Origin of the sequence: Salinimicrobium soli (genome assembly GCF_048323655.1) — a bacterium.
Classification (GTDB): Bacteria; Bacteroidota; Bacteroidia; order Flavobacteriales; family Flavobacteriaceae; genus Salinimicrobium; species Salinimicrobium soli.
The window spans coordinates 804435-919777 of the sequence record NZ_JBLUWW010000001.1 but is presented as its reverse complement, the minus strand read 5'-3'; the positions used below and the strand labels follow the sequence as shown (position 1 = coordinate 919777).

Below are 115343 nucleotides of genomic sequence, written 5' to 3'. Positions count from 1 at the left end.
AATAAGGCATTGGCGATACGCGGAGTTCCCCGGCTGCGTCCGGCGATCTCGATGGCAGCTTCCATAGAGATTGGCACCTTTAAGATATGGGCACTTCTTTGAACGATATCTGAGAGTAATTCGGTAGTATAGTATTCCAGCCTGCTGGAGATCCCGAAGCGGGCTCTCATTGGAGCAGTTAACAATCCGCTACGGGTAGTCGCACCGATTAAAGTAAAAGGGTTGAGATTGATCTGAACAGACCGTGCATTTGGCCCGGTCTCGATCATGATATCGATCTTATAATCTTCCATGGCCGAGTAGAGATATTCTTCCACCACCGCGCTTAAACGGTGTATCTCATCAATGAACAGAACGTCACGTTCATCCAGATTGGTAAGCAATCCGGCGAGATCTCCCGGTTTATCAAGAACAGGTCCTGAGGTGACTTTTATTCCCACATTCAGCTCATTCGCCAGGATATGGGCCAGGGTAGTCTTTCCCAATCCCGGAGGGCCGTGAAAAAGGGTGTGATCAAGGGCCTCTCCCCTTTGATTGGCTGCTTCTACAAAAACCTTGAGATTATCAAGTACCTGATCCTGGCCTGCGAAATCGTCAAATTCCAGGGGCCTTAAGGCTCTTTCAATGTCCAGTTCATCAGAAGAAAAATTTTCCCCTGTAGGATCGAGGTGCTCGTTCATAGTCAATTATTTAGTTCAGCAAAGATAAAAGAAAAAGCCTTTTCGGGTTTCGAAAAGGCTTTTCTTTATAGGTGCAAAAATGAGATCTAGTGATTGAGTTCTTCTTCGTCTTTTTGAAGCGGAACCGTTTGCGGTGCAAAATCCTGCCCCGGAATCACATATTCCCCATTCTCATTAGTCTTACTGTAGTCATATGCCCAACGGTACACTGTTGGTAATTCTCCCGGCCAGTTACCATGTATAGGTTCTATAGGTGTAGTCCATTCTAATGTAGTTGCATTCCATGGGTTTGCAGTCGCCCTTTTTCCGAAGAAAATAGAGTGAATGAAATTATACAGGAATACCAGTTGTACCAGTGCAGTAATGATCGCAAAGATGGTGATCAAAACGTTGATATCTGCAAGATCATCAAAGTATGGGAAGGCAGTGTTGTCATAGTATCTACGTGGAAGACCAGCCATTCCAACAAAGTGCATCGGGAAGAATACTCCGTAAGCTCCAACAATGGTCACCCAGAAGTGAATGTATCCCATGTTCTTGTTCATCATCTTACCGAACATCTTAGGGAACCAGTGATAGATACCTGCAAACATTCCATATAGCGCAGAGATACCCATTACCAAGTGGAAGTGAGCTACCACGAAGTAAGTATCGTGAACGTTAATATCCAGTGTGCTGTCTCCAAGAATGATCCCGGTCAAACCTCCTGTAATGAAGGTAGAAACGAATCCAATGGAGAATAACATCGCAGGGTTCAACTGCAGGTTACCTTTCCAGATGGTCGTGATCCAGTTAAACGCTTTCACTGCGGAAGGGATCGCGATCAAAAGAGTGGTAAAGGTAAATACAGATCCAAGGAACGGGTTCATACCGGACACGAACATGTGGTGTCCCCAAACGATGGTTGAAAGGAAAGCGATACCAAGGATCGAAGCGATCATTGCACGATATCCAAAAATAGGTTTTCTCGAGTTCGCTGCCAGCACTTCAGAAGCAATACCCATGGCAGGAAGAATAACGATATAAACTTCAGGGTGCCCCAGGAACCAGAACAGGTGTTCGAAAAGTACCGGTGAACCTCCCTGGTAGTGTAGTACTTCCCCTTTAAGGTAAATATCACTCAGGAAGAATGAAGTTCCAAAGCTACGGTCCATGATCAACATAAGAGCTGCTGAAAGTAATACAGGGAAAGAAACAACCCCGATGATAGCAGTCACAAAAAGAGCCCAAATGGTCAATGGCAAACGGGTCATTGACATTCCTTTGGTTCTAAGGTTGATAACAGTAACAATATAATTAAGCGATCCTAATAATGAAGACGCAATGAAGATGGCCATAGAAGTAAGCCATAGCGTCATTCCGAGTCCCGAACCACCAATTGCCTGTGGCAGTGCACTCAATGGAGGATAGATTGTCCACCCCGCCGATGCCGGTCCAGCTTCCACGAACAAAGATCCAAGCATAATGATACAGGAGATAAAGAACAACCAGTAGGAAACCATGTTCATAAATCCGGAAGCCATATCCCTTGCTCCAATTTGGAGCGGAATAAGTAAGTTACTAAAGGTACCACTCAATCCCTGAGTAAGTACAAAGAATACCATGATAGTACCGTGAATGGTAACCAAAGCAAGATAGATCTCGGGGCTCATTACTCCTCCCGGAGCCCATTTCCCAAGGAACATCTCGAATATCTTGAATGATTCTGCAGGCCAGGCTAACTGCATACGGAAAAATACAGACATTGCTATCCCTATAATTCCCATAATAAGAGCCGTGAAAAGGTATTGCTTGGCAATAACCTTATGGTCCATGCTAAAAATATACTTTGTTATGAAAGTACCCTCATGGTGGTGGTCATCATGAGCGTGATCATTAACCTCTGCGTGTCCTACTACTGACATATTATCTTAATCTTAACTTTAATTATTTTCTACCTGGGCTACTTCTACATCACTTTCCGGCGTTGATCCGTCAAGTGGCTCCATCGTTTCACTGAACTTCTTTTGTTCTGCCATCCATGCCTCAAACTCAGCCTGAGTTTCAACCACGATCTTCATTTGCATATTGTAGTGTGCCACACCACAGATCTTATTACACAACAGGTAATAGTCAAACTGGTTGTAATCTGTCAAAGGTTCTCCCCCTTCGGCAGTAAGGGCAACATTTTTCTCTTTTCTGATATCCTGGATCCTTGCAACTTTTTCCCTCATATATTCTGTTTCCCTGATCTCTTCGGAAGTAACCGTTGGGGTAAAGGAAAACTGCGTGATCATTCCCGGAACAACGTTCATTTGTGCTCGGAAGTGTGGGAAATAAGCAGAATGCAACACATCCTGTGATCTAAACTTGAACAACACGGGACGATCTACAGGAAGGTGAAGTTCACCCACGATCACATCGTCGTAAGCGTATTGGTCACTTACATCAACTCCCAGAGTATTAGAACCTTCAATAAATCGTACGTTGGCTTTTCCAAGTACGTTATCCTCTCCGGCATAGCGTGCGGTCCAGTTGAACTGCTGAGCATATAATTCAATAACAATAGGATCTTCTTCTTCGGCCACATCCATGATATCAGACCAGGTGAACAATCCGTAGATGATAAGTCCGGCAAGAACGATCACCGGAATGATGGTCCACACAAACTCAAGTTTATCATTGTCTGCAAAGAACAAGGCTTTTTTGCCCTTTTTACCCTGGTATTTAAAGGAGAAGTAGTACAGCAGCCCCTGAGTGATGATCTGCACGAACATGATCACAGCCATGGTGATCAACAACAGGTTATCATACTCGATACCGTGTTCAGACGAAGCCGCCGGTAAAGCGCGGTCTCCGAATGCCCAGAAATTGTACAGCATGAAAATATAGAATGCTATTCCGAAGGCCAACAGGATATTTCCCTGTGTACGGTTGTCCTTATCAGTAGCCACCTCTGTCGAGTCACCGGGTACAGTGCTTCTTGACAACTGGAAGATCTTGGTAAGTTGCCAGATAGTTATCGCGAAAAGCGCTACTACTATGATGATTAAAAATACAGTCATTTCTTAATTTCTTCTTTATACAATTTTCTAATAATGGTAATGCTCGCTCTCTTTTCTGAACGGATTTCTCTTCACAAGTAAAGGCGCTTTTGTAAGGTTGCTGAATACTACAAAAATAAACAATCCTCCAAAGAATGCTAATGCACTTAATTCAGGTATTCCAATGAACCAGGATTCTCCAACTGTTGCCGGCATGATCATTACAAAGATGTCAAGATAGTGACCAATAAGGATGACAATACCGGTAGCTACCACAAACCAGTTCACTCGTTTGAAGTCTGAGTTCATTAACAACAGAACCGGGAACAGGAAGTTTATGGCCACCATTCCGAAGAATACAAGGTTATAATCTTCTATTCGGGATACAAAATACGTAACCTCTTCCGGAATATTAGAGTACCAGATCAACATGAACTGGGAGAACCATAGATAGGTCCAGAAGATACTGATCCCGAACATGAACTTGGCAAGGTCATGAATATGGCTGTCGTTCACAAAAGGCAAAAATCCTCTTGACTTCAGGTAAATAGTTACCAATGCGATCACGGTAATACCTGATACGAACAAGCTCGCAAATACATACCATCCAAAAAGGGTACTAAACCAGTGTGGATCCACACTCATTATCCAATCCCATGACATCATGGACTCAGTAACAATAAAGAATACGAGGAATCCTGCGGCCAGTTTGAAGTTCTTTTTGTACCAAACATTATCGGTTGCTTCGTCCTGACGTAAGGAATTTCTTCTCATAAAGTATCTGAACAGGTTCCACCCGGCAATATAAATAGCCGCTCTTATCAAGAAGAATGGAACATTAAGGAATCCCGATTTATTCTGAATGATCTCGTCATGCGCTACTACTTCAGGATCCATCCACACAAACAGGTGGTTCAAGTGCAATCCGGAAAGAAGTAATAAAACGAATACAATAAGGCTTCCCGGTAACAGGTAGGAAGTTATACCTTCCATCACCCGGAACAATACCGGTGACCACCCTGCCTGGGCAGCATATTGAACAGCATAGAAAGCCATCACTCCCAGGGAGATCATGAAGAAAAAGAATGCAGCCACATAAAGTGCAGCCCAAGGCTTATTTTGCAACTGGTGCAGAACATGCTCCAGATGAACCAGCTCATCATCTTCAGCCATCATATGTTCATTCTCATCAGCACGTTCAGTATCTAATTGGTGTTCTGAAGGCACAAAGTCAAAGCCTTCTTCGTCATCTTCCAGCTCATCTTCCAATTGGCCTGTCACAGGGGTTTCCATAACCTCTCCATGCCCGTCGTGAGCCACCATTTCCCTAACGTCTTCAATAGAGGAAGGTGCAGCAATAAATCCGTAGACCAAGCCTATCAGACCTACTACCATAAGAATGATAGAAAATAATTTTAATTTACTGGATAGCGTGTACATATTAATATATCTAAATGCTGTTATTCTTCGTTTTGATTTTCCTCTTCTGTGGTAGTTGAATCCTCAAGGGGCTCCATCACCTTTTCTGCATTCACTGCAGGAATCAGATCTTCCTCATTTACATATTCCCTTTCTGGGCCTCCTTCAAGATCATTTTTAAGTTTCATCACGTAATGAGCAATCTGCCAACGTTCCTCGATAGAAGTTTGTGAGGCATAAGACCCCATGGCATTCAAGCCGTAATACATAACATGGTAAACACTCCCTTCAGTAATAGCCCTTCCTACGTCATCATAAGAAGGTACTCCAAGAAATTTTTCTCTTTGTACCAGAATACCTTTACCATCCCCTTTGTCTCCATGGCACACTGCACAATATATTGTGTACAGGGCTTCTCCTTTTTGCAAGTTCTCCTCAGTATAAGGCAACGGATTTTCAAGATTAGCTTTTGCAGCCTGAAAGCCTTCCATAGAATTTTCATAATCATAAGGCATCCATCCTCTTGAAATAGTACCCTCTACAGGCAATTTAGCTTCCTGCTGATTAACAAATACATCGTATGCTCCATAGGGTTCATAACTTACCGTTTCGTACATGTTAGGCATATACTGGTAATTAGGCTTTGAGTTATCCATACAGGACACCAAACTCACTGCCAAAATGAAAAATATGGATGTTCTAAATAAACTTTTCATTGGTTTATTTCTTATCTGTTAGTTTAATTTCAGAAGCACCGGTATTGAACAAAAAGTCTGTAAGGTCTTCTGTGTTGTGATTAGCTACTTCCACTTCCATAAGAAAATGGTCATCGGTGGTTCTAACATCCGGGTTCTCAGCTGTTTTAAAAGGCCAAATCTTACTCCTCATATAGAATGTGAATACCATAAGGTGAGCAGCGAAAAATACGGTAAGCTCAAACATGATCGGCACAAAAGACGGCATGTTCTGAAGGAAGCTAAAGCTTGGTTTTCCTCCAATATCCATTGGCCAGTCCTCTATCATGATATAGTTCATCATGCTAACTGCAACGGCCAAACCAATACACCCGTAAATGAAAGATGTGATAGCGATCCTGGTGGGAGCAAGCCCCATCGCTTTGTCCAAACCGTGCACCGGAAAAGGAGTATATATTTCAGAAATTCTGTAACGAGCCTCCCTTACTTGCTTTACGGCCTGTAACAGCAAGTCATCATCGGTATAAAGTGCGTGTATAACTTTAGATGCCATTATTCTCTATTTTTTAAGTTCGTTTGCCTGCCCATTCCAATCACCACGGTTTTCAGGAGTCGGGAAGTTATCAATGATCTTTTCAAGCAGCTCATAATCATCAGCTGTAAGTCGGCTCACCTGCTCATAAGTGTAGATACCAACCTGGTGTAGTTTCTGCTCCATTACCGGTCCAACTCCATTGAGCTTCTGAAGATCGTCTGCAGATTGAGTGGCAGGATCAAATGTTCCAATTCTTTCCAACATTGAATCAACCCTATCCTTATCGACTTCAGAGTCTGTTAGTGTTTCAGTATGTGCAGTAGGATTATGCTCTTTAGTATTCTCATGCTCATCCCTACTGATCCATCCTTCCTCTTTATTTGCCTTAGGCTCTCTTCCCCATGGGTTTTGATCCACATGGCTAACGTGATCACCATGCTCTTCTCTTAATTTCTTATATTTTTCTCCGGAAGATTTCAAGATGGTCTTAACCTCTGCCTGAGCAATAACCGGGAAGGTTCTTGCATACAGAAGGAACAACACAAAGAAGAATCCGATAGTCCCGATGAAAATTCCTATGTCCACGAATGTTGGTGAGAACATTGTCCATGAAGACGGAAGATAATCTCTGTGAAGGGAGGTTACGATAATAACGAAACGCTCAAACCACATTCCTATGTTAACCACAATAGAAATAAAGAAGGAGAACATAATACTCGTTCTTAATTTTTTGAACCACATGAACTGCGGCGAGAACACGTTACAGGTCATCATCGCCCAGTAAGCCCACCAGTAAGGTCCGGTAGCACGGTTAAGGAATGCATACTGCTCATATTCCACACCTGAATACCAGGCCATGAAAAGCTCAGTAATATATGCAACCCCTACGATGGAACCTGTGATCATGATCACAATGTTCATCAATTCAATATGCTGAATAGTAATATAGTCTTCAAGATTGGAAACCTTTCTCATAATAATGAGAAGAGTGTTCACCATGGCAAATCCAGAGAAGATCGCCCCCGCAACGAAGTATGGAGGAAAGATCGTGGTATGCCATCCCGGAATTACTGAAGTAGCAAAGTCAAAGGATACAATGGTGTGTACAGAAAGTACCAGCGGAGTAGCCAACCCGGCAAGTACCAGGGATACTTCTTCAAAACGCTGCCAGTCTTTTGCCCGTCCACTCCATCCAAAACTCAGGATTCCGTAGATCTTCTTTTGGAAAGGTTTTACAGCACGGTCCCTTATCATAGCAAAGTCAGGTAGTAATCCTGTCCACCAGAAAACAAGGGAAACGGAAAGATAAGTAGAGATCGCGAAAACGTCCCATAACAGCGGGGAGTTAAAGTTCACCCATAATGATCCAAACTGGTTAGGAATTGGGAGTACCCAGTATGCCAACCATGGACGACCCATGTGAATAATTGGGAACAATCCTGCCTGGATAACGGAAAAGATGGTCATTGCTTCTGCAGACCTGTTAATAGCCATTCTCCATTTCTGACGGAACAACAACAGTACCGCAGAGATCAGTGTTCCGGCGTGACCAATACCTACCCACCAAACAAAGTTGGTAATATCCCAGGCCCAACCTACAGTTCTGTTAAGACCCCAGGTACCAATACCTGTAGAAACCGTATATATAATACAACCTAATCCCCAAAGAAAGGCAACAAGGGCAATAGAGAAAACGATCCACCAGGATTTGTTGGCCCGTCCTTCCACCGGCGCAGCCACATTGGCCGTCACATCATGATAGGTCTTATTGCCAAGTACTAGAGGCTTTCTTATGGGTGCTTCGTAGTGAGACATATGCTTATTATAATTAATTCTTTAAAATGATTTTTTATGCTTCAGTTGTATTTCGAACCTTGGTCTGGTACATCACGTTCGGTTTTGTACCCACATATTCCAAAAGATGGTACTTTCTATCATCTTCAGCCAGCTTTCTGATTTGGCTGCTATCATCATTCACATCTCCAAATACAATCGCTCCTTTATCACAAGCTGAAGAACATGCAGTTTGGAATTCTCCATCCTTAACCTCTCTACCATCTCTCTTCGCGTCAAGAATTGTCTTCTGAGTCTTCTGGATACATAGAGAACATTTTTCCATCACCCCTCTTGAACGTACTGTCACATCAGGATTCAATACCATACGACCAAGATCGTTGTTCATGTTGTAATCGAATTCATCATTCTTATTGTAAAGGAACCAGTTGAACCTTCTCACTTTGTAAGGACAGTTGTTCGCACAGTAACGTGTTCCCACACATCTGTTATAGATCATCTGGTTTTGACCCTGACGACCGTGCATAGTTGCTGCCACAGGACATACAGTCTCACATGGAGCGTGGTTACAGTGCTGACACATTACAGGCTGGAATACGGTCTGAGGATTATCAGAAGCCATTTCCATTTCACCAAACTGAGAAAGAGCATCTCCCAATCCGGACATATTATCTTTCTTCTCGACATCAGCCTCAAAGGTATCTTCAGAAGAGTAGTAGCGGTCAACACGCAGCCAGTGCATGTCACGGTATTTACGCACCTCTTCTTTACCCACTACAGGAACGTTGTTCTCTGCCTGACAGGCGATCACACAAGCACCACAACCGGTACATGCGTTAAGATCAATAGACATTTTGAAGTGATGCCCTGTAGAACGGTCAAAACCATCCCAAAGGTCAACATCTGCGGAAGTTACCGGCGTCTCAACATGATTCAAAGAAACTTCAGGGATCTTGTTCCAAACATGTACATCTTTGGTATTGAATATCTCCAGAGTGGTCTCTTTAATAATATCATCTCTTCCCATCAATGTAGTATGCAACTGAAGACATGCAAATTCATGTATTCCCGGTGCTTTTTCAATAGTCACATTTTGGAAAGACTTAAAGTCCTGGTATAGCGGGAAGGCATTTACACCTACCTGCATTTCTTTTTGAATTCCTTCTTTTTTACCGTATCCAAGCGCAAGGGAAACTACTCCTTTTGCCTGCCCCGGTTGAATGAATACAGGAACATTTGTAATTACATTATCACCCACCTTTAGGTTGACGAGGCTACCGTTCAACGCTCCATCAGCAACATGCTCATTCTCAAGCCCCAATGCTTCCGCATCAAATCTGGAGATCTTAAGGTAGTTGTCCCAGGAAGCCCGGGTGATTGGATCTGGCATCTCCTGCAACCATGGGTTGTTAGCCTGGTTTCCTGACCCCATTGCAGTAGAGGTGTATAACTCCAGCTCAAGGCCTTCCCCTCCGGCAGCAGCCATATTTCTGGCCGCAGCACTGTCGTTATTTGCTGAACCCGATACAGCATCGGTGTTCGCCATTGAAGCAGCTCCCACAGGTTCTGAACCTTCAAAGACGCCATCATGCAGAGCCTGACTCCACGAAGTGGATCCCATAGCACCTGACCAGGTTTCTTTTAAATAGTTATAGTAAGAAGTGTTGTTATCTGTCCATCGTAAAAGAGTATCCTGGAACTGGCTTGTATCAAACAAAGGTTTGATAGTTGGCTGCATCAAGGCATACTTCTTTTTAGTAAGTTGAATATCACCCCAGCTCTCAAGATAATGAGGAGTAGCCGCAATGTAGTTACAAAGCAAAGCGGTTTCATCCTTTTTCATGGAGAAAGCCACTGTAAGACTCACTTTTTTAAGACCTTCTACGAATTCTTCAGCAAAAGGAAGACTGTATGCAGGATTCACTCCGGCTATCAACAAAGCGCCAACCTGGCCGGAATTCATATCCGCTACTAATTGCTTCACTGCAGCAGCATTCCCCTGCCTGATCATTCTTGGATCTTCAGTATTCATCACCTGGCTACCAAGAGCTTCATTGATGGCAAGCACTAAAGTTTGAGCATCGGTTTCAGGAATTCCTGAAACAACAACAGCCTTACTTCCTGCCTTACGCAATTGTCTTGCAGCTTTCGCCACAGCATCATCAATATTTGCCGGCAGATTGTTAGAAGCTGAACCACCTGTCACATATCCATGAAGGGCAGCCAACACCATTTTTTGTTGTGAAATGGTAACAGGAACACGCCTGTCGGCATTCGCTCCGGTCAAAGAGAAGTTAGATTCGAATTGTACGTGGCGGGACATTTTTCCATTCTTCGGAATACGTCCTTTAGCGTACCCTGCATCATAACCACCACCGGCCCAATCTCCAAGGAAATCAGCTCCAACAGAAACGATAGTTTCCGCTTTAGAAAAGTCATAAGACGGCAATGCCCGGGTTCCGTAGCGTGCCTGGAAAGCATCCAGAGCAGCATCTTCAGAAACCGTGTCATACACCACATGTCTTACATTCGTATATTTTTGAGAAAACTCATTGATCAATTTTGAAGTAGACGGACTTGCAAAAGTTTGAGTAAGGAGCACGATCTCTCCGGAAACAGTATTAAGTTTATCTTTTACTTCTTTATCAAACTGCTCCCAGGAAACCACCTGACCGTTGGCCATTGGTCTCTGAAGCCGCTTATTATCATATAAGGAAAGAACAGAAGCCTGCACCCGTGCATTGGCACCGGTGGTTGACATTGTGTTCTGCTCAATTTTAATTGGCCGTCCCTCACGGGTCTTTACAAGCACCCCTGCAAAATCAAAACCGTCAGCCATAGTAGTAGCATAGTAATTAGCTACTCCCGGAACTATTCTCTCCGGCTGCACAACGTAAGGAATTGATTTCATTACAGGCCCTTCACAAGCCGCCAAGGAAGCAGCAGCTGTACTAAAGCCAACATACTTTAAGAAGTCCCTGCGGGAAGTCGTCGAACTTTCAAGAGATTCCTTATTGCCCAAGAACTCATCTGTAGGTATTTCCTCTGCAAATTCCTTCTGCCGATGCGCCTCAACAATAGAACTTGAATCTTTCAGTTCTTCAAGATTTTGCCAGTATTTCTTGTTTGATGACATATATTTAAATTTCTCCTTATTTTAATTAATAGTGGCATTTACCACATTCAATTCCGCCCATTTGAGCAACAGTTAATTCCTCTACACCATATTTCTTGGAAAGCTCCTCATGAACCTTCTCATAGTACTCATTACCTGCAGTTTTCACATTCGTGGTACGGTGACAGTTGATACACCATCCCATAGTAAGCGGTGCATTTTGATACATGATCTCCATCTCCTGTACAGGACCGTGGCAGGTTTGACAAGCAATGCCCCCAACCTCTACGTGTTGAGAGTGGTTGAAGTAAGCAAAGTCCGGCAAATTGTGGATCCTCACCCATTTAACAGGTTCAGTCTCCCCGGTATAGGCCTGTTCTGCCACATCCCAACCCACTGCATCATATAATTTAGCGATCTCACCGTCATAAAATTCCTTTGAATATTCTTCAGTACCTGTTTCTACAGCTACCTCACTAATAGATTTGTGACAGTTCATACAAACATTAAGAGAAGGTATTCCTGACGTTTTCGAAACGCGGGCAGAAGAGTGACAGAATTTACATTCTATCTGATTATCACCAGCGTGAATTCTGTGTGAGAAGTGGATTGGCTGAACAGGCTGGTATCCCTGATCAACTCCTACCTGCATCATCCAGCCGTAAGCAAAATACGCACCAACCAGCACAAGGATAACAGCACTAACAAGCACTAAAAATTGGTTTTCAACAAATGCTTTCCAGATCGGCTTGCCTTTTGGTTTTTCCGGGATCTCAACCCCGCTTGCAGCCGCAAACCTGCGCAATGTTTTGTTCACCAGGTAAAGGATCACCAACAACATCAACAGTACAAAAGCAAGGATGCCAAGCACTATTTCAGTTGAGATTCCACCTCCAGTCCCAGCTCCGGCTCCAGCACCATCGCCAACTACTTTCTGTTCCTGAGGAACCTGTTTTGGCTGACTAACGTACGCGAGGATATTATCAATATCAGCATCACTCAACTGTGGGAAAGGCGGCATCGCCACCTGATTATATTCGTTATAGATAGCAACAGCTTCCTCATCACCAGCCGCTATCATAGCCGAACTATTTCTTATCCAGCTGTGCAACCACTCCGAATCTCTTCTATCAGCAACACCTCTCAACGCGGGACCAATTGATTTGCTATCCAGTTTGTGACATGCAGCACAAAGGGTATTGAAAATCTCTTTACCCGCAGCTACATCACCTCCCGAAGGCTCAGCCTCAACAGATGCTTCTTCAGGTCCCTGCACTACCTCTTCTTCTTCTGAAAGCGGGGATTCCTGAGCAAAAACAAGCGTGTTAAAAGATAAAAACAACGATACACTGAGTAAAAGTAATCGAGCGACTGAATGGCGGTTTTTCACCTTTTTCATATTATAAGTTGAATTAACGTCTTTTTGGTACGATTTTTACACGAATAAATAACTGATAAATATCATGTTTTAGGCACCGGAAAATTTACCGACAAAAGTAATACTTAAGTTCGATTTGAGAGGAAGGATGATTAATTTATAATTGTTCTAAATAAAGAAAAAGAGCTCTTTTCAGAGATTAAGTTATACTTTTGTTTGTCAGAAAATTAAACCCAGATGAACAGAAAAAGGAAATTTATTTTAACCGCATCATTTTTAATCGGTTTCGTCGGAATTAGTGTAGCTCAGCAAGGGCAGGTAAGAATAGAACAGGATGAGATCATTCCCGAGCTGCTGGAGAAAAAAACTGAGATGGTCAAGGAAGGCCGATTGGGAGATCGTTACAGGATCCAGCTTTTTTCAGGAGACAACAATGAGGCCAGCAAAGTGATCAAAGAATACCGGTCCCTATATGCTCAATGGCCCTCTACCATTGTTTATGAGACTCCTAATTATAAGGTATGGATCGGTAACTTCAGGAACAGCCTGGAAGCTGACCGCGCTCTTATGGAAATCAAGAAGTCTTTTCCCGCTGCTTTTAGGTTTAAGCCGGAAAGAAAATAATATCACAAAACAAGGAACAAAAAAAGGGATGCACTCGCATCCCTTTTTATATATGTACAGGTTTGACTTATTTAAGTTTCTTCTTAACGGCCACTTCCTGGAAGGCTTCTACTACATCACCTTCTTTAATATCATTGTAGTTCTTAATTTGAAGACCACAGTCATATCCTTTCGATACTTCTTTCACGTCGTCTTTGAATCGCTTCAGGGAAGCAAGCTCCCCGGTATAGACTACTACTCCGTCACGTATCAACCTGATCTGTGAGTTTCTGTAGATCTTACCATCGGTAACCATACATCCGGCAATTGAACCAATCTTAGACACTTTGAATATCTCTCTGATCTCTGCGTTACCAGTGATCTCTTCCTTCATTACAGGAGAAAGCATTCCTTCCATCGCATCTTTAAGATCGTTGATAGCGTCATATATAATAGAGTAAGTTCTGATGTCGATTTCTTCCTTATCAGCTACCTGTCTCGCATTTCCTGCAGGACGTACGTTAAAGCCGATAATGATCGCATCTGAAGCTGAAGCCAGCAACACATCACTTTCAGTAATAGCACCTACCCCTTTGTGAATTATGTTCACCTGTATCTCTTCTGTAGACAATTTCTGGAAACTGTCTGTCAATGCTTCCACAGAACCATCCACATCCCCTTTCAGGATAATGTTAAGTTCCTTGAAGTCTCCAAGAGCGATACGACGACCAATCTCGTCCAGAGTAATGTGTCTCTGCGTACGTACCGACTGCTCTCTTTGCAACTGGGTTCTCTTAGCAGCAATATCTTTTGCTTCTCTTTCATCCAGCATTACTTTGAACTTGTCACCGGCCTGTGGCGCACCATCCAATCCAAGGATAGAAACAGGTGTTGACGGTCCGGCTTCCTTCACATCATTTCCACGTTCATCCTGCATTGCCTTCACTTTACCACTGTGTTTACCTGCAAGAACATAATCTCCGATCTTCAAAGTACCGGATTGTACCAAAATGGTAGAGACGTAACCACGACCTTTATCCAGGTAGGCTTCCACTACGGTACCATTGGCAAGTTTGTCCGGATTCGCTTTCAGTTCAAGGATCTCAGCTTCCAGAAGTACTTTTTCAAGCAGCTCTTTTACACCCATTCCTGTTTTTGCAGAAATATCCTGCGACTGTATCTTACCTCCCCAGTCTTCAACCAGAAGGTTCATTCCAGCCAGCTTCTCCTTGATCTTCTCAGGATTTGCTGTAGGCAGGTCAGATTTATTGATCGCGAATACTATAGGTACTCCCGCAGCCTGTGCGTGAGAAATAGCTTCTTTTGTTTGCGGCATCACATCATCATCAGCAGCGATCACAATGATAGCAAGGTCAGTAACCTGTGCACCACGCGCCCGCATCGCGGTAAACGCCTCGTGACCCGGGGTATCCAAAAAGGTGATTTTTTGACCACCTTCAAGTCTTACACCGTAGGCACCAATGTGCTGGGTAATACCACCACTCTCCCCGGCAATTACGTTCTCTTTACGAACATAATCCAGTAAGGAAGTTTTACCGTGGTCAACGTGACCCATTACGGTAACAATTGGAGCTCTTGGTTCCAGATCTTCAGGATTCTCGGGAGCTACTTCTGTTGATTCTTCGATATCGGCAGTCACAAATTCAACTTCATAGTCAAATTCATCTGCAACTATAGAAAGAGTTTCAGCATCCAAACGCTGGTTCATGGTCACCATCATTCCAAGCGACATACAGGCCGAAATGATCTTGGTTACCGGAACATCCATCATGGTAGCCACTTCACTTACAGTTACGAATTCTGTAACCTTAAGGATCTTTTGGCTATCCTCCTGCTGAGCTTCCTCAGTTCTTTGACGGTGGGTATCTCTTTTATTTCTTCGGTATTTTGCACCGCGACCTTTACTGGATTTACCCTGAAGTTTTTCAAGGGTTTCCCGAACCTGCTTTTGAACTTCTTCTTCGCTAGGCTCTTCTTTAGTAACAGGACGGGTACGTTTTCCACGGCTTTTGGCACCGGCTCCGGCACCTGCCCCTGGAGCACCTTTCACATCTTTGCTTATTCTGCGGCGACGCTTCTTGCGCTTCTCTTTTTCTTCCTCTGCCTTCTTATCATCTTTCTTCTTGGCCGGCTTCTTAAACTGGGAAAGGTCGATCTTTTCTCCGGTAAAGTTAGGGCCGCTAAGTTTTTGATATTTGGTAGTAACAGTTGAAGATTCTTCTTCTTTCTGCTCTTCAGGTTGAGAGACAGGCTCTTCTTTCTTCTCTTCAGCTTTCGCTTTTTCAGCAGTCGGGGCTTTGGCTTTCGCTTTCTCTTCTCCTATTTTATGTTTAGGCTCTTCTTGCTTCGCAGGTTCTTCTGGTTTTGGAGTTTCGACCTGTGGCTGTTCAGGTGCTTTTTTCTCTTCAACCGGTGGTTGCTCAGCTTTTTCTTCTTTGGCGGGGGCAGCTTTGGGCTTATCGAGGTCAATTTTACCTACCTGTTTTGGGCCTTCCAGGTTTGTTTTGGCTCTAATGACTTCCTGCTTTTCTTCCTGCTTTCGTTTTTCTTCCAGTTCCTTTTCCCTGGCCAAACGAATCTCCTCCTTCTCTTTCCGCTTCTCTTCGCCCACTTCTTTCGAGGCTACCTTCTTGCTTTTGTCGGTTTGAAATTCATCAAAAAGCACCTGGTAGATCTCTCCGGAAATTTTAGTAGTAGGACGCGCCTCGATCTCGTGACCCTGGGAATTCAAGTATTCCACAGCACGATCCAGCGAGATATTGAATTCGCGTAATACTTTATTTAATCGCATTGTTTTTGCTTCAGCCATAAATTGCCCTCTAAATTATCCTCTTTTTATTCTTAATTATTTTCTTCCTCTTCAAATTCCTCACGTAGTACTTTCATTACTTCGCGAATAGTCTCTTCTTCAAGGTCAGTTCTTCTCACAAGATCATCAACATCCTGCTCAAGAATACTTTTTGCTGTATCAAGACCTATCTTGGCGAACTCTTCGATCACCCAGTCTTCGATCTCATCAGCAAATTCTCTTAATTCAACGTCTTCTTCGACTCCTTCTCTAAAGACATCTATTTCATATCCTGTCAATTGTCCTGCCAATCTTATATTATGACCGCCACGTCCAATTGCTTTTGAAACTTCTTCAGGTTTCAACATCACCTCAGCCCGCTTGTTCTCTTCATCTATCTTAAGTGAAGTGATCTTTGCCGGACTAAGTGCACGGGTGATCAATAACTGGTTATTGGTGGTGTAATTGATGACATCAATGTTTTCATTCCCCAGTTCTCTAACAATACTGTGGATTCTTGAACCTTTCATCCCCACACAGGCTCCTACAGGATCGATACGATCATCATAAGAGTCAACAGCTACTTTCGCTTTTTCACCTGGGATCCTTACTACTTTCTTAACAGTGATCAGTCCATCAAATACTTCCGGGATCTCCTGCTCGAACAATTTCTCCAAAAATAAAGGAGAAGTCCTTGACATAATAATAGCAGGTTTATTTCCTTTCAACTCTACGCTCTCAATAATACCGCGTACGTTTTCTCCTTTACGGAAAAAGTCTGATGGTATTTGTCGGTCCTTCGGAAGAATAATTTCATTCCCTTCGTCATCCAACAGGATTATTGCACGGTGACGAATGTGGTGTACCTCAGCAGTATAGATCTCTCCTTCAAGTTCCTTGAACTGCTTATAAATGTTGGTATTATCGTGCTCGTGGATCTTAGAGATCAAATTCTGACGCAATGCCAAAATAGAACGACGACCAAGATCGATCAACTTCACTTCTTCTGAAACATCCTCACCTACCTCGAAATCGGGTTCGATCTTTCTTGCTTCAGAAAGGGATATTTCCTGATTTGGATCTTCCACTTCTCCATCAGCTACCACTACACGGTTTCTCCAGATCTCCAAATCTCCTTTGTCAGGGTTCACAATAATATCAAAGTTATCGTCTTCCCCATACTTCTTTTTCAAAGCATTCCTAAATACATCTTCCAGGATCGCCATCAGGGTTACCCTGTCAATGAGCTTATCATCCTTAAACTCTGAAAACGATTCTATCAACGCGATATTTTCCATATCATTTGTCTGTTAAAAAGTTATTTTCACTTTTGCCTCCTTTATATCCTCTAAAGGCAACACAGCTTCTTTTGTTACGGTGACCTTACCTTTTCCTACCGGTTTTGGTTCCCTGGTCTTCCAGGTAAGGGTAATTTTATCATCTTCCATCTTCACCAGCTCTCCTTCAAATTTTTCTCCGGAAGTGGTAGTGACAGCCAGTCTTCTCCCAATATTCTTGCGATACTGTCTGGGCATGGTCAGGGGTTGCGAAACTCCCGCCGAAGCGACATCAAGAGAAAAATCTTCTTCGTCCCGGTCGAGATTATGTTCGATCTTGCGGCTTACGGCAATGCAGTCATTTACACTCACCCCGTTGTCGCCATCGATCACCACACTGATATGGTTAGCGTTATCAATGTTTAATTCTATTAAAAATAACGAATTATTTTCTTCAAACGCCTCCTGCAGCAAATTTTCTACTTTCTCTCTAAGCATCCCCGATTCTGACTATAAAAAGAGGGGACTTTCGGTCCCCTCGTTGTTCATTTTTCGCTTCAACGGTGCAAATATAGTAATATTTTTACAGAACGAAAACAAGATTTTGAATGAAAAAATATTTGTAGTTTTATAACTATATCAACCTTACTTAATTACCAACCTTTTATGAAAAAGATCCTAGTCCCAACCGACTTTTCAGAGCAGGCCGAGAACGCCTTAAAAGTAGCCGCCAATCTTGCCAGAAGATTCAACGGTGAAATTTACCTGTTGCACATGCTGGAATTGCCACTGCAAATGGTCAATCCCGTTGGAAGTAACCGCAGCAGTGACCTGCCTGAAGCTCTCTTTTTCATGAAGCTCGCAAAAAAGCGATTTACAGAGATCCTTTCCCAGCCTTACCTGAAGGGTTTAAAGGTGCATGAGACCGTGGAATTTCACCAGGCCTTTGAGGGAATAATTGAGACCAGCCGTGAACACGGTTGTGATTTCATCGTCATGGGTTCCCAGGGCGCCAGCGGATTCAAGGAGATGTTCATAGGATCTAACACAGAAAAGGTGGTACGCACCTCAGACATTCCCGTCCTGGTCATCAAAAAAGATCCGGGAGAATTAAAGATCAAAAATTTCATTTTTGCCACCAATCTGGACAACCACAATAAAAAGACACTCAAAAAGGTGATCGCCTTTGCCCAGCTTATGGAAGCAAAACTGCACCTGGTCTATATTAATACCGCGAACGAATTCATTACTTCAAAAGAAACAGATGAATACCTTGAGAAATTCCTGGAAGGAAGTGATTTTGACAATTACGAATTCCATGTCTACAATGACGATTCTGTAGAGCAGGGAATTATGAACTTCGCCAATAAAATGAATGCAGACCTCATTGGTATAGCCACACACGGTCGCAAAGGTCTCTCCCACTTCTTTAACGGAAGCATTAGTGAAGACCTGGTCAACCATTCAAAAATTCCTGTGATAACCTTCAGACTTCAAAAACCTGAGAACAAAAAGGTATTTCCGTAAAAGCAAATTTTTTTAACCTTTCTACCTGCACTCGTTAAATTTGAGTCAAACCTTAATTTTCTTCCTCTAAATAATATTCGACCGCAGTATATTTAGCTCGGAATTAAAAATTATATGGTGTTGAAAATCAGCTTTCAATTAGCATTTGTGGCAATTGAAATCATTTTGACCTTTTACAGCAGTGTTCTGGAAGAAAGTCTGGTAGTAAAATTTTTATTATTTGTGATCACCGCTATACTTATAGCTATGGGTGTGACCAAATTAGCTACTAATGTGCTCCCGGCAGACAAAGATTACGTTTCAGCAGAAGATGAAGCAGAAGGCTAATTGTAGTCTTACATCGCAAGAGTAGATGTTAGAAGGAGAACAATTTGTAAGACTACAATGGAAGATCCGGTGAAACTTTTCACCGGATCTTTTTTTATAAAAATCATCTGGCTTACTGGTTTTTCAGCTATTTCAACAATTAAGGACAAGTTTGCCGAAATTATGTAAATTTGGCCCTTGAGTAATTGATGGAAAGATCTGCTTTCCCCGAATATGCGAGAATTATTATCTATGTTTGAAAAGGATGAGAATGTGTTCAATGTGCTTTTTGAAGCAGCTTCAGAAGGTATTATTGTTGTCGACGCATCTCAAACAATTGTAAGCAGCAACGTAGCTGCTGACACTATGTTTGGTTATGAAAAAGGGGAATTGAAAGGAAAGCCTCTCAATGTACTAATTCCAAGCAAGTATAAAGCAGCCCATCCCCAACATTTCAAAGGTTTTCTGGACGATAGCCAAAAAAGGCAAATGGGCCATGGCCGTGATCTTTATGGTGTAAAGAAAAACGGTGAGGAATTCCCTGTAGAAGCCGGTCTTAACCCTTTCAAGATGGGCGAAGAGACCTATGTGATGTCCCTGATCATTGATATTTCTGTGCGAAAGGAAGCACAGCGCCAGATCAAGGAACTCAACATGCAGTTGGAAAGCAAGATAAAGATCCGCACAAAGGAGCTGGAAGAGAGCATTCAGAAATTAAGGAGCACCAACAGGAATCTTGAGCAGGAGGTAAAAAGACGTAAAGAAGCTGAAAACCGTATCAAGAACGCCCTTCAGAAAGAAAAAGAATTAAACGAGCTCAAGACCAAGTTTCTTTCTCTGGTCTCTCACGAATTCAAGACTCCGCTGAGCGGTATCCTTACCTCGGTAGTACTTGCCGGTAAATACAAACTGGAGGAACAACAGGACAAAAGAGAAAAACACCTCAACACCATAAAGAGTAAGGTGCATTACCTCGACAATATTCTGAATGATTTCCTATCTATAGAAAGACTGGAAAGTGGAAAAGTGAGTTATAAATTCTCCACCTTCAGCTTAAGCAAGCTTATTAATGAAGTGGTCTACAACGCTAACGTTACTCTAAAGAGTGGACAGGAGATACAGTACCCACGCAATATCGAGAACATCACACTACAGCAGGACGAAAAGATCCTCGAACTGGTGCTTTCAAATCTTTTGAGCAACGCCATCAAATACTCTCCTGAGAATACACTTATATATTTTGACATAGAGATCAAAGGTGACCGCATTGCCTTTAAGGTCACAGATGAAGGTATGGGAATTCCAAAAAAGGACCAGAAACATATTTTTGAAAGATATTTTAGGGCAGAGAATGCACTTCTAAACCAGGGAACAGGAATTGGCCTTAATATTGCTAAGGTTCATCTTGAAAACCTTGGAGGAACCATTCACTTTACCAGTGAAGAAAACAAGGGAACTGAATTTATTGTAGAATTACCTATTATTAAAGAATGAAGAAAGTTTTATTTATAGAAGATGATACTGTGGTACGTGAAAATACTGCAGAACTCCTTGAACTGGCAGAATATAATGTGATCACCGCTGCCAATGGTAAATCTGGAGTTGCTCTAGCCAAAAAAGAGATTCCCGATATTGTGGTGTGTGACATTATGATGCCCGAAATGGATGGTTACGGAGTACTTCAGTCGCTGGCAAACGATCCTGCTACACAGCACATTCCTTTTATCTTTCTTTCGGCAAAGACCGAACATAAAGACATTCGCAAAGGTATGGACCTTGGGGCAGATGATTACCTCACCAAACCCTTCGAGGAAGAGGAGTTGATGAGTGCTATAGAAAGCCGGCTTGCTAAAGTGGCCATTCTGAATAAAATTCAGGAAAAGAATAAAACCTCACAACCTGCAGAGTTTGAAAATCGCATTACTTCCCTTAATGACCTTAGGGAAATGATGAAGGAATACGAGGAGCAGAACTATAAAGGAGGAGAGACCATCTACGAAGAAGGGAAACAGAGCAATCAGTTCTTTTATATAGACAAGGGTGTAGTAAAGAGCCACCGTATGGATGAATACGGAAAAGAACTTATTACCTCTATCTATAAGGAAGGAGACTTCTTCGGAAATACTTCATTTAAAAAGCACATGGCACATGAAGAATATGCCACTGCTATGGAAGACACGCGCATTTATGCCATTTCCAAAGAGGACCTAAAAGAGATCCTTGTCACCAACAGCAACATCACACTCGAACTTATTGATGTAATGGGTGATAATATCGCCGGTATAAAGGAGCAGCTTCTCGAAATGGCCTATGGGTCGGTTCGCAAAAAAGCGGCCCGTACGATACTTTTATTTTCTCAAAAAATTCGCCGGCATCCAACCCAAAGTATCAGGATCTCAAGAAGTGATCTCGCCAGTGTGGCAGGTATGGCTTCAGAAACCCTTATACGTACCCTTTCAGATTTTAAAAAGGAAGGTTTGTTGGAAATTGAAGGCCGAAACATCAAACTTCTCAATGTAGAAGCTCTTAAGCGAATCAGCTAAAGAACAGGCAATTCCTTCTAATAAATCAATAACTGACTTTCATCATTTTTTTCACTCAGCCTGCAGTCTATTTTTGCAAGGTAAAATAGATGTGACTGATGATGAATATCCTTTTGCCCACTGATTTTTCTGCGAATTCGAGGAATGCGGCGAAGTACGCGATCGAGTTCTTTAAGGACACTCCGTGCAATTTTTATTTTTTGCACGTGATCACTGTCCCTGCAGATAAGCTGGTTACTGGTTATATGAGCATGTCACCCGCTGTCAAAGATAAGTTTGAAGAGCTTTTGGATTGGCTCAACAGCATTAAGAGAAATCCGGAACATAAGTTCCACACCTGTTTTAAAGCCGATTATTTGATAGATGCCGTAAGAGAGAAAGTACAGGAGAAAAAGATCGACCTTATCTTGATGGGCACAAAAGGAAAAAGCAATAAACAGGGAGTGGTGATTGGCAAAAACACTTCAGACGTCATGATGAAGGTGCGCTGTCCTGTCCTGGCAATTTCTGAAAATGCATCGTTTAAGGAGCACAAAGAGATCCTCTTCCCAACAGATTACAAGATCCACTACGGAAGCAAAATGCTACGGACCCTCCTTAATCTTACCTCCCTTTCAAATGCCAATGTGAAGATCCTGGAGATCTTCAACACCGAAAGAGAGCCTTCAAAAGAACAGGTAGAGAACCGGGAATTCCTTCAGGATTCATTTTCCCCACGTATCCCGGTCTTACAGACCTATTACACTTCCAAGGAGCAAAGTCCGGTGAAGATCTTTGTGGCGAACCGCAACGTTGACATGATAGTACTGGCAGCCAAGAACCTCAACCTTTGCCAGAAGTTCCTGCACAATGACCAGAATGATATTCCATTTATCAACCAATTGCCATTGCTGGTTTTACATGGATAAATAGGCGTTTTTTAAATTTGTATATATTAGTTTGTAACCTGAAGAGGGCGTTCCTAACCGGAACGCCCTCTTTTTTTTGCCCTTTTTAGAACATTTTAGGACAATTTTGTCTGCTTTATGACCAGACTCATAAACCACCAACTACCTAAGGCTCATCTTTGTACCATAATCCAATAACAAACAAAACCGAAATATATGAAAGCTTTAGAGTCCAAAACAGTTGCAGACATGGTGACAGAGAACATCAAGACTGCCCACATCTTCAAAAAACACGGAATAGATTTTTGCTGTGGTGGTGGCATCAGCATTGAAAAAGCCTGCCAGAAAGCCAATGTAGATTATGATCTTCTCGTACAGGAACTGCTGCAGGTAGACAAAAGTGATTCCCGCGCTACCAACTATAACAGCTGGGAACTGGACTTTTTGATAGACCATATTGTGAACGTGCACCATACTTATGTAGCAGAGAGCATCCCACTCTTGCTGCAGTATTCTGAAAGAGTAGCAGATGTGCACGGACATCATTATAAAGAGCTGTTAGAGATAAAAAGCCTGGTAAAAGAGGTTGCAGGAGAATTGAGTGCGCACATGAAGAAGGAAGAGTTGATCCTGTTCCCCTTCGTCAAGAAATTAGTACAAGCAAAAAAGGAAAATTCAGAGGCTCCTCAGGCTCCGTTTGGCACTGTTGACAATCCTATTAAGATGATGGAAGAAGAGCACGAAGGTGCCGGGGAGATCCTGCGCCTGATATCAGTTCTAAGTAATAATTACACCCCTCCCGAAGAAGCTTGTAATACCTACCGGGCCTTCTACTCCAAACTGGAAGAGTTCGAGCAAGACCTGCACCAACACGTCCACCTTGAGAATAACATTTTATTCCCGAAAGCCCTGCAACTGGAAAAAGAACTTAATTCATAATACAAACCTTCTTTTTAATCTAACCTGAAACCGGCCTCTCTACTCTTGCTAATTTATTCTGGGGCCGGTTTCCTAAATCTTCAAAAATGACAAAAGAAAGAAAACTCTGGATCGCTTTTCTCCTGGTGGTCTCTGTCTCCTTTGCCGTACTTGGTTATTACGGTTTTGAGATCTATCAAAAAGCACCTCCACGCCCTGCAAAAGTGGTAACCACCGACGGCCAACTGCTTTTTGACGGGCAGGATATCCTCGACGGTCAGAATGTGTGGCAAAGTATGGGTGGACAGGAAGTAGGTTCCATTTGGGGCCACGGAGCTTATACCGCACCAGACTGGACCGCAGACTGGCTGCACAGGGAGTCCCTGTACATGCTTAATTATTGGGCTAATAAGGACTATGGTTCAACTTACGATGAACTCAACAGTGAGCAAAAGGCGGCTTTAGAGAGACGTCTGCAACTGGAACTTCGTAAGAACACTTATGACGAAGCCAGCAATACTATCACTGTCTCACCTTTAAGAGCAAGGGCAGTAAAAAATTTGCATGAATATTACAAAGGCCTTTTCATGGAAAACCCTGAGCTGAATGAGCTTAGGGCAAGTTATGCCATTCCGAAGAACGCAATTAAAGATGAAGCCCGCATGCGGCAAATGAGCAGCTTCTTCTTCTGGGCAACCTGGGCTACCGTGACCGAAAGGCCCGGAAGCAAAGTAAGCTATACCCATAACTGGCCACCAGAGGATCTGGTTGGAAATAAACCTACCGGAGACCTACTTATCTGGACAGGTTTTAGTATCATCTTGCTACTCTTTGGAATAGGAGTTATGGTCTTCTACCACGTAAAAATGAAAAATAATGAGGAGCTGGATATGCCTGTAGAAGATCCACTTATGCGGCAGACAATAACTCCATCCATGCGAGCTGTCAAAAAGTACCTTTGGGTGGTAAGTTTGCTCATCCTGGTACAGATGACCTTTGGGGTGATCACCGCACACTACGGAGTGGAAGGAGACGCTTTCTACGGACTGGATCTCGCTAAAGTTCTACCTTATTCCATCTCCCGAACCTGGCACGTGCAACTGGGGATACTATGGATAGCCACAGCCTGGCTCGCCACAGGACTATATATTGCACCGGCCGTTTCAGGAAGGGACCCAAAATTTCAAAAGCTCGGAGTGAATTTTCTCTTTATCTGTCTCCTTATAATTGTGGCCGGATCTATGGCAGGACAATGGATGGGTGTGATGCAGAAACTGGGGCTTACTGAGAACTTTTGGTTTGGACACCAGGGATATGAGTATGTAGACCTGGGAAGGTTCTGGCAAATATTCCTGCTCGTTGGACTGTTCCTTTGGCTGGCTCTAATGACCCGTCCACTTATACCGGTTCTTAAAAAGAAAACTTCCGAAAGGAATCTCTTATTGATGTTCCTTGTTTCCTCAGCCGCCATTGCCTTATTCTATGCCGCCGGGCTAATGTGGGGAAGACAAACAAATCTTGCCATTGCTGAATATTGGCGCTGGTGGGTAGTGCACCTTTGGGTAGAAGGCTTCTTCGAGGTTTTTGCTACTGTAGTAGGTGCTTTCCTTTTCGTAAGGCTGGGACTCTTAAGAACAAAAACGGCTACATTAGGCGTGCTTTTAGCAACTGTGATCTTCTTATCAGGAGGTATTTTAGGAACTTTCCACCACCTGTATTTTACAGGAACACCTACGGCTGTAATGGCCCTTGGAGCTACTTTTAGTGCACTGGAAGTAGTACCGCTGGTATTGATAGGTTTTGAAGCTTATGAAAATTACCGCCTGAGCAAAGCGACTAAATGGATAGCCGATTATAAATGGCCTATTTACTGCCTCGTGGCAGTGGCTTTCTGGAACTTCCTGGGTGCCGGGATCTTCGGATTTGTGATCAATCCACCAATTGCACTTTACTACATGCAGGGGCTGAACACCACAGCTGTACATGCTCACACCGCGCTGTTCGGCGTTTACGGAATGCTTGGAATCGGCCTTATGATGTTCGTGTTACGTAGCATGTACCGAGTACAGGTATGGAACGAAAAACTACTGAGGTTCTCCTTCTGGTCGATCAATATTGGATTGCTGCTAATGGTTTTATTGAGCGTACTTCCAATAGGACTGTTACAAACGGTAGCCAGCGTGAACGAAGGAATGTGGTATGCACGTTCTGCGGAATTCATGCAGCAACCGGGGATGGACACCCTTAGGTGGCTCCGAGTAATTGGAGATACAGTATTTGCCGTGGGACTGGTCGCCTTTGTGTGGTTCGTATTTAGCCTTGACAGCAAAAGAAAAAAAGCTGTTGAAGAACGTGTTACCGAAGAGGAGCAGATCCCCGAAGAAGTTTATTAATTGTTTTAAATTGAGTTCTGAAGGCTGTCCGGAAACATTCCGGGCAGCTTTTTTTTTGGGCCTCCATTAAAATCTCAAATTATGTATTTTAGCACATGATCAATTTAAAGGCGCACACCAGAATTGCACTAGGTTACTTTTTCCTTGTAGGTTTACTGGGACTTTTTTTACGCTCTTTCTTTGTGACTGCAATTCCAGCGAATTACCGGTATGTGGTGCACGCGCACAGCCATATAGCACTTTTAGGCTGGGTTTACATTGCCCTAACGACTCTTATTTATAAACTTTACTTTCCCGAAGGCGAAAAGGCTAAAACTTACCGGCGCATTTTTTGGTTTACACAGATCACCCTGCTTGGAATGTTGTTTACTTTTCCTTTTACCGGCTACGCCCTCTACTCTATTACCTTTTCAACACTTTTTCTGTTCGCCTCCTATCTCTTCACCTGGTTCGTTCTAAAAAGAACTTCGGAAGAGGTCCGCAACACCTATTCCTTTAGACTCATTAAAGCGGCATTGTGGTACCTCGTGTTTTCAAGTGTAGGGCCGTGGGCATTGGGAGGAGTTATGGCAACTCTGGGCAAGGATTCCATCTGGTACAATATGGCCATTTACTTTTACCTGCATTTTCAATACAACGCCTGGTTCATTTTCGCCTTATGCGGAATTCTTTTTTATTTCCTGGAGAAAAGGGTACTGCTACCCAAAAAAAGAGTATTCGACCGCTTTTTCTACCTGCTCAATACCGGAGTTATCCTGTCGTTCTTCCTGTCTGTACTGTGGGTTAAACCTCACTGGATCTTCTACGTTTTAGCGGGATCAGGAGCCATTATACAGCTGCTCGCTTTTGCCGATCTTTTCAAGATCCTTCGGAACTTCTGGCAGGACAGACGGTTCGACTTTCCTTCATTTGTCAAATTGCTACTATTAATAAGCGGAATTCTGCTGGCGGGAAAGATCCTGCTTCAATTGCTTTCTGCTATTCCCTACTTCGCCGATCTCGCCTTCAGTTTTCCCGACTTTGTCATAGGATATCTGCATTGGACGTTCCTGGGAGTGGTAAGTCTTAGCCTGTTCGCTTTTTTGTGGCTTGCCCGGTTGTATAAGGTGCCAAAAATGGCATTTTGGATCTATTTTGCAGGCTTTGTACTTTCCGAAGCTTTTATCTTTTACAAAGGAATTTCTGTGTGGGCAGGCATTCCAGTTTTCGCAGAATATTTCGTGGTCCTCGTAGCGGTAAGTAGTCTGCTACCCCTTTCTATTGGGATTATGTTCTTCAAAAGCCTGTTAACAAAAAACCAACACTTGTCCTAAAAAATTCTCATTTAGTAGTCCCTTAACTTAAGTAGGCGCCGAGGTTTCTTATATTTTCATATGAGAATTCCGGTACTATTCTATATTGTCATTTCCAGCATCCTCCTGGCTGCAGTAGGCATTATGGTCTATTACAACGTGAGGTATGATGTAATTTTGTACACTGTGGTTGCCGGGCAAGCCTGGTGGCTGCTTACCGTCTACAAAGTACTTACCGATAATTATTCAACCGAAAAGACCTTCGACGATTGGTATGAAGACCATCCTATTGGGAGAGAATGAACAATTAGCTTCTTAAAAAATGATCACGGGACTTTATAAAAAGCTGCTTTTAATGCTTTTTTTGGCAGGCGGCGTTTTTTTATGTCCTGCCCAAAGCTTTGTGCTGGTTCCCGATGCATCACAACTGCAGGTAGAAGGTTCCTCTACCCTTCATGATTGGGAAATGAAGGCTGAAAAAATGGAAGGAAAACTAACTGCCGAATTCCAGGATGAAGAGCTGCAAAATATTACCTTTTTGCAACTCTTAATTGACGCCCAGAACTTACGCGGGGAAAAAGAAGGCATGAACGAAGATGCCCATGAAGCCCTGCAAACAGACCTTTACAAACACATTCAATACGATCTGCAAAACCTGAAAGACCTTAATTGCAACACATCCGATTGTACGGGAACAATAGAAGGTTATCTCACGGTTGCCGGGAACCGTAAGCCGGTTCCTGTGGAAATTGAGATTAAAATACATGACAACAGAATAATTCTGTCCGGCTCCAAAGATCTCGAGATGAGCTATTTTGGGATCGAGCCTCCAAAAGCCCTATTTGGATTACTGAAAGCTGACAACGCGGTTAATGTAACTTTCAACCTCATTTTTACAAAACAGGAATAACCATAGTTTCTAATTGGAATACTCTGCCTTGTTCAGGATAGTCTGCGAATCGGAACGCCTCCAATTCAAAAAAGCCTGATCAAGATCATATTTTCTAAGGCACTCATTTTCAATATTTGCAGCACGAGCAATTATTTTTTTTATGGAGGAACAATCTTGCTATCATTGCGGTGATACGATCAAGACGCGCATTATTTTTGACGAGAAATCATTCTGTTGCAACGGGTGTAAGACAGTATATGAGATCTTTTCAGACAACGGTCTGGCCTCTTATTATGACCTGGATGCCGCTCCCGGTGCAGCCCCCGGAAAATTCGAAGGGAAATACGACTTTTTGAGCAATAAAAGTATTGCTGAAAAGCTGCTGGAATTCAATGACGGCGATACCCAGGTAGTTTCACTATACATTCCGCACATACACTGCAGCTCCTGTATCTGGATCCTGGAGAACCTCAATAAACTGCGGCCCGAGATTAGCTCTTCGCAGGTGGATTTTCCGAAGAAAACCATTAGAGTCACTTATAATTCCGAAGGATTAAGCCTGAAAGATCTTGTCTTGTTCCTCAGCAGCATTGGTTATGAACCCTACATAAGTCTCGATGACTATGAAGGCGGCAAAAAGAAGATCGACCGCAGTATCATTTACAAACTCGGTGTTGCGGGTTTCGCGTTTGGGAATGTCATGTTCCTTTCTTTTCCCGAGTATTTTGAGGTAAATGAATTCTGGTTGGACCAGTATAAAGGCCTTTTCAGATGGTTGATGTTCTCCTTTTCCCTTCCGGTGATGTTCTATGCCGCACAGGATTATTTTATTTCGGCTTACAAAGGTTTGCGCGCCGGAATTCTAAATATTGATGTCCCGCTCGCGCTGGGAATGGTCGTGCTCTTCGTGAGAAGTACGCTGGAGATCACTTTTGACTGGGGTACCGGTTTCTTTGACAGCCTTACCGGACTTGTTTTCTTTCTTACCCTCGGAAAATTCTTTCAGCAAAAGACCTATAATTTTCTCTCTTTTGAGAGGGATTATAAATCCTATTTCCCAATAGGTATTACCCGGATAACTTCCGAAGGTAAAGAGGAAAGCGTGCATGTGAATGAGATCGAAAAAGGAGACCGCATTCTCATAAGAAATGAAGAGCTCATTCCCGTGGACGGGATCCTTATCAATGGAACGGCAAGGATCGATTACAGTTTTGTGACGGGAGAATCTGAGGCAGTGCACAAAGAGTCGGGCGACAAGCTGTTCGCCGGGGGAAGACAGGTTTCCGGAATTATTGAAATGGAAGCTTTAAAATCGGTTTCTCAAAGTTACCTCACCCAGTTGTGGAGCAATGATGTTTTCCAGACCCGAAAAGAAGATTCCTTTACTTCGCTAATCAACAAAATCAGCAGGCATTTTACTATTGTGCTGCTGATAATTGCATTTTCGGCTACCGCTTTCTGGGCTTTTACTGATGTAAAAACAGCCATTAATGTCTTTACCGCGGTGCTTATCATTGCATGTCCCTGTGCCCTGGCCATGTCTACCCCATTCACTCTGGGTAATTTGCTGCGCATCTTTGGCAACAAGAAATTCTACCTCAAAAATGCCGGGGTGATCGAACAGCTCGCAAAAGCCGATACGCTGGTATTCGACAAAACGGGCACCATCACTTCCAACAAGAAAAGCAGCATAAGCTATGAAGGCATCAGCCTTACTGCAGAAGAGGAAAGTCTTTTGAAAAATACTTTAAGAGCTTCCAATCACCCATTGAGCCGTACCCTGTATGAGCTGCTGGCAGAATACGACATTAAGGCGCCTGAAGAATTCAACGAAGTGACCGGAAAAGGGATTGAAGCCGTTTATAAGGAACAGGCCATGCGGGTTGGCTCAGCCGAATTCGTCGGAAGCACCGGCCAAACTGCCACTTTAAATACTTCAGTGCACATCAGCGCGAACAATGAATACAAAGGCCGCTATATTTTTTTCAATGAATACCGGGAAGGAGTAGAAAACCTCTTTGCGGATCTGGCTCCCGAATATCATCTTTCTATACTTTCGGGCGACAATAAAGGAGAAAAAGAGAGGCTTGAAAAATTACTTCCGAAGCATACAGAAATGCTTTTCAATCAGAAACCGGAGGATAAACTGGAATACATCAAAGCACTTCAGCAGCAAGGGCGTAAAACTGTAATGGTAGGAGACGGACTCAATGATGCAGGGGCTTTGGCGCAGAGTGAAGTGGGAATTGCCCTTTCAGAAAATGTCAACGTCTTCTCCCCGGCCTGTGATGCAATATTGGATGCAACCGCCTTCCCCAAACTTCTCGCTTTTATTAAGGCATCCAAAAAAGGAATGCAGGTGATCAAAATTAGTATGCTGATGTCTTTTCTCTACAATATTGTAGGATTGTATTTTGCAGTCACCGGCCAGCTATCGCCGATTATTGCAGCGATCCTGATGCCTTTAAGTTCTATTAGCATCATAGCTTTTACTACCCTCTGCACCAACTTATTAGGAAGGAAAATTTAGGAAGACATGTTGGTATCTCATCAATCTTCCAGAGGTTTTTTTGGCTATATTTATATGTAGATCAGATTAAAAGTAGGGGCTTTGAAAACACCATTTACAGTTGAGGAATTCTTCAATGTGTTTGAAAGGTACAATACCTCTGTTTTTCCACTACAATTAATTTTTATTGTATTGGGAGTGGTCGCAATTTTTCTGCTCCATAAGAAAAAGAAAATAAGACATTCTTTTATTACAGGATTTCTTGGATTTCTTTGGTTTTGGACAGGCCTCGTCTATCACCTCTATTTCTTTACTTCAATAAATAATGCTGCTTACATTTTTGGCGCCTTATTTATTCTTCAGGGCCTTTTATTTATAAGGGAAATAATCCGCAATAGACTCGAGTATTCCTTTAAAACAGAGTCGTGGAAATATGTTGGTTACATTATTATTCTCACCGGATTATTGATATATCCTGCAATCGGTTACCTTCTCGAAGAATCTTTCGAAAAAACAATTTCACTGGGACTACCCTGCCCCACGACCATTTTCACTTTTGGCTTTCTAATGTTGACGAATATTAAATTCCCAAAACATTTGTTGATCATCCCAACATTGTGGGCTTTAATTGGAACTATCGCGGCAACTAATTTTGGAGTTTTCCAGGATTATCTAATGATCATCTCTGCATTAATCGCCAATTTTTATCTGATCAAAAGAAAATAAAAGAGCAGAAGCAGTTTATAAATAGTCAGCCGATTTTCCTCCTAATTTTCTGAAAAATAAGTAACTTGTTCAGTAATATGTAAGACTCCCATTCCTCATAAGGAACAGTACAACCTGCCATGATAAAATCACTTTTCAAGAAGAGAACTTCTGCGGAAAAAGGAACTGAGTTGGCTCATGATGCTTTTTTCGAATCTTTACGCACAAAGGATTACGACCGGTTAGATAAAAATGATCATGTCTACCTGGATTATACCGGCGGCAACCTCTACTCGACCTCTCAATTAAAGACGCATTATAAACTCCTCAGCGAAAATACATTCGGAAATCCGCATTCCACGAATCCCACTTCCAGGTTCTCTACTCATCTTGTGGAAGAGGCCCGAAAAAAAGTCATTGACTTTTTTAATGCTGAAGATTACTACTGCGTCTTTACTGCAAATGCTTCAGGAGCTTTGAAAATAGTGGGGGAATGTTATGCCTTCAATAAAGACGGACATTTTTTACTTTTTGCTGACAACCACAATTCGGTCAACGGGATCAGGGAATATTGTCATCATGCGGGCGGTACCCATGAATATGTACCCATGAACCATGATGACCTGAGTGTTTCAGAAGAGGTTTTGATCCGGAAACTCAGGGAGACAGAAAAGAAAAATAAACTGTTTGCCTATCCCGCCCAGTCAAATGTCTCCGGGATCAAGCACGATCTGAAGTGGATCGGGGAAGCCCAGAAAATGGGATGGGATGTGCTGTTGGACGCAGCTGCTTATGTGCCCACTTCGCAACTTGATCTCAAGGAGCATCAACCCGACTTTGTGTCAATTTCCTTTTATAAGATCTTTGGATATCCTACCGGAATTGGCTGCCTCTTTATCAAAAAGACATCTTTTTCGAAACTCGAAAAGAAATGGTTTGCCGGTGGCACGGTGAGTCTTGCTTCGGCAGCAGCTCCATTCCACTTTCTGACCAATAACCACGAACGCTTCGAAAACGGAACCATCAATTATTTAGATATTCCCGCATTGAAGATAGGGCTGGATTATATTGAATCCATAGGAATGGATCGTATCAATGAGCGAATCGCTTCCTTGATGAACTATTTATATCCAAAACTTAAGGAATTACGCCACAGTACCGGGGAGCGACAATTGGATATTTTTGGACATCCGGAGAGAAAAAATACCGGCGGCACCATGATCATGTGCTTTAAGAATCCGGACGGCTCCAAGATCGACTTTGAGAAAGTTGAAGAACTGGCGAACGACAAAAGAATTTCGGTTCGTTCGGGCTGCTTCTGTAATCCCGGGCTGGATGAAACTACCAATTGCATCACCAACGAGGAAATGACCCGGTATTTTACCTCGCGAAAAACCGGAGACTACAAAGACATGATCAGTTATTTACACAAGATGCGCGGCGCCACCCGTATCTCTGTAGGTTTAGCCACCACCAAAAATGATCTGGATGCTTATATATCTTTTGTGCAAAGTTTGAAAGACAAAACTTACAGCTGAGCAAATACATTCTAGCCTTTTGTCAATTAAACCCGGTTGATATTCTTGAATTATGAAAATAGCAGTCTTCAGTACCAAAGCTTATGACCGGGAATATTTCGAGAGATTTAATAATGATCCGGGTTTGGAATTTACCTTTTTTGAGACTGCTCTCCATGGACATACAGCTAATTTGGCATCAGGCTTCGCGGTAGTCTGCGCTTTTGTTAATGACAAAGTGGATGCTTATACTATTGAAATATTATCAAGAATTGGGGTTAAGCTGATCGCATTGCGATGTGCAGGATTCAATAATGTGGATATTGAAGCAGCGAAAAAAAATAATGTAAAAGTCGTGAGAGTTCCTGCTTACTCCCCCGAAGCAGTTGCCGAACATGCAGTAGCACTCATCCTGACTCTAAACCGAAAAACCCATAAAGCCTACAACAGGATCAGGGAAGGAAATTTTTCCCTCAACAGGTTGATCGGTTTCAACCTGCATGGTAAAACAGTGGGAGTGATAGGAACCGGCAAAATTGGTGCGTCTTTTTGCAGCATCATTAAAGGCTTTGGCTGTAAGGTCTTAGCGAATGACACCTTCCCATCTAAAGATCTTATAGATTTGGGAATTCAATATTCACCTTTAGACGAGGTTTTCGAAAAAGCAGATATAATTTCATTGCATTGCCCGCTTACTCCGGAAACTAAACATATCATTGATGCCAATTCATTGGCCCGCATGAAAGATGGTATCATGATCATAAATACCAGCAGGGGAGCCTTGATCAATACTGCAGATATTATTCAGGGCCTAATTGACAGAAAAGTTGGTTATCTGGGGATCGATGTGTATGAACAGGAGGAAAATCTCTTTTACAAAGATCTTTCAGAAAGTATTATTCAGGATGATCTTATTTTAAGATTGATCAGTTTTCCCAACGTTCTAATAACTGCCCATCAGGCCTATTTCACTAAAGAAGCCATGGAACAGATTACGACCACTACCCTGAACAACATCAGCGATTTTAAGGAGGGGAAGAACTTAAAAAATGAGGTGGTTTAATTCCTCATGTTCTATTTCGTAAGCTGCTTGGGAAAAACCTCCGAAATTATTCACTGTCTTCTTCAGCATCTGAAAACACCGGCTCATTATCTGAAAAGTCTAAAACTTCAGCAGTGACAAAATAGTCAAGGAATTGATCTATCCCTTTCTGAAGCATTCGTTCGGTAGAGAATTTTCTGCTATTCGCCAGCACAAGACCGCCCCGGGAAAGCCTGAAGAAAAATTTACCGCCGGGATGCCTTTTTTGAGTCAACATAAATGACTCAAGATCATTTTTGATGGTCGCAATGATCAATTCACAATCTGCTTTGTCTTTGCATCCTATACTGGTAAAAATAGTTTTTCCCCTTCTGGAAGCAAAGGTGAATTTATAATCTCCGTTCAGCCTCTTACTAATTACAAATGCACTCATATCTGATCTTTCGCAAAAGCTGCAAATCTAAACATTGCTTCATTTTCACCCGTCTCGATTTCCCATTTCTCCTAAAAAGTTATCAAGAATCCTTTTTTTTTAATGAGCACCAATTAATCAAAATAAATATTAACTTTGTATTTCAAAGTACTTTTTAATATTCTTCGGAAAGCGCCTTATGAGACAAATGATCCTGGATAATGAAGAGGTTTCCTTTTTTGTAAAAAAGGATTCCATTGTGCGCCAGATATGGGGAAAGAGTGATACCGTCCTTTTTATTTTTGCCGGGGCTTCAGCTGAATTTGCCCTTAACAAAGCAGTGGATTGGCTCTATTTCACCGGCCGCCTGCCTTCAGATCCACTGGGGCGTCTCTTCTCTACCGTGGCATATGCAGGAAGAATCATTTATCTGGACAGAACCGAAGCTCTAAAAGCCATTGATCATATTACCCAAATACATCGCGTGGTGGAACAAAATCGCGGAGCTGACATTCCGCAGTGGGCTTACCGGGATGTGTTGTATATGCTGATAGATTATTCGGTCAAAGCTTTCGAGCTATTAGAGAGAAAGCTAACTGACTTTGAAAAAGAGGAAATATTTGAGGTTTTCCGTAAGGTAGGTAGCCGAATGGAAATTAAAGATCTACCCGAAAGTTATAGCGCCTGGGAAAACCAACGGGAGCTGCACCTGGAACAGGATCTTATCCGCAGCCGGTTTACTGACGATCTTTACCAACAGTACCGGAAGCATCTGGGACCTGTAAGATATTGGCTCTTAAAAAAGGTTCAGGAAATGGAATGCCCGGATAAAGTAAAAAGCTTATTGCGTCTCAAGAAGAACCATCTTATTCCCATTGCCTTGTCCGCTTATAAAGTCAGCCGCCTGATCAAAGTAGAAGGCCTTATAAAGTCCTTGCTTTTACCTGCAGCCTATAAAGAGCAGATAAAAAACCTGGACAGATATTAGCACAGATCTAAAAAATAAATTTTGCGGTTACAATTACTTTACTAACTTTGAATTTCAAAGTACTTTAAGTATGAAGCAGGAACAGGACTACATTCGCGATATTGCCGAGATCCGCTCCATGATGGAGCGCTCTTCCAAATTTTTGTCTCTTGCCGGTTGGGCCGGAATTCTGGCAGGGATCTTTGCTCTTGCCGGGGCATATTTGATATATGCGGTATTCGATTTTAATCCCGACCGGATCTTGTACACAGAGGAAAAAGGTACTCTTATTCAAGTACTCTTCACCGGTTTTGTTGTTTTGCTTTTGGCTGTGGCCACTGCCATCTATTTCTCAGCAAGAAAAGCAGCTAAACTCGGTGAAAAGATATGGAACAGCACCTCCAGGAGGCTTGTAGATGAAATGGCAGTTCCCTTGGTGACTGGCGGATTGCTTATCCTGTTGTTGATCTGGCATGGCCTCTTAGGTCTTATTGCTCCCCTAACCCTACTGTTTTACGGTCTTTCATTATATAATGCCGGAAGGTTTACCTATACCGAAATAAAGGTCTTTGGTATCCTGCAGATCATCCTGGGATTGATAAATGTATATTTTATTGAATACGGCCTGCTTATCTGGGCCATTGGCTTTGGATTATTGCATATAATTTACGGTATTTACATCCATTTAAAATACGAGCGGTGAAGATCTCAATAAATGGATTGCATAAAGCATTTGAAAACCGAATAAGACTCGGCATCATGTCAGCTCTGGCTGTCAATGATGTACTTGATTTTATATCACTTAAGGAGTATCTGGACGCCACTGACGGAAACCTGGCAAGCCATCTAAAAGCCCTGGAGAAAGAGAAATATATTGGTATGGAAAAATCATTTGTTGACAGAAAGCCAAACACCAAATATTTTATGACCAAAGAAGGAAAACAAGCCTTTAATCAACACCTGCAAACCCTTGAAAAATTGATAAAATCCCAGAAATAAAATTTTTTACACATTAACTTTGAATTTCAAAGTACTCTTTAAAATTATAAAAACCAATTAATTAATTCGTTATGGAATCCAGAACACATCTTTTTAAGAAAAGCTTTACCGCAGCCCTACCCAGGAGGGTCCTTATAGGGGCAGCATTCGCTTTGGTCCTCATTAGCCTTTTTGTAATGGGGGTAGACAATCCCGATCCCGACTGGCCAAAATCCTGGAGAATACGACCAATTGTAGTGACGACTATTGCCGGGGGAATTGGAGGTGCTTTTGCCGATTTCATGCACCTATTGAGGCGAGAGGGAGGCATTTACCGGGCACTCGGCATCGTTGTGAGCCTGATGGGGTATGTGATCATTCTTTGGCTGGGAAGCGTTTTAGGGCTTGCGGGAACTTTGTGGGACTAGACCTAAAACTTTAAGTCATGAAAGAAAAGATCTTATCAGCAATAAATGATCCGGGGAAACTGGAAAGGTATTACCGGAGCAACAAAAGTGAATTCAGGAGGAATTTCAATTCGGTTTATGCCGAGATCCATGGTAGTCCACTGGCGCAATTCTGGTATGAGAGACTGAACTTTGAGAAGGAAGAAGTGAGCTGGGGCAGCAGGAGAGAGCTCCTGTATGTTTTGCTACTGGCCCTGGCAGCAGGATTTCTGGCTAAAGTCCCCCATATTTTTGGCATCAGTGAAGATTTCTTTTACCCGCGCAACATCGGCTTTATTTTTCTGCCTTTGCTTACCGCCTATTTTGCCTGGAAGAACAAACTGGAAACAAAGCGCCTGGTCATCATTGCTGCAGCTTTTTTAGCCTGCCTGCTTTACATTAACCTCTACCCCGCTTCCTCCCCCGAAAGTGATGTTTTCATCCTTGTCTGTCTCCACCTGCCGTTGTTGCTCTGGGTGTTGCTGGGATTATCTTTCGCAGGAAACGAAGCCTCAGATCATCAAAAGCGCCTCTCCTATTTAAGCTATAACGGTGACCTGCTGGTCATCACGGGACTTATTATAATCGCAGGCGGGATCATGACCGGGGTCACCATAGGCCTTTTTTCAGCAATTGGTTTAAGCATTGAGGATTTCTATTTCAGGAATGTCGTGATCTTTGGGCTTCCTGCTGCACCCATCATTGGCACCTATCTTATCCAGGCCAATCCGCAGCTGGTGGGAAAAATTACACCGGTGATCGCCAGGATCTTTAGTCCGCTGGTGCTTATTATGTTAGTGATTTACCTTGGAGCCATGCTTTTTGGAGGCGGAGATCCTTATCACGACAGAGACTTTTTACTGGTCTTTAACCTGCTGCTCATAGGTGTAATGGCGATCATCTTCTTCTCGGTCGCCGGTGGTTCAGAAACAACGAAGACCAACCTTGAGCGATGGATGCTGTTCCTGCTTTCCATAGTTACCATCATTGTAAATGGTATAGCCCTTTCAGCAATTATGTTCAGGATTGCGGAGTGGGGAATTACGCCCAACAGGCTGGCCGTGATGGGCGCAAATATTTTGATCCTTACCCACCTGTTACTGGAGGCGACCAATCTTTATAAAACCGCTGCGGGAAAAGGGATCTTAGCTCAACCAGGGCGCGCCATAGCCAGTTATATACCTGTCTATGTGGTATGGCTGCTCATTGTTGTTTTCCTTTTTCCTCTGTTATTCAGTATTACCTAAACCTAAATATTAATCTTTAAACACCATTATTATGAAAATTACAAGACTTACAGGGCTAATGCTTACTGCGACCTTCATTTTACTTCTGCCTCTGGTAGGAATGATATTCACTTCGGAAGTTGATTGGGGCCTGCTGGACTTTATCATTATGGGCATTTTACTCTTTGGCACCGCATTTATTATTGACCTCATCTTCAAGAAAGTTAGAACTACAGAGAAGCGCATTATTTATGCGGCTATTGTCCTGGGGGTACTTTTCCTGATATGGGCTGAACTTGCAGTAGGCATTTTTGGAACCCCCTTTGCCGGAAGTTAGCAGCTTTCGAAGATATGATTTTAGAGTCCCCCGTCAGTTTCAGGAATTTTTCAAATCCCAGGAAACTGGCGTGGACTTACTTTTTTAGGTATTCCTGAAATGGGATACCATTGAGAAAAGATTTTTTTACATTTAACTGCTGTGATAAAAACAGAAATCCTTACTCATGAAAAGAACTTTTTTACTACTGATATTCCCGTTTTTACTTTGGTCCTGTAATTCAGCTAACCAGGAGGGAAAACTGGAAGATGGAGTGTATACTTATGAAAAACTTGATTGGGAGATCGAAATTCCCGAAGGCTATTCTGTCAGAAAAGCACAAAAAAACCCAGCCAAGAAAGGGGCGGTAAATCTCGTAAGCTTTGAAATAGATCCACAGAATTATTTTGCTTCTTCCGTGGAACCCTTGAAAAACAGTAAAAAACTTACTCCGCAGCAGCACCAGCAATTTCTGGCGCAGGTGATCAAGGAATCCTATTCGCTGGTTGAGGGGGTCGAGATAAAACAAGACCTGTCGAAAGAACTTATAGGTAATTTTTATTTTTATACAATTGAAACTAAAGTTCTCGATTCCAAGACTCACGAACTTGTCCTTGCTCAACGCTTTTACAACACCTATCTCGAAGACCGGGAAATGTTTAGTGTTCTTATAAATTATACTTCCGAAGAAGTAGACAGTACACTTACCGAAAACTTCAAACGATCTCTTCAAAAAGCATAGTTATGAACACCAAGATAGCTGACCTCATCAGGACCGGAAATAACGAAGCACTTAAAAGATCTATTGAACAAGACCCTTCGTTAGCTGCCGGCGCGGTTGAAAATGGTCCCAGCTATTTATTGTTTGCAGCCTATTGCAGAAATCATGAAGCGGTAGAAATACTTTCAGAAAAGAAGCAGGAAAAGACCATTTTTGAAGCCGCAGCCATCGGCGATCTTAACCTTTTGAAAATGCTTGCAGAAAAGGACGAAAAGATCGTGAACAGTTTCTCTCCTGACGGCTTTACTCCTCTTGGACTTGCCAGCTTTTTTGGCTTTTACGAAGGGGTGGATTTCCTCCTGAAAAAAGGTGCAGATCCCAATCTTCCAGCTCAAAATTCTTTTAAGGTGGCACCTTTGCACTCCGCTTGTGCCATCTCCAATTACGAAATTGCAAAGCTACTGCTGAAAAATGGCGCTGAGGTAAATGTTGCCCAGGCCGGCGGTGTAACTCCCCTGCACTCTGCAGCCCACAACGGGCAGGACCGGTTGGTTCAATTGCTCCTCGAGCATGGAGCTGACACTCATGCGAAAACAGAAGACGGAAAGACTCCGCTCCAAATGGCAGAAGAAGAAAAACATACCTCAACAGCCCGGCTTTTAGAATAACCTCAGATCTCCGTTTATACATAATCCTTAACAGAAAGAAGTTAAGGCATCGCTTTATTGATCGTTTTTTATCACGTGGGCGTTTTTTATGTGAAAAAATTACTATTTTCGGAATCCATTAACAATCTAACTTCCTCTAAAAGTCGGATTGAATTTTCGAAAACATCATTTAAATGCTTACTAAGAAACTTTACTTCCTCGCCTCTCTTACTTTTTTAATTTTCTCAGCCTGCGGAACAGATGAAACTCCAAAAATAATTCCTGATGACACTGCTCAGGGAGTTTTTATTGATTCCCCTGTCTCAGGATTACAATTTTCCTCTGATGGAATAACAGGTATGACAAATGACCAGGGAACCTTTGAATACAGGACCGGAAAGGAAGTTACTTTCAAGGTGGGAGATATCCTTCTGGGAGATGCATTAGGGAAGGAGAAAATTACACCACTTGACCTGGTGAGCGGTTCAGACATTAATACTTCAAGGGTTCAAAACATCGCATCTTTCTTACAATCTCTCGATACTGACAGGAATGCCTCCAATGGAATCAGCATTTCGGCTGATGCCAATCAGAGCTTGCAGGGGAAAGATCTGGATTTTGATTCCCCCAGTTTTGTCGATGATCTCGAAACTCTAATTGCAGAATTAAACTCGGCGAACAGTACCAGCCTTGCAGTAGTAGATCCTTTCGAAGCAGCAGTACATATGGCAAACACCCTCAACCTTTCTGATGAAATAAAACTCTGGCCAACAGTAATTGAAGGCCGCCAATGGGAAGAAGGAGAGTACTATAGTTACAATACTGTTCAGGCAGGAGAGGAATATATTCTTAAAGTAGGAACTGATCTTGAGGATGTGCGTCTCAATTTCGGGAACGGTATGGGGTATTACATGGATATGGAGTACACTCAGGACACCTTGTCTGGTTACGGAAACTTTTTTCGTGATCTTTATGCCGAAGAACCTGTTGATTCTGTTCAGGGAAGTATTTATACCAACCGAATCTCTTCTCCCGGGCTGGTATTCGATTATGGAGAAAATACTTATGCTGGCCTCAACACTTATTATAAAACAGAAGGTGAATTGGGGCAATTACCGGGAACCTATAAAGCTTTCTTTTTTGAAGAGGTATTGCTCTTTGATGAAGAGCCTGATGTAAAATGGGTTTTTCATAACGAATTGATGATTTCTGAACCCGATCTGGATGGGAAATATACCGTCACCCTCAACAGGATCGCTCAATCTTCAGATCCGGTGATCTACCACATCCAAAAAGAAGATATTGCCGGTAATAATATCATGCTTATCAGGTTTCAGAACACCGATCATATTTTCATAAAAAAGGAAGCTATGGAGCAACTTTTTGATCCCAATGAATTCCTCATCAAAAAATAGGTTTTCCGCAGAATAAATTGCTAAACTAAATCATAAATGGCTGTTTTTCTTTAAATTAGAATAACCAATTAAGTTTTCAGTCATGGCAACCATAAACATTTATCTCACCTTTAACGGCAACTGCCGTGAAGCCTTCAATTTCTATAAGTATGCTTTTGGCGGGGATTTCTCTTCGGTAAGTACGTTTGCTGAAATGCCACCGCAGGAAAACATGCCTGCCCTGCCCGATCACGAAAAAGAGAAGATCATGCATATGAGTCTTCCTATAGGAAGGGAAACAGAATTAATGGGCAGTGACTCTTCCGAAGTATTTGGCAAACCTGCTGTAATGGGGACGAACTTTTCCATTTCGGTAAGTACCGAAACCGAGGAAGAGGCTGATGATATCTTCAATAAACTATCGGAAGGAGGCAAAGTTACCATGCCCATGGAAAAGACCTTTTGGAGCCCTTACTTCGGAACCCTCACCGATAAATTTGGAATAAACTGGATGGTAAATGTGGAACCGGGGGAGAATGTTTAACTTTTCCGGAAAGTTGTCAAAAAGGTCATTTTTATCTATACTCTAATTTGAAACCTCGGTCTTTATAGCTTCAACAGTTTCCTTATTGTCAACTCCCAGGCCTTCCTGTTGATGCACCAGCACTCCTTCTTCGTCAAACACACTAATGATGTTGGAATGCGAGAAATCAATGGGAGAGATCTGTTTGTAGCTCACAGCAAGTACAGCTGCGAATTCGCGGGTATCTTCTTCGGTCCCGCGAAGAAAAAGCCAATGATCATCTGTCATATAATTCTCTTCAGAAAATTTTTTGAGACGTTCGGGAGTATCAGTGGCGGGATCTATACTTACCAGCACAAATTTCACTTTCCCCAGATCATCTTCCGGCACCTGCTTTTTAATGTTCTGCATATCTGCAACCAAACGCGGGCAGGCAGCCTTACAAGAGGTGTAGATCATCACCATCACAAGAACGTTTCCGCGAAGATCTTTTAGCTCGATCTCCTCATTATCCTGGGTTGTCCAGGTAGCCGGCAGGTTATATACCGAAAGCTCGGGCAATTCACCTGTTGGATCAGAGACTTTATTTTCGGCTAAATTCATATTCTCCCTGTTTCCCCCTTTTTCCGCATTATTACAGCCGGTGAAAAATGTCATGAGACTAAGTAAAAAGATCAGTTTTTTCATCATTTTCATTTAAAGAACTTTTCGGTCTATGTCTTTTACACACCTAAAGCCAAGGTTCTTAATAGAATAATTCGCTTTTATACTTCCGCGGAAAGCATACCGCATAAATGCCGCATAGTTCATAAGGTCTGTTGCACCAATGGCTGCCGCGCCACAGAACAGATTGTTATCTCCCGCACTGTCCCCCCGGGATTCACCCGAAATTAAGACGGAATTAAAATCAAGCGTCCACTCCCAAACCAATCCATGCAAATCGTACACCCCCCAGTAGTTCTTAAAGGTTTTGCCAATGGCATTTTTATAGGTATTGGGCGTTTCATACCAGCCAAGGATGAACTTGTTATAACCTTCATCTTCTCGAGCATCGGGTTTGGTTTTGTTGGCCATGGCGGCATACTCCCACTCATCTACAGTGGGTAACCTTTTTCCCTGGCACTCGCAATAGTTTTTAGCGGCATACCAGGAGACATTAGTGACGGGAGCATTTTGGAGGTCGCCTTTTCCAAAATTCTCATCATCCTGCCAGGTGCGCAGATAATTATCATCGGCAAAAAGCTTTTTCACCTGTGATCGTTTCCATCTTGGATGTTCCTTAACAAACTCCTGAAATTGGGCATTGGTGACGGGATAGACATCCATCTCAAAATCCTTCACCCCTACTTCGGTCTTGGTTCCGTAGAGTGGCACAAATTCCCCTCCTTTTATTTCCACCATTGAATCAGACTGGCAATAAGCCCGGCCCTGAATCAATACTGCGAAACATATTGCCAATCTGATAATAGTCTTCATACTTCTGATTTTTTGATGTTAAACCTATTTCTTAGATTTTACCATCTCTGTAGTCACTTCAGTTTTGTTATTCCCCCAGTTGTTGTATATGTAAGTAAGTACACTGGCAATATCTTCATCTGAAATGTTTTGCTTGGGCATGGCTGAATTATACACCTCTCCATTGACCTCAATTTCACCGGTCAAACCGAATTTCACGACCTCGATCGCACGATGTGGGTCGGCATTTAAATAGTCTGAACCGGCAAGTGGAGGGAAAGCGTTAGGTATTCCCGTTCCGGTAGCCTGGTGACATGCAAGACAGCTTTGAGTATAGACTGTCTTTCCTCTTTCCAGTTTCTCTGCAAGAGATTTATCTGAAACCTGGGCTTCTCCCACTGCTTCTGCTGGTTCTGTTGCAGCAACACCTGTTGGATTGTAGGTGCCTTCAGAAGTTTTTCCTGCGAAAACAACTTCATTGTCTGGTCCTTCCACCTGAAGCACCCCTAGCGCTCCTTTGTTGAAGGCTCTGAAAATTGAGTGATCAACCAAAACAAGTTCTCCAGGAACATCTACACGAAATTCCACCATAGCAGCACCTCCCGCAGGGATAAGCGTAGTTTGAACGTTTTTATTGATCATATCTCCACCTTCTACGTGGACTTTATCAAAGATTTCTCCAATTACATGGAAGGAAGAAACCAGGTTAGGACCACCGTTACCTACAAAAAGACGAACTGTTTCTCCGACTTTTGCGGTAATGGCGTTTTCACCTGTTAAGGCTCCAACCTTTCCATTGAAAACCACATAATCTGCATCTTCATTGATCGCTTTTGTCATATCAAAGGCCTGTAGACCACGTTCTCCATTCTCTCCTTTAGTATAAAAGTCACCCTGCATGATATAGTACTCTTTATCTACAGGAGGAAGTCCACCCTCAGGCTCTACGAGAATAAGACCGTACATTCCGTTTGCAATGTGCATCCCTACAGGAGCAGTAGCACAGTGGTACACATACAGTCCGGGATTAATTGTTTTGAAATTAAAAACCACTTCATGGCCGGGTGCCACAAAAGAAGATTTTGCACCACCACCGGGACCGGTCACTGCGTGAAGGTCGATATTGTGAGGCAATTTAGAATCCGGATGGTTCTTAAGGTGGAATTCGATCTCATCCCCCACTCTGGTACGAATGAAACTTCCGGGAACAGTTCCGCCGAAGGTCCAGTAAACATAACTTACCCCATCACTCATTTCCATCTCTTTCTCGACCACCTCCATATCGACCACTAATTTTGTAGCAGCCCTTTTTCCAACAGGACGGGGAACCATAGGGGGGGCAGTAAGCTCTGCCTGGGTTTCACCATATACTTTCATCATTTCCGGATCTTTTTTTGCGGCTTCTACTTTTTCGCACGAGCTGAACCCGGTTGCAACAAGTGCTGTTCCACACAGCACATAAGCTAATCTCATCTTAAAATTTTTGATATTTTTCATAATCAGAATTATTCGAATTGTATTTCAGACACAAATGTCCTATTTGAATACCTTCCTGAATATGAGCATAATCATATATCGCGAAATTTTTTAAATAATCCGATTCCAGGTAATTCTCAATAACAGGTTTTACGAAGAAAATTTTTAAAAAGGAAAGATTAGCTCAGGATCGAAAAATGAGCTTTTTCAGAAGAATTAAAGTGTGGTTTTAACCGGCACTTGCTTTTTCTTCTTTTTGCTGTTCTTTTTCTATTTGTTCCTGCTCGTTGACAGCCTGACGGTGTTCGGTATCTCCTGTCTCGTTTTGTCGGTCCTCCAGGTTCTCCAAAACTGAGATACGACCGTACAGCACAATAATATCTTTTTCCCTGACTTCCGTCTCGCCCACGGGAGCACCTATGTATTTACCATTTCCGCGGCGCAGTCCCAATACCCGGATACCTTCGTCATCCAGTTTCAGCTCATCGAGGGTTTTATTGGCCATCCAGTTCTTCTCTTTCACCCTAATCTCTGCTATCCGGTAACTCTCCTCAAGGTGGAGCAAGCCATAGTAGTCAGTTACGTCCAATTCCGTGTATTTCCTGAGAGCGAGATCTATCAGGCGGGAAAGTTTTCGATCTACCCATTTACTATAGGAGAGGACCAGTAACACCAATAATCCCCCTACCAGCACAAGTACCTCAGTTGAAAAGAATCCTGACCGTTCTATGGAGATCACACTAAAAACAACCGATGAAATGGTGGTCACCACTCCTGCATTTCCAAAAAAGATAAGGCTGGTAAGGATCTTTCTGCGCACCGGATTATTGACCACAAGTTCAGATTCCTTAGTGGTAAATCCCACTCCCAAAAATGCAGAACGCGCCTGAAATTTTGCCGCTTCTTTAGCAAGACCGGTATGCACCAAAGCCATTGCACCAATCCGCGTGATCAGGACCGATAGAGAAATTATTATCAGTAAAGATATTACGGCGGTCATAGAAGCATTTTTGCTGGTATCATCTAAAAGTTAATGAGAAAATCTCAAATTCAGGACTAACTACCCCTCAAAAATGTCATTTTTGGGACCTGTTTTTCTTCTATCTCCTTATCTTCCATTCCGAACTAAAGTATGGGAATTGAGAACTAAAAAAGATCCGGGAATTTTAAAACGACTTAAAGACTGGGCCAAAAGACTGAAGCGCGATCTTTTTGCTTTGCAGATAGCGGTGTCTGAAGACCTGGTGCCGTGGTATGTAAAAGGAATTATTCTGTTCACCGTTGGCTATGCCCTGAGCCCAATTGATCTTATTCCCGATTTTATCCCGGTTATAGGTCTGCTTGATGACCTCTTGATCCTGCCCGGACTAATCTGGCTGGCCATAAGATTGATCCCACAAGATGTTATGGAGTACTGCAGAAGGGAAGCTGAAATAAGACCCATGAAGAAAAGGAAGAATTGGATCGCAGGCATCCTGATCCTTCTTATTTGGATAGTGATCTTAGTGTGGCTTTACTATAGATACTTCTAAAAAATTTCCGAAGAACCTTCCAAAAATGCCATTTTTGAAATATAATTTTCTGCTTTGAAGAAGAAATTTTACCCCTCTTTTTTCGAATGAAGAAATCGAGAAATAATGACCCACTGACCAGAATGACCTCAGGACAGGCCTAAGAAAACAACTACCATGTATGCCGTCAATCTGGTCCGGGTCCATGTAGAAAAATTATCCTTTTTCAGGACACAAATGTCCGTATTAGATCATCTCCCCATTATGAGCCTAATCATATATGGATGAATTTTTTACGAAATCCGTTTTTTTATAAAACCTGATCCTGATCATATTTCACGGCAGCCTTAGCCATTAGTTTTGTCCCCATAAAAATAGGTATGAGCGTCATCTATTTACTCCTTACAATAAGCATTATTGTAGCGGTAGGGTTTTTCATTGCATTTATTCTGGCTGTCAAAAATGGCCAGTTCGATGATGACTATACCCCTTCCGTACGTATGCTCTTTGAAGATGAGCTTGTCAAAGAAAAATCAAACAAACCAGTAAAAATTAACAAAGACTAATTAAGAAAGTATGGAATTGCAGCAGTTCTACTACGACAACAAGATCGTAAAAAACTTCCTCTACGCGACCCTTTTCTGGGGTGTGATAGGAATGTCAGTCGGGCTTTTATTGGCCTTTATGTTTCTATTCCCCAACCTCACAGACGGGATCTCATGGCTCAGTTTTGGGCGACTTCGTCCCCTACACACCAATGCGGTGATCTTTGCTTTTGTTGGGAACGCCATTTTTGCCGGAGTTTATTACTCCACACAGCGTTTGCTTAAAGCCAGAATGTACAGTGACATTCTGAGTAAGATCAACTTCTGGGGATGGCAGCTCATCATCGTAGGTGCTGCGATCACGCTTCCGTTAGGATACACAAGCTCAAAAGAATATGCCGAACTTGAATGGCCTTTTGACATTGCAATTGCCATAGTTTGGGTGGTATTCGGCTGGAACCTTATCGCGACAATTCTTAAAAGGAGACAACGCCACCTGTATGTGGCTATCTGGTTCTACATTGCGACTTTCGTAACGGTAGCCGTACTTCATATTTTCAATAACCTGGCCCTTCCTGTTGGAGCACTAAAAAGTTACTCGGTTTACGCCGGGGTACAGGATGCTCTGGTTCAGTGGTGGTACGGGCACAATGCGGTGGCATTCTTCCTTACTACTCCGTTCCTGGGGCTTATGTACTACTTTGTACCAAAGGCTGCAAACAGGCCGGTATATTCCTATAAACTTTCAATTATCCACTTCTGGTCGCTGATCTTTATCTACATCTGGGCGGGTCCACACCACCTGTTGTATTCAGCACTTCCAGATTGGGCTCAAAACCTTGGAGTTGCCTTCTCGGTAATGCTGCTTATGCCTTCATGGGGAGGTATGATCAACGGATTGCTTACCCTTCGCGGAGCCTGGGATAAAGTAAAATCTGATCCTGTACTTAAATTCATGGTGGTCGCTATCACCGGATACGGGATGGCCACTTTTGAAGGACCCATGTTGTCTCTAAAAAATATTAACGCCATTGCACACTTTAGTGACTGGGTGATTGCCCACGTGCACGTTGGAGCCCTGGCATGGAACGGTTTCCTAACTTTTGGTATGGTCTACTGGTTAGTACCAAGAATGTTCAAGACCAAACTATGGTCTACCAAACTTGCTAACACTCACTTCTGGGTGGGAACCTTAGGTATCATTATGTATGCACTGCCAATGTATGTGGCAGGATTTGTACAGGCTTCTATGTGGAAGCAGTTCAACCCTGATGGTACTTTGGTCTACGGTAACTTCCTTGAAACGGTTACTGAAATTATCCCAATGTACTGGATGCGCGCGATAGGTGGAAGTATGTATATCTGCGGAATGTTCGTGCTGTTATTCAATATCATTAAGACCATTAAGAGCGGTTCAGAAGTAACCGATGAATTAGCCGAAGCTGCTCCACTTCAGAAGATGAGCAAGCGAAGATTGGTGGGAGAAGGTTTCCACACCTGGTTAGAGCGCAAGCCCGTTCAGCTTACAATCCTTGCTACAATCGCTATTTTAATTGGTGGAATTATTCAGATTGTGCCTACGTTATTGGTAAAATCAAACATTCCTACCATCACCAGCGTGAAGCCTTACACTCCGCTTGAACTTGAAGGAAGGGATATTTACATCAGGGAAAGTTGTGTGTCCTGTCACTCTCAGATGATCAGACCTTTCCGAAGTGAAGTGGAGCGATACGGGGAGTATTCAAAAGCCGGAGAATATGTTTATGACCACCCGTTCCTTTGGGGTAGTAAACGTACCGGGCCTGACCTGATGAGAATAGGTGGAAAATATTCAGACAACTGGCATTTCAACCACATGTATGACCCTCAAAGCACCTCTTCGGGCTCTATTATGCCTAGCTACAAATGGCTTATCACAAATGAGCACGACCGTTCAAACATCAAGACTAAAATGGAGACGATGGTGAAACTGGGAGTACCTTACACTGAAGAAGACATCGCCAATGCCGAAGCCCTGATGGATGAGCAGGCAAGCCAGATCCAGCAAAACCTGTACAACGATCCTGACTTTGTGAGAACCTATGAGGCCGACAAGAAATTTGCCGAAGAGAACGGCCAGGAATTCGTGGAAATGAAAGACCGCGAGATCGTTGCCCTTATCGCTTACATCCAGCGCCTGGGTACTGATATCAAGATCAAAGAACCTGAAACTTCAACAACTTCAAATTAATCTATTATGCTAAAGTTCATAAAAGGCCATATGGAGACAATAGCAGGTGTAGAGATCTACCCAATCATCTCGCTATCTATCTTCTTTGTGTTCTTCCTGCTGCTTTTCTGGTGGGTTTACACAGCCAAAAAAGATTATATACAAAACATGGAGCAACTTCCATTTGAACCTGAAAACGACCAAGTGTTATGAGACAAGCAATTCCTTCATGGATAAGGATCCCAGTTATCTTTTTGATCATTGCAGGCGCGCTGGAATATTTTATTGATTCCGGAGACAGCTTTGCCTTTATTAAATATCCTGTGCTGCAGGCCGTGCTGCTGGTAGTACTTTTATTCCTCATCGCTGTTGAAGTGATCATTGGAGCCATTGAAAATGTGATGTTCAAGGCCCTTACCCCCGAAGCTAAAGAACGTTATATGGCTGCCCGGGAAGAACGAATGAGAAAATACAGTTTGAAGCGACTCTTTAGGAAACTTGCCGGTACCCGGCCCATCTCTGAAGAGGGTGAATTGGAGCTAGACCATAACTATGATGGTATTAAAGAATTGGACAACAAGCTTCCGCCATGGTGGTTATACTCCTTCTATGCTTCTATCATTTTTGCTGCAGGATACCTTTTATACTACCATGTACTCGATGGAAATAATCAGGCCATGGAGTTTGAACAGGAAATGGCCGCGGCCCAGGAAGCAGTTGAAGAGTACAAGAAAAATGCTCCCGACCTTGTTAGCGCCGAAAATGTTGAATTACTAACAGATCCTGCCGAATTGGAAAAAGGGGCCGCGTTGTATCAAACTAACTGTATGGCATGCCACGCTGCAGACGGAGGAGGTGGTATTGGCCCGAATCTTACAGATGAATACTGGATCCTTGGTGGTGGCATTAAAAACGTATTCCACACCGTTTCAGAAGGGGGACGTGCCGGAAAAGGAATGATCGCCTGGAAATCATCTTTAAAACCAACAGAGATCCAGCAGGTGGCAAGCTACGTGGTCAGCCTGCAGGGGACTACTCCGGCTGCACCAAAAGAAGCAGAGGGAGATATTTGGAAACCTGAGTAATTTCAGAAGAGGTTAGAAAAAGAGGATAATGAGCAATATCAGTTACAGGGACCGCATAGGGACAATGGATGATGAAGGAAAAAGGGCTTGGGTTTATCCCAAGAAACCTTCCGGAAAATTCTATAAGTACCGTACCTGGTTCACCTGGTTTCTGCTCATTTTCCTAATTGCCAGTCCTTTTATTAAGGTCAACGGCAATCAATTCATGATGTTCAATGTGCTGCAACGGGAATTCTCCATATTTGGATTCCCGTTCTGGCCACAGGACTTCTATATTGGGGTGACCGCCATGATCATTGGTGTGCTGTTCGTCACCCTTTTCACCAATGCTTACGGAAGGATCTTTTGTGGTTGGATATGCCCACAGACCATATTTATGGAAATGGTCTTTCGTAAGATCGAATATTGGACCGAAGGTGACCGGGGAGCACAGATACGTTTGGATAAACAGGAATGGAATGCCAACAAGATCCGCAAAAAAGGCTTAAAATGGTTCCTTTTCTTCCTGGTGTCCTTTGGTATTGCTAATGTTTTCCTGGCATACCTTATAAGCAGTGACAGGCTGCTACAGTATATTACCGAAGGACCCCTGGAGCACCTCAGCACCTTTATTGCAATTCTGATCTTCACCGGGGTTTTCTATTTTATTTTTGCCTGGTTCCGCGAACAGGTGTGTACTATCGCCTGCCCCTACGGAAGGTTGCAAAGTGTGCTTCTGGATAAGAAGTCGGTGGTGGTAGCTTATGACCATAAACGGGGAGAACGTGAAAAAGGACGTTCCCGTTTCAGAAAGAATGAGAACCGTGCAGATCTGGGAAAAGGAGATTGTATAGATTGTTCCCAATGTGTGCAGGTTTGTCCTACCGGAATAGATATCAGGAATGGTACTCAGTTGGAATGTATCAACTGTACCGCCTGTATCGATGCCTGCGACGCCATGATGGAAAAAGTGGATCTGCCGAAAGGTTTGATCGGCTATTATTCCGAAGAGAATATTGAAAAAGAGGAAAAATTCCGCTTAACACCAAGAATGAAAGGCTATGCCGCGATTCTTTTTGTGCTGGTCGGGATCCTTTCAGGAATGTTGTTCCTAAGAAGTGATGTAGAAGCAACGATCTTAAGATTACCCGGGCAGTTGTATGAGACCAAGGCCAACAATATGATCTCGAATGTGTACACCTTTAAGTTGATCAATAAGACCACCGGGGAATTTGATAATATTCATTTTGAACTGTTATCGCACCAGGGAAAAATTGAATCTGTTACACATGACAAGATCACTGTTCCCGAAAAAGGCCTCGCAGAAGGGACCTTGTTTATAGAGATCAACAAATCACTGCTGGACAATGAAAAAAGCAGTCTGGAAATAGGGATCTTTGACGGTGATAAGCTTATTGAGACCACGACGACTAATTTTATGGGGCCGAGGAGTTTTAGATAAAAAAAGAGCAATAACAATTAAATGAGAAGGATATGGTATTGAAAAATGTAATTGCAGAGATGAGAACTGCCGGAAAACCGGTAGTAAAAAGGCTTCAGGAAGGAAAGGACTTTCATGTGCTGGCGATTGGTCTTGAAAAAGATGTCACCCTAAAGGAACATATAACAGATATTCCCGCGAAACTTGTCGTGATCAAAGGCAAAGTGATCTACAAAACAGCTTCCGAAGAAATTCCGTTGGAACTATTTGAAGAGCATACGATAACGGTAGGAGAATTACATTCGGTCACTGCGGAGGAAGATAGTGTGTTCCTGGTCATAAAAGGTTAAAATTAGAGCTATGAAAATGAATTGGGGAACAGGCCTGGTATTGGCCATAGTTGGTTTTATTGCGTTCATCATGTATTTCGTGATTACAATGAGCACAGATAAAGCCTATAGCCACGACCTCGTGGTGGAAGAATATTATAAAACAGAACTCGATTTTCAGCAACAGCTGGACAAGGAAACAAACGCAAGTAAGCTTCCTGAGAACATACATATGGAAAAAACTGCCGAAGGAATGCTTATCAGCTTTCCCGAAGACATGGATTTTTCTGAGATCAAAGGCAAAGTGTTCCTATACAGGCCATCAAACAAGCAACTGGATAATGAATTTCCTCTTTCATTATCCTCTCATCAATTGCTCGTACCTGATAACCGCTTGGTTGGTGGCCGTTGGAACATTTCTATTGACTGGTCCTACGAGGGACAGAACTTTTTCTTCAAAGAAGAGATCAACTACTAATGCTTTATTCCGCTTTCATACTCGGTATTCTTGGCAGTTTCCACTGCGTGGGTATGTGTGGCCCCATAGCTTTCATGCTGCCTGTTTCGCGCAATAACAAAAGCCTGCGACTATTCCAGGTCTTTCTATATCACTTTGGTCGGCTCCTAGCCTACAGTATGATAGGATTGACTTTCGGATTGGTAGGCAGAAGCCTCAATCTATTTGGATTGCAGCAGTATTTATCGATTGGTGCCGGAGTTCTTATGATCCTCTTAATAATTCTTCCTTCGGAAAAGGTTAAAAAACTGAATTTTTCGCAACCTGTCTATCGCCTCATTGGAAAGGTGAAATCTTCTTTGGGTAGTGCACTTAAGAAAAGGACACCAGACACTTTTCTCACTATTGGATTTTTAAATGGTCTGCTTCCCTGCGGACTGGTCTATATGGCGGTATTTGGTGCCCTTGCAGCAGGATCCATTACCACCGGAAGCCTTTATATGCTGCTTTTCGGGCTGGGAACGATTCCACTGATGACTGCAGCCGTTTATTTCAGCCGAATGCTGAATGCTTCTTTTCGTCAAAAGGTGCAAAAACTTATTCCTGTTTTTGTAGTAGTTATAGGCTGTTTGTTCATTATCAGAGGCCTTGGACTGGACATTCCTTACCTCTCACCTGCCCCGGTCTCAGAAATGGCAACTGCGAGTATGAGTTGTCATTAAAAGAAGTATTAAAATTATCTTATTAAATCCGGCAATGCCGGATTTTTGTTTTAAAAAAGGGCTTTTTTTCTTCACAACAAGAAAAATTTTCATTATCAATCTTGCAAAAACTTGGCTTTTAAATTAATTATCTCCAATTTTATTCTGTATTTGAATGGGCAAAATATGAGAATGATCACTTTTTGTTTTTTTGGAGTACTTTAATTGGACCAAAATGTCTTTATTCATGCGGCCTGAGATGAAATGTGAAGAAAAACATAAAAAAACCCTACGAATCTGACTGAAAGATGACGGCGGTCATAATTAAACCTGCTTTTATGCCCCAACTTTGTATCAAATAAAAAACAGAAATCATGAAAACAATAAAGAACTTTTGGATAGTACTTGGAAGCTTTCTGGCACTTGTATTCTTTGCCCAGACTTCCTGGGGACAGACTTATAATGTCAACGGCAAAGCTTCTAAAGTAGTAGTAGAGGGAACTTCCAACATTCACGACTGGGAGATGACAGCAAATGACTTGCAGGGTACTCTAAAAGTAGTAATGGAAGACGGACAACTAGTGAAGGTAGATCAGCTAAGTTTCACAGTGATAGCTGAAAGCCTTAAGAGTGGTAAGGGAGGAATGGACAAAAATGCCTATAAAGCCCTTAATACTGATGATCACAAGAAGATCGAATTCCAGCTTCAAAGTGTAAAGAATATCGACTGTACTTCAAGCAGCTCTTGTAAGATCACCGCAACAGGTAATTTAACCATCAACGGGGTGAAAAAATCAGTAGATATGATCTTTGACGCTAAAGTAAGCGAAAGCAAGATCGACCTTTCAGGAAACAAGAAAATTAATATGACCCAATACAAGGTAGACCCCCCAACAGCAATGTTTGGAACCATTACTACCGGAGAAGAAGTAAACGTAAAATTTCAAGCAGTATATTCAAAATAACTTAATCTAAATTAAACTCAATTTAAAATTCAACTATCAACTTTTTTAAACAAAACAAAATGAAAAACTTAATTAAATATTCCGGAATCGCACTTTTGATGGCCATGGGCTTTCAGGTTCAGGCGCAAGAGGTTGAGGCAACCGAAGAGAACCAATCTCAAACAATATGGGACAGAGATCTTCCAAACTTTAGAGCTCCAGACCAAAGAGGTATTAATGAATTTGAACCAACTAAAGACATAGATACTGAATTCAATGGCGTACAGGTAAGATTAGGTGGTGCATCTACACTACAATTCCAGGCTTTAAGCCAGGAGAGCGAAGGACCGGTAGAATTGGTTGACCTTGGAAGCAACTTCAACCTTGCAACTGCCAACCTTGACCTTGACGTTCTTTTAGCTAAAGGTTTAAGAATGCACTTGAGAACCTACCTTTCTTCTCAACACCACCACGAATCTTATGTAAAAGGTGGGTATTTCCAAATTGACAACCTTGATTTCATCAGCGAAGGTTTAGCTTCAGGTCTTATGGACCATGTAAGAATCAAGATCGGTCACATGGAGAACAACTATGGTGATGGTCACTTCAGAAGAACTGACAACGCAATGGCTCTTCATAACCCATTTGTTGGTAACTACGTAATGGATGCTTTCACTACTGAAGTTGGTGCAGAAGTATACTACTTCAACGGTCCTTGGTTAGGTATGGTTGGATTCACCAACGGTAAATTGAACCAAAACGTTTCTGGTAAAGATTCTACAAGCCCATCCTGGTTAGTAAAATTAGGATATGACGACCAGATCACTGAAAACTTCAGATTTAGATTGACAGGATCTGTACTTCACGCTCCACACAACTACGGAAGAGGTGTTTACCTTTACAGTGGTGACCGTGCAGGATCTCGTTACTACGAAGTACTTAGCGACATCGACGGTGGTGGTGATGGATTCAGAGGTGGTATGATGGTTCCAGATGTGAACAATGACATGACTGCTTTCCAAATCAACCCATTCTTCAAACTTGGTGGACTTGAATTCTTCGGAATCATTGAAAGCGTTACAGGTAGAAAGAAAAACGAAGCTAACTCTGAAACAAGATCTTACAGCCAGTACTCTGGTGAGCTTCTTTACAGATTTGGAGCTGACGAAGACTTCTACATCGGTGGACGTTACAACACTGCAGGTGGAGAAGACAAAAGTGGTAATGACATCGACATTAACAGATTCCAACTAGGAGCTGGATGGTTCATGACCAAAAACGTTCTTGCAAAAGTTGAATACGTGAACCAGACTTATGATGGTTATCCTGCAAATGATATCCACCATGAAGGAAGCTTCAACGGTCTTATGCTTGAGGCAGCAATCAGCTTCTAAGATATACGTTTGAACTAGCCCGAAAATGGGGGAACCGGGTTCCCCCATTTTTTTTACCTAAATTTAAATGCCATGAAAAAGTTTTTGCCAATTGTTATGTTACTGTTCCTTAGTGCATTCACAAGTGCACAGACCCCTTTTCAGGTAAAAGAGGTGGCAGTTCTACCAACCAGTCACCTGTCAATAACCGGTGATACCAACATCAATAAATTCGAATGTAATTTCGATACCTCTTATCTTAAAAAGGCCCAAAAGGTCTACTACTCCAGAAAAGATTCAATAATGAATTTTACCGGAGCCATTCTTACCCTTGACACCCGTGGTTTTGACTGCGGAAATAAAGGGATCAATCAGGATTTTAATGATCTTATCAAAGCAGATCAATATCCTGAAATTCTGCTTGAACTCAACAATGTTACCCTCCATTCCAAAACCTTCGGAATAGCTACCATCTGTATAACAATGGCCGGCAAGGAGAAATTCTACAAAGTACCTGTAAATATTAAAAATGGACAGGTGGCCCACTTCCAGGGCGAACTGGAACTAAATATCAAAGACTTCGGCCTTGAACCTCCGAAAAAATTATTCGGAATAATCAAGGTAAAAGATGAGATCGAGATAAGTTTTGATCTCAATATCAAAAAACAATAATCCGCTTATCATGGATATCGTATCAGCTGCTGAAGCAGTATCTCACGTAAAATCTGGTGACAGGGTATTTTTTCAGGGTGCCGCAATGACCCCTAAGGTCTTGATTGAGGCTTTATGTGACCGGTACCAGGAACTGGAAGAGGTTGAACTGTTCCAGATCCATACCGAAGGCGATGCGCGCTACACCCGCGAACCTTACCGCAATTCTTTCATTACCAATAGTTGCTTCGTTGCAGGAAATGTGCGGCAGGCAGTGAATTCAAGCTATGGAGCCTACATTCCTATTTTTCTGAGTGAGATCCACCTGTTATTCAGGAAGAATATCTTACCATTAGATGTAGCCTTTATTCAGGTTTCACCTCCCGATAAACATGGTTATTGCTCTTTGGGACTTTCTATAGACATTACAATTCCGGCGATTCAAACGGCTAAGAAGATCATCGCCCAGATCAATCCGCAGGTTCCAAGGACTCATGGAGATGGGATCATTCATGTTAGCAAGATAAATGCTGCGGTAAATGTAGATGTGCCGTTGTTCACTCATGAACCGGGCATCCCTACAGAAATTGAAAAACAAATTGGAAAACACGTTGCCGAACTTATCGAAGACGGCGCTACCCTTCAAATGGGAATAGGCGGTATTCCAAACGTGGTACTTTCCAACCTTATGAACCACAAGCGCCTGGGTATTCACACCGAGATGTTCTCTGACGGGATCCTTCCATTGGTGGAAAAAGGGATCATCACCGGGGAAGAAAAAGAGATAAAAACCGGTAAGATCGTTACCTGCTTCGCAATGGGTTCCAAAAAATTATATGATTTTATAGACGATAATCCGTTGATACATTTTAAGGAAGCGGGATACACAAATGACACGGCAATTATTCGGCAAAACCCTAAAGTTACCGCTATCAACAGTGCCATTGAGATAGACCTCACGGGACAGGTATGCGCAGATACTATTGGATGTTATCAGTATTCCGGAGTAGGGGGCCAGATGGATTTCATTCGCGGCGCCTCCCTTTCTGAAGGTGGTAAGGCCATTATAGCTCTCCCTTCAATTACCAGTAAAGGAATTTCCAAGATCGTTCCACACCTCATGGAAGGTGCGGGAGTGACTACAACGCGCGCTCACGTGCATTATATCGCTACAGAATATGGCGTGGTGAACCTCTACGGAAAAAACCTGAAGCAGCGGGCAAAAGCCCTGATTTCCATTGCACACCCGGACCACAGGGAAAGCCTGGAAGAAGAAGCTTTTTCGAGAATCAACAAAACCAGGTAAACTCTTATAGAACTGTCAAAAAAGGTATTTTAGAAGTGGTTCTCCTGAAAAAATAATATCTTTAGGAAAGATGAACCTTCCTAAAATATCAGCCTTATGAAAAGCAGCTTCAGCCAGATCATTAATGATGACAAACCGGTGCTGGTCGACTTTTCTGCCGACTGGTGCGGCCCATGTAAGACGCTGGGTCCTATTTTAAAGGATGCGAAGGCAGAATTGGGTGATGAGGTCAAAATAGTCAAGATCGATGTGGATAAGAATCAGGCCCTGGCAGAGAAATTCCAGGTGCGGGGAGTTCCCACGCTCATCCTGTTCAAGAACGGGAAACAACTTTGGCGTCAATCTGGAGTGGTACAGAAATCTGCAATTGTGCAGCTAATTCGCTCTCATCAATAATCATACATGATCGACGAAAATCTACTGCTGGACCACGGAGCCCGCAAAGTTTCTTATTCCAAAGGCGATCAATTGTTTCGGGAAGGCGAGTCTGCTCTTAATTTTTACCAGATCGCTTCCGGAGAGATCAAAATGAACAATTACAACGAAGACGGAAAAGAGTTCATTCAGGGTATCTTTTCTATCGGGCAAAGCTTCGGAGAACCTCCACTGCTGGCAAATGTAAAGTATCCGGCCAATGCCGAAGCTCTTTCAGATGCCGAAGTTTTTCAGCTTCCAAAAGAGCATTTTCTGGAACTGCTTTCCTCCAATCCTAAAGTACATCTCAAAATAACCGAAACCCTTGCAAAAAGGCTTTTTTACAAGGCTATCATGGTATCTGAGATCTCCAGCCAGGAACCTGAACACCGTATTCTTCGTATTCTGGATTATCTTAAAAAGCATGTACATAAGATCGAAGGGGAATTCACTTATAAAGTAGATCTAACCCGCCAACAGTTGGCAGATCTCACAGGCCTTCGTGTCGAGACAGTGATACGGGCTACCAAGTCCCTGGAGAAAAAAGGAGAACTTCAGATCAAAAAACGCAAAGTTTACCGCTAGATGTTCTTTCCCTTTAATTTTCAGCCTTTTAGCACCTGAAGTCGGACAGAAATGTCCTCAATTATGACTCAAATCATATTTCTCCTGCCCTGTTCCCAATAATTTTACGGCAGTAAAAAATTGACAGGTATGAGACTTTACAACACACTTTACAAAGATTTTGAGGATTTATTTGTGGGATATTCGGCTTTGGCCATTATCCTTTCCACCTGCCTTGGAGCTGCCTCGGCAATGGTAATTTTGATGAACGGGCATGATCTGCTCCAAATGATACAGCTTTTCCTGGTTGTAGCAGTGAGTATGATCTATCTGGTAGCTGTTCTTGCACAAATGAAACCTAAATTTGTTTTCAATACCCTACTTTTGAGCCTTGTGGTAAGCACATTACTTCTTGTGATAAATGTTATAATGAGGTACTAACATCAGGCTATGAAACATGATATTCAAAACCGGGAGGATGTTTTTCTCCTGGTTTCTTCTTTTTATTCAAAAGTGAGAACCAATCCGGAGATTGGCAGGTTCTTTAATGAAACCATTGAAGACTGGCCTGCACACCTGGAAAAGCTAACCGACTTTTGGGAGACCAATCTTTTTATGGTGAGCAAATTCCGCGGAAATCCCATGAAAGCTCATAAAGAAGTGGACCAGAATTTTGACCACTCTATCGAGCAAAAACACTTCGGAACCTGGTTGAACCTGTGGTTTGAGACCATTGATGAATTATTTGAAGGCGACAGGGCGAATATTGCCCGGAACAGGGCCAGAAATATGGCCACTAATATTTTTATGAATATGTACCAGAGCAGGCCAAAAGGTTGATTGGTGTTTGGTGTTTGGTGATTGGTGATTGGTGATTGGTGATTGGTTAATTGGTAGGAAGAAGGACCACTCAAAAATGTCATTTTTGGCACCTTTTAAACTTGCCCTTTGATAAAATTTAATCCGCCTCTGTTCCCGATATTTTGTGCCTTTGCTCTTGCTCAGCCACAAAACTCGAACTGACGGCTCTTCTACCCTCTGAAAAGCAATGATCCCTGGAAGAACTCTCTAAAATGACATTTTTGGGACCTTTTAAACCTGTCCATTGATAACACATGATCCGCCTCTGTTCCCGATACTTTGTGCCTTCGCTCTTGCTCAGCCAAAAAACTCGAACTGACGGCTCTTCTCCCCTCTGAGAAAAATGATCACTGGAAGAACTTTCAAAAATGTCATTTTTGAGACCCCATAAAAGCAAAAGATCCGGAGCAAAAACTCCGGATCTTTTTGTTTCAGAAGATGCTAATTCTAGACAGTCATTGAGAACAGCTGGGTCTCAGGTTTACTGCGTTGCAACAGCAGGTCAAATGCCATACACACATTGCGCACAAAAGGCCTGCCCTTCTCGTTGATCACCAGCCTGTCTTTTTCGATCGTTAGAAGCCCGTCCGCTTCCATTTCTCGAAGTCTGATCAGCACGTCCGGCAATTCAGGAAAAGCAAGGTTTTCATCCTTCCATGATGTTTGGAGATTGCACATCAGGTTCAGGATATGCCGCCTTAGTTTTTCATCTTCTTCGGTTAGAATATGCCCCCTGTAGAGAGGGAATTCGTTTTTATCCAGTATTTCATAGTATTCTTCCAGGGTCTTCACGTTCTGCGCAAATCCGGTCCAGCTGTCACTAATAGCTGAAACTCCCAGGCCAATCATGACCTTTGTCTTTGAAGCAGTGTAGCCCATGAAATTGCGGTGTAGTTTTTTGTCTTCTACAGCCTTATAAAGGGAATCAGATTTCAAGGCAAAATGGTCCATGCCAATTTCAACATAACCCGCTTCGGCCAGCATTCTCTTTCCGGTCTCATACATTTCTCGCTTCACATCGGCCGTAGGAAGATCTTCTTCCTTGAATCCGCGCTGCCCATTGCCTTTTATCCACGGCACATGGGCATAGCTGTAAAACGCTATCCTGTCCGGCATCAATTCTTTTGTCTTTTCAATGGTGGTCTTGATGTGCTCCACTGTCTGGAATGGAAGTCCGAAGATTATATCGTGGCCCACAGAAGTATAGCCTATTTCCCTTGCCTGTTCGGTCGCATCTTTCACATTCCGGAAAGGCTGAAAACGGTGAATCGCCTGCTGCACCACCGGATTGTAATCCTGCACGCCGTAACTCACCCTGTCAAACCCCAGCTCAAAAAGGGCTTTTAGATGATCTTTTCGGGTGTTGTTGGGATGGCCTTCAAAACTGAATTCAAATTCTTCAGCTCTATCGGCATTTTCGAATAATCCATTGATAAGCCTGGTAAGATTTTCAGGAGAGAAGAAAGTAGGGGTTCCTCCTCCCAAATGAATTTCTTTAATTACCGGGCGCTCCTTCAGCAGTTCCAGGTACAGGTCCCATTCCTCCAGCACTGCCGAAATATAGGGAGACTCCACATCATGCCTTTTGGTAATACGCTTATTACACCCGCAAAAGGTGCACAGGCTTTCGCAAAACGGCAAATGCAGGTACAGGCTAATTCCTTCGGAAGCATTACTCTCCGAAAAGGACTTTTTTAGGGTCTCTTTATACTCCTCAATAGAAAAAGTACCCTGGTTCCAATATGGCACCGTTGGATAACTGGTATACCGCGGGCCTGCCACATTGTATTTGTTGATCAAAAAATTGCTCATTCCTAATAATTTAGAGGCAAAAGTAACGGAAAGGTAAAGCGGAAAAAATGATCCAAATCAGGTTAAGAATGTCCGAATTTATTACTGCGGAAAAATTCCATCCAAAAATGTCATTTTTGACACCTTAAGGAACTGACAATTTTCCGTAGAATATTTGCGGATATGGCTGCGGAAATTATTTCTGATACTTCGGAAGGTTTACAACTGCGAGAACGTATTTTTCATCCCATTTTGGAGCCCGTTCCAAACATATGCCCAGAAAGAACGGTGCGGATCCCGCTCCACGCGGACTTCCCTGCTCTTATGATCTCCGGAAATTCCGTCGTTGTCCACAAAAAGATTGGCAATGGCGGTAAAGAATCCGCGTTTTTCATTGCTTCCTTTTTTGAGCCATATAAATTTGAACTGGTCGTAGTTCAGCCGTACATCACCGGTGAGTACTTCATCGTTTCCGGTAAAAGTGAACCAGGCATCCTTTATGGTCCCCTTTGCCTCCATGTTCATGGAAGGCCGCAGCAATGGATTGAGAGCATCTCCGGGAACGGCTCCGAATTTACCCTTAAAAAGGAATTTATCATTGGGATTGGTCACATTGAAAGTCCAGTCTACTTCCAACGGTGACACCTTCTGAAAAGTGGCATTTACATGCACCTTTGTTTCCGGGAAATCCTTGCGGTCGAGATTGATATTGGTCAGAGAAGTAATATCGGCATCAATATCAGAAAAGATGACTTCAGCAGGAGGAATTCCTTCTTTTACCTTTTCCTGATATTGAATTTTACTGTTTCTCACCCTGACTTTTTTAAAGTCGAGTTTTACGGGAGCATTCCGCAGCAGACTACTGTATAGAGGACGCTTGCGCGGATCATCTGGCAGGAGCTTGTTACGATAGACTTCCAGGTCGCCACCGGTGACCGTCAACATCGGATTCCGCAGGTAAAACTGATCCTTTTTATATTCAATTTGCAGGCTGTCCAGCTGAATATTCTTCACCCGAAGGGAAATCCGGTCCTTCTCATAAGGAATGACCTGGTCAAATTCTGCTTTTTCATAATAAGGAAGGATCTTGAAGTCCTTAATTTCTGTCTTGCCGTTCTCCATTCTCACCTCTTCTGCTGCCACATAATGCTGCGGATTAATATTTATCCTGAGGGAATCGGAATAAAAGGAATAGGTCTCATATTGAAAGGGCATCCGATTTTTTACGGTAGCTGAATCCACGTGTACTGCTGACAAAGTAAGGGTTGGAAAGCTTATAAAAATATCATTCCCGGTAGTATCTTTTTTCTTTAGACGAAAATTCCCGTTGTGGAATTCCACATTTTTAACCGTGATATTTCGGCTAAAGCCTTTTGTCCCACCACTGCTACTATCGTTTTTTTTCTCGCTAAAAATTATATCAGGACCTTCGATCACCAGCCTGTTGATAACCAGTTTGTCATCAAAAATATATTTGATCAAACCTATACCCTTTAAGGATATCTTTTTTGCTGCCATTTGTTTTCCATTGCCATTGAAGTCCAGGCTGTCAATAGTAATTTGCCTTTGAAGCAGGTCCACATCTGCTTCTTTATAAGAGGAATCCTTCCCAATGGCTTCATCGATACTGTTCTTGATACGGTTTGAGAAGTAAAAACTTAGGGCTATAAAAACAAGGATGAGGAATCCTAATATTGAAAGAATGATGACAGAAATTTTCTTCTTTTTTTCCAATTTGGCCGGTTTTTGCTTCTGAAGATACAAGGATTTCCGTAGAAATACGTCGCTCACCCACCATTTTTACTGGGCTTAAGAAAATTTTATCATTCCTGAAATGTTAAAATCATTTGAGACTTTTTTCGCTCAAATCGTGATAAGCTCCTAAAATTTTCACAAACGAAGGATGCCTCTGTTAATTCTGTATTAATCAACATTTCCTTAAAACAGTTTTAACACAACTCCGCTTAATTTAGGCCACATAAGAACAAATAACTACGACCAGCCTCATGATTACAACTCAACCCTCTCAGATAATTGAAGAATTTAAAAATTTTGTCCACAGCAGCTGTTTGGACTGTTCCAATAATGCCTTCAGTTCACTTCACAAAGGGATCATTAAGATGTACTTTGCTGCGAGAAAAGTGGATATTGATTATGAAAATAAAGTAGTGAAAGCTGAGATCCCGATTTCAGATCATGAATATACTACGGTAAGTTTCGAATGCCTGGACCTGGAAAGATTTTTGTCGTCCTGCATCAAAAATGATAACAGAAGCCTGAAATTCTATCAGAGCGCTCTCAATTATTACAGTATTTTAAAAGTTGCTTGAGAAAAATTGTCAATGATTAAACTAAGACCCGGTATTTTTTACCGGGTTTTTTATGCCATCATCTTAATGACAACTTTAAAAAAACTTCTAAAAACAAAAAAACCGAACTGTTTTCACAATTCGGTTTCCATTACTTGTTGGCCCACTAGGGCTCGAACCTAGACTCTTCTGGACCAAAACCAGACGTGTTGCCAGTTACACCATGGGCCATTGCTGTAATGCGGATGCAAATTTAAAACAAAGTTTTTGTTGTACAAATATTTTTTCTGTTTTCTTTCAGTTTTTTCCGACCTCGAAAAATACCCTTTTTTAAGCTCCTGTTTTTCAGAAAAAAAAGATCCATCTCCCTTCCCTATTACGTTTCATCTTCAGAAATAATTCATATTAAAGTCCGTTGTGGTTTCAATAGCTTAATTATTCTTAAATTCGCCACTGTTCTCAATTTCAACACACATGACAAAATTTAACTTTACCAGGTGGAATAAGATCCTTGGCTGGTTAGTTTTTTTAGTAGCCCTCCTTACATATTGGCTTACCGTAGAACCCACCGTTAGTTTCTGGGATGCCGGGGAGTACATTTCCACCTCCTCAAAACTCGAAGTAGGGCATCCGCCGGGAGCTCCACTCTACCAGATGATGGGTGCTTTTTTCTCAATTTTTGCAAATGACCCGGGCCACGTTGCTTATATGGTGAATATGATGTCTGTCTTTGCCAGTGCTTTTACCATTCTCTTCATGTTCTGGTCAATAAGCCTGCTGGTACTTAAGATCACGGGGCCGGTGGAAAAAATTTCTGACGCCAGTAAAATGGCAGTTTTAGGAAGTGCTTTAGTTGGTTCTCTGGCCTTTACTTTTACTGACAGTTTCTGGTTTAATGCCGGTGAAGCCGAAGTTTATGCTATGGCCACCTGTATTATGGCGATCCTCTTTTACCTTGGCCTTCTTTGGGAAAGGGATATGTTTGCTCCAAGGGGCAACCGCTGGGTGATCCTTATCTGTTTTATTATTGGTCTTTCCTTTGGAGTCCACTTTATGGGGCTGCTCACCATTCCGGCGATCGGGTTCTTATATTTCTTCAAGAACTTTTCTAAGGTCACCTGGAAGAACTTCATAGTCGCCAACCTTGTGGTAGTAGCAGTATTGATGTTCATCTTTAAAATGCTGCTTCCGTATTCCCTCAGCCTTTTCTCGGCTACCGAAGTTTTCTTTGTGAATTCTCTGGGAATGCCATTCAATTCGGGAACTATATTTACAGCTCTTGTAATTATCGCGGCCTTCTACTTCGGAATAAAATATACCCGTAGGAAAAAATACTATCAGCTCAACACGCTTCTGCTGTGCATCCTGTTCATCTTCATTGGGTTTTCAAGCTGGATGATGCTGCCAATCAGGGCGAATGCGAATACGGTCATCAACGAAAATAATCCGAATAACGCCCGCGAATTGCTGGCCTATTACAACCGGGAACAATATCCCGAAACTCACCTTTTCTACGGACCTCAGTTCACCGAAATGTACAGCGGACTTGACGAGAACAATCCCTACATCGATGACAAGCCAAAGTATGAAAAGGATGAAGAGCTGGGCAAGTATGTGATCGTGAACAATTATAAGAATGCGAAGCAGAATACAGATGACATGCACAAGGCTATTTTGCCGCGTATGTGGAGTACAGAACACGCTGCAAATTACCTGGATTTCACGGGACCTCTAAAATTTACCATTAAACCCGAATATCAGGGGCAGGAACAGTTAGTGGCTGCAGTAAATGAATTCCGTCAAAGCTACAATAGCGGAAATATCGACAATGAACAATACGATAATTTCCTAAGACAGTTCAGGGAATACATCACCGTTGAAAAACCCTCCTTTTCATCCAACCTGCAATATTTCTTTCAGTTCCAGTTGGGCTATATGTACTGGCGATATTTCATGTGGAATTTTGTGGGCCGCCAAGATGATATACAGGGAAAATATACAGATCAACACGGGAACTGGTTAAGCGGGATCGACTTAATTGATGAAGCGAGACTGGGCCCTCAGGATAATTTACCGTCAGATATCAAGAACAATAAGGCAAGGAATACTTATTATTTCCTTCCGTTGCTCCTAGGATTACTGGGTCTGGTATTTCAGTTTTCCAAAGACAAGAAGAATTTCTGGGTATTACTGGTGTTCTTCCTCTTCACGGGGATCGCCTTAAAAGTGTATTTAAATGAACGGCCTTTTGAACCACGTGAAAGAGACTACGCTCTTGTAGGTTCCTTCTATGTATTTGCGATCTGGATAGGATTTGGGGTATATGCCTTATTTGATATTCTCAAAGATTATATCAAACCAAAAATTGCGGTGCCGATTGTGGTAGTGGCCTCCTTACTGGCTGTACCTACCGTTCTTGCTTCAGAGAACTGGGATGATCATGATCGTTCAGACCGGTATACTGCCCTTGCAATGGCCAAAATGTATCTTGACAGTCTCGATCCAAACGCCATCCTGTTCACCATTGGCGACAATGATACTTTTGCCCTATGGTATGCCCAGCAGGTAGAAGAATATCGTACCGATGTAAGGATCGTCAACACCTCCCTGTTTGCGACCGACTGGTATATTGACCAGATGAAATCACAGGCGTGGGAAAGTGCGCCAATTCCGAGTCAGCTCGTTCATGAGCAATATAGATATGGAACCAACGATGCGGTGTGGTATCAACCCATCACCCGTGACACCATGAACATAAAGAATTGGCTCAACTGGATAGCCAGTGATGATCCAAGGACGCAGGCAGAATTAATGAGTGGACAAAACGTTAGCACCTTCCCTACCAAATCCCTCAGGATCCCTGTCAATAAGGAGAATGTTTTGGAAAATAACATTGTCAACCCCGAAGATGCAGACCAGATAGTTGACGAGATCATCATTGAACTGGATGGCGACATCTTATACAAGAACCGTCTCTTGATGCTGGACATTATTGCCAATAATGAGTGGAAACGACCTATTTACTTTACCGGTGGTAGCTTTGGAGATGATGATTATCTCTGGATGAAAGATTACCTCCAGTTAGATGGCGTTGCCTACAAACTTGTGCCTATCCGAACCCCGGTGAATCCTCAGAACCCATTTGATATGGGAAGGATAGACACAGATAAGATGTACAATATTGTCATGAACTGGTATTGGGGTAATTCCGGTGATCCAAATATTTATCATGACACCGAAACCCGTAAAAATGCTATTACCTATAGAAGTAACCTTGCCAGGCTCATTGAAAAACTGATCCAGGAAGACCAGCTCGAAAAAGCAGAAAATGTGCTGGATCTGGGAATGGAAAAAATGCCTCTTGATTATTACGGCTACTACACCTTGCTTGAACCTTTCATTGGCGGGTATTATGAAGTTGATAAAAAAGAGAAAGCACGAGAGCTTTGGGACCGGGTAGCTAAAAAGTACCAGGAGAACCTGGAATATTACAGCAGCTTTGATATTAATCGCCAGCTTTCCTGGGGAAGCGAAATTGTGAGCGACATTGAAAGATACCGCAGCCTTGTTGATCTTTTGATCATTCATGGCGATGAAGAGAAAGCACGGAAAGAAGCCGATACTTTCAATAATTACCTGATGATGTTCAGACATTTCTACGGAAGCCCAGATGCTTCTGAAGATTTGCCAGATGTGCAGGAAGAATTGATTCCTGAAGAAGCTGTTGATTCACTATAAAACCTAAGCCTGCTCCTAAAATAGCAGGCTTTTTTGTATGATAGTCAAAGTATCCGGATTAGTAAAAAAATTGTATCCAAACAGGATCTGGAATGGAAGACCTGACGGAAAAAGGCTTTACCTCAGCTTTGACGACGGTCCAATTCCGGATGTTACGCCCTGGGTGTTACAGCAACTGGAAAAATATGATGCCAAAGCTACCTTTTTCTGCATAGGAGAAAATATCAATAAACATCCTGAAGTATTCAAAAAGGTACTATCTGCCGGTCACCGGTTTGGAAATCACACCTACAACCATCTCAATGGCTGGAAAACCCCATTTCAGCAGTATATTGATAATGCGCAAAAAGCGCAACGGGAAATGGATCTCCACTTCAAGGAAAATGAGCCCCCTCTTTTTCGCCCTCCCTACGGAAAGATCACCAACCGCCAGGCAAAACAGCTGTCCAAACTGGGTTTTAAGATCGTAATGTGGGACGTGCTGAGTGTAGATTATGGTGCAAATGTCTCTGCTAAAGTATGTCTTCAAAATGTACTCGAAAATGCAGTACCGGGAAGCATTATAGTGTTTCACGACAGCCTGAAAGCAGAAAAAAACTTGCGTGAGGTCCTGCCAAAGGTGCTCGATCATTTTTCGAACCTGGGATTCAAATTTGAAAGGCTCGAAAAAAGCAATTTTTAAAAAGTATTTTCAAAGAAAAAGGTGGTCAAAAACCACCTTTTTCGATCAGCATTTATTTTACTGCTCAAGCCAGGTCAAACCTGTCCAGGTTCATCACCTTGTTCCAGGCTGCAACAAAATCATTCAGGAATTTCTGATGAGCATCTGAAGCTCCGTAAACTTCAGCCAGAGCCCGGAGTTCAGAATTAGACCCAAAGATAAGGTCCACCCGGGTACCGGTCCATTTTACATCACCGGTCTTTCTGTCCCTTCCTTCAAAGAGCCTGTCAGAATCATCTGCTGCCTTCCAGGTAGTGTTCATATCCAACAGGTTCACAAAAAAGTCATTGGTAAGCTTTCCGGGCTTGTCAGTAAACACCCCGTGTTTGGATTGATCATAATTGGTGTTCAAAACACGCATACCTCCTAAAAGCACGGTCATCTCAGGAGCTGTTAAAGACATCAGCTGAGCCCTGTCAACCATCATTTCTTCCATTGAAGCAGAATAGTTATTGTCCTTTTTCGCATAATTCCGGAAAGCATCAGCTACGGGTTCTAAAATTGTAAATGCCTCCACATCGGTTTGCTCTTCTAAAGCATCGGCACGTCCCGGAGAAAAAGGAACTTTTATTTCCTGTCCGGCATCTTTCGCTGCTTTTTCGATTCCGGCGCATCCACCCAGCACGATTAGGTCTGCCAGGGAAACTTTCTTACCTCCGGACTGCGCCTCATCGAATTCTTTCTTGATCCCTTCATAGGTGTCCAGGATTTTGGATAACTGCTCCGGATTATTTACTTCCCAATATTTTTGAGGAGATAACCTGATTCGTGCTCCGTTGGCACCCCCTCTTTTGTCTGAATTCCTATAAGTGGATGCCGAAGCCCAAGCTGTAGTCACCAGTTGAGAAACAGAAAGCCCCGAATCTAAAATTTTATTTTTCAGGTGGTCAATATCCTGTTCATTGATGACCTCGTAATCTACTTCAGGAATCGGATCCTGCCATATCATATCTTCTTGGGGCACTTCAGGACCAAGATATCTTGAACGTGGACCCATATCCCGGTGGGTTAATTTGTACCATGCCTTGGCAAAAGCATCTGCAAACTCATCCGGATTTTCAAAGAAATGCCTGGATATCTTCTTGTACTCAGGATCTTCTCTCAAAGAGATATCAGTGGTCAACATGAATGGGGCGTGCTTGCGAGAAGGATCATGGGCATCGGGAATAATTCCTTCCCCGGCGCCATTTTTCGGTTTCCACTGGTAAGCACCTCCGGGGCCTTTTGCACATTCCCACTCGAATCCAAAGAGATTCTCAAAGAAATTGTTGCTCCATTTAGTTGGAGTTTTTGTCCAGGTTCCTTCAATTCCGCTGGTAATAGTGTTTTCAGCATTTCCGCTTCCGAAGGAATTTTTCCAGCCCAGTCCCATTTCTTCGATACCTGCACCTGCCGGTTCTATCCCCACATATTTTTCAGGGTCGGCTGCCCCATGGGTTTTCCCAAAAGTATGACCGCCTGCTATTAAAGCCACGGTCTCATAATCGTTCATGGCCATTCGGCCGAAAGTTTCCCGAATATGATCTGCAGCCGCCACAGGATCCGGGTTTCCGTTAGGCCCTTCCGGATTCACATAGATCAATCCCATATGGGTAGCTCCTAAGGGGTTTTCCAGCTTCTCGCCGTGAGCAAAGCGCTCTTTATTGCCTAACCATTCTCCTTCAGATCCCCAATAGATATCTTCTTCAGGTTCCCAGATGTCTTCTCTTCCGCCGCCAAAACCAAAGGTTTTAAGTCCCATGGATTCCAAAGCACAGTTCCCGGCAAGGATCATAAGATCTGCCCAGGAGATCTTTCTCCCATACTTTTGCTTTATTGGCCAAAGCAACAACCTTGCTTTGTCAAGGTTGGCGTTATCTGGCCAGCTATTCAAAGGTGCAAAGCGCTGAGAGCCGGAACCTCCACCTCCTCTACCGTCAGCTATACGATAGGTACCGGCGCTATGCCAAGCCATTCTTATAAAAAACGGACCGTAGTGTCCAAAGTCGGCAGGCCACCAGTCCTGGGAATCGGTCATTAGATCGTAAAGATCTTTTTTTACTTCATTCAGATCGAGGCTCTTAAATTCTTCAGCATAGTCAAAATCTTCTCCCATAGGATCTGACAGTTTCGAATGCTGCCGCAGGATACTCAGGTTTAACTGGTTGGGCCACCAATCGCGGTTAGAAGTCCCGGTACCGGCGGTAAATTTTAGTGCTCCGCCCATAAAAGGGCATTTACTCGACTCATTTACTTCCCATACTTTGTGGTTATCAGGGTGATTTGAATCATTACTGTGTGCCATTTTGGAGAGTTTTTAGTTAATTAATCGATTAAAAATATAATAATTTAAAGCTATGATTAAAGATTTTCAATAAGTAAACTCTATTTATTCATCATATATAATTTATTGCATCAAAATTTACCGGAACATAGAAGTAGAATTAGAGGCAGCTTTGGGAGGTTCTTGTAATTTAAGACATTAGTCTAAAACTTCTAAGCAGATCAGAGAGAAAATTACGGTAAACTTTAATCTCAAAAGGAACTTTCTGGCAAGCTGGATATGGATCAAGGGGAAGACGAAAGCTAAATGAGCTGCTCCTAAATTGTGAGCCAGGCATGAAGACCGAATTTACTGGAATTAATGACACTGACCCCTTTTAAGCCGCAGTAAAAGAATGCTCAGAAAAGATCTCATAGATCATTTGAAATGAAGCATAATTTTTTTTTCTATTTTAGAGAAGTAATTAAACCATTTGTTATGAGTGAGTTAAGAAAAGAAGACATAAATCAAGAGGTCTTTGACCTGTATGATCAATACGCCCACAATAAGATAGGCCGACGACAATTTGTAGAGAGACTTTCCTTGTATGCTGTGGGCACCGTCACTGTTGGCTCATTGTTGAGTTTTTTGTCACCTAACTATAATGACACTGTCACAGTTGCGAAAGATCATCCAGATCTAGATTCCAAATATATCACCTATGATTCTCCCAAAGGCGGCGGGAAAATTAAAGCTCTTCTTTCCACCCCTAAGCAACCTACGGGGAAACTGCCGGGAGTGATTGTTGTACATGAAAATCGCGGACTCAATCCATATATTGAAGATGTGGGACGCCGGGTCGCCCTGGCAGGATTTATGAGCCTTGCTCCTGATGCTCTTACTCCATTGGGAGGTTATCCAGGAAATGATGACGACGGAAGGGAGCTACAGAAAAAGAGAGACCGGGATGAAATGCTGGAAGATTTTATCGCCGGTTACGAATATCTTAAATCCCATCCTGATTGTACCGGCAAAGTTGGAGTAGTTGGATTCTGCTTTGGAGGCTGGATATCAAACATGATGGCTGTAAAGGTCAATGGTCTTTCAGCTGCAGTACCCTATTATGGAGGACAGCCTGCCAGGGAAGAGGTCCCAAAAATAAATGCCCCTTTACAACTACATTATGCCGGTCTTGATGAACGGGTAAATGCCGGATGGCCGGAATATGAAGCGGCGTTGAAAGAAAATCAAAAAGAATTTTCTGTCCATTTCTATCCCAACGTCAACCACGGATTCCATAATAACACAACACCTCGCTTTGATGAGTCGGCCGCAGAACTCGCCTGGTCCAGGACGATAGAATTTTTTAAAGAAAAACTCGTATAGTTTATCTGCAATTTTTTTAACCGATCTTGTCTTAAACACGTACCAACTTTTCTTTTAGGACTGGGACTTCTGTCGCCTTATTCTTCATGAAAAAAGTATTTGATCTTTGCTCTGGATCCCAGGCCACACACCCTAAAACGAAGGTTTTATTTAATTTTCTTATTTTAGAGTGGTTGCAAAAGAAGCCGATCGATACCCTACTTTCCTACCACTTTTAAAGTGGACCCGATGAAAATCAGTAAGAATGCCTTATCTCTTCAAAAGCTTTAAAAGAAAATTCATAAACATGGGCAAAACCAAAAAATATTTGGCGTACGCCATGGGAGAGATCATGCTTGTGGTTGTGGGAATTCTTATTGCCCTGCAGGTAAATAACTGGAATGAAGAAAGAAAAAACGAGAATAGGAAACAGCGGTATCTGCAGTCTCTTGTCATGGATCTGGAGAATGATCTTGATGAGATCGATAGTCTCATGAATTCCGCAGTACTAGACACCACTAGACTTGGGAATCTACGGAAAAGAATATCTTCACCTAATGCAAAACTGGACACATTAATTCATATCTACAGATATGAATTAAACCCAATTATAACGGACGCTGCAAAATTTAAAACAACAACTTTTGAGGCCATTGAAGCCTCCGGGGATATTAATCTGTTCTCTGCTGAAACAATTGAAAAATTAACCATTCTCAACAAGCTTCAGCAAGCGCATCTCGATTTTTCTTTGCAGGACCTTTCCCAGTATAAAAGATCCATAAATGTGGTAATAAAAAAGTACCCTTCTCCCATGTACAGTGGAAGTATGAAGATTCATTCTCCGATGTCTCAGAAAGTGTGGAATTCTATTGAAGCAGCTGATTTCATTTCAGACCTGAATGGCCTCATAATTGTCAAGTACCTCTCAAATCAATTGTACTTGCAAAGAAGTGAAGAAATAAAGAAATACACAGAAAAACTTCTGCAAGAACTGCAGAAAAAGTCAGAAGCGGATTAAAGACTTTTTTAAATATATTCCTGGATCAGTCCTATAAGCGTGTTGGCGTCTTGCTCGCCACTTTGCCGCCACTTCATCTCCCCTTCCTTATAGATCATGAGGGTAGGAAGGCCTTTTACTCTAAGAGCTTCGGCAAGTTGAGCATTCTTGTCAACATCGATCTTTATGACTTTGGCCTTATCACCAAGTGCTGCCGCCACGTCCTTCAGGACCGGATGCATGGCTATAGACGCTTCATTCCATTCTGTGTAGAAATCCAGAAGTACCGGAATTTGCAGGTCAATTAATTCACCAAACTTTGACATATATTCGGGTTATTAAGTACCACAAAGCTGTACCGAAAGTATTGCTTCACCTACAGCCTTTACCAAATATAATGAAAAGTTTGAATTATACAGGTTTAGGGCCTTTTCTCAGTTCAATGACCGATACTTCCGGCCAAATACCCACTCTCCCCGGATAGGCTAAAAATCCGAAGCCGCGGTTAACATTTATGAACCTTCCGAATTCTTCATAGATCCCCGCCCAGTTCTCATAACGATATTGCACCGGACTCCATTTGAACCAGCCCGGGATCTCTATCCCAAACTGCATTCCGTGGGTGTGCCCGCTAAGGGTAAGATGATAATGCTGCGGATCCTTCTTAATGCGCTCCTGCCAGTAAGAGGGGTCGTGGGAAAGAAGCACCTTGAAATCCTCTTTTTTGAGACCGTTGGCCGCTTTGTCCAGATCTCCGGCTTTCTTAAAGCCGCCAATCCCCCAATTCTCCACTCCTACAATGGCGATCTTCTCTCCATTCTTCTCAATGAACTCATGTTCATTGAGCAGCAGTCGCCATCCCATTTCCCTGTGCACATTTTTAAGAGCTTCCAGGTTTTGCTTTTTTGCCTCAGCAGATTCCCAGGCCACATAGTCACCGTAGTCATGGTTCCCCAGCACAGAAAAGACTCCGTGCTCTGCTTTAAGACCTCCAAAAAATTCTTTCCACGGGTCCATTTCTGAAGCTTTATTATTGACGAGGTCTCCGGTAAACAGGATCACATTGCTCTCCTGCTCGTTAATAAGGTCAATTCCGTATTTTATTTTTTCAGGATTATCAAAACTTCCGCTGTGAATATCACTTATCTGAGTGATCCGGTATGTATCAAAAGCGTCAGGAAGATCCTCGAAGTACAGCACATACTTCAGCACCTTATAGTTGTATCGTCCCTGATACATTCCGTAAAGCAAAGATGCGAACGGAATGGCCGCGATACCCAGCGCGATCTGGCTGATGAACTTCCGCCGTGATGGCATGTCAAATTCCCCCGGCGACTGTGCGAGTTTCCGGTAACCTCCAATGAACAACCGCACTATATCCTCTCCAAAAAGGAGTATGAAAAATATGATCTTGGGAACAAAAAAGACGAGAAAAAATCCGATGGCATAGCTTTTAGCTCCCGAAAGTCCCTGGCTGTCATTGAAGTTGAACTCATAGATCAAAAAAGCCAGTGCACCCAGTGAGAGCAGCAGGTAGATCACGTATATCCAATGATGACGGGTGGTGGTTTTAAAAGCCTGGAAAGCATATATATCCAGAACGATATAAAGGAGGACGAAAATTATCCAGCGCATAAAAATTATTTTAGGCAAAAATACTTCCTGGAAACTGCATTACAGCAACAGTTTCGCTGTTATTGGTTATCTGGGCATAAGATCTGGCTATGGAAAGAAGGCAGTCAAAAATGCCATTTTGAGATAACAACAATAGCGCCAAATAATCTATGGCAGTTAGTACAGTTTTCCTATTTTTAGAAGCAGAAGCATTTTCATGAAAAGACGCAATTTCATCAAAAACACAGCCCTCTACGGAATTGGCCTCACAGCTGTTCCCGCGGGTTTTTCAGCCATTCTAAAATCCTCAAAAATGTCATTTGAACCTATTTGTATAGCCACCTGGAGATTTCCCAACGCCAGTCAACGTGCCGGAGAGTTACTGGAACAAGGAGCCTCGGCGCTTGACGCGGTAGAACAGGGAGTAATGGTCGAAGAGGCCAACGTGAAGAATTCCACTGTGGGAAAAGGCGGTGCACCAGACCGCGACGGTAATGTCACCCTCGATGCCTGTATCATGAATCCGCAAGGCGACGCAGGAGCTGTTGTCTATCTTAAGAACAATACCCACGCGGTTTCTGTAGCACGTAAGGTGATGGAAGAAACCCCACACGTGATGCTTGCAGGAGAAGGAGCCGATCAATTTGCCAGGGAACAGGGGTTTGAAAAAGAAGAGCTGTTGACTGAAGATTCAAAAAAGGCTTATACAGAATGGCTTAAAAAGAAGGAATACAAGCCTATTATAAACATTGAGAACCATGATACCATCGGGATGTTGTGCATTGATCAAAATGGTGATATTGCCGGCGCCTGCACCACATCGGGACTTTCGTATAAAATGAACGGCCGCGTAGGAGATTCTCCCATCATTGGAAGCGGACTCTTCCTGGACAATGAGGTAGGTGGCGCCGTAGCTACCGGTATGGGAGAGGCCATCATGAAAAGTGTAGGTAGTTTTTTGATAGTAGAACTTATGAGGCAGGGTAAAACTCCGCAGCAGGCCTGTGAGGAAGCCATCTACAGGATCATTAAACAAAATCCCAATTACAAAGATTTCCAGGCGGCCTTTATTGCCATGAACAAAAAAGGCGAAGTGGGTTCTTATTGTATTCAGAAGGGTTTCAGCTACATGAAATTCCGCGACAACAACAATGAAAATATCAAGAGTGCCTATTATTTGGACTAATCAGTTTTAAGAAGGCTCCCTGCTTTCTTTGGTCAGAACTTCGTAGTTTTGGTATCCTAATTAAAAGAACACAATGGCTGAACAAAAGCGCTTATTTCTACTCGATGCATATGCCCTGATCTTCAGGGGTTATTACGCCTTCATCAAGAATCCACGGATCAACTCAAAAGGTCTTGACACCTCAGCGATCATGGGATTCACCAATTCGCTTTTTGACGTAATAAGGCGTGAAAAACCAGATCACCTGGCGGTGTGTTTCGATAAGGAAGGAAGCGATGCCAGAACAGAGATGTTCGAGGCATACAAAGCGCACAGGGATGCAACTCCGGAGCCTATACTACAAGCCATTCCATATATACAGAATATACTGAAGGCCATGCACATTCCGGTGGTGGTTTTGCCGGGTTGTGAAGCCGATGATATTATAGGAACCCTTGCCAAACAAGCTGAAAAAGAAGGTTACAAGGTGTTTATGGTGACTCCCGATAAGGACTTTGCACAGCTGGTTACCGAAAATATTTTCATGTACCGCCCGGCCCGAATGGGTAACGGGATCGAGATATGGGGAATCCCTGAAGTTCAGAAAAAATTCGAGGTGGAGCGACCTGAGCAAGTGATCGATTTCCTCGGAATGATGGGCGATGCTGTAGATAATATTCCCGGGCTGCCGGGAGTGGGTGAGAAAACCGCCAAAAAGTTCATTAAACAGTTCGGAAGCATGGAAAACCTTTTGGCCAATACTCATGAGCTGAAAGGGAAAATGCGCGAAAAAATTGAAGCTAATGCTGAACTGGGCATAGTTTCGAAGAAACTGGCAGCCATTATGTGTGACTGCAATGTTCAATTCCACGCCGAAGATTATGAACTCTCCATGCCGGATTCTGAAAAAGTGCAGGAGATCTTTGAGGAACTGGAATTCAGAAGGCTTAAGGATCAATTCCTGAAGTTGTTCTCGGGTGAGGAAACTTCGAGGCCAACACAGGTGACAAGTACACCTACGGCCAAAGCACAGGCTCAGCCTGCAGGTTCGGGTCAATTTTCCCTTTTTGGAGGGGAAGAAGCTTCGGAAAGCCTGGAATCCTTTTCGGGAAGAAAGACTATAAAAGATGTGCCGCATGTTTACCAGAGTGTGGCTTCGGGAATGGCTATGCAGCTGTTCCTTCAAAACCTGAAAAAGCAGAAATGCATCTGTTTTGAACTGGTCACCGACAGCCTGGATCCTTTAACAGCCGAACTTATAGGAATTGCTTTTTCATGGGAAGCCGGAAAAGGATTTTATGTCCCCATTCCGGAAGGCAAAGAAAAAGCACAGGAAGCAGTAGATCAACTACGTCCCATTTTTGAAGCCGAAGACATTGAAAAGGTAGGCCAAAATCTTAAGCACGATATCAAGGTGCTGGCCAAATACAATATTGATTTTCAGGGTGCTTTGTTTGACACCATGCTCGCGCATTATCTTATCAATCCAGATATGCGCCACGGGCTGGATGTACTTTCAGAAACTTATTTGAATTACACGCCGGTCTTTGTTGAAGAACTCCTGGGAAAAGGAAAGCAGCGAAAATCCATGCGGGACATTCCGCTGGAGGACCAAACCGAGTTCAGTGCTGAAGATGCCGATATCATCTTACAGCTAAAACAACAATTTACTCCGGAATTAAAAGAGGCAAACACTGAGAAACTGTTCCATGAAATAGAAATTCCGCTGGTCAAGGTACTTGCAGATATGGAACTCGAAGGCATCAATTTAGACAGAGAGTTTCTGGAAGGCCTTTCCGAAGAAATGGAAAAAGATATTGCCAACCTTGAACAGGAGATCTACCAGACGGCGGGAGAAGAATTCAATATTGGTTCCCCAAAGCAGTTGGGAATTATCCTTTTTGAAAAACTGAAGCTGATTGATAAACCGAAGAAGACCAAGACAGGCCAATATTCCACCGGGGAAGATATACTTTCTGCCCTCGCGCCCAATCACAAGATCGTGCAGCAGGTGCTGGATTACAGAGGTCTTGTAAAACTAAAGAACACTTATATTGACGCGCTGCCGCTGCAGGTGGAACCTTCCACCGGCCGCGTGCATACAGAATACATGCAGACCGTAGCCGCTACCGGAAGATTGAGTTCCAACAATCCAAACCTGCAGAATATCCCAATCAGGACTGAAAGAGGAAGGCAGGTTCGGAAAGCTTTTATTCCGCGAAATGAAGATTATGTGCTGCTGGCTGCCGATTATTCTCAGATCGAACTCCGCATCATTGCTGCCTTGAGTCAGGAAGACAATATGATCAAAGCCTTTAAGGAAGGGCAGGATATTCACGCTTCTACCGCCGCTAATGTCTTCAATGTAGCTATGGAAGAGGTGACCCGGGACCAGCGAAGCAATGCCAAAACGGTAAACTTCGGAATTGTTTACGGGGTATCGGCATTTGGACTAAGTAATCAAACGAATCTTTCGAGGAGTGAATCCAAGGATCTGATCGATACTTACTACAAGACCTATCCGAAGTTGCGCAACTATATCAGCGAGCAAATAGATTTTGCCCGGGAACATGGTTATGTTCAAACCGTTCTTGGAAGACGCCGATATTTAAAAGACATTAATTCCCAGAATGCCGTGATCAGGGGCGCTGCGGAAAGGAACGCGGTAAACGCTCCCATCCAGGGAAGTGCTGCCGATATTATTAAACTGGCCATGATCAATATCCATAAGAAACTGGAGGCCAAAAATTACCAGTCAAAAATGCTACTTCAGGTACATGATGAACTGGTATTTGATGTGTACAAACCGGAGTTGGAAGAGATCAAATCCCTCGTGAAATCTGAAATGGAAAATGCTTTCAAGCTGGAAGTTCCTTTAGAAGTGGATCTTGGGGTGGGAGAAAACTGGCTCGAAGCTCACTAGAAAAAACCTTCTGAATTTATTCTAAACCTCACAGGACCTGTGAGGTTTTTTATTTCCTGCCATTTCGCAAGACTTTGTTAAGGGACATTCCAAAAAAGTTAAAAATTAGTAACTTTTGGGAAAACACTGACTAAACCAACTAAACCGTAATGGCCGAACCATTAAGTTCTGACAAGAAGTATTCGTTTGTACAAAAAGTCTGGATCACAGCAGGCATTTTTGCCCTCCTGGCGGTGATCCTTTTACTTTTTAAAACCACCTTTAGCGTACTTCTCCTTATCCTGGCCGGCTCATTGATTGCAGTTTTTTTTCGGGGGCTAAGCGAATTCATAGGGAACAAGACGGGGTTGAACTCCTGGATCACTATGACCATCTCGGTGGCAGGAACTATTCTTTTCATCGCCGGGATCATATGGCTTATTGGGGCAGAAATGCAGACCCAACTTTCCCAGCTGAGCAAAACTCTGCCCAATACTTATGAGGATGCTAAAGGCTACCTCGACAAAAGCTGGCTGGGACAGGAAATACTGGAAAAATGGTCCTCCACTCAATCCAGCGGCAAACTGAATGAAGTTGTTTCGAAGTTCTTTAGAACAACCTTCGGAATGTTAGGGGATGTTTACGTGATCTTGCTAATAGGCGCTTATCTCACAGCAGCTCCTTTCCTTTATACCAAAGGGATCAGAAAACTAGTTCCTCCAAAGGGTCGGGATAAAGCCGATGATGTCCTGGAACGTTTGGGTACAAGTATGAAACAATGGCTCACGGGAAAGATCTTCGCCATGTTTGTGGTCTTTGTTCTCACGGCAATCGGTTTAAAAATTATGGGAATGCCTATGTGGCTTGCCCTCGCCATCATAGCCGGATTCCTGAATTTCATTCCGAACTTCGGCCCGTTGATCGCCATGATCCCGGCCGTGCTGGTCGCACTTTCCCAGGGACCACAAACTGCACTTTTAGTGGTTGGTCTTTATCTACTGGTGCAGTTTTTGGAAAGTAACCTTATTACCCCCAAGGTACAACAGCGTCTCACAAGCGTTCCGCCTGCACTTATTATAAGTTCTCAGCTTATTGTGGCCACCTTTGCCGGCATCTGGGGGATTATTCTTGCAACTCCTATCATTTTAATTGTCATTATTCTCGTACAGGAGCTATATGTAAAAAAAATAGAGGATTAAAAAACCCCATTTTTCAATGAGGTTTTTTAAGAGCTTTTATAAAATAAAACGATAGGTCGCTTTTATTAAGAAGGTGTTCTGGGGCTTCTGCCGCAGGAGCTGATTATCTACAATTGCACTGAAACCATTATTGACATCTCCCATTCCGGTTATTCCCTGGGACCAAACCAGGAAGATCTCTGAGCCGGGAATGTATTCCCATCTCGCAACGAGATTGGATCGGAATTGAACAAAAGCAAAATCGGGATCAGAGACTGTATAATCCACAGCGTTATCCCTGTTTTCATCGATCAGGTATTTTCCATCTTCAAAACTGATCTGATCATCTTCATACCAGCTCACCCGCTTATCCAGGTCTTTGGCCTTGGCATCAGTTACATAATTCAGGTTTGAATAATCGGCTTTGAAAATAAAAGGTTGTCCGTAATACTGAATGGTCAGGTTAGGATTGATATTATAGTTTAACCTGAAGGTAGCGCTTAGCGTCTCCTGGTCTATCGCTCCTAAAATATATCGTGCGTTATTCTGAAAAGAACGTTCGGCTACATATTGTGTCTTATTTGGATTGGTCTCGTAAGCCAGGTTTAAAGAAAGACTCATGGAATTGAGTGGCTGATATTGCAACCCGGCTTCATATCTGCGCAGGCTGAAGTTATTCTGTTTCGCATCTGAATGTACATATCCAAACCTTGTACTTAGTTTTTTTCGCTGATCACTTCCGGAGAAAATATAGAAATAGTTCTCCTCACTGAATCTCCATCGCGGGCCTCCCCTCAAAAAGGTGTTGATAAAGATGCGGGGTTTGTGAGCGGCCCCACCTTCAGACCACCAGTTGTTCTTATAGTTGATGAAGCCTTTTAGTTCATAGTGCGTACGGTTGTAATTTCCGTCAAAATCAAAGGCTGTAAGCTGCTCCACTCCCACAACTGCTTTTCGGAACCAACCGGTAGGCTTATTGAAAACTCTTCTAACGTTGAGATACTGCCGTATATCATCTGCTTGACGAAGGTAGCCAAGGTCATTGATCTCCAGTTCCGGAGATAACCATTTTCCGCCTACATTATAACGCCATTTCCCTCCACCACTTTTTCCGAATTCCAGTCGTCCTCCTGTACCTGTAAGAGAAGTTCGGGATGGATCAACCTCCACATGACCTGCATCGGTCCGCTGAAAAAGGTGCACCAATGATGTTTGGGTGTTAAGAATGGCTTCTTCACTCCCTCGCACATTACTCAGTACGGCGTCTCCTTCCACATAATACATCCTGTTCTTCCAGGAATGTTTGAAGTCGATACCGCCACTAAAAGCCTGCGCATGTAAAAAAGAAACCTCGTCCTCAAGATTACGGTGCGTTGCTGTAACCATTCCGCCTATATAACTGTTTCGGTTATTCATATCCTTTTGTACCCGACCTACCACGTAGTTGGTCAACGGTTCCACAAGAACTTCATTTTCTGAACCATCTTCGTTTATCACATTAGCAAATTCGCGGGCAGTAACAGATTCCAAAAGACCAATGGTCCAGCCGTCTTCAGTCTTTCCGCTAAATTTTGCCGCCCCCAGGATAGTAGTGTTATTAGGCTGATCAATATAAGCTGTATTAGGTCCATACGGAGTTCCCTGCGGCGTACGCCCAATCCTTCTGGAAAAGAAGAGATTATCCTGACTGTTCGCGAACCTGAAATCAAACACACTTTTGTTCTCTACAAAGAATGGTCTTCTTTCTTCGAAAAAGATCTCGAATCCGTCAAGCGAAACTGCACCGGGATCGGCATCCACCTGACCAAAGTCCGGATTGAAGGTGAGATCTACCGTGAGATCGTTCGTTACTCCTATTTTCGCGTCGAGGCCGGCAGTAAGTTCCCCATCCCTGCCATCGCGGAAAGGATTTCCGGCTTCTGCTTCGTAGGAATTGTAACGTCCTACTGAATAAGGTTGTATTTCTAATTGTTTCTGCGGTTTAAGCCCTTTGAGTCCTTTTAGATCCCCAAAAGAACTTACCCAACCAGCAGGATCTGCCGGAATTGGTTGCCAGGTAGATCGTTCTTCTTTTTTGAAATATCTGCGGGTAGATTGAATACCCCACACCTGATCATTTCCGTTACTAAAACGCAACTGACTCAAAGGGATCTTAACTTCAGCAGTCCAGCCCTCCTCATCGATATTGGTCTTCATATACCAGATAGGATTCCAGCTGGGATCAAAATTTCCATTATTAGAAATAAATTCATCTCCTTTTACACCGCTGGCAGAAATGGTAAAAGAAAAAGCCGTGCGGTCGTCATTATAACTGTCAATATTCAGTTCTACCCAGTCCCCCGGAAAATCATCCCTGCGCCCCATTCGTTGTACGATCTCTTCAGGATTGGGATCATAACATCTAAAAGCCACATACAGGTTCTTCTCGTCATAAACGATCTTCATCTTTGTTTGATAACTTGGCGGGGTGTTATTATCCGGTTCGTATTCCACATAATCTGACGTCCAGTCAACAACATCCCAGGTAGCTTCGTCGATAAGACCATCGATCCTGATGGGTTTTTCTCCGGCAACAGAACGGGTGGTATAGGACCTCTTAGCAAATGGTAATTTCACATCCGGCTTTGAACTGGCTTGTGGGAAAGCGAATTGGAAGGCAAGTAAAAAAGTAAAGTACAGAATTGGTTTTTTGGCTAGCATGAAAATTTCTTTAATTCCTCTAATAGACTTCCCGCCGAATAGTTTGTGACAGCAAAACGAGAATTTTCTACAACTTTTAACATTTAAGGCGCCAAAAATAGAAAATTCAGAAGGAATTGACCCTTCTTCAAATTAATCTTTAAAAAGAAGACCGATATGCGGAATCTGTCTGCCGCTGTTGTTCCAAAAAGGTAATTTCCGAAGCAATTATAGAGCTTACTGAAAATCAGAAACTTTCACCTGTTGAAATTAATGAAATGCCATTTGTAATATAAATTTATAATTGTACATTTGCACCCCTGTTTTATGCAGGGAATGGAATGTTTAATTATTAAGTAAATTTAATTAGTGTGGACACATTAAGCTACAAAACGGTTTCTGCCAACAAAGCCACTGTCAATAAGGAGTGGGTTGTTGTAGACGCTGAAGGACAAGCCCTTGGCCGCCTGTCTTCAATAGTTGCTAAACTATTGAGAGGGAAGTACAAGGCTAATTTTACCCCACACGTTGATTGCGGAGATAACGTAGTTGTTATCAATGCTGAAAAGATCAACTTAACAGGAAAGAAATGGGACTCTAAAGAGTACATTCGCCACACCGGCTATCCTGGGGGTCAAAGAAGTTTAACTGCAACGGAATTATTCACTAAAGGTCCTGAGAGACTAGTGGAAAATGCAGTAAAAGGAATGCTTCCAAAGAACAAACTTGGAGCAGATCTTTTCCGTAACCTAAGGGTATTCGCGGGCTCAGAACACAATGTTGAGGCTCAGAAACCAAAAACTATTAACTTAAACGATCTTAAGTAATGGAAGTTATTCACAAGATTGGCCGTAGAAAAACGGCTGTTGCACGTGTTTACGTTTCTCAGGGAAGCGGAAACATCACTGTAAACAAAAAAGACGTTAAGGATTACTTCTCTACTGGCACTCTTCAATACAAAGTAAGACAGCCGCTTAACATGACCGGAAACAACGATAACTTTGATATCAAAGTAAACGTTTACGGTGGTGGGATCACAGGACAGGCTGAGGCCATTCGTCTTGCACTTTCCAGAGCAATGGTAGAGTTGGATGCTGAGAACAGAACTACACTTAAGCCAGAAGGTCTGCTAACAAGAGACCCAAGAATGGTAGAGCGTAAGAAATTCGGACAGAAGAAAGCCCGTAAGAAATTCCAGTTCTCTAAACGTTAATATTTACCTGATGCTGCGGCATCAAAAAGTTCATTTAAAAAAGATTTTTGTTGTTACCCTGAAACAAGTTCAGGGGTTAGTTTAGCATCTAAACAGACAAGGCCGGATATATTTAAGATATCGCCACTTGCCTGTTGCTATCTCAACAGAACGTAAACTATTACAAAAATGGCAAACAAAGTAGAAGTAAAAGAATTACTTGACGCAGGTGTACATTTTGGACACCTCACAAGAAGATGGAATCCGAACATGGCTCCTTACATATACATGGAGCGTAACGGGATTCACATCATCAACCTTTACAAAAGTGCTGCTAAAATGCAGGAAGCCGGTGAGGCTCTTAGCAAAATCGCAGCCAGCGGTAGAAAGATACTCTTCGTAGCTACCAAGAAACAAGCAAAAGAAATTGTTGCTGAACAGGCCGAAAGAGCTAACATGCCTTACATCACAGAAAGATGGCCAGGTGGTATGTTGACCAACTTCGTTACTATTCGTAAAGCCGTTAAAAAAATGGCTTCTATCGACAGAATGAAGAAAGACGGTACTTTCAACACTCTTTCTAAAAAAGAACGCTTACAAGTAGATCGTTTAAGAGCTAAGTTAGATAAGAACTTAGGTTCTATTGCAGACATGAGCCGTCTTCCAGGCGCATTGTTCGTAGTAGACATCACTCGTGAACACATCGCGGTTAAAGAAGCTCAAAAATTAAACATTCCAATTTTTGCAATGGTTGACACCAATTCAGATCCAAGAGATGTGGATTATGTGATCCCTGCAAATGATGATGCTTCAAAATCAATCAACAAAGTAGTTTCTTATGTTGCTGATTCTATCGTAGAAGGACTTTCTGAAAGAAAAGCTTCCGGTAAGGACAAAGAAGAACCTTCTGAAGACAAGCCGGCAAAAAAAGCTCCAAAAGCAAGAAAGCCGAAGTTAGAAACTGAAGTACCTTCAACTGAGCCTGAAGATAAAAAGGCAATGAAGGAAGCGAAAGAAGATGTGAAACTGGAGTCTAAAAAAGAGACTTTAGAAAAAGCACGTTCTAACGACGAGGAAGAATAGAATAACATCAAGTTAATTTATATGAGTCGTTTAGTTGCTTTTTTAAAATTTAACTAAACGACTTATCCATTCTAAATAAAACATTTAAGACTATGGCAAATATAACCGCCGCAGAAGTAAATAAACTAAGAAAAGCTACCGGTGCCGGTATGATGGATTGCAAAAAGGCATTGGTTGAAGCTGACGGAGATTTTGATTCAGCAATTGAGATCCTTCGTAAAAAAGGTCAAAAAGTTGCCGCTAACCGTGCCGACAGAGAGTCTTCTGAAGGAGCTGTGATCGCAACTGTAAATGCCGATAACACCAAAGGAGTTATCGTTTCCCTTAATTGTGAAACTGACTTTGTTGCCAAGAACGAATCTTTCGTGAAATTGGCTCAGGATTTCGCTAACCTTGCTTTAGACGTAAACTCTAAAGACGAGCTTCTTGCAAAAGATTACAACGGGATCACTGTTCAGGAGAAATTGACTGAGCAAACAGGTGTGATCGGTGAAAAGATCGAGATAGGTGACTTCAGAACTCTTGAGGCTCCTTTCGTTGGATCTTACATCCACGCTGGTAACAAGATCGCTGTTCTTACAGGTCTTTCTGCTAAAACAGAGAATGCTGATGAAGTTGCAAAGAACGTTTCTATGCAGGCAGCTGCAATGAACCCTGTTGCTTTGAACGAAGAAGGTGTTGACCAGTCTGTCGTTGAAAAAGAGATCGAGATCGCTAAAGATCAATTGAGAGAAGAAGGTAAGCCAGAAGATATGCTTGACAATATCGCTAAAGGTAAGATCAAGCGTTTCTTTAAGGATAACACACTTGTAAATCAGGCTTTCATTAAAGACAACAAAATGTCTGTTGCCGAGTACGTGAAGTCAGAAGACAAGAACCTTTCTGTAGTTGCTTTTGAAAGAGTAGCTTTAGGATAATTCCTTCGGAAAATATCATTTTTAAAAACCCGCTTCTGCAAAGGAGCGGGTTTTTAGTTTTTAGATATCTCCGGAAAGAATATCCAAAAATGTCATTTTTGAGAGAACTTTTCCGAATCTTACAGAGACGATATTTAACGACATCCCGAAGGGATAGATACTTTCTGGACCATAGTTCAATTCGGAAGGTGCGACCCCGAAGGGGTCGTATAGATTCGTTGTTTCGAGTTATAAATGTTAGACCCCTTCAGGTCACGTGGCGTGATGCCAATGTTTACAGAAGCAGATCCAAAAATGGTCTTTTTGAGGCACCTTTTCCGAAGAATCATATAGCTACTGCCTTTCAAAAATCAAGATTATTGGCTCGGCTTCAGGAATGTAAGGATACAGTTTATCAATTTTGAACTTATTGTTGTTGATGAACTCAAAATACAGTTCTGAGCTTCCCTCCGTAGGGCCGTCTATAGTGATGAATATAGTCTTCTCCCCCAGCCTGTAAATAAATTCTTCAGTATGTCCGTCTTCTTTAACCATCGTCAAATGATTCCCCGGACTAAAATAAAGTTGGGTCCTGCCTTCTACAGGCGCTGTTTCTACCCAGGCTCCAAGTATCGAAGCTTCGTCATCCATATCATTGGTACAGCTGATTAGCGGTAGGAAGAACAGAAGAAGAAAAAACTTCTGCAGATATTGAAATTTCATAGATGTTTAAACTTTTGATTATCCAAAAACGACTGAAAAACCTAAATATTACTTAAAATTTATTCTGAAGAACTGATACGACTCAAATTACATTTCGCCCTCATTATTTCTCATCAATAAATTCCTTAGTTTTGCACAACCCATCAAAAATACGAAATGCACTACAAAAGGATCTTATTAAAATTATCAGGAGAAGCACTTATGGGCAACCGCCAATACGGTATCGACCCTGAGCGGCTGGCGGAATATGCGAATGAAATAAAAGCAGTTACAGACAAAGGCGTAGAGGTTGCCATTGTCATTGGCGGTGGGAATATCTTTAGAGGAGTTGCCGGAGCCAGTAAAGGTATGGACCGCGTGACAGGTGACCACATGGGAATGTTGGCAACTGTGATCAACGGGCTGGCACTTCAAAGTGCATTGGAAGATGCAGGAATACAAACGAGATTACAATCTGCCGTAAAGATCAACGAGGTAGCCGAACCTTTTATTAGAAGAAAAGCCATGCGGCACCTGGAAAAAGGTCGCGTAGTGATCTTTGGAGGAGGAACCGGAAATCCTTATTTTACAACAGACTCTGCTGCAGTTTTACGGGCCATTGAGATACATGCCGATGTGATTCTGAAAGGAACCAGAGTTGACGGAATCTATACCGCAGATCCCGAAAAAGATAAAAAAGCTACTAAATTTGATTTTATTAGCTTTGATGATGTACTTACAAAAGGGCTAAAAGTGATGGACACCACTGCTTTTACTCTAAGTCAGGAAAATAAATTACCAATCATTGTCTTTGACATGAACAAACCCGGAAACCTAGAAAAGGTGGTAACCGGAGAAAATATAGGAACAAAAGTGAACCTTTAGCTCTCCAAAAAGCAGTTTTAAATCAAGTTTTCAAACATGAATGACGAAATAGAATTTATTATTGACAGCACCAAAGAGGCAATGCACAATGCCATTCTCCATCTTGAAAAACAACTGGTAAACATCCGCGCCGGGAAAGCCAGCCCTTCCATGTTGGGCAGTGTGCGTGTTGATTACTACGGAAGTCAGACTCCGTTGAACCAGGTTGCCAATGTAAATACTCCCGACGCCCGCACCATTACTATCCAACCTTTTGAAAAAAGTCTGATCCAGGCTATAGAAAAAGGTATCATGCAGGCAAATCTTGGGTTTAACCCGATGAACAATGGAGACAGCGTGATCATCAATGTGCCGCCGTTGACCGAAGAACGCCGTCGCGAACTGGCAAAACAAGCCAAGGCAGAAGCTGAGGACGCCAAGATCGGGGTGAGAAATGATCGTAAGAACGCTAATCAGGATATTAAAAAACTGGATATTTCAGAAGACGAAAAGAAGATAGCTGAAGATGAGATCCAGAAACTGACTGACACTTATATTGAAAGAATAGACAAGATCCTTGCTGTCAAGGAAAAAGAGATCATGACGGTCTAAAACTTATAGAGAAAAGCGGCAAAAAGCCGCTTTTTTTATTCTCTATTCCCAAAGCTGTACTTCAGACTATTACTTCCGGTGTAAATGGCCTAAAAAGTAAAGAGGCTTTCATACCTTTGCAGCCTTTAAAATCATAGAATGTCCAAGTTTCTCAGTTTTGAATTTTGGAACACCGTTGCCCGCATCATCCTGCGGAACAGGATCCTAATTTTATTGATCATCGTTGGGATCACCATTTTTCTTGGTTCGCAGTGGAAGAACATGAAATTTTCCTATACCGAAGCCAACCTCTTACCCGATGATGACGAAATTAACATACAATACCAACAGTTTTTAGATAAGTTCGGCGAGGAGGGAAACCTGATCGTTATGGCGGTCAATGATCCTTCTTTATTTACTCCTAAAAAATTCGCAGCCTGGAATGAACTGGCAAAAAAGCTGGATGCCTATGACGAGGTAGAGTTCACAGTTTCTATTGGAGATCTAAAAAAACTCGAAAAGTTTGAAGAGGAAGGCAGATTCAGGATGGTACCTTTCATTGACGAAACCCAACCCGATAGTTTGGAAGTCGAAGGTTACCGGGAAGAGCTTTTTGAAAGGCTTCCTTTTTACGAAGGCCTTATCTACAGCAAAAAAAGCAACACGGTTCAAACAGCTATTTACCTTGACAAGGAGATTGTAAACACTGAATTGCGTAGAGATTTTGTGGTGAATGATCTCATCCCTATAGTAGAAGATTTTGAAGCCGATAATGACCTCAATGTTTATGTCTCGGGAATGCCTTACATAAGGACTCTCAATTCCCAGAACATTATTGATGAGATCGGACTTTTTATTGGTGCCGCGCTCCTCGTAACCTCCCTAATATTCTTCCTTTTCTTTCGTTCGTTTCGTGCTACTGTTATCTCAATGATCACAGTGGTTATTGGAGTGATGTGGGCCTTTGGAGTACTTGGTTTGCTGCATTATGAGATCACTGTACTAACCGCTATTATTCCGCCCCTTATAATTGTAATAGGAATACCCAACTGTATTTTCCTTATCAACAAGTACCAACAGGAGATCCAAAAACACGGAAATCAGGCGAAATCTTTGCAGCGGGTGATCACTAAAGTAGGGAACGCAACTTTGATGACCAATCTTACTACCGCCTCCGGTTTTGCGACTTTCATTTTTACCCAAAGTACGCTGCTGAAGGAATTTGGTATTGTGGCTTCCATAAATATCATAGCCATTTTTGTTCTGAGCCTCCTGATCATTCCTATTATCTATAGTTACATGGAGATCCCAAAAGACAAGCATCTAAAACACCTGAACAAAAGGTGGATCGGTGGCTTTGTTGACTGGATCGAAAGAATGGTAAGACATCACCGCATAAGTGTCTTTATTATATCCCTGGTGCTTCTCATAATTAGCATCATAGGTCTTTACACCATCAGGATCTCGGGTAGTTTGTTGGAGGATATGCCTAAGAATGCAGGATTTTTCAAGGATGTTGAATTCTTTGAGGAAGAATTCGACGGGGTCATGCCTTTGGAAGTACTTGTCGACACTAAACGTGAAAAAGGTGTTATGAAACTCTCCACCCTTAAAAAAATGGATGAGCTTCAAACACTGTTAGCCGAGGAAGATGAACTATCAAAACCTGTTTCGGTAGTGAACCTGGTGAAATATTCAAAGCAAGCCTATTATAATGGCAACCCAAAATATTACCAACTTCCCACTTCCCAGGAACAGAATTTCATATTGCCGTATGCCAAAGACCTTGGAGGGGAAGACAACAACATTCTGAAAACTTATGTTGACAGCACAGGACAGTATGCACGAATGACCACCTTTATGAAGGACATTGGTACCGAGCAAATGGAAAGGATCGAAGAAAATCTCTGGCCTAAGATCAATAAGATCTTCCCTGAAGATCGATATGATGTGCAGATGACTGGAAAGGCCCTGATCTTTCAAAAAGGAACCAATTACCTTGTAAATAACTTGGTGATCTCCTTGAGTCTTGCAATTTTACTCATAGCACTCATTATGGCCTGGATGTTCAAGTCCTGGAAGATGATCCTGGTATCACTGGTACCTAACCTGCTACCATTGTTGGTCACGGGTGGACTAATGGGATTTTTGGGGGTTCCTATAAAACCTTCAACTATCCTTGTATTTAGTATCGCTTTCGGGATCTCGGTAGATGATACTATCCATTTCCTTGCAAAATACCGGCAGGAGCTAAAAGCGAATAACTGGAAGGTCAAAAGATCTGTTTACGCTGCTCTTCGGGAGACTGCGGTAAGCATGTTCTACACCTCCATCGTACTGTTCTTCGGATTTTCGGTCTTTATGATCAGTAGTTTTGGGGGGACTGTCGCACTGGGAGGATTGGTGTCAGCTACCCTCCTGTTCGCCATGCTATCAAATCTGCTGCTTTTACCTTCAATGCTTCTGTCGCTTCAAAAAGAGATCGCGAACCAGGAAGTACTTAAGGAACCTGCCATTGATATTATTCCGGAAGAAGACGACATTCTTCAGGAGAAAAAAAGAAAAAAGAAATAATGTTCAAAAAAGGGATTTTTCAGGCAGGTGTGAAACCATGAGTTACTTGCTAACCTACTGCGGAAAAATTATCTTTGTTGCCCAAATTCAGAAAAAATGATAAAAGCCAAAGTTGCTGAAATTTTAGAAAGCACTCAGTATCTTCAGGAAGTTCAGGTAAAAGGATGGGTTCGCTCCTTCCGAAGCAATCGTTTCATTGCACTTAATGACGGTTCAACCATTAATAACCTGCAGTGTGTAGTGGATTATGAGAAGATGGATGAAGCGCTTTTAAAACGCATTACCGTTGGGGCTGCTATAAAAGTGAATGGAACACTGCAGGAGAGCCTGGGAAGTGGTCAAAAAGTTGAAGTGCAGGCTACATCTGTAGAGATCCTTGGAGATGCCGATCCTGAAGAGGTGAAGTTCACTATTTTGTCTCCTAAAAGGCATACTCTCGAGAAACTAAGAGAGCAGGCCCACCTGAGAGTTCGCACCAACACATTTGGAGCTGTCATGCGACTTAGGTCAAAACTTGCTTTTGCCGTACACAGCTATTTTCAACAAAATAATTTCCATTATGTCAACACCCCTATCATCACAGGAAGTGATGCGGAAGGGGCAGGAGAAATGTTCAAAGTGACTTCTTTTGATCTCAAGAACCCTCCAAAAAATGAAGATGGAAGCATTAATTATAAAGAAGATTTCTTCGGAAAAGAAACCAATCTAACCGTTTCCGGACAGCTGGAAGCTGAGACCTATGCCTTGGGGCTGGGACAGGTTTACACTTTTGGCCCTACTTTCAGAGCCGAAAACTCCAATACTTCGCGCCACCTGGCAGAGTTCTGGATGGTGGAGCCGGAAATGGCATTTTGCGATCTCGATAAGAACATGGATATCGCCGAAGAATTTATCAAATATGTGCTGAAGTACATCCTGGAAAATTGTCAGGATGATCTGGCCTTTTTGGAGCAGCGGCTCGCGAATGAGGACAAGGTCAAACCGGAATCTGAACGCAGCCCAATGTCGCTTACAGATAAGTTAAAATTCGTAATTGAAAACAATTTCAAAAGAGTAAGTTATACCGAAGCCATTGATATTCTGAAGAACTCAAAGCCGAATAAAAAGAAAAAGTTCAAATATATCATCGAGGAATGGGGTGCCGATCTGCAGAGCGAGCACGAGCGATACCTGGTTGAAAAACACTTTAAAACTCCGGTGATCCTGTTTGATTATCCGGCCAATATTAAAGCGTTTTACATGCGCCTTAATGAGGACGGAAAAACAGTTCGCGCCATGGATATTCTCTTCCCAGGAATTGGTGAGATCGTTGGTGGATCCCAGCGGGAAGAGCGCCTGGAGGTGCTTCAGAAGAAAATGGCTGATCTTGGAATTGATGAGAAAGAACTGTGGTGGTACCTTGATACGCGCAAGTTTGGTACCTGTGTGCACAGTGGTTTTGGACTCGGTTTTGAAAGACTGGTCCAATTCGCTACCGGAATGGGTAATATCCGCGATGTGATCCCGTTCCCGCGAACCCCTCTTAATGCTGAATTCTAACTAAAAGCCTTTCCTTAAAGTACTCATAAAACAATCTGCATTCTTTCACGTTTGTAGATTGTTTTCTTATTTTTATAGAAAGCCCTATACAATATGCTCAAGCAGCAATTAAACTTAAAATTATCTCAGAAGCTCTCTCCGCAGCAGATCCAGCTGATGAAGCTCATTCAGTTGCCTACCCAGGCATTTGAGCAACGTTTGAAGCAGGAAATGGAGGAAAATCCGGCGCTGGAAGGCGGTAAGGAGGAAAAGGACGAGTATGAAGAGGACTTCGGAGATACTGATGATTACCAGGATGAGGATCCGGGAAATGAGACTATTGAAACGGATATAGATGTTGATGAGTACCTGAGTGATGACGAAATACCGAATTACCGGCTACAGGCCAATAATTATAGCGCCGACGATGAAGACCGACAGGTGCCATATGCCTCAGGAATCTCCTTTACACAATACTTAAAGACACAACTTAGCACCTTACGCCTCAATGAGGACGAAAAGGAAATAGCCGAATTCCTTGTAGGTAGCGTGGATGAAAGCGGGTATATCAGAAGATCTGTACAGGATATAGTTGATGACCTTGCCTTTACCCAGAACGTATATACAGATGAAGCTACCGTCGAAAAGGTACTAAAATATGTACACGAGTTAGATCCGGCAGGGGTTGGTGCCCGTTCGCTTCAGGAATGTCTTCTTATTCAGCTTAACCGGAAAGAACCTACCAAAGCGGTGAGTCTCGCTGCTGATATAATCGAAAAATCTTTCGATCAATTCAGCAAGAAACACTACCAGAAACTGCTTTCCAAGCACGATATTTCTGAAGATGACCTAAGGGAAGCTATTGAGGTGATCGAACACCTCAACCCAAAACCGGGAGGTGCCTATTCGGGAAACACCAGGATGGTTGAGCATGTAATTCCCGATTTTACGATCAAGATCGTCGACGGTGAATTAGAACTTAGCCTTAATGGACGTAACGCTCCCGAGATGCACGTATCCAAAGACTATAGTGAAATGTTGAAAGGATATAAGGCTTCCAAGGAAAAATCAAAGGCGCAAAAGGATGCGGTCATGTTCATCAAACAAAAACTGGATGCCGCAAAATGGTTCATTGAGGCCATTAAACAACGGCAAACCACCCTTTTCGTGACCATGAGCTCTATCATGAACTATCAGAAAGAGTACTTTTTAACCGGTGATGAAAGAAACCTGCGGCCGATGATCCTCAAAGACATCGCTGATGAGATCGATATGGATGTTTCCACGGTATCAAGAGTTGCCAATAGTAAATATGTAGATACTCCTTACGGCACCAAACTCATCAAAGATTTCTTTTCAGAATCTATGAAGAATGACCAGGGAGAAGATGTTTCTACCAAAGAGATCAAGAAAATCCTTGAGATGACCATTGATGATGAGAACAAGCGTAAACCTCTTACCGATGAAAAACTGGCCAAGATCCTGAAAGAAAAAGGCTATCCTATTGCCCGAAGAACGGTTGCAAAATATAGAGAGCAATTAGACATTCCGGTGGCGCGTTTACGAAAAGAGATTTAATGAAGTTCCTTCTTAAGAGCGCCTCCTATATTTTTCATCCAATCTGGATGCCTTTTGCGGGCGCTTTTTTGTATTTCCTGGTAACACCACGGTTTTTCCCCAAAGAGGTCATAGAAGCTAAATTATTGGCCATTTCAATAATGACCATCTTCATTCCTGTTGTCTTCTTTTTTATGCTGAAGACTTTGGGTAAAGTCCGCTCACATTTTTTAACTGAAGTAAAGGAACGCAAATGGCCGCTCCTGTTCTACGCACTGCTCAATATTATCATTATGAAGTATGTGCTGGATATGTTTGATTACCCTGAATTATACTATTTCTTCCTGGGTATCTTCATTTCGACCTTACTAGGGCTAATGCTCGTGATCTCCAGATTGAAAATAAGCCTGCACATGATGGGTCTTGCCGGTACTACGATTTTCCTCATCCTTCTCAGCCTGCATTTCAGCCTGAATCTTATTTACACTATTAGCTTTTTTATCGCAATAATTGGACTCACCGCATCCTCACGACTTTATTACAATGCCCATAGTACTTCTGAACTCCTCTGGGGACTCTTACTCGGAATGTTTCCGCAACTGGCGGTAGCGATACTTTGGTTATAGGAGATAGAACATGAGGCCTATCTGAAAGGCTCTAAGTTCCAGGGACTCCTGATTAACCATAGCATCCTTGCTAAAAAAGGAATTTAGACTATAATAAAAATTGAAGTTAAAGGTGTTGTAACCAAAGGTAAACGTAGCTCCCAGCCTTAATCTTTCCAGCTCCGGAACTTTGGTTTGAACAATGGTATTACCGGACTGGACAAATTTGGATTTAAAGTAATACACATAAGCCGGTCTCAATCCAGCATAGATCCTCCAAAATTTATAGGACTCGGGAGTTGAAGTACGCCAGCGGAATTGCAGAGGTAGATCGATTGACTGTGTTGAAAAGCGATTTGTGTTAAAATCTACCCTGTCCCTGTCTAAAATTTCAAACCGTGTTTCCTCTGTTCCCGGGAATTCACCAATGAAGAGATTTTGACCGTAAGTATCAATGGACCATCCCAATCCTATCCCAAGCGCAACATTGCGTCTTTCGTTAACAGGAAAGTCCCTGATCACTCCCAGATGCAGGCCTCCGGAAAACTGAGAACTCCTTATGCTGGAAGGCTGACCACTGACAATGTTATACGTGAATCCAAAATAGACCTGATCTTCCCGGTATAAACTATCAATAACAGCCTTAGGCAGTTCTTCTTCCTGTGCCAGGCCGATAGATGAAGTAAAAAGGATATTCAGTAAGAAAAGGAATTTTACGGCCCGCATTGGTTTGTTTTAAACAAATATAGAATTAAAGGAAAGTTAGTTCAAAAAAAATCCCCTTCCAACTGATGCTGAAAGGGGAAGACAAAAAATAATGAATTTATTAGTCCAGGTTTCTGGCAGCGTCTCCGGTACGGGTAGTGTAATTGATCTTAAGCGCTTCCGCTTTTCTCAATTCCTGTTTAATATCAGAAACAAGTCCCATATTGGTTTCCTTATCCACTTTTAAAGAAGTGGTTAAGAAAGGTACTAATTCCTCCCTCTTGGATTCTCTTTCAGAATAAATGAACTGCTGAATATCACTTACTTCAGCAAAATTGTCATTGAGTTGGATACGCGCCTCGGTACCAAAACTGGATTGATATCGGGAGCTTGGCTTTCCTGCGTAGATGTACATAACCAGATCCTTCTTGTCAAGTTTTTCAACCTGATCTGCATAAGGCAACGTATTCTGGACCTTCAAAGTATTCTCCCGCATTACGGTAGCAACCATGAAGAAGAAAAGTAGCATAAATACGATATCCGGTAAGGAGGCCGTACTAATTGCAGGTAGCTCACTACTCTTTTTCTTTGTGAATTTAGCCATAATTGTTTAAAATTTTTCTCGTTTAACCTTTAGGATCTGCTTCAGAAAGCTTTTGTGGCCACATATCCCTGATCTCTTCGATTTGTTCTTTTAACTTGTCTTTGTTGCCTTTATAATTTACATCATCATAATCGGCTTCCATTTTAGTAAAAGGTTTTCCGTACAAACGCTTGGCAGTACGGTCACGAAGTTCATTATAGGCAGCAACCAATTCATTCTGCACAGCTATATAAGTCCCGTACTCTGTCTGCCGGTCATTTACCAGCATGATAACCGCTTTCTGCGGATTATCTGAAGACGCAGGGTCTTTTGCTCCCTGACAATAAGTACAGGCCTCCTGTCCTACTCCCCCACCGTTATCAAGAAAGGCAACTGCAGCTTCTTTGAGGTCTTTAAGCTCCATCAGCTCATCTTCCACTAGAAGGTCATTGTTACGGTTAACAATTACCTGAAAAATGTTCTTTTCCTTAATGATTGGCGGTTCAACTTCTTCATCCTGCATAGGAGGTAATTTTCTACTGATACCACTGTCAGTTTCGATAGTGGTGGTTACCAGGAAGAAAATTAACAGCAGGAAGGCTATGTCGGCCATAGAACCGGCATTTACTTCTGGTGAAGATCGTCTAGCCATATTATCTTATTTTATAAGTTTTCTCACCCCTGATACTACCATCAGAAGGATCGCGATACACGCAAGAATGTAGAAAGTTACAAGCCCTGCACCAACCCAGTGGTTTGTATTGGCAGAAACAACTTCTCCATCATTCAATACTGTTTCAGTTCCGTCGGTCAATAAATATGCGATAAGGACAACCAGGATAAAGGCACCCACAGACATGAGGGTTCTTTTAATATCTCCGGAAAACAGTCCTTTGATCACAAAGAATAACACGACCAATACAATTATAGCAAACACGATGTATGCCACAATCAGGAAAGGAGTAACTACACTCGCTTGTAAAGCGGCTGAGTTCTCGATAGCGTCGTCACCGGTCATAAGCACCCGTCCCCAAAGGATGAGCCCTATCACGCCGATTACAATCGCTAAGTATTTTAATATTTTATGTAAAGTCATAATAGTTTGTTCGTCTTATTATACTCTTCTTTTGTTCTTGTAGTCTACAAGCATATCGATCAATGTGATGGAAGCATCTTCCATATCATTAACGATTCTATCGATCTTAGCGATGATGTAGTTGTAGAAGATCTGAAGAATAATCGCCACGATCAAACCGAATACAGTTGTAAGAAGTGCTACTTTAATACCTCCTGCTACCAAAGATGGTTGCATATCACCTGCAGCCTCGATCTTATCGAAAGCCTGGATCATACCAATTACTGTACCCATGAACCCAAGCATTGGAGCCAGAGCGATGAATAAAGATACCCAGGAAACGTTCTTCTCTAACTGTCCCATTTGAACACCACCGTAGGCAACAACAGCCTTTTCAGCAGCTTCGGTGCTTTCGTCAGCACGGTCAAGACCCTGATAGTAGATAGAAGCAACAGGTCCTTTTGTATTTCTACAAACTTCCTTAGCAGCTTCGATACCACCAGTATTTAAAGCGTCTTCCACATCCTGAGCCAATCTTTTTGTGTTAGTAGTAGAAAGGTTAAGGTATATGATTCTTTCAATGGCAATCGCCAATCCAAGGATCAAACATAAAAGTACGATCCCCATAAATCCGGCACCACCTTCAATAAATCGCCTTTTCAACTCCTGATGGAATCCAACGTTGTCATCTTCCATATCTGTAGCTACAGCCTGGTCTTCATCCTGAACGAAGTTCACCACTGTGGCTGGCAAGGCATTCACGTTATTTGTCGCGTTAACATTTACGGCTCCACACACCATAATTGTAGCGATTACCAAAATTGAAAATAATCTTTTCATTACTTTTTGTCTTAATTAATTAGTTAACGGGTTAAAGATATAAATATTTATTCAAATAAAAACACTTGCAGAGAGGAAGGGATTCGAACCCTCGATACGCTTTTGGCGTATACACACTTTCCAGGCGTGCGCCTTCGACCACTCGGCCACCTCTCTATTAGTAGAATTCCGTTTTTATTACGGTTCGCCAAATAACGAAAAAAATAATTAGCTGGTCAAGTAGCAGCGGCAATTTTTACGACATTTCTCCGCGCAAGGAAGTTTCAAATATAGTTTTGAAAACCTTGGGAGAAAGATCCTTTGCTAAAAGGTACATGATCTTCGCTACTGCAGCTTCTGTAGTGATATCTTTTCCAGAGATCACCCCTATCCGCTTTAGCTGCGTGCTGGTCTCATATTGCCCCATTGATACACTCCCTCCTATGCACTGGGTTACATTAACTACCACCACACCCCTGGAAATAGTGCTCTTTAAAACATCCAGGAACCACTCTTCTGTGGGTGCATTCCCGCTTCCATAGGTCTCTAAAATGACACCCTTTAGATCCTCTTTGGACAAAATATGTTCTAAAAGAGATCTATTGATCCCGGGAAAGATCTTGATCAGGGCTATCTGATCATTCAGGCCCCTGTGCAACTTTGTTTTTCTTCTACGATTGGTGCGCCATAGTGCGGCCTCATTGACCGAAAGATGCACCCCCGATTCCACCAATGGCGAATGATTGGGAGAAGCAAAGGCCTGAAAATGTTCGGCGTTGATCTTAGTGGTTCTGTTTCCCCGGTACAACTTGTATTCAAAATACAAACCTACTTCTGAGATCACAGGTCGACCATGTCTTTGCAAACCCGCAATCTGTATGCTGGTGATAAGGTTTTCTTTGGCATCAGTGCGAAGGTCTCCGATAGGTAATTGTGAACCGGTAAAAATAATGGGTTTGGAGAGGTTCTCGAACATGAAACTCAAGGCAGAAGCGCTATAAGACATGGTATCACTTCCATGAAGTACCACAAAACCATCATAGCTGTCGTATTTCTCCTCAATGATCTCCGCTATCTGAAGCCAAAAGAGCGGCTTCATATTCGAAGAATCGATAGGCCTTTCAAAACTTACTGTCTCAATATTATGTTCCAGGAGTTTTAGTTCGGGAATATTTTGCAGTAACTCATCAAAATTAAACGCTTTTAAGGCGCCGGTCTCAAAATCCTTGACCATACCAATGGTACCACCTGTGTAAATAAGCAGAATATTTGCTCCGGTTCTAGTCAAGGGCTTCCTTATTTATAACGGGATTAGCATACATCAACAAATAACTATTCACTTCCAGGGCATTTTTGACATCTATACGTCTCAGTAAACGTCTTTCAAACTGTCTCTTCTCCTTATCGGTATATCGGTCCTGAAAAAGGCTTGAATTCTTCAACAGGTCAAAAGCAATGTAATTTGCAGGATACAATTTGTAGTTCTTATGGATCCTGGCATCAATATAGGAAGTGAGGCACTGCAAATGCTCATTGACCGAACCAGCCTTCTCTTCCAACTCCATTAATTTTTGAGCACTAATAGGTTTTCCGGCAGTAATATGGATACGCCCTTTATTACCCAAAGCTCCCTTAAGAATGGACTTAAAATCCTCGTTCGCTGATTTGATGTAGATCTTAGCCATTCGCTTTGCAAGAATCTCCGGCATTTTGAGCACATCTGTTGGATCAAATTCATAGGAGATCGAAACAGGCACGATCTTAAGCTTTCCGAAATACTCAGCTACGGAATCATCTCCCTTTGCCATCGCCAGCATCTTCAATACTCCTTGCTGAGTATGGTCATTCCCATCTTTAGTACGGCCTTCTCTTTGAGCCATCCATACCGATCTTTTTTCCTCGAGGATCAGCTTCCTGATATATTCTGAAAGTTTCTGCGAGCTTTTCAACATTTCCCGCGGACTTAATCCACGTCGCACCAGGAAATTCCGATTTAGTCTCGATAAGGCGAGCAAAAATGGTTTCTGCACCAGGTTATCCCCAATAGCTGAAGCGGTCATTTTAAGATCGGCCTCATATAGCACACAGTTGAGCAGGGAAGTATCCAAAACAATATCCCTGTGATTGGAAATATATAAATAGGACTCTCCTTTTTCCAGCTCATCAAATCCTGAATAGCTTAATCCTTCAGAACTTTTTTGAAGCACCTTTTGTACTGTATGATAGATGATCTGTGTCTGAAAATCCCTGATGGATCTGCAGGCATAAACCTTTTCTTCTATTTTTTTGAATTCCTGATCTGGAAAAGTGAACTGTAGGAGAGCTTTGATCATTGGGTGTTTTACGTATGCCCTCAGCGCGTCCTGCACCTCGTCATCATCATAAAACCTAATATCATCGTAATTTGTCACTTTTTCTCAATTATAATTAGCAAAAGAACAAATTTTAAAAGAATTCTCTCTTTTAAATTCCGAATATTTCTTTTGAGGTGGCAGTAGTAATTTCAGCAACCTTTTCCTCCGGAAGCTGGTAGATTGCGGCAACTTTCGTAAGTACTTCTTTTATATATATACTCTCATTTCTCTTTCCGCGGTAAGGCACTGGCGCCAGGTATGGTGCATCGGTCTCCAGAACGATCTCCTTCAGTGGGATATCCTCCAAAAAGGTGTCAATTTTGCCATTTTTAAAGGTCACCACTCCCCCGATTCCGAGTTTCATATTATAGGATATTGCTTTTTCAGCTTGCTCCTTTGTCCCGGTGAAGCAATGAAAAATTCCGAAGAGTTTTTCATCTTTTTCAGATTCCAGCACTTCAAAAACCTCATCAAAAGCATCTCTGCAGTGAATCACTATTGGCAGATCGTACTTTTTAGCCAGCCTGATCTGGTGCCTGAAAGCTTCTTTTTGGATATCCAGTGTAGAAGTATCCCAGTACAAGTCGATACCCGTCTCCCCAACCGCATAAAAGGTTCTTTTTTCAAGTTGTTCCTCCACAAAAGCAAGTTCCTCCTTATAATTTTCTTTCACGTGGGTTGGGTGCAACCCCATCATTAAAAAGATATTTTCGGGAAACTGACGCTCCAGTTCATACATGCCTTCAGCATAAGTAGAATCAATTGCGGGAATAAAAAATCGTTTTACATCTGCCTCTATGGCCCTCTCGATCATTTCCTTCCGGTCTTCATCAAAGGATTCACTGTAAAGGTGGGTATGCGTATCAGTAATTGTCATAATGGCAAAAATAATTATTTTATACAGCTATCTTTGTCAAAAAGAAAAGAATGTCGTCACTAAAGAAATTTCTGAAAGAGAAGGGATACAAAAAGGTCCCGCTTACCTATACAGCCACTCAACACCTTGAAGTTAAGGCCAAAATCAATAATATAGAAGGAACTTTTATTCTTGATACCGGCGCCTCCAGTTCCTGCGTGGGTTTTGAAGCAGTGACCTATTTCAACCTGCTGGCCGAGGAAAGCGATGTAAAAGCTGCCGGCGCAGGCGCTACGAATATGATGACCCAGATCGCCCAGAAGAACAGTATCGAGATCAAAGGCTGGAAAAAGAAGAAAGTAGACCTGGTATTGTTTGACCTTCGACATATAAATGACGCCCTTATTAACCACAAAGCCGAAAAGGTGCAGGGAATCATTGGAGCCGATATCCTCAAAAAGGGAAAGGCAATTATTGATTACAAATCCATGAGCTTATTTTTAAAATAAAAATGGGGGAAATCCCCCATTTTTCGGTGTTCATATTTATAGGATCTTAAGGCAACCAAAAAATCTACCGCTATGAACACTTTTAAAACAGGCCCTGATGGGGTCATGCCGGTACTGCTGGCAACAGTAATTTTTTTCACGATCTTATTGAACCTGTATTGCCTCGTCAATTCGTTCTAAAATATTAAAGCCAACAACCCGCGGGTTGTTGGCTTTAATATTTCCAAAAGATCTAAAACCTACAGTTCCAGAGCTCTTTTTACATCATTATCCATTAAAAGTTCTTCCGGATTTTCCAAAGCTTCTTTTACAGCTACCAGGAATCCTACTGATTCTTTTCCGTCGATGATCCTGTGATCATAAGACAAGGCCACATACATGATAGGCCTGATCTCTACATGCCCATTAATGGCCACCGGTCTTTCCACAATATTGTGCATTCCAAGGATACCACTCTGCGGAGGGTTAATAATAGGAGTAGACAACATAGAACCAAATACTCCTCCGTTAGAAATTGTAAAAGTTCCTCCGGTCATTTCATCTACAGTGATCTGTCCGTCACGTGCACGCAGAGCCAGTCTCTTCACCTCAGCCTCCACAGCACGGAAACTCATATTTTCAACATTTCGCATTACGGGTACCATTAATCCTTTTGGTCCGGAAACAGCAATACTAATATCTTTATAATCGTATTTGATCTGGTAGTCACCGTCTATCATTGAATTCACGTCCGGATATAGATCCAGAGCTCGCACAACAGCCAAAGTAAAGAAGGACATAAACCCAAGGCTCACCCCGTGTTTATCTTTAAATTCTTCTTTGTACTGTTTACGAAGAGAGAAAATAGCAGACATGTCAACCTCGTTAAAGGTGGTAAGCATGGCAGTCTGGTTCTTAGCCTCTACCAAACGCTCGGCAACCTTACGGCGAAGCATTGACATTTTTTTGCGGCTTTCGCCTCTCTTTCCTGTCCCTGGAGTTCCCATAGAAGGTTTGGCCTGTACCGCATCTTCTTTGGTTATTCTTCCATCGCGACCTGTGCCTTTTACAGCACCGGCATCCATCCCTTTTTCATCAAGGATCTTTTTAGCCGCAGGTGACGGAGTTCCTGAAGCATAAGTAGCTTCTTTTTGAGCCGGAGTTTTTTCTTTGGCAGGCGCCGCTTCTTTCTTTTCAGAAGAAACCTCTTTTTCCTTTTTATCTTCCTTGGAATCCTTAGAAGCTTCTTTTTCTTCTTTTTCGCCACCTCCGGGTTTAGGTGCATCTGTATCGATGATACAAACCACGTCGCCAACAGCAACGGCATCACCTTCTTCTGCCTTCAGGGTGATAATTCCACTTGCTTCAGCAGGAAGTTCCAAAGTAGCTTTGTCACTATCAACTTCGGCAATTGCCTGATCTTTTTCTACATAATCTCCATCTGAGACCAACCATTGTGCAATTTCAACTTCGGTGATAGATTCTCCCGGAGAAGGGACTTTCATTTCTAAAGCCATGATTTCTTCTTTTTATTTTAAATACCCGGCCATTAACAGCCGATGAACTATTATTCTAATTAACTATATGGATCTGAATTTTTGTCAAAAACAGAGGCTATTACTCTTTCGTGACGTTTCTTAAATCTTACAGAACTACCTGCAGCCGGGGAACCATAGAATTTTCTGCTACAAACCCTGAAGTTCTTAGCCACGTCCAAATGTAACAACAAATGACTATATGCTCCCATGTTCCTTGGCTCTTCCTGAGCCCACACAAGATCATCGGCATTTTTGTATTTCTTGATCACCTCGTCGATCTGCTCTGAAGGTAGCGGGAATAACTGTTCTATCCTCACCAATGCCACATCTTCACGGTTCTCTTCTTCCCTGCGTTCCAGCAGGTCATAATAGAATTTTCCTGTACAGAAAACCACCGATTTCACTTTTTCTACATCTGCGGAAGTATCATCCAACAACGGCTGGAAAGTACCATTAGCAAAATCCTCTTTGGTAGAGATCACTTTTGGATGTCTCAACAAGCTCTTTGGAGTAAATACGATCAGCGGCTTTCGGTAATTCACCTTCATTTGTCTTCTTAGAAGGTGGAACATGTTTGCCGGTGTGGTAACATCTGCCACAAACATATTGTCTTTAGCACAAAGCTGAAGATATCTTTCCATTCTTCCTGAAGAGTGCTCTGCTCCCTGGCCCTCGTAGCCGTGAGGCAGGAACATTACCAATCCATTCTGAAGCTTCCATTTGTCTTCGGCTGCAGAAATGTACTGGTCGATCATGATCTGGGCACCGTTGCTGAAGTCACCGAACTGCGCCTCCCAAATGGTAAGGGTTTCAGGACTTGCCATAGCGTATCCGTAATCAAAACCTACAACACCATATTCAGATAACAATGAATTGTAGATCTGGAAATCGCTTTCAATTCCTTCCAGGTGGTTCAGCAAAATGATCTCTTCCTCACTGTCTTCGACCTTCACAACGGCATGACGGTGAGAGAAAGTACCTCTTTCCACATCCTGCCCGCTCATTCTTACGTAATAACCTTCCTTCAGCAGTGTTCCGTAAGCCAGCAATTCGGCCATGGCCCAATCCAGCTTATTATCTTCAAAGAACATGGTATGTCTTTGTTCGACCAGCTTCTGAATTTTTCTCAGGAATTTTTTATCCTCCGGAAGTTTGGAGATCACTCCGGCAACTTCTTTTAGAACCTCCATGTCAACAGTGGTATCCACCTCTTCCATCATGCGGGTCTCATCCACATGTTCGAATCCTTCCCATTCATCCTGCATGAAAGGCGTGATCACTGTAGTACTTTCTTTTCTGGAATCTTCCAGATTCTCTTCCAGGGCTGCCTTGTATTTTTCTTCCAATCCCTTAACATAATCCTCATCGATCACACCCTGCTTCATCAGCTTTTCAGCATAAATGTCACGCGGGTTCTTATGAGCGCTTATGGCTTTATATAATTTAGGTTGGGTGAACCTTGGCTCATCGCCCTCGTTATGCCCGTACTTTCGGTATCCTAAAAGGTCAATAAACACATCCCTTCCAAAGGTCATTCTGAAATCCAAAGCAAATAATACTGAATGCACTACTGCTTCGGCATCATCGGCATTCACGTGAAGAACAGGTGAAAGTGTCACTTTTGCCACATCAGTACAATAGGTGGAAGAACGGCCATCCAGATAGTTGGTGGTAAAACCAATTTGGTTGTTCACCACTATATGTATGGTACCACCGGTCTTGTATCCATCCAATTGTGCCATCTGTACGATCTCGTAAACAATACCCTGCGCCGAAATTGCAGCATCACCATGAACAATGATCGGTAATACTTCCGAAAATTTATTTTCCTTACGGCGATCCTGTTTCCCACGGGTAATACCTTCAACCACTGCACCTACTGTTTCCAGGTGGGATGGGTTTGGTGCTATATTAATATTGATTTCTTTCCCATTGTCTGTTGTCCTGCAGGAAGTCCACCCTAAATGGTACTTCACATCCCCGTCAAAAATATCCTGCTCATAATCTTTTCCGTCGAACTCACTAAAGATATCCTTCGCGCTTTTTCCAAAGATGTTTGTGAGCGTGCTCAACCTTCCGCGGTGAGCCATACCCATTACAAAATCCTTCACACCAAGGTCGGCAGCCTTTTCAATAATGGCATCCAAAGCAGGGATCAAACTTTCGCCCCCTTCCAGGGAAAATCGTTTTTGTCCTACGTATTTTGTGTGCAGGAAGTTCTCAAAAGAGACGGCCTCATTGAGCTTCTTTAAAATATGTTTCTTCTGCTCAGCATTAAAGCTGGGCTGATTTTCATTAATATTAAGTTTGTCCTGTATCCATTGGATCTCCCTCGGATTCCGAACATACATATATTCGATCCCAATTGAATCACAATATACCTTCTCGAGATGAATAATGATCTGTCTAAGCGAAGCAGGCCCAATTCCCAGGATTTCACCGGCATTGAATACAGTATCCAGATCGCTGTCGTGAAGGTCAAAATTTTCTAAAGCAAGGGTTGGAGAATATTTTCTTCTTTCCCTTACCGGGTTGGTTCGGGTGAATAAGTGCCCCCGTGTACGGTAGCCATCGATCAATTTCACCACCTGAAATTCTTTGATGACCGAATCCGGAATAGTAATAGGCTCTCCTTTTTCAGGATGCTCCATAAAATACTGTCCGTCTCCCGAGCTTTCTACTCCAAAATCAAAGCCCTGAAAAAACGCCCTCCAGCTGGGTTCTACAGTATCGGGGTGTTGTAAATATTGGTCATAAAGCTCAGCAAAATATGCTGTATGTGCGGCATTTAAAAATGAGAATTTATCCATAAGGTGAAACGACTGTTTCTTTTTTAAAACTCCACAAAAGTACGATTTTTAAAAAAGATGCATGTGTCCAATTCATATATTTACCGTATACTTAAAAAAGTTTTAACAATAAAAAACCTATTATGTTCAATAAAAAGAAGGTTTTCTTTTTTAGCTTTCTATTCTTAGCCATTCATTTTCAGTTTTTTGGACAGAACGCAACTAACCCTGAGTCTTCTTTTTTTGATCATGTGAGATTTGGAGGTAGTCTTGGCGTCAGTTTTTCCAACGGCAACTTCGGCGCGGCGCTGGCACCTAAAGGGATCTATGATTTTAACCGCTACGCCTCTGCAGGGATTGGTATTGCAGGAACCTACACAAATGGCTCCAACTATACAGCCTTTACTACCGGCGGAAGTTTAATAGGATTGTTCAGGCCAATTCCAGTAATTCAACTTTCATCGGAATTTGAACAGAACTATGTTTCTCAAAAATGGGAACTGGAAGGAGCTAACAGAAAGGACAGTTATTCATATCCCGCACTTTTTTTGGGAGCAGGTTACACCACGGGACCGGTCACGGTTGGATTACGATATGATGTGATCTATGATGACGAAAAAAGTATTTATCCGAATGCTTTAATGCCCTTTGTAACAATCTTTTTCTAGACCTCGCGGTTCATCAGGTTTTCTCCGAATTTTCGCAACAGCTCCTTTTTCTCAGGTTCGATCTCCATTCTGTCGAGAACCGCAAAGGCTTCTTCGGTATATTTCCTGATCTCATCCTTTGTAAGATCGGCAGCACCACTACTCTCAAAAAGGCTTTTTACCGTTTCCACTTTTGCAGTGGCATCAGGCGGATTAATGGAATAAAGATGTTCCAGTTGTACGGCCTCATTTGCAGCTGCAGATTTTAGGGAAGTGAGGTAAAGGAAGGTCTTTTTATTCTCGATTATGTCGCCTCCTACTCTCTTTCCGAAGCTCTTCGGATCTCCGAAAGCATCCAGGTAATCGTCCTGCAACTGAAAAGCTATACCCAAAAGACGCCCGAATTCGTAGATACTGTTCCTGTTCTCTTCAGAAGCTCCCGCGACTATGGCACCCATTTTCAATGCAGCGCCAACAAGAACAGCGGTCTTGTATTCTATCATTTTTAGATACTCAGCGATCGTAACGTCCTCGCGGGTCTCAAAGTCAATATCATACTGCTGTCCTTCACAAACTTCAATGGCGGTTTTCGAAAATAGTTCAGCCAGCTTTCTAAAAGTCTCTCCCGTGTAATTCTCGAATAACTGGTAAGCATAAATAAGCATTACGTCGCCGGAAAGGATCCCGGTGTTCACATCCCACAGTTCGTGCACCGTCTTCTTGCCTCTTCTGAGTGGAGCATCATCCATAATATCGTCATGAACCAGTGAAAAGTTGTGAAAGACCTCGACCGCAAGAGCAGCATCCAAAGCTTTTTTAGAATCGGTCCCGAAGATCTCCGCAGCCATAAGAACCAGCACCGGGCGAACTCTTTTGCCACCAAGGCCCATGATATACACCATAGGGTCATATAAATTGGCGGGATCTTTAGTTCTTATTTTTTCAGAAAGATAGGCTTCGAATTCCTGCCTGTACTGTTCAATGGACTGCATAGAAGAGATTTTCGGCTAAAATACCAAAGCAGGATAAAACGAGCTTATAGTATCCAATAAATTTCCAATGGAAAACTTCGGAAACTTTAATTGTTTTTAGAGTTTCCTTTCTTACCTTTGCAGCCTTCAAAATTGAAATCGTGAAAGAAAAGATTTTAGCTAAATCTGCCGAAATGTTCCTCAACCTGGGTGTCAAAAGCGTCACCATGGATGAGATCGCAGCAGAGATGGGTATTTCAAAAAAGACCATTTACGCCCATTTTTCTACCAAGACCAAACTTATTGAAGCTACGGCTTTACATGTTTTTGAAAATATTTCAGGAGGTATTGAAAAAATCCGGGAGGATAAGAAGAATCCTATCGAGGAGATGTACGCGATCAAGAATTTTGCATGCCAGCATCTTAGGGATGAAAGGTCTTCGCCACAGCACCAGTTACAGAAGTACTATCCAAAAGTCTTTGCTACCATTAAATCAAAACAGCAAAACCTGATGGAGAACCAGATCAAGACCAACCTCCAGCGGGGGATTGCGCAAGGGATATACCACCCAAACCTTCCTATTGATTTTACCAGCCGAATATACTTTTTAGGAATGCTGGGGATAAAGGACCGCGATCTCTTTCCGGAGTCTCATTATACCACCGCAGAACTTATTGAAAAACACCTTGAATATCACCTTCGGGCGATAGTAACCCCAAAAGGGCTTACCATTTTAAACCAACTCTTAAAACAGAATAGTTAAGATGAAAAAACTCAATATTCTCTTTTTTATTTTAAGCTGTATCAGCATGCAGGCGCAGACAACTGAGCCTTCACCGGCACTGCAGCTTAGCCTTGAAGAAGCTATTGCCTTAGGTCTGGAGAACAATTATAACTCTATAAATTCTGAAAAAGAGGTTGAAAAGGCCCTTTCTCAAAAATGGGAGATCATTTCGCAGGGTTTACCGCAGGTGAACGCGAATGTGGACTACCGTAACTTTTTAAAACAACCCGTTACCCTTATCCCGGCGTCTTTTACAGGTGGGGAAGCCGGTACTTTTGAACCGGTGAGATTCGGAACCAAACAGAATTTGAGCGGAACGGCTACCTGGTCTCAGCTCATTTTTGACGGCTCCTATATAGTAGGAGTGCAATCTGCACGTACGCTGTTACAGATCTCCAAAAATGCCAAAGTAAAGACCGATCTCGAAGTACGCAAAGCGGTGATCAATGCCTACGGAAATGTGCTGCTGGCAAAAGAGACTGTAGATATACTCAACAGCAATCTGGAGAACGTGGTGAAGAACCTGAACGATACCCAGCAGATCTATGAGAACGGCCTTGCAGAAGAGGAAGATGTGGAACAACTGAAGATCACTCGCCTTACTCTCGAAAACAACCTGAACCGCAGTCAGCGCATGCTGGATATTTCCTATCAAGTGCTCAATATGGCTTTGGGAATTCCTGTTGACCGCGAGGTTACCCTTACTGAAGACCTGGATGATCTTGCAATGCAGTTCTATGACCTGCAGTTGCTGGAGGAATCTATTCCGGTAGAGGAAAATATAGATGTCCGCATTGCACAAAATTCAGCTGAAGCGGCTGCTATTTTTATACGTCTGGAAAAAGCGAAAGCCTTACCAAGTATTACAGGATTCCTGAATTATGGTGCCACAGGAAACTCTGATAAATTCACCTTTTTCAATGGTGACCAAAAATATTACTCCCAGTCAATTTTGGGGATCAACCTCAACATCCCCATTTTTAGCAGCGGAATGAGAAATGCCCGCACCAATCAAAAGGAATTTGAATACGAGCAGGCACTTACAGAACTGGAACAAATAAAAAATCAGGTAAAACTGGAAATAGAGTCGGCCAAAGCTGAATATAAATTCAGCCTTGAGAATCTGGAGGCACAGCAGGAAAGTTTAGCCCTGGCCGAACGCATTGAGAACAAGAACCAGATTAAGTTCTTTGAAGGGCTGGCCAGCAGTTTTGAACTAAGCGAGGCGCAGCGCCAGCTTTATACCGCACAACAAAATGTGTTGCAGGCAATGTTGGAGGTTATCAACGCCAAAGTCGCCCTTGAGACCGTCCTGAGTACAGATACTTATTCAGAAGAAAATTAACGCAGAACCATTAGCAGAAAAGCAGTTACAAACTAACAGTTTAAGAAATGAAGAAAATTAGCTTAATAATATTCAGTCTTTTTGCCCTTTATTCCTGTGGAGATTCAGGAAAGTCGGTAGAAGAAATAATTGAAGGAGGAGACCTTTCTGAGATCAGAGAGAAAAAGGCGGAGCTCAGTGCCGAGCAAAGTAAGTTGAATGCACAACTTGCTGACCTTGATGCTGCCATTAAAAGACTGGACGTTAAGAAACAGTTTGCGTTGGTGGAGACAAGAATACTTGAAGATACTCTTTTCAAACACTATGTGGAATTACCGGGAGATGTAGAGACTGATCAAAATATTACCATTTATCCTGAGTATTCCGGGGTATTGCTCAATGTCCTGGTAAAAGAAGGTCAACGGGTGAAAAAAGGTGAGATGCTTGCAAAGATAGATGACGGGGGTCTTGCCAGTCGTTTGGCACAACTAGAAACACAGGCAACCCTTGCCAAAACCACCTTTGAGAGACAGGAACGTCTGTGGAAACAAAATATAGGTTCTGAGATACAATACCTGGAAGCCAGGACCAATTACGAAGCCGTACAGAACTCGGTTGATCAGTTGAAATCTCAACTTTCAAAGACCGTAGTACGCGCACCTTTTGCCGGCGTCATTGATGAGATCTTCTCAGACGAAGGAGAAGTAGTGGCTCCCGGGCAGAGCAGGCTTTTTCGACTCATCAACCTTTCAGATATGTATATAACCACTGCCGTCCCGGAATCTTACCTCGGAAAGATCAAAAAAGGGACCGAAGTTATGGTTGAGATTGGGGCCACGGGTATAGAATTCGAAAGCACCATTAAGCAAGTGGGGAATTTCATTAATCCCAACAACCGAACTTTTGAGATCAAGATCGCAGTACCAGATTCTCAAGAGCAGGTTAAACCTAATCTTATTGCTACGGTCAAGTTGAATGACTACTCAGCAAAAGATGCCATTGCAATTCCGGAAGGGGTAATTCAAAAGAACTCGGCCGGGGAAAGCGTAGCCTTTGTGATCAATAAGGAGACTGACAGCACCGGGATAGCAGAAAAGAGGATTCTTAAAACCGGCCTTTCCTATAATGATTATGTGGAGATCCTCGAAGGTCTCTCAAAAGGAGAGATCCTTATTACTGAAGGGGCAAAAAATATTCGTGAAGGAGAAAAGGTAAAAGTATTAAGAGATTAAACCCTTCTGCCAGAAAATTTAAAGACAGTACGAGCATGAAACTAGATAAAAATTTTAAACTTTCTTCCTGGGCCATAGATAACCGGATGACAGTTTATGTCATTATTGCCATTATCATGATAGGCGGTTTGATGTCCTATTATTCCATGCCGCGGGAATCCTTCCCCGAGATAGTGGAAACCAAAATTTATGTGAGTTCGGTGAATCCCGGTAACTCGGCCGAAGATGTTGAGAAGTTCATTACCGAACCCCTGGAAGAGGAGTTCAATAATATTGGTGGGGTAAACGATATTACCTCTACTACCCTGCAGGACTATTCCCTGATCATTGTGGAGTTTGACGAGGATATTTCTGTTGATGCCGCGAAGCAAAAGGTAAAAGATAAGGTAGATCAGCAAAAAGCAGCAACCACCTGGCCAACCATGGACAATGGTGCCAAAGTGGAACCGAATGTTTTTGACCTGAACCTTTCCGAAGAGATGCCTATTCTCAATATTAACCTTACCGGTGATTTTCCGGTGCAAAAGCTGAAGGAGTATGCGGAATATCTTCAGGACAGGATTGAATTACTGCCACAGATAAAGGAAGCTTCTATTAGGGGTGCTGAAGAAAAAGAGGTAGAGATCGCTGTGGACGTTTATAAAATGACTTCGTCACAAGTCAGTTTTAATGACATTATTAGTGCCGTGAGCATGGAAAACCAGACCATCTCCGGAGGAAACGTCATTACAGGGGGAGTACAAAAAAATATCCGAATCCTCGGAGAAATAACTGACCCCAAGGAACTGGAAAATATTATTGTGAAACGAGAAGATGGTAATGTTTTTCTACGTGACATCGCAGAAATAAAATTTCAGGAAAAAGAACCTACCACTTTTGCCCGGGAGTATGGAAAACCGGTTGTCATGCTTGACGTGAAAAAGAGGAGCGGCAAAAACATGATCCAGGCTATTGAGGATATTAAGACCATTATTGAAAAGGAAAAGGAAACTTACCTTCCCAATGATCTTCATATCTCCTACTCTAATGACCAGTCTACCATTACCCGTAATATGGTGGATGACCTCGTTAATAATATAATCTTTGGGGTGATCCTGGTTGTTCTGGTGCTCATGTTCTTTCTTGGGTTTAGAAATGCCCTTTTTGTTGGGTTTGCTATTCCAATGTCCATGTTCCTGTCATTCATTATTCTCTCCAGTATGGGTTTCACCTTAAATACCATGGTGCTTTTTGCTTTGGTAATGGGGCTTGGGATGCTCGTTGATAATGGAATTGTGGTCGTTGAAAATGTCTATAGTCTCATGGACCAGGGCGTACCGAGAATTCAGGCTGCCAAACAGGGGGTTGGAGAGATCGCCTGGCCAATTATAGCCTCTACTGCCACTACCCTGGCCGCTTTCTTCCCCCTCGGACTTTGGCCCGGAACGATTGGTAAATTCATGATCTATTTCCCTATAACTCTTTCGGTAGTACTGGGCTCCTCTTTATTTGTAGCACTGATAATCAATTCAATGCTTACCTCCCAATTCATGAAGACAGATGAAAAGGAAATAAGCAAGAAAAGGCTGATTCGTTTCAGTTCCATATTAGGAGGAGTGGGAATTCTGATGGTCGCCGGTGGTTATATTGTGAACATGGGAGCCCTTCGGGGTATCGGGAACCTTCTGATCCTGGCTGCCATTCTTGGCTGGATCTATAAATATTTCCTGGTCAACTGGGTAAATTACTTTCAGTTTAAGGCCCTTAAAAAGCTTGAAGCAAAATATGAAAGAACTTTAAAAGTAGCCCTCCACGGGAGAAACTCATACTTTGTTTTCTTCGGAACTGTCCTGTTACTCATACTTTCGTTCGTTCTGGTAGGCTTAGTTCAGCCGAAGGTACTTTTCTTTCCGGAAAATCAACCCAACCAGATCATTACCTATATTGAGTATCCTGAGGGAACCGATATAAGAAAGACGAATGAATTAACTAAAGAGGTGGAGCAACGTATTTTTGAGGTGATCAAGAAATACGAAGATGAAGACGGCTATAACTATATGGTAGAATCGGCTATTTCCCAGGTGGGACAAGGTGCCGGTAATCCAATGACAGACGGAGGTCAACAAAATGAGATGCCTCATAAAGCTAAAGTCACCCTTTCCATGCGTGAATTCAAGGAGCGCCGGGGAGTACGAAGCAGCCATGTCCTATCTGAGGTAAGGGATGCCGTTCAGGGTTTTCCCGGTGCCACAATCATTGTAGAAAAAGATGCTGCAGGACCACCTACAGGATATCCAATCAATATTGAATTGAAAGGGAACGATTATGAAGAAATGCTTACTGAGGCCGAAGAGCTCCGGGATTACATTAATGATCTGAACATTCCCGGTATTGAAGAACTCAATATTGATGTTAACAAATCAAAACCTGAATTGAATGTCACAGTTGACCGTATAAAGGCAGGTCAGCTTGGAGTATCCTCCGCCGCAGTGGGGCAGACTTTGAGAAGGGCAATCTACGGTGAGGAAATCTCTACATATAAAGAAGGAGATGAAGATTACGACATCAACATTAGATTCAATGAAGACTTGAGGTACGATGAAAATGCACTTTTCAATCAGCCTATAACCTTCAAGAATCAGAATAACGGAGCACTGATCCAGGTACCTATTTCTTCAGTTACTGAAAAAAATCTTACCTCAGCCTTTAGCTCAATTAAGCGAAAGGACCTGAAAAGGGTTATTACTGTATACTCCAATGTATTGGAAGGATATAATGGAAATGCGATTGTAGAACAACTGCAGAATGAACTTCAGAATTACAAACTTCCGGAAAACATGACTCTTCAGTTCACGGGAGAACAGGAAGAACAGGAAGAGAATATGGCCTTTTTGCTGAAGGCCTTACTTATTGGTTTGGGAGGTATTCTGCTTATCCTGGTGGCACAGTTCAACTCTGTTCCCAAGCCCCTCATTATTCTTATGGCTGTATTCCTGAGTTTGGCCGGGGTGTTCCTCGGAATGGTGATCTTCCAAATGGATTTCATTATTATTATGACCATGATGGGTATTATTTCTCTCGCGGGTATTGTGGTGAACAACGCCATAGTACTGGTGGATTATACCCAAATCCTAATCGATCGGAAGAAACGTGATCTGGGGCTTGCGGAAAATGAGGCACTGACAAAGCGACAATATTTCCAAATGATCGTAGAAGGCGGAAAATCAAGGCTGCGACCTGTTTTGCTTACTGCCATTACGACAGTATTGGGGCTAATTCCGCTAGCCGTTGGATTTAATATTGACTTTTTTACACTCTTTACAGATTATGATCCTCAAATTTATATTGGGGGAGACAACGTGATCTTCTGGGGGCCGCTGGCGTGGACCGTTATCTTCGGACTAATCTTCGCGACCTTCCTTACCTTAGTAGTAGTGCCGGTTATGCTGTATCTGGTCAACCGGGCGAGGGTACGGTTACACACCCGAAAAAAAGCAAAACTTGAAGTTCAAACTCAATAAAACAGAACCTCCGGCATAAAAACCGGAGGTTTTCTTTTTTAACGGGAGTCTGGCAAAGTGTTTGAACCCTTGTGGGCGAAGTTCAATTAATATTAATTAAAAACTAAAGAATGAATACGTTGTTAACCATTGAAGAACGCAATGCCGTACTACTTTCGATGGCCAATCTTGTAGAAAAAGAAAAAGACAGTATTTTAAAAGCAAACAAAGTTGACCTGGAAAATTATTCAGGTGAAGATTTAGCCATGGAAGACAGGCTAAAAGTGGATGATTCCAAAATAGAAGGAATGGTCCATTCTCTAAAACATTTAGCTTCCCAGGATGACCCTGTGGGAGTCGAACGCTTCAGCTTTAAACATGAGAACGGAATGCAGGTCTATAATAAGACTGCTTCCTTTGGAACGGTGATGATCATCTATGAATCCCGTCCCGATGTTACTGTTGAAGCTGCCGGGATCGCCTTTAAATCAGGAAACAAGATCCTTTTAAAAGGTGGAAAAGAATCCCTTAATTCCAACCTCAAGATCGTAGAATTATGGCACAAAGCTTTGGAAGAGAACAATGTCTCTCCAAACTGGGTGGAATATCTTCAGTTTGACCGCAAACAGACTCAGGAGTTCCTTGCCAATCCAACGCAGCGGGTAGATCTTATTGTACCTCGCGGCGGAGAACGATTGATAAAATTTGTAAAAGAAAATTCATCTGCACAGGTGATAGTGAGCGGCCGCGGAAATAACTTCGTCTATGTTCATGACAAGGCAGATACTGATATAGCCCTTGATGTGATCCTGAACGGTAAGACCGGGAAGATCTCAGCCTGTAATGCAGTAGATAAAGTGTTGATCGACTCCGGGCTTCCGAATAAGGAAGCATTTATAAAGGAGCTTTTGAATACCCTTTCTGAACATGATGTGGAGATCATTGGCGAAGGAAGCCTTGAAGACCGCGACGGAGTGAGATCTCTGGAAAGTGAAGATGAGTGGTATGAAGAATTTTTAGACTACAAAGCACTTATTGGCGAAGTGGGTTCAGTTTCTGAAGCCATTGCCAAAATCAATAAATATTCCGGTGGGCATTCTGCCTCTATTATCTCAAAAGATGATAAAGCGGCCCGGCAGTTCATGGAAAACGTGGATAATGCAGCCGTTTATCACAATGCCTCTACCCGGTTTACCGATGGAGGACAACTGGGATTGGGAGGTGAGCTCGCCATCAGTACAGATAAACTGCACCAAAGAGGCCCAATTGGCCTGCAGCATTTAGTAACCAACAAATGGTATATACACGGAAATGGACAAATTAGATAAGATCTTGCAACAGAACGATATAGAAATGGAAACGCCCAAGAAGAAAAAGAGAATTTTACTTAAGTTAGGTTCCAATACCCTTACCAGGGAAACCGACCAGATCTCCCGGGGTAAGATCGAAGACATCGCACGGCAGATCGCGGCGTTGAAAGACGAGTACGAATTTGTGCTCATTAGCTCGGGAGCGGTTGCCGTGGCAAAACAATTTGTGAACCTCGAAAAGAGCGGTGAAAATATTGATGTGAAACAGGCTCTTGCCTCCATTGGACAGCCTCACTTGATGAGGATCTTCCAGGAAAGTTTTAGGGAACTTGGTCTATTGACTTCTCAGTGCCTGCTTTCCCCTAATGACTTCGGAAGGGAAGATTCACGCCAGAATATTATCAACACTGTGAACGTATTGGTGGAGAACGATTATATACCAATTGTTAATGAGAATGACACCTCTTCAACCGATGCTATTCAGTTTGGCGACAATGATAACCTGGCCGCACAAACAGCAGCCTTGCTGGATGTGGACCTGTTTATCATTGCCACTAACACTCATGGTGTTTACAAAAAAGGTTCAATTAGTGCCGAAACTCCCGAAACTATCAGGAAAGTAAATGACCTGAAGGAACTGGAGCGCGAGGTGATGTCTGAAACTAAATCCGCACACGGTACCGGTGGAATGCAGTCAAAAGTTTCTGCCGCCGCTATTACCCAGAAGGCTAAGATAGAAACCTGGATCGTAAATGGTCTGGATGATAACTTCATCCTGAATGCCATTAATGACGAGGTACATTTTACTAAGATCCATCACTAGAAAAGCTGTAAAAAAGAAGAATGAAGGAATCCGGAGATCGCTCTCCGGATTTTTTTTACCCTAATAAGTCCTCCCGCACAATTATTTTAGGGGCTAATTCAACTTATTCCGCTCAGTTCTTCTTATTTTTGCCTCCTGAAAAAATTTGGAAAAAATGTACAGAAGTCACACCTGTGGTGAATTACGAATAGAAGATAAGAATCAGGAAGTTACCCTTTCTGGATGGGTACAAAAAGTCAGGGACAAAGGATTCATGGTCTGGGTCGATCTTCGAGACCGCTATGGAATTACCCAGCTAATTTTTGATGAAGAACGCACGCCGAAAGAAGTGATGGAAAAAGCTTCTCAATTAGGTCGCGAATTCGTGATCCAGGCAACCGGAGAGGTTATTGAAAGGGAGTCTAAAAATCCAAACATGCCTACAGGTGATATAGAGATCCTTGTGAAGGATTTCAAGATCCTGAACGCTGCACAGGTACCGCCTTTCACTAT

104 protein-coding genes and 2 tRNA genes (2 of these 106 cut by a window edge) are annotated in these 115343 nt (G+C 42.6%); 69 read left to right on the top strand and 37 right to left on the bottom strand.

Features of this window, described 5'->3' with window-relative positions; all coding sequences use genetic code 11:
• From ruvB to ACNORC_RS04150, 9 genes are all read right to left on the bottom strand, one after another.
• On the bottom strand, positions 1-680 hold the 5' portion of the coding sequence (gene ruvB / locus ACNORC_RS04190; RefSeq protein WP_418334339.1) for a Holliday junction branch migration DNA helicase RuvB. The gene continues 343 nt to the left of window position 1, outside the view; the window shows 680 of its 1023 coding nt (coding positions 1-680); the start codon lies at positions 678-680; its stop codon lies off the left edge, out of view.
• A gap of 86 nt (positions 681-766) precedes the next feature.
• Positions 767-2584 carry a cytochrome c oxidase subunit I gene (locus ACNORC_RS04185; protein ID WP_418334337.1) on the bottom strand — a complete coding sequence of 606 codons (1818 nt, stop codon included), beginning with the start codon at positions 2582-2584 and terminating at the stop codon, positions 767-769.
• Positions 2585-2602: 18 nt separating this feature from the next.
• Entirely contained in the window at positions 2603-3724 is a 1122-nt protein-coding gene (locus ACNORC_RS04180; RefSeq protein ID WP_418334336.1) for a cytochrome c oxidase subunit II, read from the bottom strand.
• A 27-nt stretch (positions 3725-3751) separates the two neighbouring features.
• Positions 3752-5143 (bottom strand): quinol:cytochrome C oxidoreductase, encoded by a 1392-nt coding sequence (locus ACNORC_RS04175; RefSeq protein WP_418334335.1) that lies wholly within the window; start codon positions 5141-5143, stop codon positions 3752-3754.
• Between the two features lie 20 nt (positions 5144-5163).
• Positions 5164-5838 (bottom strand): c-type cytochrome, encoded by a 675-nt coding sequence (locus ACNORC_RS04170; RefSeq protein ID WP_418334334.1) that lies wholly within the window; start codon positions 5836-5838, stop codon positions 5164-5166.
• A gap of 4 nt (positions 5839-5842) precedes the next feature.
• Positions 5843-6370 carry a DUF3341 domain-containing protein gene (locus tag ACNORC_RS04165; protein ID WP_418334333.1) on the bottom strand — a complete coding sequence of 176 codons (528 nt, stop codon included), beginning with the start codon at positions 6368-6370 and terminating at the stop codon, positions 5843-5845.
• 6 nt (positions 6371-6376) lie between these two features.
• The gene (nrfD, locus tag ACNORC_RS04160) at positions 6377-8167 is read right to left on the bottom strand and encodes an NrfD/PsrC family molybdoenzyme membrane anchor subunit (RefSeq protein ID WP_418334332.1); all 1791 of its coding nucleotides are present in this window, start codon (positions 8165-8167) and stop codon (positions 6377-6379) included.
• Positions 8168-8201: 34 nt separating this feature from the next.
• A complete protein-coding gene (locus ACNORC_RS04155; protein WP_418334331.1) occupies positions 8202-11282 on the bottom strand; it encodes a TAT-variant-translocated molybdopterin oxidoreductase in 3081 nt (1026 codons plus the stop codon).
• Positions 11283-11307: 25 nt separating this feature from the next.
• Complete coding sequence (locus tag ACNORC_RS04150) at positions 11308-12660, bottom strand: c-type cytochrome (RefSeq protein WP_418334330.1); 1353 nt, start codon at positions 12658-12660, stop codon at positions 11308-11310.
• Positions 12661-12876: 216 nt separating this feature from the next.
• Between ACNORC_RS04150 and ACNORC_RS04145 the strand changes: the two genes are divergently transcribed.
• Positions 12877-13263, top strand: a complete 387-nt coding sequence (locus ACNORC_RS04145) for an SPOR domain-containing protein (RefSeq protein WP_418334329.1) — start codon at positions 12877-12879, stop codon at positions 13261-13263.
• 67 nt (positions 13264-13330) lie between these two features.
• Here the strand turns inward: ACNORC_RS04145 and infB are convergent, their stop codons facing one another.
• From infB to rimP, 3 genes are read right to left on the bottom strand one after another with little or no spacing between them, the layout of a single operon-like run.
• Positions 13331-16072 (bottom strand): translation initiation factor IF-2, encoded by a 2742-nt coding sequence (gene infB / locus ACNORC_RS04140; RefSeq protein ID WP_418334328.1) that lies wholly within the window; start codon positions 16070-16072, stop codon positions 13331-13333.
• A 32-nt stretch (positions 16073-16104) separates the two neighbouring features.
• Positions 16105-17349: a transcription termination factor NusA gene (nusA, locus tag ACNORC_RS04135; protein WP_418334327.1), complete on the bottom strand. Its 1245-nt coding sequence runs from the start codon at positions 17347-17349 to the stop codon at positions 16105-16107.
• A gap of 12 nt (positions 17350-17361) precedes the next feature.
• Entirely contained in the window at positions 17362-17826 is a 465-nt protein-coding gene (gene rimP, locus ACNORC_RS04130) for a ribosome assembly cofactor RimP (protein WP_418334326.1), read from the bottom strand.
• Between the two features lie 168 nt (positions 17827-17994).
• Between rimP and ACNORC_RS04125 the strand changes: the two genes are divergently transcribed.
• The 14 genes from ACNORC_RS04125 to ACNORC_RS04060 all read left to right on the top strand — a co-directional run bounded on the left by ACNORC_RS04125 (position 17995) and on the right by ACNORC_RS04060 (position 33880).
• The gene (locus ACNORC_RS04125) at positions 17995-18855 is read left to right on the top strand and encodes a universal stress protein (RefSeq protein WP_418334325.1); all 861 of its coding nucleotides are present in this window, start codon (positions 17995-17997) and stop codon (positions 18853-18855) included.
• Positions 18856-18975: 120 nt separating this feature from the next.
• Entirely contained in the window at positions 18976-19182 is a 207-nt protein-coding gene (locus ACNORC_RS04120; protein WP_418334324.1) for a hypothetical protein, read from the top strand.
• A gap of 231 nt (positions 19183-19413) precedes the next feature.
• Complete coding sequence (locus tag ACNORC_RS04115) at positions 19414-20655, top strand: PAS domain-containing sensor histidine kinase (RefSeq protein ID WP_418334323.1); 1242 nt, start codon at positions 19414-19416, stop codon at positions 20653-20655.
• Positions 20652-21704: a response regulator gene (locus ACNORC_RS04110; RefSeq protein WP_418334322.1), complete on the top strand. Its 1053-nt coding sequence runs from the start codon at positions 20652-20654 to the stop codon at positions 21702-21704. Before ACNORC_RS04115 ends, ACNORC_RS04110 begins: the two co-directional genes overlap by 4 nt.
• A gap of 98 nt (positions 21705-21802) precedes the next feature.
• Positions 21803-22612: a universal stress protein gene (locus ACNORC_RS04105; RefSeq protein WP_418334320.1), complete on the top strand. Its 810-nt coding sequence runs from the start codon at positions 21803-21805 to the stop codon at positions 22610-22612.
• A gap of 195 nt (positions 22613-22807) precedes the next feature.
• The gene (gene ric, locus ACNORC_RS04100) at positions 22808-23530 is read left to right on the top strand and encodes an iron-sulfur cluster repair di-iron protein (protein ID WP_418334319.1); all 723 of its coding nucleotides are present in this window, start codon (positions 22808-22810) and stop codon (positions 23528-23530) included.
• Between the two features lie 86 nt (positions 23531-23616).
• Entirely contained in the window at positions 23617-25902 is a 2286-nt protein-coding gene (locus ACNORC_RS04095; protein ID WP_418334318.1) for a nitric-oxide reductase large subunit, read from the top strand.
• 95 nt (positions 25903-25997) lie between these two features.
• Complete coding sequence (locus ACNORC_RS04090; protein ID WP_418334317.1) at positions 25998-27215, top strand: hypothetical protein; 1218 nt, start codon at positions 25998-26000, stop codon at positions 27213-27215.
• A gap of 60 nt (positions 27216-27275) precedes the next feature.
• Complete coding sequence (locus tag ACNORC_RS04085; RefSeq protein WP_418334316.1) at positions 27276-27497, top strand: hypothetical protein; 222 nt, start codon at positions 27276-27278, stop codon at positions 27495-27497.
• A gap of 19 nt (positions 27498-27516) precedes the next feature.
• Positions 27517-28104: a YceI family protein gene (locus ACNORC_RS04080; protein ID WP_418334315.1), complete on the top strand. Its 588-nt coding sequence runs from the start codon at positions 27517-27519 to the stop codon at positions 28102-28104.
• Between the two features lie 142 nt (positions 28105-28246).
• Positions 28247-30616: a heavy metal translocating P-type ATPase gene (locus ACNORC_RS04075; protein ID WP_418334314.1), complete on the top strand. Its 2370-nt coding sequence runs from the start codon at positions 28247-28249 to the stop codon at positions 30614-30616.
• A gap of 81 nt (positions 30617-30697) precedes the next feature.
• Positions 30698-31321: a DUF6064 family protein gene (locus tag ACNORC_RS04070; RefSeq protein WP_418334313.1), complete on the top strand. Its 624-nt coding sequence runs from the start codon at positions 30698-30700 to the stop codon at positions 31319-31321.
• A gap of 119 nt (positions 31322-31440) precedes the next feature.
• Positions 31441-32838 (top strand): aminotransferase class V-fold PLP-dependent enzyme, encoded by a 1398-nt coding sequence (locus ACNORC_RS04065; protein WP_418334312.1) that lies wholly within the window; start codon positions 31441-31443, stop codon positions 32836-32838.
• A gap of 52 nt (positions 32839-32890) precedes the next feature.
• A complete protein-coding gene (locus ACNORC_RS04060) occupies positions 32891-33880 on the top strand; it encodes a 2-hydroxyacid dehydrogenase (RefSeq protein WP_418334311.1) in 990 nt (329 codons plus the stop codon).
• 46 nt (positions 33881-33926) lie between these two features.
• Here the strand turns inward: ACNORC_RS04060 and ACNORC_RS04055 are convergent, their stop codons facing one another.
• Positions 33927-34292 (bottom strand): DUF1508 domain-containing protein, encoded by a 366-nt coding sequence (locus tag ACNORC_RS04055; RefSeq protein ID WP_418334310.1) that lies wholly within the window; start codon positions 34290-34292, stop codon positions 33927-33929.
• A gap of 178 nt (positions 34293-34470) precedes the next feature.
• Here ACNORC_RS04055 and ACNORC_RS04050 point away from each other — a divergent pair, with 178 nt between their 5' ends.
• The 10 genes from ACNORC_RS04050 to ACNORC_RS04005 all read left to right on the top strand — a co-directional run bounded on the left by ACNORC_RS04050 (position 34471) and on the right by ACNORC_RS04005 (position 41510).
• On the top strand, positions 34471-35259 hold the full coding sequence (locus tag ACNORC_RS04050; RefSeq protein WP_418334309.1) for an oxygenase MpaB family protein: 789 nt from the start codon (positions 34471-34473) through the stop codon (positions 35257-35259).
• Between the two features lie 70 nt (positions 35260-35329).
• Positions 35330-35941 carry a hypothetical protein gene (locus tag ACNORC_RS04045; protein WP_418334308.1) on the top strand — a complete coding sequence of 204 codons (612 nt, stop codon included), beginning with the start codon at positions 35330-35332 and terminating at the stop codon, positions 35939-35941.
• A complete protein-coding gene (locus ACNORC_RS04040) occupies positions 35938-36237 on the top strand; it encodes a winged helix-turn-helix domain-containing protein (protein WP_418334307.1) in 300 nt (99 codons plus the stop codon). The genes ACNORC_RS04045 and ACNORC_RS04040 overlap by 4 nt, the downstream gene beginning before the upstream one ends.
• 71 nt (positions 36238-36308) lie before the next feature.
• Positions 36309-36644 carry a potassium transporter KefB gene (locus ACNORC_RS04035; RefSeq protein ID WP_418334306.1) on the top strand — a complete coding sequence of 112 codons (336 nt, stop codon included), beginning with the start codon at positions 36309-36311 and terminating at the stop codon, positions 36642-36644.
• A gap of 17 nt (positions 36645-36661) precedes the next feature.
• The gene (locus ACNORC_RS04030) at positions 36662-37909 is read left to right on the top strand and encodes a hypothetical protein (RefSeq protein ID WP_418334305.1); all 1248 of its coding nucleotides are present in this window, start codon (positions 36662-36664) and stop codon (positions 37907-37909) included.
• A gap of 31 nt (positions 37910-37940) precedes the next feature.
• A complete protein-coding gene (locus ACNORC_RS04025) occupies positions 37941-38225 on the top strand; it encodes a hypothetical protein (RefSeq protein ID WP_418334304.1) in 285 nt (94 codons plus the stop codon).
• A gap of 166 nt (positions 38226-38391) precedes the next feature.
• Positions 38392-38946 carry a hypothetical protein gene (locus ACNORC_RS04020; protein ID WP_418334303.1) on the top strand — a complete coding sequence of 185 codons (555 nt, stop codon included), beginning with the start codon at positions 38392-38394 and terminating at the stop codon, positions 38944-38946.
• Positions 38947-38948: 2 nt separating this feature from the next.
• On the top strand, positions 38949-39593 hold the full coding sequence (locus ACNORC_RS04015) for an ankyrin repeat domain-containing protein (RefSeq protein WP_418334302.1): 645 nt from the start codon (positions 38949-38951) through the stop codon (positions 39591-39593).
• Between the two features lie 173 nt (positions 39594-39766).
• Positions 39767-40987 (top strand): hypothetical protein, encoded by a 1221-nt coding sequence (locus ACNORC_RS04010; RefSeq protein ID WP_418334301.1) that lies wholly within the window; start codon positions 39767-39769, stop codon positions 40985-40987.
• Between the two features lie 82 nt (positions 40988-41069).
• A complete protein-coding gene (locus ACNORC_RS04005) occupies positions 41070-41510 on the top strand; it encodes a VOC family protein (RefSeq protein ID WP_418334300.1) in 441 nt (146 codons plus the stop codon).
• 42 nt (positions 41511-41552) lie between these two features.
• Here ACNORC_RS04005 and ACNORC_RS04000 read toward each other — a convergent pair whose 3' ends face one another.
• The 4 genes from ACNORC_RS04000 to ACNORC_RS03985 all read right to left on the bottom strand — a co-directional run bounded on the left by ACNORC_RS04000 (position 41553) and on the right by ACNORC_RS03985 (position 45420).
• Positions 41553-42179 carry an SCO family protein gene (locus ACNORC_RS04000; RefSeq protein ID WP_418334633.1) on the bottom strand — a complete coding sequence of 209 codons (627 nt, stop codon included), beginning with the start codon at positions 42177-42179 and terminating at the stop codon, positions 41553-41555.
• A gap of 6 nt (positions 42180-42185) precedes the next feature.
• Positions 42186-42965 carry a formylglycine-generating enzyme family protein gene (locus tag ACNORC_RS03995; protein ID WP_418334299.1) on the bottom strand — a complete coding sequence of 260 codons (780 nt, stop codon included), beginning with the start codon at positions 42963-42965 and terminating at the stop codon, positions 42186-42188.
• A 24-nt stretch (positions 42966-42989) separates the two neighbouring features.
• Positions 42990-44417: a copper-containing nitrite reductase gene (nirK, locus tag ACNORC_RS03990; protein ID WP_418334298.1), complete on the bottom strand. Its 1428-nt coding sequence runs from the start codon at positions 44415-44417 to the stop codon at positions 42990-42992.
• 232 nt (positions 44418-44649) lie between these two features.
• Entirely contained in the window at positions 44650-45420 is a 771-nt protein-coding gene (locus tag ACNORC_RS03985) for a TrkA C-terminal domain-containing protein (RefSeq protein WP_418334297.1), read from the bottom strand.
• A gap of 139 nt (positions 45421-45559) precedes the next feature.
• Between ACNORC_RS03985 and ACNORC_RS03980 the strand changes: the two genes are divergently transcribed.
• The 17 genes from ACNORC_RS03980 to ACNORC_RS03900 all read left to right on the top strand — a co-directional run bounded on the left by ACNORC_RS03980 (position 45560) and on the right by ACNORC_RS03900 (position 58769).
• On the top strand, positions 45560-45952 hold the full coding sequence (locus ACNORC_RS03980; protein ID WP_386779655.1) for a YkvA family protein: 393 nt from the start codon (positions 45560-45562) through the stop codon (positions 45950-45952).
• A 359-nt stretch (positions 45953-46311) separates the two neighbouring features.
• The gene (gene ccoS, locus ACNORC_RS03975) at positions 46312-46497 is read left to right on the top strand and encodes a cbb3-type cytochrome oxidase assembly protein CcoS (RefSeq protein ID WP_418334296.1); all 186 of its coding nucleotides are present in this window, start codon (positions 46312-46314) and stop codon (positions 46495-46497) included.
• A 10-nt stretch (positions 46498-46507) separates the two neighbouring features.
• Entirely contained in the window at positions 46508-48706 is a 2199-nt protein-coding gene (gene ccoN / locus ACNORC_RS03970; protein WP_418334295.1) for a cytochrome-c oxidase, cbb3-type subunit I, read from the top strand.
• A 6-nt stretch (positions 48707-48712) separates the two neighbouring features.
• On the top strand, positions 48713-48898 hold the full coding sequence (locus tag ACNORC_RS03965; RefSeq protein ID WP_418334294.1) for a CcoQ/FixQ family Cbb3-type cytochrome c oxidase assembly chaperone: 186 nt from the start codon (positions 48713-48715) through the stop codon (positions 48896-48898).
• Positions 48895-49770, top strand: a complete 876-nt coding sequence (locus tag ACNORC_RS03960) for a cbb3-type cytochrome c oxidase N-terminal domain-containing protein (RefSeq protein ID WP_418334293.1) — start codon at positions 48895-48897, stop codon at positions 49768-49770. The genes ACNORC_RS03965 and ACNORC_RS03960 overlap by 4 nt, the downstream gene beginning before the upstream one ends.
• Positions 49771-49798: 28 nt before the next feature.
• Entirely contained in the window at positions 49799-51211 is a 1413-nt protein-coding gene (gene ccoG, locus ACNORC_RS03955; protein WP_418334292.1) for a cytochrome c oxidase accessory protein CcoG, read from the top strand.
• A 32-nt stretch (positions 51212-51243) separates the two neighbouring features.
• Positions 51244-51540, top strand: a complete 297-nt coding sequence (locus ACNORC_RS03950) for a cupin domain-containing protein (protein ID WP_418334291.1) — start codon at positions 51244-51246, stop codon at positions 51538-51540.
• Between the two features lie 10 nt (positions 51541-51550).
• A complete protein-coding gene (locus tag ACNORC_RS03945) occupies positions 51551-51997 on the top strand; it encodes a FixH family protein (protein WP_418334290.1) in 447 nt (148 codons plus the stop codon).
• Complete coding sequence (locus ACNORC_RS03940; protein WP_418334289.1) at positions 51997-52698, top strand: sulfite exporter TauE/SafE family protein; 702 nt, start codon at positions 51997-51999, stop codon at positions 52696-52698. Before ACNORC_RS03945 ends, ACNORC_RS03940 begins: the two co-directional genes overlap by 1 nt.
• Positions 52699-53051: 353 nt before the next feature.
• Positions 53052-53642 (top strand): YceI family protein, encoded by a 591-nt coding sequence (locus ACNORC_RS03935; RefSeq protein WP_418334288.1) that lies wholly within the window; start codon positions 53052-53054, stop codon positions 53640-53642.
• Positions 53643-53701: 59 nt separating this feature from the next.
• The gene (locus tag ACNORC_RS03930) at positions 53702-55015 is read left to right on the top strand and encodes a hypothetical protein (protein ID WP_418334287.1); all 1314 of its coding nucleotides are present in this window, start codon (positions 53702-53704) and stop codon (positions 55013-55015) included.
• Positions 55016-55087: 72 nt separating this feature from the next.
• Positions 55088-55666, top strand: coding sequence for a YceI family protein (locus ACNORC_RS03925; RefSeq protein ID WP_418334286.1), 579 nt, complete (start codon positions 55088-55090; stop codon positions 55664-55666).
• Between the two features lie 10 nt (positions 55667-55676).
• On the top strand, positions 55677-56951 hold the full coding sequence (locus ACNORC_RS03920) for an acetyl-CoA hydrolase/transferase family protein (RefSeq protein ID WP_418334285.1): 1275 nt from the start codon (positions 55677-55679) through the stop codon (positions 56949-56951).
• Between the two features lie 96 nt (positions 56952-57047).
• Complete coding sequence (gene trxA, locus ACNORC_RS03915) at positions 57048-57347, top strand: thioredoxin (protein ID WP_418334284.1); 300 nt, start codon at positions 57048-57050, stop codon at positions 57345-57347.
• Positions 57348-57353: 6 nt separating this feature from the next.
• Positions 57354-57950: a Crp/Fnr family transcriptional regulator gene (locus ACNORC_RS03910; RefSeq protein ID WP_418334283.1), complete on the top strand. Its 597-nt coding sequence runs from the start codon at positions 57354-57356 to the stop codon at positions 57948-57950.
• Between the two features lie 129 nt (positions 57951-58079).
• Complete coding sequence (locus ACNORC_RS03905; RefSeq protein ID WP_418334282.1) at positions 58080-58370, top strand: hypothetical protein; 291 nt, start codon at positions 58080-58082, stop codon at positions 58368-58370.
• A gap of 9 nt (positions 58371-58379) precedes the next feature.
• A complete protein-coding gene (locus tag ACNORC_RS03900) occupies positions 58380-58769 on the top strand; it encodes a group III truncated hemoglobin (RefSeq protein ID WP_418334281.1) in 390 nt (129 codons plus the stop codon).
• Positions 58770-59237: 468 nt separating this feature from the next.
• On the opposite strand, the gene hemN is transcribed toward ACNORC_RS03900, so the two are convergent.
• A complete protein-coding gene (gene hemN / locus ACNORC_RS03895; protein WP_418334280.1) occupies positions 59238-60602 on the bottom strand; it encodes an oxygen-independent coproporphyrinogen III oxidase in 1365 nt (454 codons plus the stop codon).
• A gap of 198 nt (positions 60603-60800) precedes the next feature.
• Positions 60801-62315 carry an AsmA family protein gene (locus ACNORC_RS03890; RefSeq protein WP_418334279.1) on the bottom strand — a complete coding sequence of 505 codons (1515 nt, stop codon included), beginning with the start codon at positions 62313-62315 and terminating at the stop codon, positions 60801-60803.
• Between the two features lie 272 nt (positions 62316-62587).
• Here ACNORC_RS03890 and ACNORC_RS03885 point away from each other — a divergent pair, with 272 nt between their 5' ends.
• The gene (locus tag ACNORC_RS03885) at positions 62588-62911 is read left to right on the top strand and encodes a hypothetical protein (protein ID WP_418334277.1); all 324 of its coding nucleotides are present in this window, start codon (positions 62588-62590) and stop codon (positions 62909-62911) included.
• A gap of 137 nt (positions 62912-63048) precedes the next feature.
• Here the strand turns inward: ACNORC_RS03885 and ACNORC_RS03880 are convergent.
• Positions 63049-63121: transfer RNA gene (locus ACNORC_RS03880), tRNA-Gln, on the bottom strand.
• Positions 63122-63364: 243 nt separating this feature from the next.
• Here ACNORC_RS03880 and ACNORC_RS03875 point away from each other — a divergent pair.
• Together ACNORC_RS03875 and ACNORC_RS03870 are read left to right on the top strand one after the other, a co-directional pair.
• On the top strand, positions 63365-66628 hold the full coding sequence (locus ACNORC_RS03875; protein WP_418334276.1) for a glycosyltransferase family 117 protein: 3264 nt from the start codon (positions 63365-63367) through the stop codon (positions 66626-66628).
• A 37-nt stretch (positions 66629-66665) separates the two neighbouring features.
• Positions 66666-67310, top strand: a complete 645-nt coding sequence (locus tag ACNORC_RS03870; protein WP_418334275.1) for a polysaccharide deacetylase family protein — start codon at positions 66666-66668, stop codon at positions 67308-67310.
• A 64-nt stretch (positions 67311-67374) separates the two neighbouring features.
• On the opposite strand, the gene katG is transcribed toward ACNORC_RS03870, so the two are convergent.
• Positions 67375-69633, bottom strand: coding sequence for a catalase/peroxidase HPI (katG, locus tag ACNORC_RS03865; protein WP_418334274.1), 2259 nt, complete (start codon positions 69631-69633; stop codon positions 67375-67377).
• 456 nt (positions 69634-70089) lie between these two features.
• Here katG and ACNORC_RS03860 point away from each other — a divergent pair, with 456 nt between their 5' ends.
• Together ACNORC_RS03860 and ACNORC_RS03855 are read left to right on the top strand one after the other, a co-directional pair.
• Entirely contained in the window at positions 70090-70977 is an 888-nt protein-coding gene (locus ACNORC_RS03860) for a dienelactone hydrolase family protein (RefSeq protein WP_418334273.1), read from the top strand.
• Positions 70978-71263: 286 nt separating this feature from the next.
• Complete coding sequence (locus ACNORC_RS03855; RefSeq protein ID WP_418334272.1) at positions 71264-71974, top strand: DUF6090 family protein; 711 nt, start codon at positions 71264-71266, stop codon at positions 71972-71974.
• An 8-nt stretch (positions 71975-71982) separates the two neighbouring features.
• Here ACNORC_RS03855 and ACNORC_RS03850 read toward each other — a convergent pair whose 3' ends face one another.
• Together ACNORC_RS03850 and ACNORC_RS03845 are read right to left on the bottom strand one after the other, a co-directional pair.
• On the bottom strand, positions 71983-72279 hold the full coding sequence (locus ACNORC_RS03850) for a thioredoxin family protein (protein WP_418334271.1): 297 nt from the start codon (positions 72277-72279) through the stop codon (positions 71983-71985).
• Positions 72280-72364: 85 nt separating this feature from the next.
• Complete coding sequence (locus ACNORC_RS03845; protein WP_418334270.1) at positions 72365-73588, bottom strand: metallophosphoesterase; 1224 nt, start codon at positions 73586-73588, stop codon at positions 72365-72367.
• Positions 73589-73784: 196 nt separating this feature from the next.
• Here ACNORC_RS03845 and ACNORC_RS03840 point away from each other — a divergent pair, with 196 nt between their 5' ends.
• The 3 genes from ACNORC_RS03840 (at position 73785) to ACNORC_RS03830 (ending at position 78833) form a co-directional block, all read left to right on the top strand.
• Positions 73785-74753, top strand: coding sequence for a glycosylasparaginase (locus tag ACNORC_RS03840; protein ID WP_418334269.1), 969 nt, complete (start codon positions 73785-73787; stop codon positions 74751-74753).
• A 73-nt stretch (positions 74754-74826) separates the two neighbouring features.
• Positions 74827-77655, top strand: coding sequence for a DNA polymerase I (gene polA, locus ACNORC_RS03835; RefSeq protein ID WP_418334268.1), 2829 nt, complete (start codon positions 74827-74829; stop codon positions 77653-77655).
• A gap of 149 nt (positions 77656-77804) precedes the next feature.
• On the top strand, positions 77805-78833 hold the full coding sequence (locus ACNORC_RS03830; protein ID WP_418334267.1) for an AI-2E family transporter: 1029 nt from the start codon (positions 77805-77807) through the stop codon (positions 78831-78833).
• Positions 78834-78869: 36 nt separating this feature from the next.
• Here the strand turns inward: ACNORC_RS03830 and ACNORC_RS03825 are convergent, their stop codons facing one another.
• Positions 78870-81512, bottom strand: coding sequence for a DUF5916 domain-containing protein (locus ACNORC_RS03825; protein WP_418334266.1), 2643 nt, complete (start codon positions 81510-81512; stop codon positions 78870-78872).
• Positions 81513-81862: 350 nt separating this feature from the next.
• On the opposite strand from ACNORC_RS03825, the gene rplM reads away from it, so the two are divergent.
• From rplM to tsf, 4 genes are all read left to right on the top strand, one after another.
• The gene (gene rplM / locus ACNORC_RS03820) at positions 81863-82318 is read left to right on the top strand and encodes a 50S ribosomal protein L13 (RefSeq protein WP_418334265.1); all 456 of its coding nucleotides are present in this window, start codon (positions 81863-81865) and stop codon (positions 82316-82318) included.
• Complete coding sequence (rpsI, locus tag ACNORC_RS03815; protein ID WP_418334264.1) at positions 82318-82704, top strand: 30S ribosomal protein S9; 387 nt, start codon at positions 82318-82320, stop codon at positions 82702-82704. The genes rplM and rpsI overlap by 1 nt, the downstream gene beginning before the upstream one ends.
• Positions 82705-82872: 168 nt before the next feature.
• Positions 82873-83766, top strand: coding sequence for a 30S ribosomal protein S2 (rpsB, locus tag ACNORC_RS03810; protein ID WP_418334263.1), 894 nt, complete (start codon positions 82873-82875; stop codon positions 83764-83766).
• A 92-nt stretch (positions 83767-83858) separates the two neighbouring features.
• Entirely contained in the window at positions 83859-84683 is an 825-nt protein-coding gene (tsf, locus tag ACNORC_RS03805; protein WP_418334262.1) for a translation elongation factor Ts, read from the top strand.
• A 333-nt stretch (positions 84684-85016) separates the two neighbouring features.
• Here the strand turns inward: tsf and ACNORC_RS03800 are convergent, their stop codons facing one another.
• Positions 85017-85385: a hypothetical protein gene (locus tag ACNORC_RS03800; RefSeq protein WP_418334261.1), complete on the bottom strand. Its 369-nt coding sequence runs from the start codon at positions 85383-85385 to the stop codon at positions 85017-85019.
• Between the two features lie 156 nt (positions 85386-85541).
• On the opposite strand from ACNORC_RS03800, the gene pyrH reads away from it, so the two are divergent.
• The 6 genes from pyrH to ACNORC_RS03770 all read left to right on the top strand — a co-directional run bounded on the left by pyrH (position 85542) and on the right by ACNORC_RS03770 (position 93094).
• A complete protein-coding gene (gene pyrH / locus ACNORC_RS03795; RefSeq protein WP_418334260.1) occupies positions 85542-86249 on the top strand; it encodes a UMP kinase in 708 nt (235 codons plus the stop codon).
• A gap of 36 nt (positions 86250-86285) precedes the next feature.
• A complete protein-coding gene (frr, locus tag ACNORC_RS03790) occupies positions 86286-86840 on the top strand; it encodes a ribosome recycling factor (RefSeq protein WP_418334259.1) in 555 nt (184 codons plus the stop codon).
• 138 nt (positions 86841-86978) lie between these two features.
• Complete coding sequence (locus ACNORC_RS03785; protein ID WP_418334258.1) at positions 86979-89393, top strand: efflux RND transporter permease subunit; 2415 nt, start codon at positions 86979-86981, stop codon at positions 89391-89393.
• Positions 89394-89489: 96 nt separating this feature from the next.
• Positions 89490-90932 (top strand): asparagine--tRNA ligase, encoded by a 1443-nt coding sequence (gene asnS / locus ACNORC_RS03780; RefSeq protein ID WP_418334257.1) that lies wholly within the window; start codon positions 89490-89492, stop codon positions 90930-90932.
• A 93-nt stretch (positions 90933-91025) separates the two neighbouring features.
• Positions 91026-92489, top strand: coding sequence for an RNA polymerase factor sigma-54 (gene rpoN / locus ACNORC_RS03775; protein ID WP_418334256.1), 1464 nt, complete (start codon positions 91026-91028; stop codon positions 92487-92489).
• Positions 92489-93094, top strand: a complete 606-nt coding sequence (locus ACNORC_RS03770) for a hypothetical protein (RefSeq protein WP_418334255.1) — start codon at positions 92489-92491, stop codon at positions 93092-93094. Before rpoN ends, ACNORC_RS03770 begins: the two co-directional genes overlap by 1 nt.
• Here ACNORC_RS03770 and ACNORC_RS03765 read toward each other — a convergent pair.
• From ACNORC_RS03765 to ACNORC_RS03725, 9 genes are all read right to left on the bottom strand, one after another.
• Complete coding sequence (locus ACNORC_RS03765) at positions 93089-93799, bottom strand: porin family protein (RefSeq protein WP_418334254.1); 711 nt, start codon at positions 93797-93799, stop codon at positions 93089-93091. The genes ACNORC_RS03770 and ACNORC_RS03765 overlap by 6 nt on opposite strands.
• 100 nt (positions 93800-93899) lie before the next feature.
• A complete protein-coding gene (locus tag ACNORC_RS03760; protein ID WP_418334253.1) occupies positions 93900-94382 on the bottom strand; it encodes an ExbD/TolR family protein in 483 nt (160 codons plus the stop codon).
• Positions 94383-94404: 22 nt separating this feature from the next.
• Positions 94405-95013: an ExbD/TolR family protein gene (locus ACNORC_RS03755; RefSeq protein WP_418334252.1), complete on the bottom strand. Its 609-nt coding sequence runs from the start codon at positions 95011-95013 to the stop codon at positions 94405-94407.
• A 6-nt stretch (positions 95014-95019) separates the two neighbouring features.
• Entirely contained in the window at positions 95020-95457 is a 438-nt protein-coding gene (locus tag ACNORC_RS03750; protein ID WP_418334251.1) for a hypothetical protein, read from the bottom strand.
• 18 nt (positions 95458-95475) lie between these two features.
• Positions 95476-96276, bottom strand: a complete 801-nt coding sequence (locus ACNORC_RS03745; protein ID WP_418334250.1) for a MotA/TolQ/ExbB proton channel family protein — start codon at positions 96274-96276, stop codon at positions 95476-95478.
• Between the two features lie 68 nt (positions 96277-96344).
• Positions 96345-96432 (bottom strand) — tRNA-Ser (locus tag ACNORC_RS03740).
• Between the two features lie 79 nt (positions 96433-96511).
• Positions 96512-97489: an asparaginase gene (locus tag ACNORC_RS03735; RefSeq protein WP_418334632.1), complete on the bottom strand. Its 978-nt coding sequence runs from the start codon at positions 97487-97489 to the stop codon at positions 96512-96514.
• Between the two features lie 46 nt (positions 97490-97535).
• Positions 97536-98666 carry a 1-acyl-sn-glycerol-3-phosphate acyltransferase gene (locus tag ACNORC_RS03730; RefSeq protein WP_418334249.1) on the bottom strand — a complete coding sequence of 377 codons (1131 nt, stop codon included), beginning with the start codon at positions 98664-98666 and terminating at the stop codon, positions 97536-97538.
• A gap of 52 nt (positions 98667-98718) precedes the next feature.
• On the bottom strand, positions 98719-99486 hold the full coding sequence (locus ACNORC_RS03725; protein ID WP_418334248.1) for a TatD family hydrolase: 768 nt from the start codon (positions 99484-99486) through the stop codon (positions 98719-98721).
• A 50-nt stretch (positions 99487-99536) separates the two neighbouring features.
• Between ACNORC_RS03725 and ACNORC_RS03720 the strand changes: the two genes are divergently transcribed.
• Positions 99537-99974, top strand: a complete 438-nt coding sequence (locus tag ACNORC_RS03720; protein ID WP_418334247.1) for a retropepsin-like aspartic protease — start codon at positions 99537-99539, stop codon at positions 99972-99974.
• A 239-nt stretch (positions 99975-100213) separates the two neighbouring features.
• Here ACNORC_RS03720 and odhB read toward each other — a convergent pair whose 3' ends face one another.
• Positions 100214-101470 carry a 2-oxoglutarate dehydrogenase complex dihydrolipoyllysine-residue succinyltransferase gene (gene odhB / locus ACNORC_RS03715; protein WP_418334246.1) on the bottom strand — a complete coding sequence of 419 codons (1257 nt, stop codon included), beginning with the start codon at positions 101468-101470 and terminating at the stop codon, positions 100214-100216.
• 59 nt (positions 101471-101529) lie between these two features.
• The gene (locus ACNORC_RS03710; RefSeq protein WP_418334245.1) at positions 101530-104301 is read right to left on the bottom strand and encodes a 2-oxoglutarate dehydrogenase E1 component; all 2772 of its coding nucleotides are present in this window, start codon (positions 104299-104301) and stop codon (positions 101530-101532) included.
• Between the two features lie 122 nt (positions 104302-104423).
• Between ACNORC_RS03710 and ACNORC_RS03705 the strand changes: the two genes are divergently transcribed.
• Complete coding sequence (locus ACNORC_RS03705) at positions 104424-104948, top strand: alpha-ketoglutarate decarboxylase (protein ID WP_418334244.1); 525 nt, start codon at positions 104424-104426, stop codon at positions 104946-104948.
• On the opposite strand, the gene ACNORC_RS03700 is transcribed toward ACNORC_RS03705, so the two are convergent.
• Positions 104945-105919 carry a polyprenyl synthetase family protein gene (locus tag ACNORC_RS03700; RefSeq protein ID WP_418334243.1) on the bottom strand — a complete coding sequence of 325 codons (975 nt, stop codon included), beginning with the start codon at positions 105917-105919 and terminating at the stop codon, positions 104945-104947. The two genes, ACNORC_RS03705 and ACNORC_RS03700, sit on opposite strands and share 4 nt — an antisense overlap.
• Before the next feature lie 140 nt (positions 105920-106059).
• On the opposite strand from ACNORC_RS03700, the gene ACNORC_RS03695 reads away from it, so the two are divergent.
• From ACNORC_RS03695 to aspS, 7 genes are all read left to right on the top strand, one after another.
• Positions 106060-106662 (top strand): TetR/AcrR family transcriptional regulator, encoded by a 603-nt coding sequence (locus ACNORC_RS03695; RefSeq protein ID WP_418334242.1) that lies wholly within the window; start codon positions 106060-106062, stop codon positions 106660-106662.
• A gap of 1 nt (position 106663) precedes the next feature.
• Complete coding sequence (locus ACNORC_RS03690) at positions 106664-108028, top strand: TolC family protein (RefSeq protein WP_418334241.1); 1365 nt, start codon at positions 106664-106666, stop codon at positions 108026-108028.
• A 47-nt stretch (positions 108029-108075) separates the two neighbouring features.
• A complete protein-coding gene (locus ACNORC_RS03685; RefSeq protein WP_418334240.1) occupies positions 108076-109239 on the top strand; it encodes an efflux RND transporter periplasmic adaptor subunit in 1164 nt (387 codons plus the stop codon).
• Positions 109240-109274: 35 nt separating this feature from the next.
• The gene (locus ACNORC_RS03680) at positions 109275-112739 is read left to right on the top strand and encodes an efflux RND transporter permease subunit (RefSeq protein ID WP_418334238.1); all 3465 of its coding nucleotides are present in this window, start codon (positions 109275-109277) and stop codon (positions 112737-112739) included.
• 110 nt (positions 112740-112849) lie between these two features.
• Positions 112850-114046, top strand: coding sequence for a glutamate-5-semialdehyde dehydrogenase (locus ACNORC_RS03675; RefSeq protein WP_418334237.1), 1197 nt, complete (start codon positions 112850-112852; stop codon positions 114044-114046).
• A complete protein-coding gene (gene proB / locus ACNORC_RS03670; protein WP_418334236.1) occupies positions 114030-114851 on the top strand; it encodes a glutamate 5-kinase in 822 nt (273 codons plus the stop codon). Before ACNORC_RS03675 ends, proB begins: the two co-directional genes overlap by 17 nt.
• Before the next feature lie 154 nt (positions 114852-115005).
• On the top strand, positions 115006-115343 hold the start of the coding sequence (aspS, locus tag ACNORC_RS03665; protein ID WP_418334235.1) for an aspartate--tRNA ligase. It continues 1414 nt past the right edge of the window; only the first 338 of its 1752 coding nucleotides appear in the window; it begins with the start codon at positions 115006-115008; the stop codon falls past the right edge of the window.

Bases quoted from the DNA above. Each gene is read 5' to 3' on its own strand.
- ACNORC_RS04185 (WP_418334337.1), bottom strand. From the start codon at position 2,584: ATGTCAGTAGTAGGACACGCAGAGGTTAATGATCACGCTCATGATGAC.
- ACNORC_RS04180 (WP_418334336.1), bottom strand. From the start codon at position 3,724: ATGACTGTATTTTTAATCATCATAGTAGTAGCGCTTTTCGCGATAACT.
- ACNORC_RS04175 (WP_418334335.1), bottom strand. From the start codon at position 5,143: ATGTACACGCTATCCAGTAAATTAAAATTATTTTCTATCATTCTTATG.
- ACNORC_RS04170 (WP_418334334.1), bottom strand. From the start codon at position 5,838: ATGAAAAGTTTATTTAGAACATCCATATTTTTCATTTTGGCAGTGAGT.
- ACNORC_RS04165 (WP_418334333.1), bottom strand. From the start codon at position 6,370: ATGGCATCTAAAGTTATACACGCACTTTATACCGATGATGACTTGCTG.
- nrfD (WP_418334332.1), bottom strand. From the start codon at position 8,167: ATGTCTCACTACGAAGCACCCATAAGAAAGCCTCTAGTACTTGGCAAT.
- ACNORC_RS04155 (WP_418334331.1), bottom strand. From the start codon at position 11,282: ATGTCATCAAACAAGAAATACTGGCAAAATCTTGAAGAACTGAAAGAT.
- ACNORC_RS04150 (WP_418334330.1), bottom strand. From the start codon at position 12,660: ATGAAAAAGGTGAAAAACCGCCATTCAGTCGCTCGATTACTTTTACTC.
- ACNORC_RS04145 (WP_418334329.1), top strand. From the start codon at position 12,877: ATGAACAGAAAAAGGAAATTTATTTTAACCGCATCATTTTTAATCGGT.
- infB (WP_418334328.1), bottom strand. From the start codon at position 16,072: ATGGCTGAAGCAAAAACAATGCGATTAAATAAAGTATTACGCGAATTC.
- nusA (WP_418334327.1), bottom strand. From the start codon at position 17,349: ATGGAAAATATCGCGTTGATAGAATCGTTTTCAGAGTTTAAGGATGAT.
- rimP (WP_418334326.1), bottom strand. From the start codon at position 17,826: ATGCTTAGAGAGAAAGTAGAAAATTTGCTGCAGGAGGCGTTTGAAGAA.
- ACNORC_RS04125 (WP_418334325.1), top strand. From the start codon at position 17,995: ATGAAAAAGATCCTAGTCCCAACCGACTTTTCAGAGCAGGCCGAGAAC.
- ACNORC_RS04115 (WP_418334323.1), top strand. From the start codon at position 19,414: ATGTTTGAAAAGGATGAGAATGTGTTCAATGTGCTTTTTGAAGCAGCT.
- ACNORC_RS04110 (WP_418334322.1), top strand. From the start codon at position 20,652: ATGAAGAAAGTTTTATTTATAGAAGATGATACTGTGGTACGTGAAAAT.
- ACNORC_RS04105 (WP_418334320.1), top strand. From the start codon at position 21,803: ATGATGAATATCCTTTTGCCCACTGATTTTTCTGCGAATTCGAGGAAT.
- ric (WP_418334319.1), top strand. From the start codon at position 22,808: ATGAAAGCTTTAGAGTCCAAAACAGTTGCAGACATGGTGACAGAGAAC.
- ACNORC_RS04095 (WP_418334318.1), top strand. From the start codon at position 23,617: ATGACAAAAGAAAGAAAACTCTGGATCGCTTTTCTCCTGGTGGTCTCT.
- ACNORC_RS04090 (WP_418334317.1), top strand. From the start codon at position 25,998: ATGATCAATTTAAAGGCGCACACCAGAATTGCACTAGGTTACTTTTTC.
- ACNORC_RS04085 (WP_418334316.1), top strand. From the start codon at position 27,276: ATGAGAATTCCGGTACTATTCTATATTGTCATTTCCAGCATCCTCCTG.
- ACNORC_RS04080 (WP_418334315.1), top strand. From the start codon at position 27,517: ATGATCACGGGACTTTATAAAAAGCTGCTTTTAATGCTTTTTTTGGCA.
- ACNORC_RS04075 (WP_418334314.1), top strand. From the start codon at position 28,247: ATGGAGGAACAATCTTGCTATCATTGCGGTGATACGATCAAGACGCGC.
- ACNORC_RS04065 (WP_418334312.1), top strand. From the start codon at position 31,441: ATGATAAAATCACTTTTCAAGAAGAGAACTTCTGCGGAAAAAGGAACT.
- ACNORC_RS04060 (WP_418334311.1), top strand. From the start codon at position 32,891: ATGAAAATAGCAGTCTTCAGTACCAAAGCTTATGACCGGGAATATTTC.
- ACNORC_RS04055 (WP_418334310.1), bottom strand. From the start codon at position 34,292: ATGAGTGCATTTGTAATTAGTAAGAGGCTGAACGGAGATTATAAATTC.
- ACNORC_RS04050 (WP_418334309.1), top strand. From the start codon at position 34,471: ATGAGACAAATGATCCTGGATAATGAAGAGGTTTCCTTTTTTGTAAAA.
- ACNORC_RS04045 (WP_418334308.1), top strand. From the start codon at position 35,330: ATGAAGCAGGAACAGGACTACATTCGCGATATTGCCGAGATCCGCTCC.
- ACNORC_RS04035 (WP_418334306.1), top strand. From the start codon at position 36,309: ATGGAATCCAGAACACATCTTTTTAAGAAAAGCTTTACCGCAGCCCTA.
- ACNORC_RS04030 (WP_418334305.1), top strand. From the start codon at position 36,662: ATGAAAGAAAAGATCTTATCAGCAATAAATGATCCGGGGAAACTGGAA.
- ACNORC_RS04025 (WP_418334304.1), top strand. From the start codon at position 37,941: ATGAAAATTACAAGACTTACAGGGCTAATGCTTACTGCGACCTTCATT.
- ACNORC_RS04020 (WP_418334303.1), top strand. From the start codon at position 38,392: ATGAAAAGAACTTTTTTACTACTGATATTCCCGTTTTTACTTTGGTCC.
- ACNORC_RS04015 (WP_418334302.1), top strand. From the start codon at position 38,949: ATGAACACCAAGATAGCTGACCTCATCAGGACCGGAAATAACGAAGCA.
- ACNORC_RS04010 (WP_418334301.1), top strand. From the start codon at position 39,767: ATGCTTACTAAGAAACTTTACTTCCTCGCCTCTCTTACTTTTTTAATT.
- ACNORC_RS04005 (WP_418334300.1), top strand. From the start codon at position 41,070: ATGGCAACCATAAACATTTATCTCACCTTTAACGGCAACTGCCGTGAA.
- ACNORC_RS04000 (WP_418334633.1), bottom strand. From the start codon at position 42,179: ATGATGAAAAAACTGATCTTTTTACTTAGTCTCATGACATTTTTCACC.
- ACNORC_RS03995 (WP_418334299.1), bottom strand. From the start codon at position 42,965: ATGAAGACTATTATCAGATTGGCAATATGTTTCGCAGTATTGATTCAG.
- nirK (WP_418334298.1), bottom strand. From the start codon at position 44,417: ATGAGATTAGCTTATGTGCTGTGTGGAACAGCACTTGTTGCAACCGGG.
- ACNORC_RS03985 (WP_418334297.1), bottom strand. From the start codon at position 45,420: ATGACCGCCGTAATATCTTTACTGATAATAATTTCTCTATCGGTCCTG.
- ccoS (WP_418334296.1), top strand. From the start codon at position 46,312: ATGAGCGTCATCTATTTACTCCTTACAATAAGCATTATTGTAGCGGTA.
- ccoN (WP_418334295.1), top strand. From the start codon at position 46,508: ATGGAATTGCAGCAGTTCTACTACGACAACAAGATCGTAAAAAACTTC.
- ACNORC_RS03965 (WP_418334294.1), top strand. From the start codon at position 48,713: ATGCTAAAGTTCATAAAAGGCCATATGGAGACAATAGCAGGTGTAGAG.
- ACNORC_RS03960 (WP_418334293.1), top strand. From the start codon at position 48,895: ATGAGACAAGCAATTCCTTCATGGATAAGGATCCCAGTTATCTTTTTG.
- ccoG (WP_418334292.1), top strand. From the start codon at position 49,799: ATGAGCAATATCAGTTACAGGGACCGCATAGGGACAATGGATGATGAA.
- ACNORC_RS03950 (WP_418334291.1), top strand. From the start codon at position 51,244: ATGGTATTGAAAAATGTAATTGCAGAGATGAGAACTGCCGGAAAACCG.
- ACNORC_RS03945 (WP_418334290.1), top strand. From the start codon at position 51,551: ATGAAAATGAATTGGGGAACAGGCCTGGTATTGGCCATAGTTGGTTTT.
- ACNORC_RS03940 (WP_418334289.1), top strand. From the start codon at position 51,997: ATGCTTTATTCCGCTTTCATACTCGGTATTCTTGGCAGTTTCCACTGC.
- ACNORC_RS03935 (WP_418334288.1), top strand. From the start codon at position 53,052: ATGAAAACAATAAAGAACTTTTGGATAGTACTTGGAAGCTTTCTGGCA.
- ACNORC_RS03930 (WP_418334287.1), top strand. From the start codon at position 53,702: ATGAAAAACTTAATTAAATATTCCGGAATCGCACTTTTGATGGCCATG.
- ACNORC_RS03925 (WP_418334286.1), top strand. From the start codon at position 55,088: ATGAAAAAGTTTTTGCCAATTGTTATGTTACTGTTCCTTAGTGCATTC.
- ACNORC_RS03920 (WP_418334285.1), top strand. From the start codon at position 55,677: ATGGATATCGTATCAGCTGCTGAAGCAGTATCTCACGTAAAATCTGGT.
- trxA (WP_418334284.1), top strand. From the start codon at position 57,048: ATGAAAAGCAGCTTCAGCCAGATCATTAATGATGACAAACCGGTGCTG.
- ACNORC_RS03910 (WP_418334283.1), top strand. From the start codon at position 57,354: ATGATCGACGAAAATCTACTGCTGGACCACGGAGCCCGCAAAGTTTCT.
- ACNORC_RS03905 (WP_418334282.1), top strand. From the start codon at position 58,080: ATGAGACTTTACAACACACTTTACAAAGATTTTGAGGATTTATTTGTG.
- ACNORC_RS03900 (WP_418334281.1), top strand. From the start codon at position 58,380: ATGAAACATGATATTCAAAACCGGGAGGATGTTTTTCTCCTGGTTTCT.
- hemN (WP_418334280.1), bottom strand. From the start codon at position 60,602: ATGAGCAATTTTTTGATCAACAAATACAATGTGGCAGGCCCGCGGTAT.
- ACNORC_RS03885 (WP_418334277.1), top strand. From the start codon at position 62,588: ATGATTACAACTCAACCCTCTCAGATAATTGAAGAATTTAAAAATTTT.
- ACNORC_RS03875 (WP_418334276.1), top strand. From the start codon at position 63,365: ATGACAAAATTTAACTTTACCAGGTGGAATAAGATCCTTGGCTGGTTA.
- ACNORC_RS03870 (WP_418334275.1), top strand. From the start codon at position 66,666: ATGATAGTCAAAGTATCCGGATTAGTAAAAAAATTGTATCCAAACAGG.
- katG (WP_418334274.1), bottom strand. From the start codon at position 69,633: ATGGCACACAGTAATGATTCAAATCACCCTGATAACCACAAAGTATGG.
- ACNORC_RS03860 (WP_418334273.1), top strand. From the start codon at position 70,090: ATGAGTGAGTTAAGAAAAGAAGACATAAATCAAGAGGTCTTTGACCTG.
- ACNORC_RS03855 (WP_418334272.1), top strand. From the start codon at position 71,264: ATGGGCAAAACCAAAAAATATTTGGCGTACGCCATGGGAGAGATCATG.
- ACNORC_RS03850 (WP_418334271.1), bottom strand. From the start codon at position 72,279: ATGTCAAAGTTTGGTGAATTAATTGACCTGCAAATTCCGGTACTTCTG.
- ACNORC_RS03845 (WP_418334270.1), bottom strand. From the start codon at position 73,588: ATGCGCTGGATAATTTTCGTCCTCCTTTATATCGTTCTGGATATATAT.
- ACNORC_RS03840 (WP_418334269.1), top strand. From the start codon at position 73,785: ATGAAAAGACGCAATTTCATCAAAAACACAGCCCTCTACGGAATTGGC.
- polA (WP_418334268.1), top strand. From the start codon at position 74,827: ATGGCTGAACAAAAGCGCTTATTTCTACTCGATGCATATGCCCTGATC.
- ACNORC_RS03830 (WP_418334267.1), top strand. From the start codon at position 77,805: ATGGCCGAACCATTAAGTTCTGACAAGAAGTATTCGTTTGTACAAAAA.
- ACNORC_RS03825 (WP_418334266.1), bottom strand. From the start codon at position 81,512: ATGCTAGCCAAAAAACCAATTCTGTACTTTACTTTTTTACTTGCCTTC.
- rpsI (WP_418334264.1), top strand. From the start codon at position 82,318: ATGGAAGTTATTCACAAGATTGGCCGTAGAAAAACGGCTGTTGCACGT.
- rpsB (WP_418334263.1), top strand. From the start codon at position 82,873: ATGGCAAACAAAGTAGAAGTAAAAGAATTACTTGACGCAGGTGTACAT.
- tsf (WP_418334262.1), top strand. From the start codon at position 83,859: ATGGCAAATATAACCGCCGCAGAAGTAAATAAACTAAGAAAAGCTACC.
- ACNORC_RS03800 (WP_418334261.1), bottom strand. From the start codon at position 85,385: ATGAAATTTCAATATCTGCAGAAGTTTTTTCTTCTTCTGTTCTTCCTA.
- pyrH (WP_418334260.1), top strand. From the start codon at position 85,542: ATGCACTACAAAAGGATCTTATTAAAATTATCAGGAGAAGCACTTATG.
- frr (WP_418334259.1), top strand. From the start codon at position 86,286: ATGAATGACGAAATAGAATTTATTATTGACAGCACCAAAGAGGCAATG.
- ACNORC_RS03785 (WP_418334258.1), top strand. From the start codon at position 86,979: ATGTCCAAGTTTCTCAGTTTTGAATTTTGGAACACCGTTGCCCGCATC.
- asnS (WP_418334257.1), top strand. From the start codon at position 89,490: ATGATAAAAGCCAAAGTTGCTGAAATTTTAGAAAGCACTCAGTATCTT.
- rpoN (WP_418334256.1), top strand. From the start codon at position 91,026: ATGCTCAAGCAGCAATTAAACTTAAAATTATCTCAGAAGCTCTCTCCG.
- ACNORC_RS03770 (WP_418334255.1), top strand. From the start codon at position 92,489: ATGAAGTTCCTTCTTAAGAGCGCCTCCTATATTTTTCATCCAATCTGG.
- ACNORC_RS03765 (WP_418334254.1), bottom strand. From the start codon at position 93,799: ATGCGGGCCGTAAAATTCCTTTTCTTACTGAATATCCTTTTTACTTCA.
- ACNORC_RS03760 (WP_418334253.1), bottom strand. From the start codon at position 94,382: ATGGCTAAATTCACAAAGAAAAAGAGTAGTGAGCTACCTGCAATTAGT.
- ACNORC_RS03755 (WP_418334252.1), bottom strand. From the start codon at position 95,013: ATGGCTAGACGATCTTCACCAGAAGTAAATGCCGGTTCTATGGCCGAC.
- ACNORC_RS03750 (WP_418334251.1), bottom strand. From the start codon at position 95,457: ATGACTTTACATAAAATATTAAAATACTTAGCGATTGTAATCGGCGTG.
- ACNORC_RS03745 (WP_418334250.1), bottom strand. From the start codon at position 96,276: ATGAAAAGATTATTTTCAATTTTGGTAATCGCTACAATTATGGTGTGT.
- ACNORC_RS03735 (WP_418334632.1), bottom strand. From the start codon at position 97,489: ATGGTCAAGGATTTTGAGACCGGCGCCTTAAAAGCGTTTAATTTTGAT.
- ACNORC_RS03725 (WP_418334248.1), bottom strand. From the start codon at position 99,486: ATGACAATTACTGATACGCATACCCACCTTTACAGTGAATCCTTTGAT.
- ACNORC_RS03720 (WP_418334247.1), top strand. From the start codon at position 99,537: ATGTCGTCACTAAAGAAATTTCTGAAAGAGAAGGGATACAAAAAGGTC.
- odhB (WP_418334246.1), bottom strand. From the start codon at position 101,470: ATGGCTTTAGAAATGAAAGTCCCTTCTCCGGGAGAATCTATCACCGAA.
- ACNORC_RS03710 (WP_418334245.1), bottom strand. From the start codon at position 104,301: ATGGATAAATTCTCATTTTTAAATGCCGCACATACAGCATATTTTGCT.
- ACNORC_RS03705 (WP_418334244.1), top strand. From the start codon at position 104,424: ATGTTCAATAAAAAGAAGGTTTTCTTTTTTAGCTTTCTATTCTTAGCC.
- ACNORC_RS03700 (WP_418334243.1), bottom strand. From the start codon at position 105,919: ATGCAGTCCATTGAACAGTACAGGCAGGAATTCGAAGCCTATCTTTCT.
- ACNORC_RS03690 (WP_418334241.1), top strand. From the start codon at position 106,664: ATGAAAAAACTCAATATTCTCTTTTTTATTTTAAGCTGTATCAGCATG.
- ACNORC_RS03685 (WP_418334240.1), top strand. From the start codon at position 108,076: ATGAAGAAAATTAGCTTAATAATATTCAGTCTTTTTGCCCTTTATTCC.
- ACNORC_RS03680 (WP_418334238.1), top strand. From the start codon at position 109,275: ATGAAACTAGATAAAAATTTTAAACTTTCTTCCTGGGCCATAGATAAC.
- ACNORC_RS03675 (WP_418334237.1), top strand. From the start codon at position 112,850: ATGAATACGTTGTTAACCATTGAAGAACGCAATGCCGTACTACTTTCG.
- proB (WP_418334236.1), top strand. From the start codon at position 114,030: ATGGACAAATTAGATAAGATCTTGCAACAGAACGATATAGAAATGGAA.